The 112,002-nt window shown below is 63.2% G+C and carries 108 protein-coding genes and 1 tRNA gene (1 of these 109 running past the window's edge); 57 read left to right on the top strand and 52 right to left on the bottom strand.

Translation table 11 applies throughout. The features are described 5' to 3' along the window. Positions 1-36: 36 nt before the first annotated feature. Positions 37-864: a helix-turn-helix transcriptional regulator gene (locus tag EC86_RS29900; RefSeq protein ID WP_232229864.1), complete on the top strand. Its 828-nt coding sequence runs from the start codon at positions 37-39 to the stop codon at positions 862-864. Between the two features lie 91 nt (positions 865-955). On the opposite strand, the gene EC86_RS0111370 is transcribed toward EC86_RS29900, so the two are convergent. Next, positions 956-1,630, bottom strand: a complete 675-nt coding sequence (locus tag EC86_RS0111370; protein WP_029525749.1) for a Smr/MutS family protein — start codon at positions 1,628-1,630, stop codon at positions 956-958. Positions 1,631-1,674: 44 nt separating this feature from the next. Beyond that, positions 1,675-2,349, bottom strand: coding sequence for a RadC family protein (gene radC / locus EC86_RS0111365; protein WP_029525748.1), 675 nt, complete (start codon positions 2,347-2,349; stop codon positions 1,675-1,677). 192 nt (positions 2,350-2,541) lie between these two features. Here radC and EC86_RS0111360 point away from each other — a divergent pair, with 192 nt between their 5' ends. The 5 genes from EC86_RS0111360 (at position 2,542) to EC86_RS0111340 (ending at position 6,506) form a co-directional block, all read left to right on the top strand. Beyond that, positions 2,542-3,033, top strand: a complete 492-nt coding sequence (locus EC86_RS0111360; RefSeq protein WP_029525747.1) for an FKBP-type peptidyl-prolyl cis-trans isomerase — start codon at positions 2,542-2,544, stop codon at positions 3,031-3,033. A 2-nt stretch (positions 3,034-3,035) separates the two neighbouring features. Next, positions 3,036-4,031, top strand: a complete 996-nt coding sequence (ispH, locus tag EC86_RS0111355; RefSeq protein WP_036772131.1) for a 4-hydroxy-3-methylbut-2-enyl diphosphate reductase — start codon at positions 3,036-3,038, stop codon at positions 4,029-4,031. Positions 4,032-4,037: 6 nt separating this feature from the next. Continuing rightward, a complete protein-coding gene (locus EC86_RS0111350) occupies positions 4,038-4,982 on the top strand; it encodes a threonine/serine dehydratase (RefSeq protein WP_029525745.1) in 945 nt (314 codons plus the stop codon). 49 nt (positions 4,983-5,031) lie between these two features. Continuing rightward, the gene (gene serS, locus EC86_RS0111345) at positions 5,032-6,366 is read left to right on the top strand and encodes a serine--tRNA ligase (RefSeq protein WP_029525744.1); all 1,335 of its coding nucleotides are present in this window, start codon (positions 5,032-5,034) and stop codon (positions 6,364-6,366) included. 52 nt (positions 6,367-6,418) lie between these two features. Further along, positions 6,419-6,506 (top strand) — tRNA-Ser (locus EC86_RS0111340). A gap of 136 nt (positions 6,507-6,642) precedes the next feature. On the opposite strand, the gene EC86_RS0111335 is transcribed toward EC86_RS0111340, so the two are convergent. The 7 genes from EC86_RS0111335 to EC86_RS0111305 all read right to left on the bottom strand — a co-directional run bounded on the left by EC86_RS0111335 (position 6,643) and on the right by EC86_RS0111305 (position 15,160). Beyond that, the gene (locus EC86_RS0111335; protein WP_029525743.1) at positions 6,643-7,083 is read right to left on the bottom strand and encodes a hypothetical protein; all 441 of its coding nucleotides are present in this window, start codon (positions 7,081-7,083) and stop codon (positions 6,643-6,645) included. Between the two features lie 237 nt (positions 7,084-7,320). Then, positions 7,321-8,994, bottom strand: a complete 1,674-nt coding sequence (locus EC86_RS0111330; RefSeq protein ID WP_029525742.1) for a cation acetate symporter — start codon at positions 8,992-8,994, stop codon at positions 7,321-7,323. Continuing rightward, positions 8,991-9,308: a DUF485 domain-containing protein gene (locus EC86_RS0111325; protein WP_029525741.1), complete on the bottom strand. Its 318-nt coding sequence runs from the start codon at positions 9,306-9,308 to the stop codon at positions 8,991-8,993. Before EC86_RS0111325 ends, EC86_RS0111330 begins: the two co-directional genes overlap by 4 nt. 66 nt (positions 9,309-9,374) lie before the next feature. Then, positions 9,375-11,156: an acyl-CoA dehydrogenase gene (locus EC86_RS0111320; protein ID WP_029525740.1), complete on the bottom strand. Its 1,782-nt coding sequence runs from the start codon at positions 11,154-11,156 to the stop codon at positions 9,375-9,377. Positions 11,157-11,189: 33 nt separating this feature from the next. Then, on the bottom strand, positions 11,190-11,666 hold the full coding sequence (locus tag EC86_RS0111315; protein WP_029525739.1) for a MaoC family dehydratase: 477 nt from the start codon (positions 11,664-11,666) through the stop codon (positions 11,190-11,192). 49 nt (positions 11,667-11,715) lie between these two features. Continuing rightward, the gene (locus EC86_RS0111310) at positions 11,716-13,401 is read right to left on the bottom strand and encodes an electron transfer flavoprotein-ubiquinone oxidoreductase (RefSeq protein ID WP_029525738.1); all 1,686 of its coding nucleotides are present in this window, start codon (positions 13,399-13,401) and stop codon (positions 11,716-11,718) included. A gap of 118 nt (positions 13,402-13,519) precedes the next feature. Then, positions 13,520-15,160 carry an acyl-CoA synthetase gene (locus EC86_RS0111305; RefSeq protein WP_029525737.1) on the bottom strand — a complete coding sequence of 547 codons (1,641 nt, stop codon included), beginning with the start codon at positions 15,158-15,160 and terminating at the stop codon, positions 13,520-13,522. 182 nt (positions 15,161-15,342) lie between these two features. Between EC86_RS0111305 and EC86_RS0111300 the strand changes: the two genes are divergently transcribed. After that, positions 15,343-17,394, top strand: a complete 2,052-nt coding sequence (locus EC86_RS0111300; protein WP_029525736.1) for a PAS-domain containing protein — start codon at positions 15,343-15,345, stop codon at positions 17,392-17,394. After that, positions 17,391-18,131, top strand: coding sequence for a response regulator transcription factor (locus tag EC86_RS0111295; protein WP_084181291.1), 741 nt, complete (start codon positions 17,391-17,393; stop codon positions 18,129-18,131). The genes EC86_RS0111300 and EC86_RS0111295 overlap by 4 nt, the downstream gene beginning before the upstream one ends. A gap of 141 nt (positions 18,132-18,272) precedes the next feature. Here EC86_RS0111295 and EC86_RS0111290 read toward each other — a convergent pair whose 3' ends face one another. The 4 genes from EC86_RS0111290 to EC86_RS0111275 form a co-directional block, all read right to left on the bottom strand. Further along, entirely contained in the window at positions 18,273-19,295 is a 1,023-nt protein-coding gene (locus tag EC86_RS0111290; protein WP_029525734.1) for a D-2-hydroxyacid dehydrogenase family protein, read from the bottom strand. After that, positions 19,292-20,677 (bottom strand): MmgE/PrpD family protein, encoded by a 1,386-nt coding sequence (locus EC86_RS0111285; protein WP_029525733.1) that lies wholly within the window; start codon positions 20,675-20,677, stop codon positions 19,292-19,294. The genes EC86_RS0111290 and EC86_RS0111285 overlap by 4 nt, the downstream gene beginning before the upstream one ends. A 113-nt stretch (positions 20,678-20,790) precedes the next feature. Further along, positions 20,791-21,762 carry a Bug family tripartite tricarboxylate transporter substrate binding protein gene (locus EC86_RS0111280; protein WP_029525732.1) on the bottom strand — a complete coding sequence of 324 codons (972 nt, stop codon included), beginning with the start codon at positions 21,760-21,762 and terminating at the stop codon, positions 20,791-20,793. 97 nt (positions 21,763-21,859) lie between these two features. Continuing rightward, a complete protein-coding gene (locus tag EC86_RS0111275) occupies positions 21,860-22,585 on the bottom strand; it encodes a GntR family transcriptional regulator (RefSeq protein ID WP_029525731.1) in 726 nt (241 codons plus the stop codon). A gap of 227 nt (positions 22,586-22,812) precedes the next feature. Between EC86_RS0111275 and EC86_RS0111270 the strand changes: the two genes are divergently transcribed. Continuing rightward, positions 22,813-22,998 (top strand): CsbD family protein, encoded by a 186-nt coding sequence (locus EC86_RS0111270; RefSeq protein ID WP_029525730.1) that lies wholly within the window; start codon positions 22,813-22,815, stop codon positions 22,996-22,998. Positions 22,999-23,210: 212 nt separating this feature from the next. Here EC86_RS0111270 and EC86_RS0111265 read toward each other — a convergent pair whose 3' ends face one another. The 15 genes from EC86_RS0111265 to EC86_RS0111195 all read right to left on the bottom strand — a co-directional run bounded on the left by EC86_RS0111265 (position 23,211) and on the right by EC86_RS0111195 (position 35,387). Continuing rightward, the gene (locus EC86_RS0111265) at positions 23,211-24,530 is read right to left on the bottom strand and encodes a tryptophan--tRNA ligase (RefSeq protein WP_029525729.1); all 1,320 of its coding nucleotides are present in this window, start codon (positions 24,528-24,530) and stop codon (positions 23,211-23,213) included. A 21-nt stretch (positions 24,531-24,551) separates the two neighbouring features. Next, positions 24,552-25,220, bottom strand: coding sequence for a site-2 protease family protein (locus EC86_RS0111260; protein WP_029525728.1), 669 nt, complete (start codon positions 25,218-25,220; stop codon positions 24,552-24,554). 36 nt (positions 25,221-25,256) lie between these two features. Then, positions 25,257-25,892 (bottom strand): L-threonylcarbamoyladenylate synthase, encoded by a 636-nt coding sequence (locus EC86_RS0111255; protein WP_029525727.1) that lies wholly within the window; start codon positions 25,890-25,892, stop codon positions 25,257-25,259. Positions 25,893-25,903: 11 nt separating this feature from the next. Next, the gene (locus EC86_RS0111250) at positions 25,904-26,809 is read right to left on the bottom strand and encodes a DMT family transporter (RefSeq protein ID WP_029525726.1); all 906 of its coding nucleotides are present in this window, start codon (positions 26,807-26,809) and stop codon (positions 25,904-25,906) included. Continuing rightward, complete coding sequence (locus tag EC86_RS0111245; protein ID WP_029525725.1) at positions 26,806-27,669, bottom strand: 3',5'-nucleoside bisphosphate phosphatase; 864 nt, start codon at positions 27,667-27,669, stop codon at positions 26,806-26,808. Before EC86_RS0111245 ends, EC86_RS0111250 begins: the two co-directional genes overlap by 4 nt. 105 nt (positions 27,670-27,774) lie before the next feature. Beyond that, positions 27,775-28,536 (bottom strand): aspartate/glutamate racemase family protein, encoded by a 762-nt coding sequence (locus EC86_RS0111240; protein WP_029525724.1) that lies wholly within the window; start codon positions 28,534-28,536, stop codon positions 27,775-27,777. 6 nt (positions 28,537-28,542) lie between these two features. Then, positions 28,543-29,256, bottom strand: a complete 714-nt coding sequence (locus EC86_RS0111235; protein ID WP_029525723.1) for a GntR family transcriptional regulator — start codon at positions 29,254-29,256, stop codon at positions 28,543-28,545. Next, entirely contained in the window at positions 29,253-30,137 is an 885-nt protein-coding gene (locus tag EC86_RS0111230) for an ABC transporter permease (RefSeq protein ID WP_029525722.1), read from the bottom strand. Before EC86_RS0111230 ends, EC86_RS0111235 begins: the two co-directional genes overlap by 4 nt. 2 nt (positions 30,138-30,139) lie before the next feature. After that, the gene (locus tag EC86_RS0111225; protein WP_029525721.1) at positions 30,140-31,054 is read right to left on the bottom strand and encodes an ABC transporter permease; all 915 of its coding nucleotides are present in this window, start codon (positions 31,052-31,054) and stop codon (positions 30,140-30,142) included. Between the two features lie 151 nt (positions 31,055-31,205). Beyond that, positions 31,206-32,495 carry an ABC transporter substrate-binding protein gene (locus EC86_RS0111220; RefSeq protein ID WP_029525720.1) on the bottom strand — a complete coding sequence of 430 codons (1,290 nt, stop codon included), beginning with the start codon at positions 32,493-32,495 and terminating at the stop codon, positions 31,206-31,208. A gap of 92 nt (positions 32,496-32,587) precedes the next feature. Then, positions 32,588-33,661, bottom strand: a complete 1,074-nt coding sequence (locus tag EC86_RS0111215; protein WP_029525719.1) for an ABC transporter ATP-binding protein — start codon at positions 33,659-33,661, stop codon at positions 32,588-32,590. A gap of 191 nt (positions 33,662-33,852) precedes the next feature. Next, entirely contained in the window at positions 33,853-34,050 is a 198-nt protein-coding gene (locus EC86_RS0111210) for a YgaP family membrane protein (protein WP_029525718.1), read from the bottom strand. A 107-nt stretch (positions 34,051-34,157) separates the two neighbouring features. Further along, positions 34,158-34,826: a Crp/Fnr family transcriptional regulator gene (locus EC86_RS0111205; RefSeq protein WP_036772119.1), complete on the bottom strand. Its 669-nt coding sequence runs from the start codon at positions 34,824-34,826 to the stop codon at positions 34,158-34,160. Further along, positions 34,823-35,107, bottom strand: coding sequence for a hypothetical protein (locus EC86_RS0111200; RefSeq protein WP_029525716.1), 285 nt, complete (start codon positions 35,105-35,107; stop codon positions 34,823-34,825). Before EC86_RS0111200 ends, EC86_RS0111205 begins: the two co-directional genes overlap by 4 nt. Then, entirely contained in the window at positions 35,091-35,387 is a 297-nt protein-coding gene (locus EC86_RS0111195) for a BrnT family toxin (RefSeq protein ID WP_029525715.1), read from the bottom strand. The genes EC86_RS0111200 and EC86_RS0111195 overlap by 17 nt, the downstream gene beginning before the upstream one ends. A 165-nt stretch (positions 35,388-35,552) precedes the next feature. Between EC86_RS0111195 and EC86_RS0111190 the strand changes: the two genes are divergently transcribed. Next, positions 35,553-35,852 carry a hypothetical protein gene (locus EC86_RS0111190; protein WP_029525714.1) on the top strand — a complete coding sequence of 100 codons (300 nt, stop codon included), beginning with the start codon at positions 35,553-35,555 and terminating at the stop codon, positions 35,850-35,852. Positions 35,853-36,108: 256 nt separating this feature from the next. Here EC86_RS0111190 and EC86_RS28795 read toward each other — a convergent pair whose 3' ends face one another. Beyond that, a complete protein-coding gene (locus EC86_RS28795) occupies positions 36,109-37,473 on the bottom strand; it encodes a hypothetical protein (RefSeq protein ID WP_156955302.1) in 1,365 nt (454 codons plus the stop codon). Positions 37,474-38,066: 593 nt separating this feature from the next. On the opposite strand from EC86_RS28795, the gene EC86_RS28790 reads away from it, so the two are divergent. The 3 genes from EC86_RS28790 to EC86_RS0111170 all read left to right on the top strand — a co-directional run bounded on the left by EC86_RS28790 (position 38,067) and on the right by EC86_RS0111170 (position 40,730). Next, positions 38,067-38,228 carry a hypothetical protein gene (locus EC86_RS28790; RefSeq protein WP_156955301.1) on the top strand — a complete coding sequence of 54 codons (162 nt, stop codon included), beginning with the start codon at positions 38,067-38,069 and terminating at the stop codon, positions 38,226-38,228. 96 nt (positions 38,229-38,324) lie between these two features. Then, entirely contained in the window at positions 38,325-39,074 is a 750-nt protein-coding gene (locus EC86_RS0111175) for a leucine-rich repeat domain-containing protein (protein WP_156955300.1), read from the top strand. 3 nt (positions 39,075-39,077) lie between these two features. Next, positions 39,078-40,730 (top strand): 3'-5' exonuclease, encoded by a 1,653-nt coding sequence (locus tag EC86_RS0111170; RefSeq protein ID WP_029525711.1) that lies wholly within the window; start codon positions 39,078-39,080, stop codon positions 40,728-40,730. 73 nt (positions 40,731-40,803) lie between these two features. Here EC86_RS0111170 and EC86_RS26100 read toward each other — a convergent pair whose 3' ends face one another. Then, complete coding sequence (locus tag EC86_RS26100; protein WP_084181545.1) at positions 40,804-41,064, bottom strand: type II toxin -antitoxin system TacA 1-like antitoxin; 261 nt, start codon at positions 41,062-41,064, stop codon at positions 40,804-40,806. Positions 41,065-41,402: 338 nt separating this feature from the next. On the opposite strand from EC86_RS26100, the gene EC86_RS0111160 reads away from it, so the two are divergent. From EC86_RS0111160 to EC86_RS0111150, 3 genes are read left to right on the top strand one after another with little or no spacing between them, the layout of a single operon-like run. Further along, positions 41,403-44,408 (top strand): tubulin-like doman-containing protein, encoded by a 3,006-nt coding sequence (locus EC86_RS0111160; protein ID WP_029525709.1) that lies wholly within the window; start codon positions 41,403-41,405, stop codon positions 44,406-44,408. Between the two features lie 46 nt (positions 44,409-44,454). Continuing rightward, positions 44,455-44,847: a hypothetical protein gene (locus EC86_RS0111155; RefSeq protein ID WP_029525708.1), complete on the top strand. Its 393-nt coding sequence runs from the start codon at positions 44,455-44,457 to the stop codon at positions 44,845-44,847. 32 nt (positions 44,848-44,879) lie between these two features. Continuing rightward, positions 44,880-46,007, top strand: a complete 1,128-nt coding sequence (locus tag EC86_RS0111150) for a TAXI family TRAP transporter solute-binding subunit (RefSeq protein WP_029525707.1) — start codon at positions 44,880-44,882, stop codon at positions 46,005-46,007. A gap of 285 nt (positions 46,008-46,292) precedes the next feature. Here EC86_RS0111150 and recJ read toward each other — a convergent pair whose 3' ends face one another. Together recJ and EC86_RS0111135 are read right to left on the bottom strand one after the other, a co-directional pair. Then, positions 46,293-48,035, bottom strand: coding sequence for a single-stranded-DNA-specific exonuclease RecJ (gene recJ / locus EC86_RS0111140; RefSeq protein WP_029525706.1), 1,743 nt, complete (start codon positions 48,033-48,035; stop codon positions 46,293-46,295). Positions 48,036-48,072: 37 nt separating this feature from the next. Next, a complete protein-coding gene (locus tag EC86_RS0111135) occupies positions 48,073-49,053 on the bottom strand; it encodes a hypothetical protein (protein ID WP_029525705.1) in 981 nt (326 codons plus the stop codon). A gap of 33 nt (positions 49,054-49,086) precedes the next feature. Between EC86_RS0111135 and EC86_RS0111130 the strand changes: the two genes are divergently transcribed. Together EC86_RS0111130 and lolD are read left to right on the top strand one after the other, a co-directional pair. Then, on the top strand, positions 49,087-50,343 hold the full coding sequence (locus tag EC86_RS0111130) for a lipoprotein-releasing ABC transporter permease subunit (protein ID WP_029525704.1): 1,257 nt from the start codon (positions 49,087-49,089) through the stop codon (positions 50,341-50,343). A gap of 117 nt (positions 50,344-50,460) precedes the next feature. Further along, positions 50,461-51,258 carry a lipoprotein-releasing ABC transporter ATP-binding protein LolD gene (gene lolD, locus EC86_RS0111125; protein ID WP_084181543.1) on the top strand — a complete coding sequence of 266 codons (798 nt, stop codon included), beginning with the start codon at positions 50,461-50,463 and terminating at the stop codon, positions 51,256-51,258. 92 nt (positions 51,259-51,350) lie between these two features. Here the strand turns inward: lolD and EC86_RS0111120 are convergent, their stop codons facing one another. After that, complete coding sequence (locus EC86_RS0111120) at positions 51,351-51,845, bottom strand: hypothetical protein (RefSeq protein ID WP_029525702.1); 495 nt, start codon at positions 51,843-51,845, stop codon at positions 51,351-51,353. 344 nt (positions 51,846-52,189) lie between these two features. Between EC86_RS0111120 and EC86_RS0111115 the strand changes: the two genes are divergently transcribed. The 7 genes from EC86_RS0111115 to EC86_RS0111085 all read left to right on the top strand — a co-directional run bounded on the left by EC86_RS0111115 (position 52,190) and on the right by EC86_RS0111085 (position 57,787). After that, the gene (locus tag EC86_RS0111115) at positions 52,190-52,465 is read left to right on the top strand and encodes a DnaJ domain-containing protein (RefSeq protein WP_029525701.1); all 276 of its coding nucleotides are present in this window, start codon (positions 52,190-52,192) and stop codon (positions 52,463-52,465) included. 14 nt (positions 52,466-52,479) lie between these two features. Further along, positions 52,480-53,055, top strand: coding sequence for a hypothetical protein (locus EC86_RS0111110; protein ID WP_029525700.1), 576 nt, complete (start codon positions 52,480-52,482; stop codon positions 53,053-53,055). 37 nt (positions 53,056-53,092) lie between these two features. Then, the gene (locus EC86_RS0111105) at positions 53,093-53,842 is read left to right on the top strand and encodes a hypothetical protein (protein ID WP_029525699.1); all 750 of its coding nucleotides are present in this window, start codon (positions 53,093-53,095) and stop codon (positions 53,840-53,842) included. Between the two features lie 31 nt (positions 53,843-53,873). Beyond that, the gene (locus tag EC86_RS0111100) at positions 53,874-55,193 is read left to right on the top strand and encodes a hypothetical protein (RefSeq protein WP_029525698.1); all 1,320 of its coding nucleotides are present in this window, start codon (positions 53,874-53,876) and stop codon (positions 55,191-55,193) included. Positions 55,194-55,349: 156 nt separating this feature from the next. Then, positions 55,350-56,375: a patatin-like phospholipase family protein gene (locus EC86_RS0111095; protein WP_029525697.1), complete on the top strand. Its 1,026-nt coding sequence runs from the start codon at positions 55,350-55,352 to the stop codon at positions 56,373-56,375. A 63-nt stretch (positions 56,376-56,438) separates the two neighbouring features. Continuing rightward, entirely contained in the window at positions 56,439-56,627 is a 189-nt protein-coding gene (locus tag EC86_RS0111090) for a hypothetical protein (protein WP_029525696.1), read from the top strand. A gap of 227 nt (positions 56,628-56,854) precedes the next feature. Continuing rightward, positions 56,855-57,787 carry a prenyltransferase gene (locus tag EC86_RS0111085; RefSeq protein WP_029525695.1) on the top strand — a complete coding sequence of 311 codons (933 nt, stop codon included), beginning with the start codon at positions 56,855-56,857 and terminating at the stop codon, positions 57,785-57,787. 15 nt (positions 57,788-57,802) lie between these two features. Here EC86_RS0111085 and EC86_RS0111080 read toward each other — a convergent pair whose 3' ends face one another. The 4 genes from EC86_RS0111080 to EC86_RS0111065 all read right to left on the bottom strand — a co-directional run bounded on the left by EC86_RS0111080 (position 57,803) and on the right by EC86_RS0111065 (position 62,103). Next, entirely contained in the window at positions 57,803-58,855 is a 1,053-nt protein-coding gene (locus EC86_RS0111080; RefSeq protein WP_029525694.1) for a VWA domain-containing protein, read from the bottom strand. A gap of 31 nt (positions 58,856-58,886) precedes the next feature. Continuing rightward, positions 58,887-59,873, bottom strand: coding sequence for a DUF58 domain-containing protein (locus EC86_RS0111075; RefSeq protein ID WP_029525693.1), 987 nt, complete (start codon positions 59,871-59,873; stop codon positions 58,887-58,889). A gap of 239 nt (positions 59,874-60,112) precedes the next feature. Further along, a complete protein-coding gene (locus EC86_RS0111070; RefSeq protein ID WP_029525692.1) occupies positions 60,113-61,135 on the bottom strand; it encodes an AAA family ATPase in 1,023 nt (340 codons plus the stop codon). Positions 61,136-61,158: 23 nt separating this feature from the next. Continuing rightward, positions 61,159-62,103, bottom strand: a complete 945-nt coding sequence (locus EC86_RS0111065; RefSeq protein WP_029525691.1) for a S1C family serine protease — start codon at positions 62,101-62,103, stop codon at positions 61,159-61,161. A gap of 43 nt (positions 62,104-62,146) precedes the next feature. On the opposite strand from EC86_RS0111065, the gene EC86_RS28785 reads away from it, so the two are divergent. The 11 genes from EC86_RS28785 to EC86_RS0111015 all read left to right on the top strand — a co-directional run bounded on the left by EC86_RS28785 (position 62,147) and on the right by EC86_RS0111015 (position 73,959). Continuing rightward, complete coding sequence (locus EC86_RS28785; RefSeq protein ID WP_156955299.1) at positions 62,147-62,407, top strand: hypothetical protein; 261 nt, start codon at positions 62,147-62,149, stop codon at positions 62,405-62,407. Continuing rightward, positions 62,373-63,221, top strand: a complete 849-nt coding sequence (locus tag EC86_RS0111060) for a TatD family hydrolase (protein ID WP_029525690.1) — start codon at positions 62,373-62,375, stop codon at positions 63,219-63,221. Before EC86_RS28785 ends, EC86_RS0111060 begins: the two co-directional genes overlap by 35 nt. Beyond that, positions 63,215-63,835, top strand: a complete 621-nt coding sequence (locus tag EC86_RS0111055; RefSeq protein ID WP_036772104.1) for a DNA-deoxyinosine glycosylase — start codon at positions 63,215-63,217, stop codon at positions 63,833-63,835. Before EC86_RS0111060 ends, EC86_RS0111055 begins: the two co-directional genes overlap by 7 nt. Beyond that, positions 63,832-64,893 carry a tyrosine-type recombinase/integrase gene (locus EC86_RS0111050; RefSeq protein ID WP_029525688.1) on the top strand — a complete coding sequence of 354 codons (1,062 nt, stop codon included), beginning with the start codon at positions 63,832-63,834 and terminating at the stop codon, positions 64,891-64,893. The genes EC86_RS0111055 and EC86_RS0111050 overlap by 4 nt, the downstream gene beginning before the upstream one ends. Before the next feature lie 58 nt (positions 64,894-64,951). Then, positions 64,952-65,719 (top strand): spermine/spermidine synthase domain-containing protein, encoded by a 768-nt coding sequence (locus tag EC86_RS0111045; RefSeq protein WP_029525687.1) that lies wholly within the window; start codon positions 64,952-64,954, stop codon positions 65,717-65,719. 43 nt (positions 65,720-65,762) lie between these two features. Further along, positions 65,763-67,565 carry a type IV pilus assembly ATPase TfpB gene (locus tag EC86_RS0111040; RefSeq protein ID WP_029525686.1) on the top strand — a complete coding sequence of 601 codons (1,803 nt, stop codon included), beginning with the start codon at positions 65,763-65,765 and terminating at the stop codon, positions 67,563-67,565. 150 nt (positions 67,566-67,715) lie between these two features. Further along, positions 67,716-68,204 carry a tripartite tricarboxylate transporter TctB family protein gene (locus EC86_RS0111035; protein ID WP_029525685.1) on the top strand — a complete coding sequence of 163 codons (489 nt, stop codon included), beginning with the start codon at positions 67,716-67,718 and terminating at the stop codon, positions 68,202-68,204. A 12-nt stretch (positions 68,205-68,216) separates the two neighbouring features. After that, positions 68,217-69,728 (top strand): tripartite tricarboxylate transporter permease, encoded by a 1,512-nt coding sequence (locus EC86_RS0111030; protein WP_029525684.1) that lies wholly within the window; start codon positions 68,217-68,219, stop codon positions 69,726-69,728. A gap of 266 nt (positions 69,729-69,994) precedes the next feature. After that, positions 69,995-70,897, top strand: a complete 903-nt coding sequence (locus EC86_RS0111025) for a DMT family transporter (protein ID WP_029525683.1) — start codon at positions 69,995-69,997, stop codon at positions 70,895-70,897. Between the two features lie 77 nt (positions 70,898-70,974). Then, on the top strand, positions 70,975-71,769 hold the full coding sequence (locus EC86_RS0111020; RefSeq protein ID WP_029525682.1) for an SDR family oxidoreductase: 795 nt from the start codon (positions 70,975-70,977) through the stop codon (positions 71,767-71,769). A gap of 249 nt (positions 71,770-72,018) precedes the next feature. Next, the gene (locus EC86_RS0111015; protein WP_029525681.1) at positions 72,019-73,959 is read left to right on the top strand and encodes a phosphoethanolamine transferase; all 1,941 of its coding nucleotides are present in this window, start codon (positions 72,019-72,021) and stop codon (positions 73,957-73,959) included. Between the two features lie 25 nt (positions 73,960-73,984). Here the strand turns inward: EC86_RS0111015 and EC86_RS0111010 are convergent, their stop codons facing one another. Next, on the bottom strand, positions 73,985-74,884 hold the full coding sequence (locus EC86_RS0111010; RefSeq protein WP_029525680.1) for a DMT family transporter: 900 nt from the start codon (positions 74,882-74,884) through the stop codon (positions 73,985-73,987). 111 nt (positions 74,885-74,995) lie between these two features. On the opposite strand from EC86_RS0111010, the gene EC86_RS0111005 reads away from it, so the two are divergent. The 3 genes from EC86_RS0111005 (at position 74,996) to EC86_RS0110995 (ending at position 78,990) form a co-directional block, all read left to right on the top strand. Beyond that, complete coding sequence (locus EC86_RS0111005) at positions 74,996-75,991, top strand: quinone oxidoreductase family protein (protein WP_029525679.1); 996 nt, start codon at positions 74,996-74,998, stop codon at positions 75,989-75,991. Between the two features lie 119 nt (positions 75,992-76,110). Then, the gene (locus EC86_RS0111000) at positions 76,111-77,568 is read left to right on the top strand and encodes a DUF1800 domain-containing protein (protein ID WP_198026777.1); all 1,458 of its coding nucleotides are present in this window, start codon (positions 76,111-76,113) and stop codon (positions 77,566-77,568) included. Positions 77,569-77,586: 18 nt separating this feature from the next. After that, on the top strand, positions 77,587-78,990 hold the full coding sequence (locus EC86_RS0110995; protein WP_051675862.1) for a DUF1501 domain-containing protein: 1,404 nt from the start codon (positions 77,587-77,589) through the stop codon (positions 78,988-78,990). Positions 78,991-79,103: 113 nt separating this feature from the next. On the opposite strand, the gene EC86_RS0110990 is transcribed toward EC86_RS0110995, so the two are convergent. Then, entirely contained in the window at positions 79,104-80,762 is a 1,659-nt protein-coding gene (locus EC86_RS0110990) for a Na/Pi cotransporter family protein (RefSeq protein ID WP_029525676.1), read from the bottom strand. 284 nt (positions 80,763-81,046) lie between these two features. Between EC86_RS0110990 and EC86_RS0110985 the strand changes: the two genes are divergently transcribed. After that, entirely contained in the window at positions 81,047-81,475 is a 429-nt protein-coding gene (locus tag EC86_RS0110985) for an RNA recognition motif domain-containing protein (protein WP_029525675.1), read from the top strand. Positions 81,476-81,664: 189 nt separating this feature from the next. Here EC86_RS0110985 and lspA read toward each other — a convergent pair whose 3' ends face one another. The 3 genes from lspA to EC86_RS0110965 form a co-directional block, all read right to left on the bottom strand. Then, positions 81,665-82,204: a signal peptidase II gene (gene lspA, locus EC86_RS0110975; RefSeq protein ID WP_408633889.1), complete on the bottom strand. Its 540-nt coding sequence runs from the start codon at positions 82,202-82,204 to the stop codon at positions 81,665-81,667. Continuing rightward, positions 82,204-85,035 carry an isoleucine--tRNA ligase gene (gene ileS / locus EC86_RS0110970; RefSeq protein ID WP_029525673.1) on the bottom strand — a complete coding sequence of 944 codons (2,832 nt, stop codon included), beginning with the start codon at positions 85,033-85,035 and terminating at the stop codon, positions 82,204-82,206. Before ileS ends, lspA begins: the two co-directional genes overlap by 1 nt. Positions 85,036-85,154: 119 nt before the next feature. After that, complete coding sequence (locus EC86_RS0110965) at positions 85,155-86,165, bottom strand: bifunctional riboflavin kinase/FAD synthetase (RefSeq protein ID WP_029525672.1); 1,011 nt, start codon at positions 86,163-86,165, stop codon at positions 85,155-85,157. Positions 86,166-86,325: 160 nt separating this feature from the next. Here EC86_RS0110965 and EC86_RS0110960 point away from each other — a divergent pair, with 160 nt between their 5' ends. Both EC86_RS0110960 and EC86_RS0110955 read left to right on the top strand, forming a co-directional pair. Beyond that, positions 86,326-86,883 (top strand): HNH endonuclease, encoded by a 558-nt coding sequence (locus tag EC86_RS0110960; RefSeq protein ID WP_029525671.1) that lies wholly within the window; start codon positions 86,326-86,328, stop codon positions 86,881-86,883. A 78-nt stretch (positions 86,884-86,961) separates the two neighbouring features. Beyond that, on the top strand, positions 86,962-87,900 hold the full coding sequence (locus tag EC86_RS0110955) for a bestrophin family protein (protein ID WP_029525670.1): 939 nt from the start codon (positions 86,962-86,964) through the stop codon (positions 87,898-87,900). A gap of 4 nt (positions 87,901-87,904) precedes the next feature. On the opposite strand, the gene EC86_RS0110950 is transcribed toward EC86_RS0110955, so the two are convergent. From EC86_RS0110950 to EC86_RS0110940, 3 genes are all read right to left on the bottom strand, one after another. Further along, a complete protein-coding gene (locus EC86_RS0110950) occupies positions 87,905-89,020 on the bottom strand; it encodes an acyl-CoA dehydrogenase family protein (protein WP_029525669.1) in 1,116 nt (371 codons plus the stop codon). Positions 89,021-89,102: 82 nt separating this feature from the next. Beyond that, on the bottom strand, positions 89,103-90,284 hold the full coding sequence (locus EC86_RS0110945; protein ID WP_029525668.1) for an acyl-CoA dehydrogenase family protein: 1,182 nt from the start codon (positions 90,282-90,284) through the stop codon (positions 89,103-89,105). 52 nt (positions 90,285-90,336) lie between these two features. Further along, positions 90,337-90,999: a YceH family protein gene (locus tag EC86_RS0110940; protein ID WP_029525667.1), complete on the bottom strand. Its 663-nt coding sequence runs from the start codon at positions 90,997-90,999 to the stop codon at positions 90,337-90,339. 17 nt (positions 91,000-91,016) lie between these two features. Between EC86_RS0110940 and purN the strand changes: the two genes are divergently transcribed. The 5 genes from purN to EC86_RS0110915 all read left to right on the top strand — a co-directional run bounded on the left by purN (position 91,017) and on the right by EC86_RS0110915 (position 95,790). Next, complete coding sequence (gene purN / locus EC86_RS0110935; RefSeq protein WP_029525666.1) at positions 91,017-91,604, top strand: phosphoribosylglycinamide formyltransferase; 588 nt, start codon at positions 91,017-91,019, stop codon at positions 91,602-91,604. Positions 91,605-91,785: 181 nt separating this feature from the next. After that, positions 91,786-92,340, top strand: coding sequence for a fasciclin domain-containing protein (locus tag EC86_RS0110930; protein ID WP_029525665.1), 555 nt, complete (start codon positions 91,786-91,788; stop codon positions 92,338-92,340). 191 nt (positions 92,341-92,531) lie between these two features. Then, positions 92,532-93,926, top strand: a complete 1,395-nt coding sequence (locus tag EC86_RS0110925; protein ID WP_232229863.1) for an esterase-like activity of phytase family protein — start codon at positions 92,532-92,534, stop codon at positions 93,924-93,926. A gap of 167 nt (positions 93,927-94,093) precedes the next feature. Next, complete coding sequence (locus EC86_RS0110920) at positions 94,094-94,819, top strand: carbonic anhydrase (protein ID WP_029525663.1); 726 nt, start codon at positions 94,094-94,096, stop codon at positions 94,817-94,819. 71 nt (positions 94,820-94,890) lie between these two features. After that, positions 94,891-95,790, top strand: coding sequence for a DUF3616 domain-containing protein (locus tag EC86_RS0110915; protein ID WP_029525662.1), 900 nt, complete (start codon positions 94,891-94,893; stop codon positions 95,788-95,790). A gap of 73 nt (positions 95,791-95,863) precedes the next feature. Here EC86_RS0110915 and EC86_RS0110910 read toward each other — a convergent pair whose 3' ends face one another. The 4 genes from EC86_RS0110910 to EC86_RS0110895 all read right to left on the bottom strand — a co-directional run bounded on the left by EC86_RS0110910 (position 95,864) and on the right by EC86_RS0110895 (position 99,144). After that, entirely contained in the window at positions 95,864-97,480 is a 1,617-nt protein-coding gene (locus EC86_RS0110910) for a peptide chain release factor 3 (RefSeq protein ID WP_029525661.1), read from the bottom strand. Between the two features lie 260 nt (positions 97,481-97,740). Continuing rightward, positions 97,741-98,352 carry an IS630 family transposase gene (locus EC86_RS0110905; protein WP_198026776.1) on the bottom strand — a complete coding sequence of 204 codons (612 nt, stop codon included), beginning with the start codon at positions 98,350-98,352 and terminating at the stop codon, positions 97,741-97,743. Next, positions 98,279-98,812, bottom strand: a complete 534-nt coding sequence (locus tag EC86_RS0110900; protein WP_029525659.1) for a helix-turn-helix domain-containing protein — start codon at positions 98,810-98,812, stop codon at positions 98,279-98,281. The genes EC86_RS0110905 and EC86_RS0110900 overlap by 74 nt, the downstream gene beginning before the upstream one ends. Positions 98,813-98,907: 95 nt before the next feature. Further along, positions 98,908-99,144: a DUF1653 domain-containing protein gene (locus EC86_RS0110895; RefSeq protein WP_029525658.1), complete on the bottom strand. Its 237-nt coding sequence runs from the start codon at positions 99,142-99,144 to the stop codon at positions 98,908-98,910. Between the two features lie 54 nt (positions 99,145-99,198). On the opposite strand from EC86_RS0110895, the gene EC86_RS0110890 reads away from it, so the two are divergent. From EC86_RS0110890 to EC86_RS28780, 3 genes are all read left to right on the top strand, one after another. Further along, the gene (locus EC86_RS0110890) at positions 99,199-100,452 is read left to right on the top strand and encodes an RsmB/NOP family class I SAM-dependent RNA methyltransferase (protein WP_029525657.1); all 1,254 of its coding nucleotides are present in this window, start codon (positions 99,199-99,201) and stop codon (positions 100,450-100,452) included. Between the two features lie 200 nt (positions 100,453-100,652). Next, positions 100,653-101,852 carry a DesA family fatty acid desaturase gene (locus tag EC86_RS0110885; RefSeq protein ID WP_029525656.1) on the top strand — a complete coding sequence of 400 codons (1,200 nt, stop codon included), beginning with the start codon at positions 100,653-100,655 and terminating at the stop codon, positions 101,850-101,852. A gap of 28 nt (positions 101,853-101,880) precedes the next feature. Next, complete coding sequence (locus tag EC86_RS28780; protein WP_156955297.1) at positions 101,881-102,117, top strand: hypothetical protein; 237 nt, start codon at positions 101,881-101,883, stop codon at positions 102,115-102,117. A 1-nt stretch (position 102,118) separates the two neighbouring features. Here the strand turns inward: EC86_RS28780 and rpmG are convergent, their stop codons facing one another. The 3 genes from rpmG to trxB all read right to left on the bottom strand — a co-directional run bounded on the left by rpmG (position 102,119) and on the right by trxB (position 103,658). Then, on the bottom strand, positions 102,119-102,286 hold the full coding sequence (gene rpmG, locus EC86_RS0110880; protein WP_011802584.1) for a 50S ribosomal protein L33: 168 nt from the start codon (positions 102,284-102,286) through the stop codon (positions 102,119-102,121). 11 nt (positions 102,287-102,297) lie between these two features. Then, positions 102,298-102,531: a 50S ribosomal protein L28 gene (gene rpmB / locus EC86_RS0110875; RefSeq protein WP_029525655.1), complete on the bottom strand. Its 234-nt coding sequence runs from the start codon at positions 102,529-102,531 to the stop codon at positions 102,298-102,300. A gap of 182 nt (positions 102,532-102,713) precedes the next feature. Then, the gene (gene trxB / locus EC86_RS0110870; RefSeq protein ID WP_029525654.1) at positions 102,714-103,658 is read right to left on the bottom strand and encodes a thioredoxin-disulfide reductase; all 945 of its coding nucleotides are present in this window, start codon (positions 103,656-103,658) and stop codon (positions 102,714-102,716) included. Positions 103,659-103,820: 162 nt separating this feature from the next. Here trxB and EC86_RS0110865 point away from each other — a divergent pair, with 162 nt between their 5' ends. The 7 genes from EC86_RS0110865 to EC86_RS0110835 form a co-directional block, all read left to right on the top strand. After that, a complete protein-coding gene (locus EC86_RS0110865) occupies positions 103,821-104,510 on the top strand; it encodes a Crp/Fnr family transcriptional regulator (RefSeq protein ID WP_029525653.1) in 690 nt (229 codons plus the stop codon). A 79-nt stretch (positions 104,511-104,589) separates the two neighbouring features. Beyond that, entirely contained in the window at positions 104,590-107,022 is a 2,433-nt protein-coding gene (locus EC86_RS0110860; RefSeq protein WP_029525652.1) for a DNA translocase FtsK, read from the top strand. Positions 107,023-107,027: 5 nt separating this feature from the next. Next, the gene (gene lolA, locus EC86_RS0110855; RefSeq protein WP_029525651.1) at positions 107,028-107,672 is read left to right on the top strand and encodes an outer membrane lipoprotein periplasmic chaperone LolA; all 645 of its coding nucleotides are present in this window, start codon (positions 107,028-107,030) and stop codon (positions 107,670-107,672) included. A gap of 48 nt (positions 107,673-107,720) precedes the next feature. Next, the gene (locus tag EC86_RS0110850; protein ID WP_029525650.1) at positions 107,721-109,019 is read left to right on the top strand and encodes a replication-associated recombination protein A; all 1,299 of its coding nucleotides are present in this window, start codon (positions 107,721-107,723) and stop codon (positions 109,017-109,019) included. A gap of 257 nt (positions 109,020-109,276) precedes the next feature. Beyond that, positions 109,277-110,206: a branched-chain amino acid ABC transporter permease gene (locus tag EC86_RS0110845; protein ID WP_029525649.1), complete on the top strand. Its 930-nt coding sequence runs from the start codon at positions 109,277-109,279 to the stop codon at positions 110,204-110,206. Between the two features lie 34 nt (positions 110,207-110,240). Next, positions 110,241-111,350, top strand: coding sequence for an ABC transporter permease subunit (locus EC86_RS0110840; RefSeq protein ID WP_029525648.1), 1,110 nt, complete (start codon positions 110,241-110,243; stop codon positions 111,348-111,350). Positions 111,351-111,362: 12 nt separating this feature from the next. Beyond that, on the top strand, positions 111,363-112,002 hold the 5' portion of the coding sequence (locus EC86_RS0110835; RefSeq protein ID WP_029525647.1) for an ABC transporter ATP-binding protein. Its footprint extends 128 nt past the window's final position; the window shows 640 of its 768 coding nt (coding positions 1-640); it begins with the start codon at positions 111,363-111,365; the stop codon falls past the right edge of the window.

The following is a 112,002-nucleotide window of genomic DNA, read 5'->3' as shown; positions in this document are numbered from 1 at the left end:
CAGCAATGCGTATGCATGACCCATTGGAGCAGCGCCATGAACCACCTCACCCGAAACGACTTCGCCAGCGCGTTGCAGGTGCTTGAGCGGGTCGAGGCGCAGGCGGATAGCGTGCGCGGCTTTGCGCAGGCGGTGGTGCAGGCGCTGAACGGCTTCGTGGCCTCCGAGTTGACGACGCTCTCGGTCTGTGACCTGACCACCGGCCAGCGCGAGGTGGTGGGCTTGCCCGGTGGGCGGCTGGGCACCGACGAGATGGAATGCTTTGACCGGCATTTTTTCGAGCACCCGCTGGTTCGCCACCACGGCTTTGAAGGCGGATTGCTGACGCGCCGCATCTCGGATCTGGTCAGACGGCACGACTTTCAGCGCAGCGCCCTGTTTGGCGGCTACTACCGGCGCATCGGGCTTGAGTACGCCATCGTCGTACCGCTGTTCAGCGACCGCCGAACGCTGGTGAGCGTCGTGCTGAACCGGCGCGGCCTTGATTTTGACGAGCGCGACCGCGAACGGCTGGAGTTGCTGCGCCCGCATCTTGCCTTCCTTTACCGCCATGCACGCCATGCACGGGCCGCCGTCGCGCTGAACGAGGGGGAGGAGACGCCGCTGCCGCGCATGCCCATGCCACCCGACCTCAGTCCGCCGGGCCTGACGCAACGCGAGGCCGAGGTGATGCACTGGCTGGCCTGCGGCAAGACGGATGCCGAGATTGCGGCGCTGCTGTCGATCAGCCCACGCACCGTGCAAAAGCATCTGGAGCACATCTATGTAAAGCTGGGCGTGGAAACGCGCACGGCAGCGGTCATGCGCGCGCTGGCGATCTGCAATCACTCAAGCATCAGGAATGCAGACCATTTTTTTGTTTGAAAGTGCTTCTTGCACTTTAAGAACGGGTATCTGCAGCTATTGAAACAATAGCGGTAAGGCTCAGGCGTCCGGCCCCTTCGCCCCTTCAGCCTTACGCCAGCAGCACCACCAGCGCCCCGGCGCCGCCCTCGGCGGGGCGCGCCTGCACGAAGGCCAGCACTTCCTGCTTCTGGATCAGCCAGCTTTGCACCCGGCCCTTGAGCACCGGCATCTTCCCCGGCGATCCCAGGCCCTTGCCATGCACCACGCGAACGCAGCGCAGGCCGGCCTTGTTGGCTTCGCGGATGAAGGCGCCCAGCGCGTTGCGCGCATCCTCGCGCCGAAAGCCGTGCAGGTCGAGTTGGCGCTGGATGCTCCAGTTGCCCCGGCGCAGCTTGCGCACCACATCGACGCCGATGCCGGGACGCCGAAAGCTCAGGGCCTCGTCGGTATCTAACAGGCTTTCCACATCGAACCCGTCGGACAGGGCTTCTTGCATCACGGCCAGCTCGTCGCGCTGGCGCTGCTCGGCCACAGGCGCCGGCCGCGCCCGTTCCAGGCTGGCCTTGTGGCCTGGCCGGTGTTGCGGCGCCAGCGCCATCACGCGCCCGACGGCGCGTGAAAACAACTCCTGTTCGGCCCGGACCAGCGCTGCGGCAGCCCGGAGTTCGGCCTGCCGCTCGGCTTCCTGGCGGACGCGCAGTTCGATTTCGCGGCGAACCGGCATGAGGTCTTTGAAGTCCCGGATCAGCAGGCTTTTATGGCGTGGGGATGAGGGCGCAATCATGATGGCAATGAAAATGGGCGGCGGAAATGCCGCAAGCCCTGATCCTAAAGCAGTCCTCGTTCGGCCATCGAGACCGACTGCGAAGCCGTCACCACGAAATGGTCGAGCACCCGCACATCGACCAGCGCCAGCGCGGTTTTCAGGGTATGCGTCAGCATCTCGTCCGCTCGCGAAGGCTCCGCCGCGCCGCTGGGGTGGTTGTGCGCCAGCACCACGCTGGCGGCGTTCAGCGCCAGCGCGCGTATGACCACCTCGCGCGGGTAGACGCTGGTTTGCGTCAAGGTGCCGCGAAACAGCTCTTCCAGCGCAATCAGCCTGTTCTGGCTGTTGAGGAACAGCACGGCGAAAATCTCGTGCGGCCGGCTGCCCAGCTGCAGTTGCAGGTAGTCGCGCACCGCCTGCGGTGTGCTGAACAGCGCTTTTTCCTTCAGCTCCTCGGCCAGCGCACGCCGCGCCAGTTCCAGCACGGCGACGATCTCGGCGCGCTTGGCTGGCCCCAGCCCCTTGATGGATTTGAGCGCTTCGGCTCCGGTGTGCAGCAGCCCGGCCACGCCGCCAAAGTTGTCGAGCAGTTCCTGGCCCATCTGCAGCGCATTCTTGCCGGGCAGGCCGGTGCGCAGCAGCAGCGCCAGCAATTCGGCATCGCTGAGCGCCGCAGGGCCGCGAGCCAGCAGTTTTTCGCGCGGACGGGCGTCTGCGGGCAGGTCTTTGAGGAGCATGAAGGTGTGCGTGGTGGAGAGTTTGCAAGTAAAAGTAACTTGAGTATGCCGCAGGGCAGGGCGACCCATGGCCATGAACCCCCGGTAAAAAACATGAAAAGGCGTACCCGCCAACCCGCGCAAGCCTGGCTTTCTACAATAGGGCCAGTTCAGTCCATGTTGCCGGCCGATCCTGGCTGGCCCGAAAGTCTTATGTCCTCCACTGTGCAATCCCCAACCGTGTTCGCTCCCCCCCTCGTGGTCGAGCCAGGCTCTTTCCTGACGCTGCATTACCGCATGGCCGCGCCAGGCGGCGCGAGCATCATCAACACCTTCGAGGGCAAGCCGGCCACGTTGAGCCTGGGCAATGGCGAGTTGTCGCCAGCCATCGAGCAGCGCCTGCTCGGCCTGCCAGAGGGCACGCGCACCACCTTTCAACTGGCCGCCGGCGAGGCATTCGGCGAGCGCAACCCCGAACTGGTGCAATGGGTGGCGCGCAAGCTGCTCAATGACCTGGGCGACCCCGATGAGCGCTACAGCGCGGGCGATGTGGTGCAGTTCCCCACGCCCGACGGCATGGGCCAGTACGCCGGCGCCGTGCAGCAGGTCAATGACGGCGACGACGCGGCAGTGCAATTCGACTTCAACCATCCGCTGGCCGGCCAGCCGGTGGAGTTTGAAGTGCAGATCATAGGAGTGCTGTGAGCATGTCCAATCCGCAACTTGAAGAAATCCTGCTGGCCGAGCCGCGCGGCTTTTGCGCCGGGGTGGACCGGGCCATCGAGATCGTCGAGCGGGCGCTGGCCAAGTTCGGCGCGCCGATCTATGTCCGCCACGAGATCGTGCACAACACCTACGTGGTCAACGACCTGAAGGTCAAGGGCGCGATTTTTATTGAAGAGCTGTCCGACGTGCCGCCCGGCGCCACGCTGGTGTTCAGCGCCCACGGCGTCAGCCGGGCCGTGCAGGAAGAGGCCAGGGCGCGCGGTTTCCAGATCTTCGACGCCACCTGCCCGCTGGTGACCAAGGTGCATGTCGAGGTGGCCAAGCTCAACAAGGAAGGCTACGAGTTCATCATGATCGGCCACAAGGGCCACCCCGAGGTCGAAGGCACCATGGGCCAGCTCGACAGCGGCATCCACCTGGTCGAGGACGTGGCCGACGTGGCGCGCATCTCGCCGCTGCAGACCGAGCGCCTGGCGGTGGTCACGCAGACCACGCTCAGCGTGGACGACGCGGCCGAGATCAGCGCGGCCATCGTCGCGCGGTTTCCGCAGGTGCGCAAGCCCAAGCAGCAGGACATCTGCTACGCCACGCAAAACCGGCAGGACGCGGTCAAGGTGCTCAGCCCGCAGGTTGACATCCTGATCGTCGTCGGCAGCCCGACCAGCTCGAACAGCAACCGCCTGCGCGAACTGGCCGCCAAGCTGGGCACCGAGGCCTACATGGTTGATGACGCGAGCGAGCTGCAGGAAGCCTGGTTCGACGGCAAGGGCCGCGTCGGCCTGACGGCGGGCGCGTCGGCTCCTGAAATTTTGGTCAAGCAGGTCATTGATCGCATCAAGTCGCTGGGCGCCGTGTCGATCCGCAAGATGGACGGGGTCGAGGAAACCATCAAGTTCCCCCTGCCCAAGGGGCTCAAGCTCGACGCGCAGGGCCATCAGCTGGAACTCGGCGGCAGCCAGCTCCACCAGTTGAACTGAACGCCGATGGCCATTGATCGCTATCAAATAGAGAGCTGTAAACGCATATTCTACGAGCGCTACAGCCACTTTATTCATCAAACTCCGCTGTGGAAGCTGCCCGGCCGGGCGCTGGGCGTGGACTGCGCCGAAGTGTGGCTCAAGCTGGAGCATCTGCAGACCGGAGGCAGCTTCAAGGCGCGCGGCATGCTCAACCGCCTGCTGTCCAACCCGATTCCAGGCAGCGGCGTGATCGTGGCGTCGGGCGGCAACGCGGGCATTGCCACGGCCGCCGCCGCCAAGGAGCTGGGCGTGCCCTGCGAAGTCTTCGTTCCCGAAATCTCCAGCCCGGCCAAGCGTGCCCGGCTTGCCGCGCTGGGCGCGCGCGTGGTGGTCGGCGGCGCAGCCTATGCCGATGCGCTGCACGCCTGCCTGGCGCGCCAGCAGGAAACCGGAGCGCTGCTGACCCATGCCTACGACCAGCCCGAAGTGCTGGTCGGCGCCGGCACGATGGCGCTGGAAATCGAACAGCAGGGCGGCCTGCCCGGTTCGGTGCTGGTCAGCGTGGGTGGCGGTGGCCTGATTGGCGGCGTGGCCAGCTGGTTCGGGCAGCGCAGCCGCGTGGTGGCGCTGGAGCCCGAGCGCGCGCCCGCTTTGTTCCGGGCGCGTGAAGCCGGTGAGCCGGTGGATGTCGAGGTCGGCGGCATCGCGGCCGATTCTTTGGGCGCCCGGCGTATCGGCAGCCTGGCCTGGGAGGTGACGCAGGCGCAGGTGCGCGAGGCGCTGCTGCTCACTGACGAGTCGATACGCACCGCGCAGCTGTGGCTCTGGAACGAACTCAAGCTGGCCGTCGAGCCCGCCGCCGCCTTGCCGCTGGCCGCATTGCACAGCCGACGCTATATGCCGCGTGCGGACGAAAACGTCTGCCTGGTCCTTTGCGGCGCCAATGTCGATCCGGCCAGCCTGAGCTGAACCCGCCGCCCCATTCCTGCCCGTTGTGGCACAAAATACAATCGACTCCATGCTAGACATCAACCTGCTCCGTAAAGACCTGCCCTCGGCCGTCGCCCGCCTGGAAACCCGCAAGCATCCCCAAGCTTTCCTCAACGTCGAGGACTTCCAGACGCTGGAGGCCGAACGCAAGGCCGTGCAGATCAGGACCGAGGAACTGCAAGGCCAGCGCGGCACCCTGTCCAAACAGATTGGCCAGCTCAAGTCCAAAGGCGAAGACGCCAGCGCCGTGATGGCGATGGTCACCGCCTCCAAGGCCGAACTCGAAACCTCCGCTGCCCGGCTGGACCAGATCCAGCTGGAGATGCAGGCGCTGCTTCTGGCCGTGCCGAATCTGCCGCACGACAGCGTGCCGCTGGGCGCGGGCGAGGCGGGCAATGTCGAGGTGCGCAAGTGGAGCCCGTTCGAAGGCCTGGGGGGCGAGCCCGCCGCCTTGAGCTTCGAGCCTAAAGACCATGTCGATGTCGGCCAGCCGCTGGGACTGGACTTCGAGGCGGGCACCAAGCTGACCGGCTCGCGCTTCACCGTGATGAAAGGCCCGCTGGCGCGACTGCACCGCGCGCTGTCGCAGTTCATGCTCGACGTGCAAACGGCCGAGCATGGCTACACCGAATGCTATGTGCCCTACATCGTCAACAGCGACTCGCTGCGCGGCACAGGCCAGTTGCCCAAGTTCGAGGAAGACCTGTTCGCCGCCAAAAAAGGCGGCCAGGAAGGCCAGGCCGAGAATGCCGCGCTGTACCTGATCCCCACGTCCGAAGTGCCGCTGACCAATCTGGTGCGCGGCGAAGTCCTGCCAGAGTCGCAATTGCCGCTGATGTTCACTGCCCACACGCCGTGCTTTCGCTCCGAGGCTGGCAGCTACGGGCGTGACACGCGCGGCATGATTCGCCAGCACCAGTTCGACAAGGTCGAGATGGTGCAGATCGTCCATCCCGAGAAAAGCTACGAAGCGCTCGAAGCCATGACCGGCCATGCCGAGGCGATCCTGCAAAAGCTCGGCCTGCCTTACCGCGTCATGCTGCTGTGTACCGGCGACATGGGCTTTGGCGCCAGCAAGACCTATGACCTGGAAGTGTGGCTGCCGGCGCAAAGCACCTACCGCGAGATCAGTTCGGTGTCCAACTGCGAAGCCTTCCAGGCGCGCCGCCTGCAAGCCCGCTTCAAGAACGCGCAAGGCAAGAACGAGTTCGTGCATACCCTGAACGGCTCGGGCCTGGCCGTGGGCCGCACGCTGGTGGCGGTGCTGGAAAACTACCAGCGAGCCGACGGCGGCGTCGATATTCCGGCGGTGCTGCAGCCTTACATGGGCGGCATGGCGACTCTTTCAGTGCCCGAGGCCTGAGCCAGGCCGGAAACGGCCATCCAGCCTGCTAGAATTGCGGCCACCACACACTGGAGAGGTGGCAGAGTGGCCGAATGTACCTGACTCGAAATCAGGCGTACCGCAAGGTACCGTGGGTTCGAATCCCACCCTCTCCGCCAATTACAGCCCCGAGTAGTTCATCTGCTCGGGGCTTTTTTCTTGTGCAGTCGGACCTGTACCGTGGCGGGAGTTGACTTGGGAGCACGGTTCAGACCTTCAAGAACCCCCTGCCAACAGCAGGGCAGAAACTGGAGATCATTGCCGCCGTATTCTTTTCTTTTTCACTGGCGGCTTTCTCACTGAGCGTTTTTTTACGAATGGTTTTGCAACGGACTGTTTTGCAGCGGATGCGGCAACAGGAGAAGGCCTGACCGCGACAGAAAGTCGATCGCTGTCGGCGCGTGGCGTGGCAACTTCCGACTCGATGTTGGTGTTGGGAAGGTAGGACAGGTCGATTTGAGCCCTTGCCGCCCTGCGCTCTACGTCGGTGAGCATGACCTCGAAAACCGTGATTTTCTGCTTGCGTTCAACGATTTTTGTGCGGAGTCCCCGTGCCTGCGCGTCCAGTGCCGCTTTGCGGGTCGATGGGTCTGGATTTGAAACGTCGGCGGTCGTGGGGGGCATGGGCGGGGGCGGCGCGGCGCAGCCGGACAAAAACAGGGCAGCCAGGATCATCGTTGTTTTCAGCTTCTTCATGTCTTCCTTTCATTGCCGTCTGCATGCAACTATCGCTTGCTCAACCGTACATTGCAAGTAGGTTGCCGCAAGCCAGGGCAGTAGGACGAACTACAGCAATGGATGAGATAACTTCCCGAACCGTCGCGCTTTGCCTGGCAGGGGCTTGCAGCCAGCGGTGAATCCGTGCCAATAGACGCGTGACGCACAAAAAAAAGCCCCGAACTTCGGGGCTTTTTTCATTTGCTCAGCGGCCTGTCAGTGGCTGACCGCGCCATCGGCGCCAAAGCCGGTCTGGGCGCGAACCCACTGGTCCGAATACGCCTCGCGTTCCTTGGCGGCGCGCGGGCTCTTGTCGGTGATGGAGAACACGTAACCCAGCAGGAAGGCCAGCGGCATGGCGAACAGGGCCGGCTGGTCGTACGGGAAGATCGCTGTGGCGTAGCCGAACACCGTCACCCAGACGGATTTGGACAGCACCACCAGCACCACCGCAGCAATCAAGCCACCGTAACCGGCTGCCAATGCGCCGCGCGTGGTCAGGTCTTTCCAGTACATCGACAGGAACAGCACCGGGAAGTTGCCCGCCGCTGCGATGCCGAAGGCCAGCGCCGCCATGAAGGCCACGTTCTGCTTTTCAAAGGCAATGCCCAGCACCACGGCGATCAGGCCGATGCCGAAAGATGCCATTTTGGAAACCTTGATTTCCTGCGCTTCGGACACATTGCCTTTTTTGATCACGCGGGCATACAGGTCGTGCGAGATGGCCGACGCGCCGGCCAGTGCCAGGCCCGACACCACAGCCAGAATTGTCGCGAAAGCCACCGCCGCCAGGAAGCCGAGCAGCAGGTCGCCGCCCACGGCCTTGGCCAGGTGCATTGCCACCATGTTGCCGCCGCCGATGATCTTGCCGCCCACCGTGCCGCCCTCGAAGAAATCGGGGTTGGTGCCGACGATGACGATGGCGCACAGGCCCATCAGCAGGATGACGTTGAAGAAGAAGCCGACGAATCCGGCTGCGTACAGCACCGACTTGCGTGCTTCCTTGGCGTTGTTGACGGTGAAAAAGCGCATCAGGATGTGCGGCAGGCCGGCCAGGCCGAACATCAGGCCGAGCGCCAGCGAAATCGCATTGACCGGGTCCTGCAGCAGCTTGCCGGGGGCGAACAGCATGTCCTTGAGCTTGTGGACTTCGATGGCTTTCGCGGCCAGCGTGTTGAAGCTGAAGCCGAACTGCGAGAACGCCAGCACCGTGATGACCGTGCCGCCGAACAGCAGCAAACAAGCCTTGATGATCTGCACCCAGGTGGTGGCGACCATGCCGCCGAAGGTCACGTAAACGACCATCAGGCAGCCCACCACGATCACGGCAATGTGGTAGTCCAGGCCGAACAGCAGCTTGATCAGCTGGCCAGCACCGACCATCTGCACGATCAGGTAAAAGCACACCACCGTCAGCGAGCCGATGGCCGCCATGGTGCGGACCTTGCCCTGGTCCAGCCGGTAGGAGGTGATGTCGGCGAAGGTGAACTTGCCCAGGTTGCGAAGGCGTTCTGCCATCAAAAACAGGATGACGGGCCAGCCGACAAAGAAGGCAATCATGAACAGGTAGCCGTCGTAGCCGTTGGTGAACACCAGCGCGGTCAGGCCGAGCAGGGTGGCTGCCGACATGTAGTCGCCAGCCATGGCCAGGCCATTTTGAAAGCCGGTGATGCCGCCGCCTGCGGTGTAGAAGTCCGACGCGGTCTTGGTGCGGCTGGCCGCCCAGTAGGTGATGCCCAGCGTCATGCCGACAAAGACGGCGAACATGATGATCGCCGGGACGTTGAGCGGCTGCTTTTGCGTGATTTCCACAGCGCCGGCAGCCATCGCCGCGCCGGTGGCGCCCAGGGCCAGCAGGCCGGCGGCCAGTTTTGCAAGTATTTTGTTCATTTTTTTGCTTTCATGGATTCGCGCAGCAGCGCTTCGGTCAGCGCGTCAAATTCCGAATTGGCGCGGATCACGTAATACGCCGTCAACACCCAGAACAGGACGAATTCGAAAAGGCCAATCACCAGGCCGGTGGTGACAAAACTGTCGCCCAGCCGGATCGCCAGCACCGACGGGTTGAAGGCCACCGTCAGGAACAGCCCGAAAAACAGCACCAGGACGATGCCGGTGAGTGTCCAGGCCAGCCGCTCGCGCTTGCTGACCAGTTCCTTGAATTTCGGATTCGTTCGAATCCGGGCATACATTTCAGAGCTCATGTTTCATCCTCCATTAAAAAAACAATTCAATTTCTTGCAGAAAACCGGGGTAGCGCAGCCTGCCGTTCAGAACAGCTCAACCGACATGCGGTTGGTGGTCGGGCCGGCCAGGCAGATACCTTGGGCCAGTCCGGGTGCCTGCGTCAGCACCGATTCGGCGTAGAAGCGGGCGGTGACCAGCTTGGCGGTAAAAAACGCCGGGTCGCTGTCCATCTTGTCCAGGGCGACCATCAGGGCTCTAGCCATCTGCCAGCCGCACAGCACCACGCCGGCCAGTTTCAGGTAGTTCACCGCGCCGGCGTAGACCGTTTTCGGCTCGCTCCTGCCATTGGCGACGATGAAGTCGATGGTCTTTTCAAGCGCCAGGCGGCCCTGGCGCAAGGCGTCAAGCATGGCGCTGCAGTCGTCGTTTTCATGTGCAGCCAGGTCTTGTTCGGTGGCGGCGATCTGGTCGCACAGCGACCTGGCCACGGCGCCCTTGTCGCGCAGCGTCTTGCGGCCGACGAGGTCGTTGGCCTGGATGGCGGTGGTGCCTTCGTAGATGGTCAGGATGCGGGCATCGCGCAGGTACTGGGCGGCGCCGGTTTCCTCGATGTAACCCATGCCGCCGTGGACCTGAATGCCCAGGCTGGCCATGTCGATGGACATCTCGGTCGAAAACCCCTTGATGACGGGAACCAGGTATTCGTACAGCGCCTGGTTGTGTGCCCGGATGGGTTCACTGACCGCGTGGTGGGCCGCGTCGCTGGCGGCGGCGGCCACGTAGGCCAGGGCGCGTGCGCCCTCGACATGGGCGCGCATGGTCAGCAGCATGCGCTTGACATCGGGGTGGTGGATGATGGCGACCGGGCCGCTTGATCCCGCCAGGTCGCGGCTCTGGGCGCGGTCATGCGCGAAGCGCACGGCTTTTTGGTAGGCGCGGTCGGCAATCGCGATGCCCTGCATGCCCACGGCAAAGCGGGCAGCGTTCATCATGATGAACATGTATTCGAGGCCACGGTTTTCCTCGCCGATCAGGTAGCCGACCGCGCCGCCATGGTCGCCGAACTGCAGCACGGCGGTCGGGCTGGCCTTGATGCCGAGCTTGTGCTCGATGCTGACGCAATGCACGTCGTTGCGCGCACCCAGGCTGCCGTCGTCGCCGACCATGAACTTGGGCACGACGAACAGGCTGATGCCCTTGACGCCCTCGGGCGCGCCAGGCACGCGGGCCAGCACCAGGTGAACGATGTTCCCGGTCATGTCGTGTTCGCCGTAGGTGATGTAGATCTTGGTGCCGAAGACCTTGTAGGTGCCGTCTTCCTGCGGCTCGGCGCGGCTGCGAACCGCTGCCAGGTCGCTTCCGGCCTGCGGCTCGGTCAGGTTCATCGTTCCGGTCCATTCGCCGCTGATAAGCCTGGCTGCGAACTTGCGCTTGAGCTCATCGCTGCCCGCGACCAGCAACGCCTCGATGGCGCCATCGGTCAGCATCGGGCACAGCGCGAACGACATGTTGGCGGCGTGCAGCATCTCGGCGCAGGGCGTGGCAATCAGCTTGGGCAGGCCCTGGCCGCCAAACTCGGCCGGGTGGATCACGCCTTGCCAGCCGCCTTCGGCAAACTGCCTGAAGGCGTCCTTGAAGCCGGGCGTGGTGGTGACGACGCCGTCTTTCCAGCTGCTCGGCTTCTGGTCGCCTTCCCAGTTCAGCGGCGCGACGACGCTTTCGCAGAACTTGGCGGACTCTTCGAGCACGGCCTGGGCGGTGTCCAGGTCATAGTCTTCAAAGCCGGGCAGGGCGCTGACCTTGGGAAGGCCGGCGAGTTCCTGCATGGCGAACAGCATGTCTTTCAGGGGGGCTTGGTAGCTCATGGGGTGTTTTCTGGTGTGAGTGTTGAACGGGATTCAGGCGGCGGTCGGGGCGGCCAGCAGCGCGGCAGCCTTGGTGGCGCGCCGGGCCGATGAATCGACCTTGACCAGCGCTTCGCCGTCGATGACCACGACGCCCTTGACGCTGCAGGTGGTGTGCAGCACCACGCGGCCACGGTCGGCGATGACTTCGCGCACCTTGACGGTGGCATGCACGGTGTCGCCGGGCCGCACCGGCGCCAGGAACTTCAGGTGCTGGTCCATGTAGATGGCGCCGGGGCCGGGCAGGCGGTTGGCGACCGCCGCCGAGATCACGCTGGCCGACAGGAAGCCGTGGGCGATGCGGCCCTTGAAGGCGGTCGTGGCGGCGTACTCTTCGTTGATGTGGATGGCGTTGCAGTCGCCCGACACGCCGGCAAACAGCACGATGTCGGCTTCAGTGATGGTCTTGGAAAATACCGCCATCATGCCCACGCTCAGGTCTTCGATGTCGTAGCCGTTCAGTTCGTTCATGTCGGTGTCTCGTGTTGTGGATTAAAGGGTTGAATGTTTCGAAGAGGCGTTACATGCCGCTGTAGTTCGGCCCGCCGCCGCCCTCTGGGGTGACCCAGACGATGTTTTGCGTCGGGTCCTTGATGTCGCAGGTCTTGCAGTGAACGCAGTTCTGCGCGTTGATCTGCAGGCGGTCTGTGTTGTCGGCGTTCTTGACGTATTCGTACACCCCGGCCGGGCAGTAGCGGCTCTCGGGGCCGGCGAACCGGGCCAGGTTGATGCTGACCGGCACGCTGGCGTCCTTGAGCGTCAGGTGCGCGGGCTGGTGCTCCTCGTGGTTGGTGTTGCTGATGAACACCGACGTGAGGCGGTCAAAGGTCAGCTTGTTGTCCGGCTTGGGGTAAACGATGGGCTGGCACTCCGATGCCGGCCTGAGCATCGCGTAATCGGGCTTGTGACGGTGGATCGTCCACGGCGGGCTCTTCACGCCGATGCGCGGCAGCAGCCAGTGCTCGACGCCCGTCATCAACGCGCCCACGTACAGGCCCTTCTTGAACCACGACTTGAAGTTGCGCGACTGGTTCAGCTCTTTGGCCAGCCAGCTCGCTGCGTACGCCTCGGGGTAGCTGCCCAGTTCATCATGGTGCCGGCCTGCCGTCACGGCTTCGTACGCCGCCTCGGCCGCCAGCATGCCCGTCTTGATCGCCGCGTGGCTGCCCTTGATGCGCGCCGCGTTCAGATAACCCGCCTCGCAGCCGATCAGCGCGCCGCCGGGAAACACGGTTTTTGGCAGGCTCAAGGCGCCGCCGGCGGTCAGTGCCCGCGCGCCGTAGCCGATGCGCTTGCCGCCCTCCAGGTATTTGCGGATCGCCGGGTGCGTCTTCCAGCGCTGCATTTCCTCGAAGGGGCTCAGGTAGGGATTGCTGTAGTCCAGCCCGGTGACAAAGCCCAGCGTGACCTGGTTGCCATCGAGGTGGTACAAAAAGCCGCCGCCGTAGGTGTCGCTCGTCATCGGCCAGCCGGCGGTGTGAACGACCAGTCCCGGCTGGTGCTTGGCGGGGTCGATTTCCCAGAGTTCCTTCACGCCCAGCGCGTAGGCCTGTGGGTCGCGGCCTTCGTCCAGCTTGAAGCGGCTGATGAGCTGGCGGCCCAGGTGGCCGCGCGCGCCTTCGGCAAACACCGTGTACTTACCCAGCAGTTCCATGCCCAATTGAAAGTTCTCCGTGGGCTCGCCGTCCTTGCCCACGCCCAGGTTGCCCGTGGCCACGCCCCGGACAGAGCCGTCGTCGTTGTACAGCACTTCGGCGGCGGCAAAGCCGGGAAAGATTTCCACGCCCAGGCTTTCGGCTTGACTCGCCAGCCAGCGCGTGACGTTGCCCAGGCTGATGACGAAGTTGCCGTCGTTGTGAAAGCAGTCGGGCACGAAGAACGCCGGCGTTTTGGTCGCGCCGGTCTCGCTCAGGAACAGCACTTCGTCGGCCGTGACCGGCTGCGTCAAGGGCGCGCCCAGCGCCTTCCAGTCGGGGATCAGCTCGGTGAGGGCTCTAGGGTCCATGACCGCGCCCGACAGGATGTGCGCGCCGGGCTCGGAGCCTTTTTCGAGCACGACCACCGACAGCTCCGTGCCTTTTTCAGCCGCCAGTTGCTTCAGGCGAATCGCCGCCGACAGCCCGCCCGGGCCGCCGCCGACCACGACCACGTCGTAGTCCATCGATTCTCTAGGGCCGAACTGGGCCAGGATTTCTGCTGGAGTCATGATTTTTAAGTAAAAGTGCCTGTTGCGCAGGCCAGTCGTGTGCAACCAGCTATGAATTCAGGAGTAACCACCGGTGCGGCTCCGATGGCTTCAAGGCATTACGCCGGGCGTGCGCCGTTCATTCCATGGCGGACGCCGAGCGCATCTGCTCGCGGAGCACGAACTTCTGGATTTTTCCGGTCGAGGTTTTCGGCAGCGTGCCGAACAGGACCTGCTTGGGCACCTTGAAGCGCGCCAGCTGCGCGCGGCAATGCTCGATGATCTCGGCCTCGGTCACGCTGGCGCCCTCGCACAGTTCGATATAGGCGCAAGGCACCTCGCCCCATTTGTCGTCGGGCTTGGCGACCACGGCGGCGACCATCACGGCCGGGTGGCGGTACAGCACTTCCTCGACTTCCAGGCTGGAGATGTTTTCGCCGCCGGAGATGATCACGTCCTTGCTGCGGTCCTTGATCTTGACGTAGCCGTCCGGATGCACCACCGCCAGGTCGCCGGTGTGGAACCAGCCGCCGGCAAAGGCTTCGGCCGTGGCCTGCGGGTTTTTCAGGTAGCCCTTCATCACCAGGTTGCCCCGGAAGAAAATCTCGCCCATCGTCTCGCCGTCGGCGGGCACCGGCTGCATGGTTTCGGGGTTCAGCACGGCAATGGCCTGCTGCATCGGGTAGGCCACGCCCTGGCGCGCATTGAGCGCGGCGCGCTCGCCAATCGGCAACTGGTCCCAGCCGGCCTGCTTGGCGCAGACGGCCGCCGGGCCGTAGACCTCGGTCAGGCCATAGACATGCGTGATGTCGATGCCGATGCGCTCGCAGCCTTCGATGATGGCGGCCGGCGGCGCCGCACCGGCGATCAGGCCGGCAATCGGGTGCGAGATGCCGGCGCGCAGCACCTGCGGCGCATTGATCAGGAGGCCATAGACAATCGGCGCGCCGCACAAATGCGTGACGCGGTGTTCGCGGACCAGCGAGAAGATCAGCGCCGGATCGACCTTGCGCAGGCACACGCTGACGCCCGCCTGCAGCGCCAGCGTCCAGGGAAAGCACCAGCCGTTGCAATGGAACATCGGCAGCGTCCACAAATATACCGAATGGCGCGGCATTTCCCAGGTCACCACGTTGGACACGGCGTTCAGGTAGGCGCCCCGGTGGTGCGTGACCACGCCTTTGGGGTTGCCGGTGGTGCCGCTGGTGTAGTTCAGCGCAATCGCGTTCCATTCGTCGGAGGGCAGCGACCATTCGTAGGCTTCGTCGCCGGTCTGCAGGAAGGCCTCGTAGTCCATTTCGCCCAGCAGCGTGCCGCCTTCGTGCATCGGGTCATCGACGTCGATGACCAGCGGGCGGGGCTGGCGCATCAGGTTGAGCGCCCGCTCGATCAGGGGTGAGAATTCGCGGTCGGTCAGCAGCACCTTGGCTTCGCCGTGGTCGAGCATGAAGGCCAGCGCTTCGGCGTCTAACCGGGTGTTCAGGGTGTTGAGCACCGCTCCCAGCATCGGAACGCCGAAATGCGCCTCGAACATCGGCGGCGTGTTCGGCAGCATGGCCGCGACGGTGTCGCCCACACCGACGCCGCGCCGCGCCAGCGCGCTGGCCTGGCGGCGGCAGCGCGCATAGGTCTGCGCCCAGGTAAAACGCGTGTCGCCGTGAATCAGCGATTCGCGGTCAGGGTAGACGCGTGCCGAGCGCTCCAGGAAACTGATGGGGGACAGCGCGGTGTAGTTCGCGCTGTTGCGTTCGAGTCCATTGTCATAGGCGGTCGTGGGCATGTCGGCAGTCTCCTGGTTTTGGCGCCATCAGCAGGCGTGAAGTGCATCCTCTGTGAAGAGGTGGATTCGATGATGGCATTCGACTGTTGCGCAATTTCAGGGCAAATGTATCGAATGATTGCGGCCTTCCGGCCAGCGCGGCAGCGCCCTAGAATGGGCCAATCCGCCGGAGCCTGCCTTTCATGCCATCACACGTTTCCCCCGATCCCCAGCAAATCCACTACCGGCACGAGCTGCTCCAGGCCGGGCTGGACCGGCTTGACCAGGGGTTGACGGTGATCGACGGCAACCTGCGCATCGTCGCCTGGAACAAGGCTTTCTTGCGCCTGCTCGATTTCCCCGAAAACATGGCGTTTGTCGGCGCGACCTTCGAGTCCTTCATGCGCTACAACGCCGAGCGCGGCGAATACGGGCCGGGCGATGTCGAGCAACTGGTGGCCGAGCGCATGCGCCTGGCGCGGCATTTCACGCCGCACTACACCGAGCGCGACCGACCCGACGGGCAGATCCTGGCGGTGCGCGGCGAGCCCCTGCCGCACAACGGCTTTGTCACGCTGTACACCGACATCACCGCCAGCCGGCGCCATGAGCAGCAGATCGAGCAGCAGAACGCCGAGCTGGAGCGCCGGGTGGCCGAGCGCACGCATGAACTGCAGGCGACCAACCGGCGCCTGATCGTCGCCGACGACGCCAACCAGCGCATCACCGAGGCCCTGCGCCGCAGCGAGGAAAACCTGCGCCTGATCACCGACACCGTGCCGGCGCTGATCGGCTATTTTGACCACCAGGAAATCTACCGCTATGCCAACAAGGGCTACGCCGACTGGTTCGGCACGGTCCGCGAGGGCGTGGTGGGCCGGCCCATCCGCGACGTGGTCGGCGACGAGGTCTACACCGATATTTCGCGCCATGTGCATCGGGCGCTCAAGGGCGAGCGCGTCAGCTACGAATACGCCATGCGCCGCCCTGGCGGACGACTGGTGTATGCGCGCAGCGAACTGGTGCCCGAACTCGACGCCCAGGGCGGGGTGGCCGGCTGCTTCGTGCTGTCGGTCAACATCACCGACCTGAAGAACACCCAGGCGGCGCTGGTGCATGCGCAGAAGATGGAAGCCGTCGGGCAGCTCACCGGCGGCCTGGCGCATGACTTCAACAACCTGCTGACGGTCGTGATCGGCAACCTGGTCACCCTGCAGGACCGCTATCCCAACGATCCGGACATTGGCGAATACGTGGCGCCAGCACTGAAGGCCTCGCGCCGGGGCGCCTCGCTGATCAAGCGGCTGCTGGCCTTTGCACGCAAGCAGCCGCTGTCGCTGCGCTCGGTGAACATGGCCGACCTGGTGAACGAAACACTGCTGCTGCTCAAGCGCACCCTGCCGGCCTCTATCACGGTGACGGCCTCGCCGGTGGACGAGCCGGTCCATGCGATGACCGACGCCCAGCAGCTCGAAAACGCCTTGCTGAATCTGGCGCTGAACGCGCGCGACGCCATGCCCGAGGGCGGCCAGCTGACGATCCAGGCCGCGCGCACGGTGCTTGGCGCGGCGCAGGCGGCCGATTTCGACGTGGCGCCGGGCTGCTACGTGGCGCTGAGCGTGTCCGACACCGGCATCGGCATGGACGCGGCCACGCAGGCGCGCGCCTCCGAGCCTTTTTTCACCACCAAGCGTTTCGGCTCGGGCAGCGGCCTGGGGCTGTCGATGGTGTATGGCTTTGCCAAGCAGTCGGGCGGCGGCATCTGCATCCAGAGCGCGCTGGGCGAAGGCTGCGTGGTCACGCTGGTGCTGCCCTGCACCGACGACGAAGAGCTCGAAGCCGAAACGCTGCCGGGTCCGCAGGCGCTGGCCAGCCGGCACGGCGCGCAGCGCCCGCTGGTGCTGCTCGTCGAGGACGACCCCGACGTGCGCCGGGTGATCCGGCTGCAGCTGGTCGGCCTGGGCTATCCGGTGATCGAGGCCGACCATGCGGCCGATGCCCTGCAACTGCTGGCCAGCGTGCCCACCGTGGGCATCCTGGTGTCGGACCTGGTGATGCCTGGCGGCATGGATGGCCGGGCGCTGTGCAGTGCGGCGAGCCAGCGCGCGCCGCATGTGAAGGCCCTGCTGATCAGCGGTTACGCCGACGGCGATGCCGCACCTGGAGCCGGCGGCGCGCCTGCCGGGGTTTCGCTGCTGAAAAAGCCGTTCACCGCCACCGAACTGCAGCAGGCGCTTGACCGCCTGGGCGCATGACGGCCGGCATGTTTCGCCAGCCGGAGGGGCCGCGCTGCATCTACCTGCTGGACGACGACCCGGACATCTGCCGGCTGGTCGGCAGCACGCTGCGCGAGTTCGGTTTCGAGACCGTCGAATGCCACACGGCGGCGGAACTGCACCGCCTGCTGCTGGTGCGGGTGCCCGACCTGTGCATCGTTGACCTGGGCTTGCCCGACGCCGACGGCATGGACGTGGTGCGCGAGCTGCAGGCGCGCCATGACTGCGGCGTGATGGTGCTGACGGGGCGCGGCTACCTCAGCGACCGGGTCATGGGCCTGGAGCTGGGCGCCGACGACTATGTGGTCAAGCCCTTTGAGCCGCGTGAACTGGTGGCCCGCGTGCGCAGCATTTTGCGTCGCCGGGACAAGGCGCCCGGCGCTCAAACGCAAACGCCCGCGCGTTCGCACATGGCCGAGTTTGGCGGCTGGCGGTTCCGCGCCGACTCGAACCTGCTGACGTCGCCGGGCGGCGAGGAATGGACGCTGAGCGCTGGCGAGTCGCGCATGCTGTTGCAGTTTTTGCAGCGGCCCAACCGCATCCTGGACCGCGAGCAGCTGTGCGGCGACCGCGACCTCTCGGCGCTTGACCGCAGCGTCGATGTGCGGGTTTCCCGGCTGCGGCGCAAGCTCGAATCCGATGCCCAGCATCCCACGACCATTCGCACGGTCTACGGCGCGGGCTACCTGCTGGCGGCCGAGGTGACGTGGCTGTAGGGAAGCGGCTGGCAGTTCAGGCTTGACGCCACTTCCCGAGTGCATCCGTTTCAGCACGAAAACTGCATTTATGCGTCAAATAAGCCGTTTGCGCACGACTGGTATGCGCAAGCAGCTATTGATTCAGGAGCAAAAAAGCGCTCAGGCGGCGCTGGCGCTTTCGCCCATGACGCGCACCAGCGGCTGCCCTGCCAGCCAGGCCGCCAGGCATTCGCCCACGCCCGAGGCAAAGCGCTCGAACACCGGCTCGGCGACAAAACCCAGGTGCGGCGTCAGCAGCGCGTTGGGCAACTGGCGCAGCGGCGAATCCTGCGGCAGCGGCTCGACATCGAACACGTCGAGCGCGGCGTAACCCGGCCGTCCCTGTTCAAGCGCGCTGGCCAGCGCCTTGGAGTCGATCAGCGCCGAGCGCGAGGTGTTGACCAGCAGACTGTCCGGCCGCATCAAGGCCAGAAGCGGCGCATCGAGCAGGTGGCGCGTGGCAGGGGTCGGCACCAGGTGCAGGCTGACAACCTTTGAGGTCGCCAGCAGTTCCTCCAGCGGCACGGCCAGGGCGCCGTGCGCGGCGGCGCGCTCGGGCGTCATGCGCGGGCTCCAGGCGATGACCTTCATGCCCAGCGCCTGGCCCACCCGGGCCACGCGCCCGCCGATTTCGCCCAGGCCGACCAGCCCGAGCGTTTGCCCGTGCAGCACGCCGGCCAGCGGTAGCGCGGCATCGGGGCGCCACTGGCCCCGGCGCAGCAGCGCGGCCTGCGTCTCCAGCTGGCGCGTGGCGGCCAGGATCAGGGCCCAGGTCATCTCGCAGGTGCTGTCCTTGGACGGCCCCCATTCGGTATGGCTGACCGGAATCTGGCGCGCCGCCAGCGCGGCCAGGTCGAGCGTGGTGTTGCGCGTGCCGGTGAAGACGAGGTAGCGCAGTTTGGGAAGCGCTGCCAGCAGTTCAGCGTCGAATGGCGTGCGGTCGCGCACCAGCACCACGGCATCGGCGTCTTTCAGCGCATCGACCAGCGCCTGGCCGCTCAGCGGCTGGTGATGCAGCGTCACGTCGGCCAGCGCCTCGATGGGCGCCCAGTCCACCAGCCGCCGCAGCGCCTGTTCGGCATCGCCCACCACGACGATGCGGGGCCGCGCGCCGGGCGCGCAGGGATTCGCAAGCGCGTTCATGCCTGCGGCACCGCCATCGCGGCCAGTGCGCGCAGGTCGGGGGCAGCGGCCAGGTGCCAGCAGACGCTGATCAGCTCGGCGGTAGGGGCCGCGCCCAGCACCGGGTCCGACAGGCCATGGAATTTGGCTTCAAGATTGCCATCGGTCATGGGGTTTTGCAGCGAGCCGATGGCATGCTCGACAAACACATGCACGCGGCTGCCGTCCTTGAGCACCGCCGTCACATCGGCGCTGGCCTCGTCGATCGAGTCATCGACCGTCGCCACCACCTTGCGGCGCAGCGCGACCATGTCGGCGCGGTTGACGATCTCGTCGGAAAACTCGTCTTCCGCCGCGCGGCCAAACGTCAGCCCCGCCGCGCAGCCGTGGTAGACGCTGAACTTGGCCTGCAGGCCGTCGGCTGGCTCCTTCTTGCCGGTCAGTTCCAGCACCAGCGAATGCACCTTCAGCTCGATGCTTTCCACCTGCTCGGGCGTGACGCCCCGGCGGCCCAGCTGCACGCAGGCGTCGATGCTCGGGTGGATCACGATGCCGCAGGCAAAGGGCTTGTAGCTGTTGAACGAGATTTCAAAGCGCTTGCCCAGTTCATCGGTGATTTCCAGCCAGTCGTTCTTGGTGGAAACCGTCTGCATCATGCCGCGCGGCGCTTCCAGTGCCCTGGGGCTGGCGGTGTAGCCCTGGGCGGCCAGCAAGGCGGACATCAGGCCCGCACGTGCGGCGGCGCCGGGATGAAACGGCTTGGTCATGGTGCCGAACTGCTCGCGCATGCCCACCGGCTGCGAGGCCGCGATGCCCAGCGCCATGGCTGTCCTGCCGGCGTCGAGTTTGAGCAGGCGGGCGCAGGCGGCTGCCGCGCCAAGCGTTCCGGTCGAGCCGGTGATGTGCCAGCCCCGGTCATAGTGGTCGGGGTACATCGCATTGCCGACGCGGCAGGCCACGTCGATGCCCAGCACCAGCGCATCGAGCAGTTCGCGTCCGCTGGCGCCCGTGTGCTCGGCCAGCGCCAGCAGCGCCGACGCCACCGGCCCGGCCGGATGGATGATGGTCTTGAGGTGCGTGTCGTCAAAGTCGAAGGTGTGCGACGTGATGCCGTTGATCATTGCCGCGCTGGCAATATCGACCTTTTCCGCGCGGCCGGGCAGCGTGGCCTGGGACGCGGGCTGCAGGAACATGACGGCCGCGACGGCCGCGTCTGCCGCCTCGTGGCGAGCGGCGCCGACGGCGCAGCCCAGCCAGTTCATGAAGGTGCGGTGCGCCTCGTGGTCCACCGCGTCGCTCCAGCCGCCGGCCAGGAAGCCGGGGTGGTTGGCGACGAATTCAGCCAGGATTTGCGTGACGGGCGGGGCATGGTGGTCGGCGGCGACCTGGGTGTTGCGGGCCATGAAGTGGTTTTTCCAAAAAAGAGGTTAAGAATTATGAAAATGCTGAGTTGCTATGAAAAATATAGCTACTCATGCAACAGGGATTTGCGCAAAGAGGATTTTTAGCTTGAAATTCAGCTGTCCAGCTCGATCTTTCGCTCCTTCGCCAGCTTAGTCCAGCGCGCGATGTCGGTCTTGATGAAGGCCGAGAATTCCTCGGGCGACATCACGATGGGCTCGATGGCCTCGACCGACAGTTTCTCGCGCAGGTCGGGCGCCCTGAGCACGGTGGCCAGGGAGTCATTCAGTTGCTTCACGATGGGCGCGGGCATGCCGGCCGGCCCCACCACGCCATACCACTGCTGCGCATCAAAACCCTTGAAGCCCGATTCGTCCAGCGTCGGCAAGTCCTTGAACTGCGGGTGGCGGCTCAGGCCGGTGACGGCCAGCGGGCGCACCCGGCCCGAGCGGATGTGCGGGATGGCGGCCGCCAGGCCCGGAAACATGGCCTGCGTCTGCCCGCCGATCAGGTCGGTGAAGGCCGGCGCCACGCCCCGGTAGGGAATGTGGACCATGAAGGAATTGATCTGCTGCTTGAACAGCTCCATGGTCAGGTGCGTCAGCGAGCCCTGGCCGGCCGAGCCGTAGCTGACGCGGCCCGGATTCTTCTTTACATACTCGACGAATTCCTTCACGGTCTTGACCGGCAGTCTGGCATTGACCACCAGCACGTTGGGCGTGGCGCCGATCATGCCGATGGCAGTGAAGTCCTTGACCGCGTCGTAGGGCAGCTTGCGCGTGGCCGGGCTGGTGCCGTGCGTCGCCACATAGCCCTGCATCAGCGTGTAGCCGTCGGGCGCGGCGCGCGCCGTCGCCTGGCAGGCAATCACGCCGCCGCCCCCGCCCTGGTTGTCAACAATGAACGACTGCTTGAGCAGGGCGCCCCAGCGCTCGGTCAGCGTGCGCCCGACCATGTCGCTGCCGCCGCCCGCCGACACCGGAACGATGTAGCGGATCGGCTTGCCCGGGTAAGCCGTCTGGGCGAAAGCCAGGCCGGGGGCGTAGATCAGTGCAGGGGCTGCCTGCAGGAGGGTGCGTCGTTTCATGGTTTGTCTCCAGTGATTGATTGATTGATGGATGGTGGATGGGTCAATGCCGCTGCCGGCTTGAGGCCGCTCTTCGGGCTGCTTTGTGTTCAGGGCTTCATGCAAGCGGCAGGGCGGTTTCCTGGGATGGCGGCGGCGCGGCGTCACGCAGCCGCGCGTAGGCGCCGCCCACGTGGTGCGCCATCAGGGCTTCGCAGCGCAGCGGGTCGCCGTCCCGGATCGCCCGCACGATCTCGACATGCTCGTCCATCGAGGCCTGCATGCCCAGGTCTTGCGAGAGATTCTTCAGGCGCGACAGGTGCAGCTTTTGCACGATGCCGCGGTAGCTGTCGATCAGCTGGCCGTTGCCCGCCGACTCGACGATGACCCAGTGGAAGTGCAGGTTTTCACCGTAGTAGCGCTGCACGTCGTGCCGGCCGGCGGCCTCCAGCATGGCATCAACCGATTTGCCCAGCAGCGTCAGCAGCGCCTGGCGCTCGCCATCGGGCAGGCTGGCGGCGCAGCGCCCGGCAAAGCCGTCGAGCAGGCCGCGCATCTGGTAAAGGTCGCGGATCTCGGTCGCCTGCAAGTGGCGCACGAAGACGCCCGAATGCTTGCGCGAGACGACCAGCCCGGAGCTTTCCAGTTCACGCAGGGCTTCGCGCACCGGCACGCGCGACACCTGGAGCCGGCTGGCCACGTCGGGCTCGTTGATGCGCTGGCCGGGCACCAGTTCGCCTTTCAAAATGAGCGCGAGCATGTCGTCCCGCACCAGCTTGGCAAGCGAGGTGTCGCGGACATCGACCAGTCGGTCGGCGGAGGATTCGGTGAACCAGGGGAGCATGGGCATCCATCTTTGTATTTGTTATATCGTATACGAAATAGAAAAGCTGCGTTTGGCGTTTATATGTCCACGCCTCGGGTTCATGCGATCCGTGCGTTCTGCTTGCCTTTTCTCACAGCGCTTGCCTGTAGGAAACAACCCACGCGCTTTTGCGCCATGTCCTTGTTTTCTCGGTAGCCAGGCGTCATTAGCCTGAAGGCATCATCAACTTGGAAAAGGATTTCGTCATGAACAAGGATCAAGTCAAGGGCGCCGTGAAGGATGTCGCAGGCAAGGTGCAGTCCAAGGCGGGCGAGATGACCGGCAACACCAGCCAGCAGGCCAAGGGAATGGCCCGGCAGGCCGAAGGAAAGACACAGAAGAAGGTGGGCGATGCCAAGGAAGTCGTGAAAGACAAGATTGACAAGATCTAGCGCCAGATTACGCTGGCTTGCCAACACGGTATTCATGGCGGTCAGTATTATTTGCTACTGAATTAATAGCTGCTCGCGCATGCTGGCATTGCGCTAAATGATGATTTAACGCCGAAAGTTGTTTTTTTGGTAAATACAACGACACCATAAAGAAGGAAGAAGGCCGGTTTCTCAACCGGCCTTCTTGCGTTTTCCCGGAGTCGGCGTGCGGTTCAGTCTTGCGAAGCGCTAAAGAATGCCAGCGCCGTGGCGAGTTCGCCTTGCGTAATTCCTGGCGCGGTTTCGAGCATGTCCTGCAGCCCGGCCAGCGCGGTCGAACCCTCTTTTTGCAGGGCGGAAATGGCCAGCGCTGCCGCTTTGGGTGCGTCAAACCCACGGCTTTGTAGCAGCAGCCGCGCATCCGCATCGAGCAGCTTGAAGTAAAACCGGCCGTCTTTTTCGCGGTATTGCTTGAACGCCGGGGCGGCTGTTTTGGCAACCTTGCCTTTGGCAGCCGCCGGAGCGTTTGACGCCAGGTTGCGCAGGCCGACTGCGCGCCGCAACTCGCCCATGAACGGCGTGGCGACCGCACGCGCCTTTTCCGCGCCGGCCTGCAGCAGCTTCTCGATTTCCTGCGGATTCCCGATCAGCGCCTGATAGCGCTCGCGCATCGGCGCGACTTCCTGGTCGATGCGCTCGAACAGCATCTGCTTGGCGTCGCCCCAGCCAATGCCGTCGGCATACGCCTGGCGCAGACCGGCGGTTTCGCTTTCGCTGGCAAAGGCCTGGTAGATCTGGAACAGCGCCGAGCCGAAGGTGTCCTTGGCTTCGCCGGGGGCGCGCGAGTCGGTGACGATGCCGGCAATCAGCTTGCGCAACTGCTCGCGCGGCGTGAACAGCGGGATCGTGTTGTCGTAGCTCTTGCTCATCTTGCGGCCGTCCAGGCCGGGCAGCAGGGCGACGGATTCTTCAATCGCTGCTTCGGGCAGCACCAGGTGCTCGCCGTAAAGATGGTTAAAGCGCTGCGCCATGTCGCGCGCCATTTCGATATGCTGGATCTGGTCGCGGCCGACCGGCACCTTGTGCGCCTTGAACATCAAAATGTCGGCGCCCATGAGCACCGGGTACATGAAGAGGCCGGCCGTCACATCGGCATCCGGGTCGTTGCCGGCGGCTTCGTTTTTATCGACGGAAGCCTTGTAGGCATGGGCGCGATTGAGCACGCCCTTGCCGGTCACGCAGGTCAGCAGCCAGGTGAGTTCGGGGATTTCGGGAATGTCGGACTGGCGGTAGAACATGACGCGCTGCGGGTCCAGCCCGGCGGCCAGCCAGCTGGCGGCGATCTCTAACGTCGAGCGCTGGATGCGCGCTGGGTCGTCGCACTTGATCAGCGCGTGGTAGTCGGCCAGGAAATAAAAGCTCTGCACGCCGGGAAGGCGGCTGGCCGCCACCGAGGGGCGGATCGAGCCGACAAAGTTGCCCAGGTGCGGCGTTCCGGTGGTGGTGATGCCGGTCAGGAAGCGCTGTAGCGGTGCGGAAGAAGTGGAGTTCATGCGGAAAATGGAGATAAAAAGTCAGCCCAGCAGGGACAGCAGCGGCGAGATCAGCGTGTTGATCAGACCATAGCCCAAGGTCATGAGCGGGCGCAGCCACAGGGTGCCGACGACGCCGGCCAGCACCAGTCCCATGACGATGAAAAAGCCCCAGGGCTCGATGCGCGACACCAGCTGCGCCTGTTTCCACGGCAGCAGGCCGACCAGGATGCGGCCGCCGTCCAGGGGCGGCAGCGGGAACAGGTTGAAGGCCCACATCACCAGGTTGACCAAAATGCCGGCCTGCGCCATCTTGAGGAAAAAGGGCTCTTCGATGCCCGTGGCAGCCAGCACCACCAGCATCAAGGCCCAGAAAATGGCCTGCGCAAAGTTCGATGCCGGACCGGCCAGCGCCACCCAGACCATGTCGCGCTTGGGGTTGCGCAGGGCGCCGAAATTCACCGGGACCGGCTTGGCATAACCAAACAAAAAAGCCCCCGAGGTGGCGAAGTAAAGCATCAGCGGCATCAGGATCGTGCCGATCGGGTCGATGTGCTTGAGCGGGTTCAGCGTGATGCGGCCCTGCAGGAAAGCGGTGTTGTCGCCAAAATGGCGGGCCGCGTAGCCATGGGCGGCTTCATGGATGGTGATGGCGAACAGCACGGGAAGTGCGTAAAGGGTGACGGTTTGAATCAGGTTGGCAATGTCCATGGCTTGGATTGTGTCAGACGCTTTGCTAGCCGCGCCTCACAGCCCGAGCGGCGCCAGTTCGCCCCGGCCCTGGCGGATCACCACCGGGTCGTCGCCGTCGGCCATGGGCGTCAGGTCGACCACGGTGGTCGCTTCCTTGTGGCACGCGCCTGCGTCAATGATGGCGGCCAGTTCGCGCTCCAGCGGCCCGGTGATGTCCTGCGCGTCGCTGATGGATTCGGTCTCGCCGCGCGGGATCAAGGTGGTCGCCAGCAGCGGGCCGCCATGCAGTTCAAGCAGGGCTTGCAGGGCCTTGTGGTCAGGAACGCGCAGGCCGATGGTCTTGCGCGACGGATGGCTCAGGCGGCGCGGCACTTCCTTGCTCGCTTCCAGGATGAAGGTGTAGGGGCCGGGGGTGGCGCCCTTGAGCAGGCGGTACTGCTTGTTGTCGACGCGAGCGTAGTTGGACAGCTCGCTCAGGTCACGGCACAGCAGCGTGAGGTGATGCTTGTCATCGACCCCGCGAATGCGGCGCAGGTTGTCGGACGCCGCCTTGTCGTCCAGCTGGCAGACCAGCGCATAGCTCGAATCGGTCGGCACGGCGGCAATGCCGCCGCGCTGGATCAGGGCGACAGCCTGCTTGAGCAGGCGCGCCGGTGGATTGTCGGGATGGACTTCGAAAAACTGGGCCATGGCAAAACCTTTCAAGATTCAGTGGCTTGGATGAGGACGCGGCTTTCGCGCACGGCCAGCCATGCGCCTGTCGCGCCGCACACCGCGATCATGCCCATGCCCAGTAGCGACAGGTCGTCGGGAACATGGGAAAACGCCAGCCAGCCGCCCAGCATGGCAAAGCCGATCTGGGCATACAAAAAAGGCGTCAGGGTGGAAACCGGTGCTCTGGCATAGGCCAGGATCATCATGAAATGGCCGACGGTGCCCATCAGGCCCATCAGCGCCAGGCCGGCCCAGAGCGTCCACGAATCGAGCGAAGTCCAGGCAAACGGCAAGGCCAGCGACGCCAGCAGCATGCCGACCCAGCCACTGTAGAAATGCATGGTGACCGGGTCTTCGGTACGCGCCAGCCGGCTGGTCAGGATCTGGAACCAGGCATGCGAGATCACCAGGCCGAGCGGCAGCAGCATGGCCCAGCTGAATTGTTTTCCGCCGGGCCGGATGATGATGAGCGTGCCGACGAAGCCGCCAATCACCAGCGCCCAGCGCAGTACCGACACCCGCTCACCCAGGGTGAGCGACGCCAGCAGCGTGATGACCAGCGGCGTGATCATGACAATGGCCGTGAACTCGCCCACCGGCATGTGCTTGAGGCTGAAAAAGGCAAACATGCTGGTGGCCAGCAGCAACACGCCGCGCAGGCACTGGAACTTTGGATGCGCCGTGCGCAGCAGGCTCCGGCCGCGCGAAGGCAGCATGGCCATGGTGGTGGCAATCGCCTGGAACGCATAGCGAAACCACAGCGCCATCAGCACCGGAACGCTCAGTGAAACGATCTTGGTGGTGGTGTCGAGCACGGCGAAGCAAGCCACGGCCGCCACCAGAAGTGCAATCCCCGCCAGTGTGTTGGGAGGTGTTCTGGTCGCGCCGCTCATGCCTGGATGCGGCCAGCCAACAGTTCCCACACCGGCGTCAGGTCGCCCGGCAGGAAGGGCAGGGTGCCCAGGTCGGTGTGGCTCTCAATGGGGCTGTGAAAGTCGCTGCCGCGAGAGGCGGCCAGGCCGAATTCCTTGGCGGTCTCGGCGTACTTGATGAATTCCTGCTTGGTATGGCTGCCGGTGACGACTTCCACGCCGCGCCCGCCATGGGCCTTGAATTCGGTGAACAGCGCATATTCCTCGTTGGCCGAGAAGTTGTAACGGCCCGGATGGGCAATCACCGCAATGCCCTGCGCCTGCGTGATCCAGGTGACCGCATCCTTCAGCGTGGCCCAGCGATGCGGCACGTAGCCGGGCTTGCCTTCGGTCAGGTATTTGCGAAAGACCTCGTTCGTTTCCTTGCAGACACCGGACTCCACCAGGTGGCGGGCAAAGTGGGTGCGCGAGATCAGTTCAGGGTTGCCGACAAACTTTAAGGCACCCTCAAAGGCGCCGTGGATGCCGACCCTGGCCAGCGAATCGGACATTTCCCTTGCCCGCTGCTCGCGGCCGTTGCGGGTGTCGTACAGCCCCTGCTTGAGCTTGATGTCGTCCGGGTCGAAGCCCAGGCCGACGATATGAACCGTTTCGCCGGCAAACGTCACCGAAATCTCGGTGCCGGTCAGGTAGGCCATGCCTTGCGCCCTGGCGGCGGCGGCGGCTTGGCGCTGGCCGCCGATTTCGTCATGGTCGGTCAGCGCCCACAACTCGACGCCGTTGGCTTTGGCGCGCTCGGCGAGTGCTTCGGGGGTCAGGGTGCCGTCGGACACGACGGAATGGCAATGCAGGTCGGCGTTCAGGATATTTTGGGGTTTCACGGCTTAATTTTAGGCGTTATGAGGCGCCGGCGCCGGACTGCGTGCTTTGTCCTCGATGCGTTCCGGCAGAAGGCGCGGGTTGACGGATACGTCCATGCCAATACTTCAGGGGGTGGCGCCTTGCGTGCCGAGTGCCGCCAGTTCGGGCGAAACATTGAACCAGGCGACATCAAAACCGGGCGTGCCGCGCCTGGCGGGCGGCGCCTGCGGGCACAGTGCCCATCTGGCGCCGGCCAGCACGCTGTCGATGACCGGCACGTCCAGCGCGGGCTGAATGGCCGCTGCCATGCCGGCCAGCCCGGCCCCGCCCAGGATCACCGCCTGGACGCCCCAATGGCGTTGCGCGTCGCGGCAGGCCTGGCCGAGCAGGGCGCTTGCGGCCAACGGGTCGGCGGCAAGCTGCGCGCCGGTCGGCGCTACCTTGTGGATGCCAGCCAGCAGCGGCGCATGGCCGAGCGCCTGCGCCAGCCGCTCAAGCATCGGCCCCCAGCGCTCGCCGCCGGTGACGATGGCAAAGCGGCCATGGCGCGCGGCCTCGATGAACGCGGCTTCGGCCAGGCCGGTGACCGGCACCGCGCTGCTTTCGCGCAGCGCCAGCAATCCGGGGTCGCCAAAGCAGCCGATCAGCACCGCGTCGGGCGCTTCGTGCGGCCCGCCGTCCGGCTTGACCAGCGCGGCGGCCCAGGCGTCGAGCGTGGCATGGCCGGCCACGGCATAACTGGCTTCATCCGAAATATAGGGCGCGCCAAAACGCGCGGTGACGGTGCGCACCCGTACCTGCGGCCCGCTGGCGGCCTGCACATGGGTTTGCAGCAAACCGCTGACCGAGGCCGATGTGTTGGGGTTGATGACCAGAAGACGGCGCATGAGGCTTCAGGCTGCCACGGCAAACAGCGTGGACAGGTCGGATGTCCTGTCCGGCGGAGCGATGAATCGCAGTTGCGATTCAAGCTGGAGCAGATGGCCCTGCATGCGGCGTCCGGCCTCTGGCGCATCGCGCAGGCGCATGGCATCGAGCAGCGCGCGGTGTTCGCGGCAGCCGCACGTCGCCGCTTCTTCAGGGTTGCGCTCAGTGGCCGTGCTGTAGGCCATCAGGATGAGCGAGGTGCGCGAAATCAGCTCGCGCAGGATGCGGCCCAGCGTCTGGTGGCCGGCGCGCTCGGCAATTTGCAGGTGAAAGTCGCCCGACAGCCGGATGGCGCGGCGCAGGTCGCCGGCCAGGCGCGCGCTTTCTTCCTCGTCGATGCAGAGCCTGAGCCGCGCCATGTCGGCTTCGCTGGCATAGGCAATGAACCGCGCCACCAGCGTGGGCTCGATCATCCGGCGCACCTCGAAGACTTCGCGCGCCTCCTGCGCGGTGGGCTGGGTGATGGTGGCGCCGCGATGCGGCGTGAGCGTGACCACCTGCTCGTTCGCCAGGCGCACCAGCACCGGCCGGATGCGCGTGCGTGACACGCCGAAGGCGGTGGCCAGCTTGTCTTCCCCCAGCTTGGTGCCCGGCGGCAGGCGATGGTCGAGGATGGCCGAGATGACGCGCTCGTAGATGTCGCTGTCGCTCAGCGGCATGGCGGGCGCTGCGTTGCTCATCGCGCGCCTTTCTTTTGCCGGCTTCCCAGCCACCAGGCCAGGCCGATGGCCAAAGCCATCACCAGCAGCGACACCACGGTGGTCACCGTGCCCAGCGCGTAGATCGACGGCGTGGTGACGGTGGAAGTCAGCCCCTGCAGTTCCAGCGGCAGGGTGTTGACATCGCCAATCGCCTGCGAGGTGCGGGCAATCTCGTCCCAGCTCAGCGTGAAGCCGAACATGCCGATGCCCACCACCGACGGCGCGATCAAGGGCAGCACGACATGCCGAAACCCCTGCCACGGCGTGGCGCCCAGGTCGCGCGCCGCCTCTTCATAAGCCGGGTTGAAGCGGTTGAAAATCGCGAACATGATCAGCAGGCCAAACGGCAGCGTCCAGGTCAGGTGCGCGCCCAGCGCCGAGGTAAACAGGCCCAGCGCCGTGCCGTATTCCTCCAGCGTGCCGGTCATGCCAAAAAACGCCAGAGCCTGCTTGATGCCGGTGTCCAGCAGCCGGAACTCCAGCCCGATGCCCAGCGAGACAATGATGGACGGCATGATCAGGCTGGCCACGACGATCAAAAAGAGCGTGTTGCCGCCGGCCAGCTTCTTGCGAAACGCCAGCCCGGCCAGCACCGAGAACACCACGGTCAACACCATCACCGCCAGCCCCAGCCCCAGCGAGCGCCAGAGCGCCGCGCCGATATCGACCACGCCCAGCCCTTCGGCCAGCTTGTGGAACCAGTGCAGCGACACGCCGCGCAGCGGAAAGGTCAGCCCGCCTTCGGGCCCCTGGAAACTCAGCACCACGATGACCAGCATCGGGCCATACAAAAACAGCACGAACAGCGCAAAGAACAGCGCCAGGAACCAGAAGGCGGCGGGGCGTTTGTCGGCGTACATGGCTAGAGTTCCTTGCGAATATCGACCAGCCGGGTCAGCGCCGCGATGATCATGAGCACCAGCGCCAGCAAGATGACCGCATTGGCCGCCGCCAGCGGAAACTGCAAATACGAGGTTTGCACCTGGATGATCTTGCCGATGGAGGCGATCTGCTGGCCGCCCATCACGCCGATGGTCACGAAGTCGCCCATCACGATGGTGATGACGAAGATCGAGCCAATGATGATGCCGGTACGGCACAAGGGAATGATGACGTTCCACAGCGTCTGCCAGCTGGAAGCGCCGCTGTCGTTGGCCGCCTCGATCAGGCTGCGGTCGATGCGCATCATCGAGTTGAAGATCGGCACGATCATGAACATGGTGTAGAGGTGCACAAACGCCAGCACCACTGAAAAATCGGAAAAAAGCAGCCATTCGATGGGCTGGTTCACCACGCCCAAGCCGACCAGGCTCTGGTTGACCAGGCCATTGCGCCCCAGCAGCGGCACCCACGAGATCATTCGGATCACGTTTGAGGTCCAGAACGGAATGGTGCACAGGATGAACAGCAAGGTCTGCACGCCGGACGAGCGTACATGGAAGGCCAGAAAGTAAGACACCGCGAAGCCGGTCACCAGCGTGATCAGCCAGACCAGGAAGCTGAACTTGAAGGTCGAAAGATAGGTCTTGAAAGTCACGCACATCTCGTTCGTGTTGCCGCAGCCTTCAAAGATGGAAACGTAATTTTTCAGCGTGAAGCCGGGCAGCAACTCGTATTCATTGAAGTCCCAGAAGCTGACCATCAGGATCAGCGCCAGCGGAATCAAAAAGAACAGCACGAACACCGCCGTCAGCGGCAGCGCCTGCCACCAGGCGGCCAGCGACCGGCCGGGGGCCCGGGTGGGGCTGGAATGGGCGGTGATGGCAGGAGCGCTCATAAAAATCCAGTTCAATGAACAAAAATATGCAAGCGAAGCGAGCCGGATCAACCCAGTGACGGCGAGGAACCGGCTTTGCCGGGCCGCAGCGGTCGCCCCCTGCAAGGGGGGAGGCCGCTACACGCAGTGAGCGGCAACGGGGGTGTACTTATCAAGCAGCCACGAACTCATTCCATTTCTGGACCATGTAGTTGTTCTCGTCCATCAGCGCGTTCCAGCAGGCAATGCTGCCCATGCGCGCCTCGTAGCTGCCGCCGTCGCGGATCGCACCGGTTTTGGCCAATACGTCCCCGGTCGGGCTCTTGATGTCCTGGCTGGCGGGCTTGCCTTCCATCCAGTAGGCCCATTCGTAGGCTTCCATCTTGGATTTGGCAGTATCCAGCACGGCGCTGTAATAGCCCTGGCGGTTCAGGTAGGCGCCCGCCCAGCCGTCGAGGAACCAGTTGATGAATTCATAGGCGCCGTCCTGCTTGCGGCCCGACAGCGTTGCCGGCAAGCCAAAACCGGCGGCCCAGGCGCGGTAGCCTTCTTTCAATGGCTGGAAGTTGCAGGCAATGCCCTTGGTGCGCACGGCGGTCACGGCCGGGCTCCACATCGACTGGATCACGACCTCGCCCGACGCCATCAGGTTCACCGACTCGTTGAAGTCCTTCCACAGGCTGCGGAACTGGCCGGCCTTCTTCGCCTCGATCAGCGTCTTGATCGTCAGGTCGACTTCCGGCTTGGTCATGTTGCCCTTGTCGGGGTATTTGTACAGGCCCAGCGCCTCGACCACCATCGCCGCGTCCATGATGCCGATGGACGGAATGTTCAGGATCGCCGCCTTGCCCTTGAATTCGGGGTTCAGCAGTTCGGCCCAGGAATTGATCGGCCGCTTGATCAGGTCGGGGCGGATGCCCAGCGTGTCGGCGTTGTACACCGTGGGGATCAGCGACATGAACTGTGTCGGGCTCTTGGCAAAGACCTTGCTTTTCTCGCCTTCGAGGTAGATCACCTTCTTGGGGGCCGTGCCCTGGTCGCCGACGGCCTTGCCGCCCACCATGCCGGTGGTGAACAGCGGCGTGATCTTGTCGGCATTCTTGATGCGCTTGACGTCGATGCCCTTCAGGTTGCCGGTCGGCACGATTTTCTTCAGCGAGAAGTATTCGGTGTCGATCAAATCGAAACTGTTGGGCGCGGTCACCGCGCGCTTGGTCACGTCGTCGGTGGTCACGGCCACGTACTGGATTTTGATGCCGGTGTCTTTTTCAAACTTCGCGGCAATCGCCTTGTCCTGGTTCACCGCGGTGCCCAGGTAGCGCAGCACGATTTTTTCCTGCGCATGCACGGCCGGCGCCATGCCGGCGGCCAGGATGCCGGCCATTCCGGCGGTGCCCTTGAGCAGGGCGCGGCGCTGCAGGCCGGCGGCAGCGTCTTTTGGGTCGTGAAAAGAGTCGGACATGGTGAAAGCTCCTGGTGGCGTGTGGATCTTCTTGCGAAGAGGCGGGTGGAAATTGAAGAAAAAAGGAGGCGGAGGTTCAGGGGAGAACAGGTTCAGGCGGTGGCCGTGACCGGCGCGCAGCGCTCGGCCTGCAAGGGGTGCGCCGCCTCGGGCGTCCACGACAGTTGCACTGCTTCGCCCAGCGCATAAGGCCGCGCCGCGAAGGCCGCCTCGGACACCATCACCGACAGCTCGGCCGTGGTGTGCGCGGTCTGCGACACGCACGGGTTCTGCAGGCCCAGCAATACATAAGTGCCCTGGTATTCGACATCGGTGATCACGGCGCGCTGGTTGTGCAGCCCGTCGGGCGCGGCCTGGCTGGCGGGCGTCAGCTGCATGTGGTCGGTGCGAACGCCGATTTTTCCGGCGGGCGTGTCCAGCACGTTGTGCCCGCCCATGAAGCGCGCGACAAATTCACTGGCCGGGCGGTTATAAATCTCGTGCGGCGAACCGACCTGCTCGATCAGGCCCTGGTTCATGACGACCATGGTGTCGGCCAGCGCCATCGCTTCTTCCTGCGAATGCGTGACGTGGATGAAGGTCAGGCCCAGTTCCTTTTGCCAGCGGCGCAACTCGGCGCGCATCTGGATGCGCAAAAACGGGTCGAGCGCCGACAGCGGCTCGTCAAGCAGCAGCACCTTGGGCTGGGTGATCAATGCCCGCGCCAGCGCCACGCGCTGCTGCTGGCCGCCCGAGAGTTCGGCCGGCTTGCGTTCGGCCAGCGCGCCCATCGCGACCCGGTCAAGCAAATCCCTGGCGCGGGCCAGCCGCTCGGCCTTGCCGACGCCCTTCATCTTCAGGCTGAAGGCCACGTTGTCGAGCGCCGACAGGTGCGGAAACAGCGCAAAACTCTGGAACATCATGGCCGTGCCCCGACTGGCGGCGGGCAGGTCGGTGATGTTGCGGTTGTCCAGCAAAATGTCGCCGCTGGTCACGGACTCGTGGCCGGCGATCATGCGCAGCGTGGTGCTTTTGCCGCAGCCCGACGGCCCCAGCAGGCAGCAGTAGCTGCCGCTGGTGATGCGCAGGTTGATGCTGTCCACCGCCGGGCTGCCTTGCGCGTAGCGTTTGGTCAGGGCGACCAGTTCAATGGCGGCGGGGCTGGAATGGAGTGTGGCGGCATTCATGCGAACCACACTTGCAAAACGTGTGCCAGCCCTTGTGTACGGTCTAATCCGCAGATTGTGTACAAAATTGCACAGGCTTAGTGCAATCGGCCAGGCCGAGGGCAATTGTGGTGCGCGGCCTGCACGCCAGCGGGGCAAGCCATTGAAAACGGCCTCTTCAAAGGCCGTGGGTGCGCGGTGCGCTGAAGCGGTCAGCTTCTGTTTTTCACCGCGCAGGTGTTCCAGCCGAAAAGCGCATAAGGCGGGCACCAGCCGATCAGGCCGGTGGCCAGCGGCACCACGCCGAGCCAGCCCCACACGCCGATGGTGCCGGACACGCTCAAGCCGATCAGCACCAGGCCGATGGCGATGCGAAGGATGCGGTCGATGCCGCCGACGTTGGATTTCATGGCTGTTTTCCCTGAAGTGAAGTGGTTGATGGCTTGAATTGGACTCGTCAACGCGCTGCGGGTCTGTGACATAGGTCACGCAAACCCGCAGCCTTCATTCGCAGAGATCAGGCGGGCAGGCCGGCGGCCACGGCGCGCAGGGCGGCGCTGTCCAGGATGTGGATGCGCTCGCGCGCCAGTTCCAGCCAGCCTTCGCGCTCGAAGCGGCGCAGCAGGCGCGAGACGATCTCGCGCACCGTGCCCAGTTCGTCCGCCAGCGCCTGATGCGTCAGCGCCAGATTCGGCCCCCGTCCCAGCAGCGCGGCGGCCAGCCGCTGGTCCAGCCGTTGAAACGCCACCGCGTCGATCAGGCCGGTAAGGTCGGCCATGCGTTCGGCGAACAGGCCCAGCACCTCATTGCGAAAGGCCGGGGTTTCCAGCCAGCGGTTGAATACGTCGGGCGAGATCATCAGCAAGGTGCTGGCCCGGGTCGTCACGCCATGCGCCGACAGCGGCTGCACACGAAACAGGCAAGCCGACGACACCAGGCAGAGCTCGCCCGGCACCACCCGGTACAACTCCAGCGAACGGCCATCGCCCGAACTGCGCGACACCTTGATCTCGCCGTGCAGCACCAGTGGAAAGCCCTGGCAGGGGGTGTTTTCAGTGAACAGCACCGTGCCGGCTGGAACGCTGACGGGCGCGATGGCCGGATGCAGGCCGGCCAGCGACGGCTGCACCTGCGCCAGGGCGGGGTAAAGCGTGGCGGGGGCGGGCAGGGCGGGCGCTGGCGTCATGAGGAAGAAGTGGGGCGCTCTGTCAAGCGGCCCGTTACGTACTTGTGCAGCACGCTGGCAATGAGCGTTTGATAGGGAATGCCTTCTTCCAGCGCCTTGACCTGAATGTCGGAAAGGTCTCCCGACGATAGCCGGATGTTGACCCGGCGGTCTTTCAGTGCGGTGGCTCTGGCAGCCGCCTTGAATTTGGCCAACTCGCTTTTGCTGGCGATGGACTTCAGTTCGCCTTGCTCAAAGGCTTGAAGAAGTTCGCTGTCTTCGTGATCAATTTGGCTGGGCATCGTCGGCTCCTTGGTTCAAGTAGTCTCTGGCCGCCTTGCGGCTGGGGATGACGGTTTTAAGAAAGAAATAGTCGTCCTCCTCGACGAACGGAATTAGGTAGGCGTAACTGTCATGGGCGACGACCAGGATTCGTTGCCGGGGGTATTTTTGCTCGTTGGGATGGGCAAGGATGTCGAGCAGGCCGCCCCCTTCAATGGCAACGACCATGCTTTCAAAAGACACGCCTCGTTCTTTCTTGAGTACATCGTTCTTCTCGGGGTTCCAGCGGAAAGGCTTCATGGTGCGATGTTAGTGTAATGTGTGCCTTTTGTCATCAATTTTCAGCGTGGAGCGCGGGTGCTGGCTCTGGCGTTATGAAGCGGTGGCGGTTACATAATGTTTGCTGTCACGCGGTATCAGTCACAAATGCAGCCTTCACCACCCAAAAGCAAGAAAGAACCCTTGATGGCCGACAAAGAACGCAATGCGCTGATTCCGTTACCGTCTGGCGGGCTGGAGAACATCGGCAGCGGCCCGAAAAGCATCCTGTCCGGGATGGTGTCCGACGCGCTGGCTTTGGCGCGAGTACGGGAAAAGTTACCAGACAGAATAATCATATATACCAAGGAAGAGTGGATGCGAATAAACCCGTTTATGACGGAGGCCGAAGCGGAAGAGCTGGCAAAAATGCCACCCTTCAAGAAGAGCGATCAACCGCAGGAACCACCACACGACTATCCAATGGATGAAATTCTCGAGAACTGAACGAAGTCTCTACTGCTTTCGTCAAGGCAGGCCGATAGAGTGTTGTTTACAGGGCCAGTCCGCGCAACTTCACCGAACGTCCCTTGGTGACGTGGGATTAGGATGCTTCAGTGTCAGTAATCCGATTGTCAAACTCGACACTTTGACAATCTGAAGAGATTTGCCTGCTATCCGTCGGCTACGCTCAAAAACTCCCCCACTAAAAAATCAGCCCAGATTAATTTTCTAGGCGAGCAGAATTAGTTCAATAAAAACACTACACAGAAAATATATTTCTCGAAATTATCGTGTAGCTATTTTGTTGATTGTATATTTTTTTCTTTATAGGGTCATAAAAATAGTGGGTAATTTCATGGCGATTGAATATATCCGGATTTAGCTTAATTCCCGCATAAGGATTATGATGAATCTGTAATCCATCTAGGTGAGTTTCAAAATGTTCGTCATTGAGCTTAATGTCCATTATTAAACCTTTTTCTTCATGAAAACGACTAACCCTGATATCTCTTGGCAATTCAGTTTGAGTTATCGCTTTGCCAATAGTTGCTATTGAAGAAAAAATGACGGCACTAATCTCCTTAAACTTATCATTTTTGAATAAACCCAAATCTAGAAGCTTCAATTCATTTTTCATAACAAAAGGAACAGAGGCCTCTTGAAGCCCATTGCTAGAATCGATACCTTGGCCGTATAGTACTCGTATAATTGCCTCATTATTTTGCATAAAGAATAATGGCTGCTCAAATGGTGCGACAGCAACAACAAATGGTTTGCCTTTTACGTGCTCAAATTCGGAATATTTTTCGATGTACTTTTTGTGTTTTTCTGTGATGGAATTCAATATCCGTACACACGCAAAACTTATGAAGTGCTTGTCATCTATTACGTTATTTGTTCTGCTTTTGCTAAACCATTCTGGATCAGAATTTTCAGCATGATTGGCGGTAACTGCCTCAATAATGACGACCTCACCACGTTCAGATTTAACCGTAAAGTCGGGACTTGCTTTGGAGAAGTCTGCAGATAACTTTAGATCTTTAAAGCACTGAAATAAGTAAAGCTCCCAAAAGGATGAATTAAATGTTGTCTGAAATTCGTAATTAAATTTATTATCTCGATCTTCAAATCCACCTGCCCAGCGTGAAATAACATCCCGTATAGGTATGTTTTCTTCGCTTAACAAGAATTTAAAGTTGGGATTTAACTTGCTCTCTTTAGCAATAACTTTAAATAATTTAAGGGGTTTTGAGGCAATTTTAATATCACTATTGGCGTAATACCTTCCGAGTTTATAGTGGTGAAGTATATATTCGACAATAGATATCCGAACTATTGCAGCGGCTTCTATGCCGACACGCTCCGACAATGCCATTGTTAGAAGCAGAAGAAACTGTTGAGGACCATCCCGGCCGTCAACATTATCCCAACTTTTATTCAAAGCTCCGCTATATTCGCTTTCATTTATATAAAAACTCTTAATCCGATCTTTTATAAAACTAGACGCATCTTTAGCTGCATCAAGTTCTTCAAGGATAAATTGCAATGCAACTTTTTTACTATCCTTTTTTGACTCAATAATATGAATCAATTTCACTGCAGCTAAATCAATAATTTTTTGCATTAATGTTCCTGATTTTTCGACATGGACCCTCGGATGCAATGCTATTAAGTTAAGCCTTGAGTCACCGAAAGAATGCTCGTAAGTTGTTGATTTATAAGAGCTTAGAACGCTGGCTTCGGCTCAATTTAATGGCATTGCGGAGGGGAAAGGGTCTAACGAAAATAGTTAAGTATCGTTGTTCGCTTGAGCGTAAGTTTTTGCTCAACCATTCAAGGCAAACCTGAAATTTAGCGGATCAAGACTTTCTGCTGTCACAGCCAAGCACGGTCTTCTTAAAGTCCCGACAAATGCAGTGTGTTTTCCGGGATTTTTTCTGACTTGGCAGGCGTGCAAGCGGGGACAGTTCTGCCAAGTTTTTAATTAAATATGGCGCTAAAGCACGCTGGATATGCGTAGCAAGCTATTAAATTAGTAGCTGTTTAGAGGCTAAAACGGCGAGTGGCCACCGAATTCACGACCTACAAGCCGCAGCGGCAAACGCGCTGGATGTCACATAATGTTTCGTGGACTGCCGTATCCGTTGCCTATAACCCCGGATGCTGTCACGCCCTGCGATGCCGTCCTCACCACCCAAAAGCAAGAAAGAACCCTTGATGACCGACAAAGAACGCAATGCGCTGATCCCGTTACCGTCTGGCGGGCTGGAGAACATTGGCAGCGGACCGAAAAGCATCCTGTCCGGGATGGTGTCCGACGCGCTGGCTTTGGTACGGGCGCGAGAAAAGTCGCTGGCGGCAGCGCGTTTTCGCATCTGAGAGTATGAATTTCGTGATCCGGATTACAGGCAGATTTTGATTTGGGCGAAGGCGTTCGAGGTTGAGTCAGAAGTTTTTGTTGAGGTGGTTGAGTCCTTGTCTTACAAATTTGTTGGTGAAGAAATAGCGTTCTTAGTTGAGGATGGAAGAATTGTCACTTTGGTATGGGACTTCAATCTTTTGCCAATTTCGGTATTTGAATGGGTGGATGGGCTGGGAATTAAAAAACTTGCCTTCATGGGGAAGAGTACCGCGCAACTAGCTCTTCGCATGCCATCGCTGGATAGACTGTACTGCTCAAGTATTGGATTGAATGAACTTGATCTTTCGGCGGTGCCCGCGTTAACAGTGCTTCGGTGCGGCGACAACCAGCTCGATGAACTCGATCTTTCGGCGGTGCCCGCGTTAACTTCGCTTTCGTACAACAACAACCAGCTTGATGAACTCGATCTTTCGGCGGTGCCCGCGTTAACTTACCTTTGGTGCAGCAGCAACCAGCTTGCGGAACTCGATCTTTCGCCGGTGCCCGCATTAACTTCGCTTTCGTGCGACAACAACCAGCTTGTTGAACTCGATCTTTCGGCGGTGCCCGCGTTAAATTGGCTTTTGTGCGACAACAACCAGCTCGTTGAACTCGATCTTTCGGCGGTGCCCGCGTTAACTGAGCTTTTGTGCGACAACAACCGACTCGTTGAGCTAGATCTTTCGACGGTGCCCGTGCTATGTGAGCTTTCGTGCTGTAACAACCAACTCGTTGAACTCGACATTCGAGGGCTTGGACATTTGTGGATTTTTTACTGCGATCCATCCATCACCCTCAAAAAACTCCCCACCCAGAATTTCTAAAAAATGAATAGCAAAGAATGGGTGTTAATAGACACCGAAACCACCGGCATCACCGCGCCGATTTTTGTCGTTGAACTTGGCGCGCAAAGAATGCGCGGCTGGCTGCCCGAAGGGCCGCCTTTTCGCCGGCTGCTCAATCAAAACCTGGACATTCCCCCGGCGTCTTCCCGTGTTCACGGCTACACGCGGGAAATCCTGGAGCGCGACGGGGAACCGGCCGCTGTCGTCTATCGCGACTTCGCCGCCTACGCGGGTGGCCTGCCGCTGGTGGCGTTCAATCTGGAATACGATCTGGACGAGGTGCTGTTGCCCGAATGGAAGCGGCTGGGCATCACGCCGATGGTGAGCGCCGGGTTTTGCGCGCTGCGGCTGGCGCAGCGCCTGCTTGACCCGGTGCCGGCGGGCAATTGCAAGCTGCAAACCCTGCGCCAGTATTACCGTCTCCCTGAACGCGGCGCGCACACCGCGCTGGGCGATGTTGAAACCGTCGTCGATCTGATGGCCAAGGTGCTGCGTCCGATTGCCGAGCAGCGCCAGCTCGATTCATGGGCCGGTATTTGCGCCTATGCCAAAGCTGAATGGTTTCCGTCGCGCATTGCCTTTGGTAAATTCAAGGGCCGCCAGGTGCAGGACGCCCGCACCGACAGCGCCTTGCGGGGCTGGCTGCAGTGGCTGTCGAACGCTGCGAATTCGCGCAGCGCCAGCATGGGCCGCTGGTATCTGCAGCAGCTTGAGTGTGTTGATGACCAGGGCGAAACCCCTGTCACGGTGACGGCGGCAGCCAGCGGCAATATGCCACCCGTCGCCGGATCAGCCGCCCCGCAGGCGGGCGTCGTGGTGTTTGTCAACCCCGAAATCGGCCCTTTGCGCCAATTGATTGCCGCCGCGCGCGCGCAACTGGCGGAACTGGAAGCGGGCTACATGCAAGACCGCCACGCCGTTGACCTGACGCAGGCGGCCATTTTTAACTTGGTGCGCGGGCATTACCAACAACGGGACCGGCTCAAACTGGTGATTGACTACCGAAGCCTCTACCTCAAAACCCTGCTGCGCAGCGGTGAAGACGAAGCGGCGCAGGTGAACGAAGACTACGCCCAGGCCAAGGCCCAGTCCGACGCCCACTATGAACAAGCCCAGACGGCCGCAGCCAGCCGCAGAGCCTTGAGCGGCGACGAAGAAGCGGAACTCAAGACGCTGTGGAAAAAGCTCGTTCGCCTCTACCATCCTGACCGTTTTGCGCACCAGCCCGACAAGCTGGAAACCTACCACCACCTCACCAGCGCCATCAACCAGGCGCGGGAAAACGGCGACATGGCGCGCCTGCGCGAGATTGCCCACGACCCGCACGGTTTTATCTTGCGTCACGGCTGGGTCAGCCTGGATTTCGGGGAGGAGGCTGAACTGAAAAACCTGCGTCGTTTGCTGGACACGCTCCAGCTGGAGATCGTGACCACGCTGGATTCACGCAATGCGCTGCATGAGAGTGCCGAGTTTGAACTGTGCCAGTTGTGTACGCAGACGCCCGGTTTGCTCGAAGAAGTCGCCGCCAGTCAGAGGGAAGCGATGGCCGCCGAGATCGCCGAACTGCAAGCGCAGGCAAAGCAACTCGAAGCCGACATTGCAGAGTTGACGGGCGAAGATGCTGCGATTGAATAGGGCTGGCCTTATTGGCTGACTTCGACGGCATCGGCAGCCTGCGGTTTGCTGACTGCCTCCAAGCCCGCTGTGCTCAATCCAGCACTCCCGGCTTGGAAAACAGGTTTTGCAGGCACGGCTTGGCCTGCACGGGCCGGTCAAGGGCTTGCTGGAATTCGTTCCACTGCGCATCGCTCAAGGGGAAGTCCCGCCGGTCAGCCAGCGTCTGATCGGCGGTGGCTCTGGCGACCGCCTTGAATTTGGCCAACTCACTTTTGCTGGCGATGGATTTCAGTTGGCCTTGCTCAAAGGCCTGAAGAAGTTCGCTCTCCTCGTGCTCAATCGGGGTGGGCATGGCAGATTCCTTTTTGATGTCTTGGCAAGTTTGGTGCTGTATTGAAAAATTGCGCGACAAAAAAGTGTCGCGCTTCTGTCGCGCTTTTGTCGCGCCTGGGCTTTTGCGTGAAGCCATGGGGGCGTTGCCGGCGCAAGCGCCCGCATTGCCTCATCGGACAGGTTTTTAGGCGCATTTCACAAAAATTATGAGTCAAACAAGCTGCTTCCGCAGGTTGTATATGCATAAGCAGCTATCAAAAAAATAGCAAAAAACGCAATGGCTACCCACGGTACGACGCGAGCCATGGTCCATAATTGAAAATTTCCTCCATCAAAAAACCAGGGAGTTGGCGGCGCATGAATCACTTCATCATCGGGCTGGGCGGCACGGGGGGCAAAATCATCCGCGCCCTGCGCAAGAGCCTGTACCAGGAATTCCACGGCAGCGCGATTCCCGATGTCGGCATCGGCTACCTGTATGTCGATTCGTCCAGCGAAATGATGGGCATGGACGACCCGACGTGGAAGACGCTGGGCACGTCGGTGCAGCTGCCCAAGGCCAGCCAGCTGCTCATCACCGACGCCAATTTGACCTCGCGCCTGGACAACCTTGACAGCTACCCCGGCCTCAAGCACTGGCTGGGCAGCCCCGAGGCGTGGCGCGACATCCTCAACAGCATCGTCGGCGCCACGCTGGGCGGGCAAAAGCGCCGGCTGGGCCGCTTCTTGTTTGCCTGCAAGGCGTCTAACTACCGCGAACAGGTGCAAACGCAGGTCAAGCTGCTGCAGCAAAGCGGCGAGACGGACGTGACCTTTCACATCGTGCTCGGGCTGGCCGGCGGCACGGGCAGCGGCAGCGTGATCGACGCGGTGGCGCAGCTGCGCGACCTGTACCCCGATTCGCGGCGCTTTCGCATCCTGGTCTACGCGCTGCTGCCCGACGCCTACCCGCACCCCAACTGGGACACGGGCAACTACCACGCCAACGGCTTTGCCGCGCTGACCGAACTCAACGCCATGTCGGTCGGCAGCTACCGGCCCTACGACGTGACCGGCGTGAAGGAGCGGCTTACGCTGAACGACCCGTTCAACGGCTGCTTCGTCTTCACCAACGAGAACGAAAACGGGCTGACGGTCGATGTGGACAAGGATTTGCCGGGCATCGTCGCCGACTTTTTGTACCAGAAGATCGTCGCGGTCCACAACGTCAACTGGGCGTCGCTGGGCCGCATGGAGAATGCCGAGAACGGCGACGGCTCGCCCGAGACCGCGCCGCAGGGCCGCATGCCCGAGCGCTCGAAGCGCTTCTTGACCTTCGGCATCAAGCGCCTGGCGATTCCGGAAGAGGAAATCAGCGAGTATTTGACCTACAGCTTTGCCCGGCAGGCAGCGCTGCAGCTGCGCTTCAACCACTGGCAGTCTTCGACGGGCTTCATCGACGAGCCGCGCAAGCAGGACTTTCACGAGTTCGTGCAGCAAAAGGAAACGCAGCAGCGCTGGCTGCTGTCGGACGACCACCTGACGCTGGCGCTGGGCATTTTGCCCGAGGACGTGGCCAACAAACGATGGAAGTCGTTCACCGGCGAGTGGGAAGCGGTGATCCCGAATTTCAAGTCGCTGGTGCGCGAGCGTGAGCAGGCGACCTGGCTCGACGAGCTGACCAAGCTGTGCGAAAAGCGCTTTCAGGAGGACTACCGCACGCTGGGCGTTCCGGGCTTTTACCGCACCAAGCTCAAGGCGCGAAAAGACATGGCGCGCGAGATTCGCAGCCGTATCGAGCAGGAACTGGTGAACGAATGGAAGGTCGGCGCCAAGTCTGCCTGGGACGTGTCGCGCCTCCTGATTGCCCTGACCGAGACGCTGGACGAGCGCCTCAAGGCCTGCGACGAGAACGTGGTGCGCGCCCGCAACGCCGAAGAGCAAGCCCAGTCGCGCGTGCTGGGCAACCTGCAGAAATGGTCGGGCATGAGTTTGCTGTCCAGGCACTTGCTGGGAACGCCCGACAGCCTGCTCGATGCGCAAGGCGTGCATCTGCAGGAAATGTATGTGTACCGCACGCGCGCCGAAGGCTGGGGCTTTGCCAAGGCGCTGCTGATGGAGGTGATTGCCGAGATCACGGATTTGAAGGGCGAGGTGGACCGCGTGGCCAACACGCTGCAGCAATCGCTGAAAAAGTTCGAGACCGGCATCCAGGCGCGGCTCAACGACGCCGGCTCGGGCGACCTGCGCCAGCACCTGATCCGCTTTTACGACCCGCTGCAGGTCAAGTCCGTCAGCCGCCGGCTGGTGCTCGACGAGGCTGAGCAAAAGACGCAGACCGGCCGGGTGCGCGCCGCGCTGGTCGAGAAAATCGGCCCGGATGGCGGTTTTGCGCAGTTCAACCAGCGCGTGCCGGAATCGACCTTCCTCGATGTGCTGGAGACGGTGTGCGAGGACAACGCCCACATCGCGCACCAGAACCTGGTGCAAAACCCCAAGGAGCGGCTGCTGGGCATGTCGATCATCGACAAGCTGCGGGACCGCTACGGCGCCGACCCGCAGGAGCTGAAAAGCTATGTCAGCGACCTGGTCAGCCGCGCCGGCAACTTCATGGCGCTGGAACCGCTGGAAATCCACCGCGCCGCGCCGGGCATTGCGGTGGGCGTGCCGACGGCCATCAGCAAGTTCACCGTCATCCTGCCGCGTGCGCCCGAACAGGCGGAATTTTCCACAGTGCTGAAGGGCGCGCTGCGCGAGGCCCGGACCGGCGACGTGGAAATCATCGAGTCCGATGGCCGGCCGAATGAAATCACGCTGGTGTCTATCACCAACCTGCTGCCGCTGCGCTATTTGAAGCCGCTCAAGTTCCTGGAAGAAAAATACCGCCGCCGCATCGACACCGGCGGCGCGCGCGCCCGGCTGGAGTTGCACACCGAAGGCGACGGCAGCGCCTGGCCGCGCCTGTTCGTGGCGTCGAGCGCCGAGGTGCGGTTGCAGGCGCTGCCTTACCTGCTGCTGGCCAAGGCGCTGGGTTTGATCCACGAAGGCAAGAACCCGGCGACGGGCGCGGATGAGGTGCTGCTGCTGACCAAGGACGCCGACGGTTTCGACAACGACCCGGTGGCGCTGGGCAAGAGCTTTGTCGCCAGCGCCGAGGGCATCGACCTGGACACGCTGCACACCGTCAAGTCGGTGTGCAACGCCATGCTGGCCGGCGCCGGCTATGCGCACCAGGACAGGCGCGGCGAGGTGCAGCGGGCCATCCTGGCCGAGGTGGAAAGCATCAAGGCGGCGCGCGGCGGCAACATCCAGGACGAGACTTACCGCCGCTTCCTGGACGCCGGGCGGCGCGCCGTGGCGATCCTCAAAGGTGAAGCGGCCTGATCCGCTGCTTTTTTGCAATCTTTATAACAACAGGAGGAACGTCCCGATGGCATCTTTCACCGGCAAATCCGGCAAGTGTTCGAACTTTGGCAACTGTTCGCTGGCCGATGCGCGCACCACGGTTGACGTGCCCAACGGGCAGGATTTTGTTTGCACCGAATGCGGCAAGCCGCTGCTGCTGATGGACGCCGGCCCGCAGGCGGGTGGCAACTCGAAGGCGCTGGCCGTGGGCGCATTGCTGCTGGTGCTGCTGCTCGCCGCAGGCGGCATTGGCTGGTCGCTGATGAAGAAGGCCCCGGCGTCTGAGCCGGCACCGCCCGTGGCTGTCGAGCAGCCCCAGGCGCCGCCCAAGGTCGAGCCCGCCGCCCAGCCGCCAGTCAGCGGCAACTGTTCGGAAGCCGACGAGCGCGTCGGCCTGTGCCGCCGTCCTGCCCAGTAAATCCTTTCAATATCTCCACAGGGTTAGCAAAAATGAACCAGTCACCGAAAAAATGGACGCGCGGCTTGATCGTTCTGGCGGGCATTTGCGCCGCCGCTGCAGCGCTGCCGGCCAGCGCCGAGAGCATCGTCACGGGCGGCAAGACGGGAACCTACTACGCCATCGGCAACAACCTGCGCGATTTCGTCAACCCGGCGCTGGAAGTGAAAGACTCGCGCGGCTCGTGGGCGAACGTGGAAGACATGAGCCGCACCAAGGGCGTGACGCTGGCCATCGTGCAGTCGGACGTGTATTCGTCGTTCGTGCAGTTGCGCGACTCGAAGGATGTGCCCGAGGCCACGCGCCGCGAATATGCGCAGCTGCTGGCTAATTTGCGCGTGTTCATGCCGCTGTACAAGGAGGAAATCCACTTCCTGGTGCGCAAGGACGACCCGATGGAGTTCATCCACCAGATCAAGGGCAAGCCCTTGTGGATGGATGTGGAGAAAAGCGGCACCTACCTGACGGCGCTGAACATCTACAGCAAGCTGTTCCAGGAGCGGCCGAACGCCGTCGAGCCCTTCATCAACACCACCGCCACGGGCGAGGACGAAGGCACCAAGCGCCGCCGCTCGGCGCTGATGTCGCTGAGCGACCCGGCGTATTACAAGGCCTATCCGAAAATTGATGTGATGGTGCTGGTGGGCGGGCAACCGCTGGCGCTGCTGGAAAAAAACATGCCGCCCAACTTGAAACTGCTGAAGTTCGATGCGTCGCAACCCGGCGCGGCCAAGGTGCTGCAGGATTACCAGAAGGCGGCGATTCAAAAAGCCAGCTACCCGCTGCTCAATATCGCGGGCAACGAGTCGGCCACGCTGGCAGTGGACTCGTATTTGATCACCGCCAATTTCGCCGACCCGCAGCGCAATCAGTTCATCAAGGACTTTGCTGACCAGTTTTGCAGCAAGTTCGGTTTATTGCAGGAACGCGGCCATGCCAAGTGGAAATCCTTGAGCTGGCAGCCGGGGTCAAGCCTGCCGCCGGTGGCCGCAGGATGGCAGTATTCCGACAAGGTCAAAGCGGAGTTGGCCAATTGCCGGGGCGGTACCGCAACAGCGACGACGACCGCCAAACCCAGCGCCTGCAGCCCTCAGGACCGCGTGACGGGGCTATGCCGCTGATTTTTGGATGAAAAACGGCGCTTGCGCATGATGGGCGTGCGCAAGCAGCTATTGAATTGGTAGCGGTTCCTGGCTTGTGCGTTTGCCGTCTTTCAGCGCAGTCCGAAATAAGACAGGATGACGCCGATGATGACGACGAGACCGACGATGTAAATGATGGTGTTCATGATTTCCTCTCTGGGACACTGGACGCACCAAGACGGGCTCCTTATGAACATCGATCATTGCCGCCGGGGCGGTTTGCGGCTGTAGGCAGCCCGACTGAAAAATCGTCGGACAAATCCCTTACAGCTTTGGGGGCTGAATTTCCGCCGCTTCGATGAGAAACTGAACGCGCCGCACGCCTTTCCACTCATTGGTATCGAGCCGAAACGCCAGCGTGACGCGCGCGGGCAGGGCGTCGGTGTGGCCGAACCAGATGCCGTCCACCGGCTCTCCCCGATGTTTGAGCTTGAGCGACAAATGCTTGTCGTCACCCACCAGCCGCTGCGAGATCACCTCGACCTCTTCGCTGAAGGTCGGCGCGGCAAAACCCTGGCCCCAGACTTCCTTGTGCAGCGTATCGACCAGGTCGGCGCGGCGGTATTCGGGCGCCAGCGGGCCGTCGGTGTCCAGGCGGCGCATCAAGGTGGCGGCGTCCAGCCACTCGCGCGCGACCTGCTGCAGGCCGTGCTCGAACAGCTCGAAATTTTCCTCGCCAATCGTGCAGCCGGCCGCCATCGCATGGCCGCCAAAACGCAGCAGCACGCCCGGATGGCGCTTGGCGACCAGGTCAAGCGCGTCGCGCAAATGGAAACCCGGAATCGAACGGCCCGAGCCTTTCAGCTCATGCTCCTTGCCCGGCGCCTGGCTGGCAGCGAACACGAAGGTCGGCCGGTGCAGCCTGTCCTTGATGCGCGAGGCGACGATGCCTACCACGCCTTCATGGAATTCCGGGTCGAAGATCGCAATCGCCGGCGGCGGTTCCTCGTCCTCGTCGATCATCGCGTCGGCGGCCAGCTGCGCCTGGTCGCGCATGCTTGATTCGATGCTGCGGCGTTCGCGGTTGATGCTGTCGAGCAGCGTGGCCAGCTCGTCGGCCCGTGCCGCATCATCGGTCAGCAGGCACTCAATGCCCAAGGTCATGTCGGCCAGACGGCCGGCGGCGTTGATGCGCGGGCCGAGCGCAAAGCCGAAATCGAAGGTGGTCGCCGTCGTCGCCACGCGGCCGGCGGCCTTGAACAGGGCGGCGATGCCGGCGGGCAGCACGCCAGCCCGGATGCGCTTGAGCCCCTGTGCGACCAGCCGGCGGTTGTTGGCGTCGAGTTTCACCACATCGGCCACCGTGCCCAGCGCCACCAGCGGCAGCAGCGTGTCGAGCTTGGGCTGCTCGCTGGCGGTGAAGGCGCCGCGCGCGCGCAACTCGGCGCGCAGCGCCAGCAGCACATAGAACATCACGCCGACGCCGGCAATCGACTTGCTTTCAAAGCTGCAGCCGGGCTGGTTCGGGTTGACGATCACGTCGGCGTCGGGCAGGCCGATCTGCTCGTTGAACAGCGCGGGCAGGTGGTGGTCGGTCACCAGCACCTGCATGCCCAGCGCCCTGGCGCGCGCCACGCCGTCGATGCTGGCAATGCCGTTGTCCACGGTGACCAGCACATCGGCACCCAGGGCTTTCACCCGCTCGGCAATCGGCGCGGTCAGGCCGTAGCCGTCGATGATGCGGTCGGGCACCAGGTAGCTGACGGTCCGGGCGCCCAGCAGTTTCAAGCCGCGCAGCGCCACGGCGCAGGCGGTGGCGCCGTCGCAGTCGTAGTCGGCGACCACGCAGATGTTCTTGTTGGCGGCCATGGCATCGGCCAGCAGCATGGCCGCTTCGCGCGCTCCCTTGAGTGACGACGGCGGCAGCAGCCGCGCCAGTCCGTCGTCGAGTTCGTCGGGTCCGTGGACGCCGCGCGCGGCATACAGCTGCGCCAGCAAGGGATGGATGCCGGCCTGCTGCAGCGCCCAGACGCTGCGCGGGGGCACGTCGCGTACCTGGATTTTCATGATGTGCTGCCTGAAGAATGAATGGATACTATGATTTTCATAGCTGCTTGAGCACGTCCAGCGTGCGCAAAGGGCTGAAAAGGCTTGAAATTTTGTTCCACAGGCCAGCGCGGTGCGTCTCGAAGGTCTTGGCGCTGCTGTCGCCGCACAAGGTCAGCCGCACCGACTCGCCGGCGCGCTGCCGGGCCAGCATCGCGGCAATGTCGCCAGCCTCCAGCGTGGCCCAGGCCTGCGCATAGCCGGCCCAGTCTTCCCGGAAAACCGCCTCTGCCAGGCTGCGTGGCACGCTGACCTGCGGCCCTTGCCCTGATGGCATGGCCGGGGCAGGCAATGCGCCGGTGCCGCTGATCCAGAACGAATTGACCGGCAACTGGCGCCGAGTCTCCCGCTCGTCATTGAACGGATGCGTATAAAGCAGCATCTGCATTTCATTTTGCAAACGCCGCAAGGGGGCAGCGCTCTTCGTGTCCGGCAGCCACGCGTCCACGTTGCGCGCCAGCACCCGGTCTATCGACGCCGTCGGCAGGCCGCGAAACAGCTCGCCCTCGGCCAGCCAGCGCCCCGGCGTCTGGAAGTGCAGCGTGATGCCGTCGGTTTCAAAATAGGGCTGCATCAGCGCCAGCAGGCGGCGCGATTCGTCCTCCCGCAGATCAAGCAGCGCCGGGTCGCTCAGCGTCGCATGCAGGTGTCCCATGGCCCAGTGGCACGGCGTGATCCAGGCCCAGGCTTTGTCCGGACCGGCCTGCAGCCCTTCCATCGCCTCGCTGGCGGCCCACGGCAGCAGGCCGTCAAGGGTGTCCGGCGCGGCCAGGCCCAGGGCGCCGGCCAGGGCGCGCTCGTGCGGCGGCGACAGCGACTCGGCATCGCGGGTGTCGGTCTGCACCAGTTTCATGCCCTGCAGCAGCTGGCCAAGGCGCTTGAAGCGGTCCGGCGGCAGCGACTCCAGGGTGGGCAACCAGCCTTCGGCGCTGCAGGCGGCAAGGGGAATCAATAAATGGGGAGTCGAGTCAGGGCGCATCGGCCTATTGTCCGGGATGCCACAATCGCTGCCATGCAAATCCCCTATGAGCTGATTCTGGGCTGGCGCTACACCCGCGCCGGCCGCGCCACCCGGCGAAACGGTTTTATTTCCTTTATTTCAGGCGTCTCCATGCTCGGCATTGCGCTGGGTGTGGCGGCGCTGATCATTGTGCTCAGCGTCATGAACGGCTTTCAGAAGGAAGTGCGCGACCGCATGCTGGGCGTGATCTCGCACATCGAGGTGTTCGCGCCCGGCGGCGGGGCTCTAGCCGATCCACAAAAAACCCTGGCCGAGATACGGGCCAATCCGAATGTCGTCGGCGCTGCAACTTTCATAGCTGCCCAGGCCCTGCTGGCGCGTGGAGAGGACATGAAAGGCACCTTGGTCCGGGGCATTGACCCGCTGCTGGAGGGCCAGGTGACCGACCTGGCGGTGGCACTGGAAAAAACGTCGTTTCCCAAGCTCGTCAGCGGCGAATTCGGCGTGGTGCTGGGCGGCGAACTGGCCCGGGCCATGGGCGTTCGCGAAGGCGACAGCGTGACGCTGATCGCGCCCAGCGGCCAGGTCACGCCGGCCGGCGTCGTGCCGCGCCTGAAGCAGATGACGGTGGTGGGCACCTTTGACTCGGGCCATTTCGAATACGACTCGGCGCTGGTCATGATGCACCAGGACGACGCGGCGCGGATTTTCCGGCTCGAAGGGCCGACCGGCATCCGCATCAAGCTCAAGGATCTGCACCAGGCGCGGCAGGTGGCGCTGGAATTGTCTAAAACGCTGAGCGGCGACCTGCTGATCCGCGACTGGACGCGGCAGAACAAGACCTGGTTTGCCGCCGTCGAGCTGGAAAAACGCATGATGTTCATCATCCTGACGCTGATCGTCGCCGTGGCTGCGTTCAACCTGGTCAGCACGCTGGTGATGACGGTGACCGACAAGCGCGCCGACATTGCCATCCTGCGCACGCTGGGCGCCAGCCCGAAGAGCATCATGGGCGTGTTCATGGTGCAGGGCGCGATGGTCGGCGTGATCGGCACGCTGTCGGGCCTGCTGCTGGGGTTGGGGATTGCCGTGAACATCGATGTGATCGTTCCGGCGCTGGAGCGGCTGCTGAACGCCAGCTTTTTGCCGAAAGACATCTACCTGATCAGCCGCATGCCCAGCGAGCCGCAGTACAGCGACATCATGCCGATTGTGGTGATCTCGCTGATTTTGGCTTTTCTGGCCACCATTTATCCCAGCTGGCGCGCCAGCCGCGTCAATCCTGCCGAGGCCCTGCGCTATGAATAAGACCCCCACGCTCCCCACTTCGTGTGGTTCGCTGCCCCCCGAGGGGGCGCTGCGCTTGCGGTCCGGCGAAGCCGGTTCCGCGGCCCCTGCTTGCAAAAAATTCCTTTTGACACTGCCATGACCCTTACGCTTTCCACTTCGAGTGGTTCTCCGCCCCCCGAGGGGGCCGTTGCGCCTGCGGACTGGCAAAGCCAGATCCGCGGCTCCGACTTGGACGGACTCGGAGTTGTGCTCCCCGGCGAAGTCGTGCTGCGCGCCAGTGGCCTGACCAAGCGCTTCACCGAAGGCCGGCTCGACGTGACGGTGCTGCAGGGCGTGGACCTGCAGGTGCATCGCGGCGAGACGCTGGCCATCGTCGGCACGTCGGGGTCGGGCAAAAGCACGCTGCTGCACCTGATGGGCGGGCTGGATGCGCCGACCAGCGGGCAGGTCGAGCTGAAAGGCCAGGTGCTGTCCAGCCTGTCGCCCGCCGAACAGGGCGAGCTGCGCAACCGGCACCTGGGTTTTGTCTACCAGTTTCACCATTTGCTGCCCGAGTTCAGCGCGCTGGACAACGTCGCCATGCCGCTGTGGATTCGCCGCCAGGACCGCGCCCAGGCCTCGCAGGTCGCCCGCCGGATGCTGGCCAGCGTGGGGCTGGAGGACCGCATTCACCACCGGCCGTCCGAACTGTCGGGCGGCGAGCGTCAGCGCGTCGCGATCGCCCGGGCCCTGGTCACCCAGCCGGCCTGCGTGCTGGCCGACGAGCCGACAGGCAACCTGGACCGCTCGACGGCCGACGGCGTGTTCCAGCTGATGCTCAAGCTGGCCCGGGAACATGGCACGGCCTTTGTCATGGTGACGCACGACGAGGCGCTGGCGGCGCGCTGCGGGAGGCAGCTGCGGCTGGTGCTGGGAAAGCTGTCGGAAGCGTGAGCCCGCAAGTCTTCATGGCTGGCGCGGACAAAAGCCAACGGCCATAAAAAAAGACAGGCAAAGCCTGTCTTTTTCAAGAGCGCGGGAACCGCTTACTTGACGGTGGCGGCTTTCACATCAGCCTTGCCTTCGGCTTTCACGGCCGTGGTGGCCGATGCGGCGTTGGCCTTGTCCGCCGTGGCGTCAACCTTCACCTTGTCGGTCTTGGCGGTGGCATTGACGATGGCCTTGTCGGCTTTGGCATCGGCCTTGGCATCGACTTTTTCGGCATTGGCTTGTGCCGCTACCTTGTCTTTTGGCTCAGCTTTGGCAACCTTGGCATGGGCTTTTGCCTTGGTGTTTTTGGCTTTTGCGTGTGCCTTGGCCTTGGCATCGCCGGACTTCACTTCGGATTTTTCAACCTTGGCGTTGGCCTTGGCATCCACCTTGGCTTCGGATTCAACCGCCTTGACGGTGGCTTTGTCAGCCTTGACTTCTGCTTTCACGACGGCAGGCGTTGCAGGCGCAACCACTGGCGCGGCAGGCGCCTGGGCGAATGCACCGGAAACAAACAGACCGGCGATCAGGGAAGCGAGTAACTTGTTCATGGTAAGCCTTTAGTTAAAATTAATTGATACAACGGTATCGTTGTAATCAACCTATTAACGACCGTCCAGCCTAGCCAGTTGACGCTGTTTACATTACTTTGCAATTCGAATTCAGACATTTCTGCCGTGCAAGCGGTGACGGGTTGATGGCTTGCTGCGCCCAGGATGGCCCCTGGTCAACCGTTCCTCCCTGCTGAAATGGCACCCCTGAAGCATAATCACCGGTTGCGCGTCGCGCATTGCGGCAGCACGGCTCGCGCCTCAGTCGCGCTTGAATCTGGCATGCCAGTGTGCGGCAAGCCGCCCGCCCATCGCTTCGCTGCAAGGAAATTCCCCATAAACGCATGACGGATCACTACACCACCCTTGGGCTCAGCAGCGCGGCGACGCTGGCTGATGTCAAAAAAGCCTTTCGCCAGAAGGCCTCCTTCTGGCACCCTGACAAAAACGCCGCGCCGGAAGCCGCCACGCGCTTTCGGGCGGTGCAGCAGGCTTACGAAGTGCTGTCCGATGCCGACCGCCGCCAGGCCTATGACGACAACCGCCGGCGCAACCTGCTTGACAGCCCGCTGGAGACCGCGCAGGGAATCTGGCAAAACTATTTCAATTCCCTGCTCTGAAAACCAACCCCAACATGAACATCTCCCCGTTTTTCCGCAACCTGCGCTCGGCCTACCGCGCCGAAATGGACGACCTGACGTTTGACTCCGAAGGCCGCGACGTGCTGCGCCAGCGGCTGGCCGAAAAACGCCGGGAAATCGGCTTTCTGCTGCAGATGATGGAACTCAGCCCCGAGATGGTGGCAGTCGTCTTTCACCAGGGCCTGCGCTTCACCGAGCCTGCGGTGATGGACCACCTGCTCAGCCATGAATCCGACGAGTTTCCCGAGTGGGCCAGCCTGTCGGGTGGCATAGAGCTGACCCCGTGGGCGCACGAACTGGCCCAGATCATCCTGAAAGCCCCTGGCGGCGAGTGGTTTCTGACGGTGGCGGCGGGTCTGCACTACATGGCGGGCAAGCCGGACGCGGCCCTGGCCGGGCAGGGCGACGACGCCCGCTACGAAGACAGCGACAACAACGATAACGACGACACCGATGTCCAGGACGATTTCAACGACCACGAAAGCGACGAGGTGCGCGGTGACGCCAGAGACCGCGAAGAGGCGGGCGCCAGCTGGCTCGAAGGCCAGGGCTTTGACCGCAAAGACTGACGCGCCGATTTTTTTTGAAAAACACACCGTAACCCGTATGAACCACCTTGCCCTGATTGAAAAAACCCAGACCCTGATTGCCGCCGGCGACATCGTCGGCGCTGAAAGTGCGCTGGTCGAACTGGCCGACACCGAAGGCGATGCGGCGCTGATGGTGGTGCTCGACATGCTGCCGGCCAAGGACATCCTGGCCGTCATCCGCGAATACGACAACTCCAGGGAATCGGTGGTCAACCTGCTGGTCACGCCCGAGCAGTTCGCGCGCGCCGTGGTCATCGAAAAGCAGTACAAGGACCTGACGCGCACCCATCTGCGCGGCATGATGAATTCCATCATCTTTCGCGAGGACGCCGACCCGATGGAGTTCCTCAACGCCATCGGCGACCTGGAAGGCGGCAGCGAAGCGCTGGCCGACTACTTCACCGAAAAATGGGACCGCATCGAGGCCTTTGCCTTCAACGGCAGCTTCGACGCGATGAAGGATACCGGCGAACTGATCTCCAAGGCCGACCTGCAGGCCAGAAGCTACGAACGGCCGCAGGTCGAGCAGGACGAGGTGGCCGACCACGACTGGATGGAACTGGCCTGGCTGCTGCGCTATCAGAACCCGGACCTGTTCATCGAGATGCTGACCGTGCTGCGGGCCAAGGCGCGCGCCCACGACCTGGGCGCGGAAGGCGACGAGTCGCTGGACGACGAGGACGACGGCAAGGTCGAGACTGGCGACACCGACCGGGGCCAGGCCACGCCGGCCGCACGCGACTCGGACGAGGAATCGGCGATCTGACGCTGGCGCCGCCCGGACAGCACCCTTCACCATGACGATGAACCCTTCAGCCCCCGATTCCCCTGTTTCCCCCGCGCCGGTTTCGCTCTACGACGCGCGTCCGTTTTTTGAAAAAGCGCTGCAGTTCGGCATGCAAAACGGCATCATCGACAGCGCGAAACTGGACGCCATCCGCCTTGACGCGCCCAAGGGCATGGTGCAGATTGCACGCTACTTCGGCAACGAAAACCTGCGTCCGGACATTGAAAAAGCCAGGGACCGCATCGTCAACCTTGTGAGCCTGTACTTGCAGGCCACCAGCGGCGGCGACCTGCGCCAGGCCGCCGAGTCGCTGCGCGACCATTCCTTCCTGTCGCGCTCCAAGGGTGGATCGGACATGCTCAAAGCCTTGCTCGCGCTGCCCGAGAGCACCGGCTTTCATGCCAGCCTGGAGAGCAGCCTTGATGCCGCCGGCCCGCCCAAAGGGCTGGCCGAATGGTCGCTGAAAAGCCTGGCAGACTACCAGGCCGAACTGGCCCGGCGACTGCCCATCCAGCAGGAAAAAGACGCAGCCGTGTGGCTGGCCGAACACTTGGGCCTGGACGCCCTGGCGCTGGAAGACGCGCACACCCATGCCGAAGCGGTGATCCGCAGCGCATTGCTGGCGCTGGCCACCCGGCGCACCGAATTCCCCGACTGGGTCGAGTTTGAAAAGATGGTGGCCGACCTGCGCAAGAAATACCAGGCCGCCCGCGCCCGCAGCGAGGTCAAGACCCAAAAGGCCGCCAGCGCCCGGGCGCAGACGCTGTCGGTCACGATTCCGCAGGACTTGCCCGATGAATTGCGGGGCGTGGTGCAGGCGGTGCGCAAGTCGGTGCTGGCCGACCTGCCGCAAATCCTGGACGGCGCGCTGCCCTGCCGGGCGCTGTTTGCCAATGACAGCGAACACCACCATGCGCCGCTGCTGGGCCGCTATTTCTGGGTGGAAGACATCGCCAGCGAGATGCATTACCACGAGCAGTCGGTCTCAACCGCCTGGGACAAGGTGACGGGCGGCAATTGCGACGATGGCTCGCTGCTGACCCTGCTGGTCTGCGTGGCGGCCGCTGCCGCACCCAAAACCGTCATGAGCGAAAAAACCGCTGCCGCGCTGGTGCGCAAGATGCAAAAGCCGGGTCCCCCGCCCGGTTTCAGGCCCGAGCTGGCCAGCCAGTACATCGTTGACCATGCACCCGCTGAGCACCAGGACGCCTACCTGGCGCTTTGGGAAGATTTTGTCGAGGAGGCCGGCGCCACGCTGCAAAGCGATTCGACCTATGCACGCAAGGATGCCCTTGCGCTGTTGCGGCGCGAATGCCATGTCATCGCCTGAAGCCGTGCCTGCAGCGCTGCCGGGTGCTTGCCTGTCGGACTTTCAGGACAATTCCTGACGTAGCGCATCCCTGTCTCCAATGTTATGCTGCACTGCAACATAGCCGCATCCGCCTGAACCTCGGGCGTAGTGCGCAAGTACCGTCAGGAGGCACTTTTGCTTTTTGGAAGACGCAGCCAGCAAACCATCAACCTGGCCCTGCAGGGCGGAGGCGCCCATGGCGCCTTCACCTGGGGGGTGCTCGACCAGCTGCTGGAAGACGGCCGAACCAATTTCGAGGGCGTCAGCGGGACCAGCGCCGGCGCCATGAACGCGGTGGTCCTGGCGCAGGGCCTGATGACCGGCGGCCGCGAGGGCGCACGGGCCGCGCTGCAGGCGTTCTGGTCCCAGGTAGCCGGCAGCCTGCCGTTTGAAATTGCCATCCCGTCCAAGGACGGCCAGAACGTCAGCCTGGTGCCGGCGTTCAAGATGATGCTGCAGTTTGCCCATTACTTTTCGCCGCACCAGCTCAACCCCTTCGATGTCAATCCGCTGCGCAAGATTTTGCTGGCGCAGGTCGATTTCGAACGCCTGCGGCGTGAAAGCCCGGTCAAGCTCTACATTGCCGCGACCAATGCCAATTCAGGCAAGGTCCGGCTGTTCCGCTCGCCGGAGATCAGCGCCGACGCCATCTTGGCCTCGGCCTGCCTGCCGCAGATGGCCCGGCCGGTCGAGATTGACGGCGAGCCTTACTGGGATGGAGGCTATGCCGCCAATCCGGCGATCTATCCGCTGTTCTACGAGTGCAAGACCAGCGACATCCTGATGGTGCTGCTCACGCCCCTGAAGCACAAGGGCACACCGCACAGCGTCCAGGAAATCAAGGACCGGGTGCTCGAACTGGCCTTCAATTCGACCTTCCTGCGGGAAATGCGCATGTTTGCCCATGCCCGCGAGTACGCCAGCGAATCGTTTTTTCCCATCGGCCGGCTGGAGCGCCGCCTGGTCCGCCTGAACTTCCACGTGATCGACGCGCAGGAGCAGATGCATGACTTCAAGACCGAGACCAAGCTCGCGGCGAACATGGCGTTTTTTGAACTGCTGAGGAACCTGGGACGCGAGCGGGCCCGGACCTGGCTGGAAGCCAGTTACGGCGATATCGGCAAGCGTTCCACGGTCGATCTGGCCGAATTGTTCTATTGAAGTTGATGAAGGCAAGGGAATTTTCCCGTTTGGAAACAGTCCATTTTTAAAGGAGTAGCTGTCATGAAAAATCCGTTTATGAGCATGTTTCTCAGTGGTGCCAACAAGATCGCCGGCGCGGCGCGGGGCCAGGCGACCGCCGCCGTCAAGCGCGAAGCGACAAAAAACAGCCGGCAGGCGACCAAGGCGTGGACGGACGCGATGTTTCCGCTCGCCGCTGCGAGCCGCAAGAAAAAAACGACGCGCAAATAGCCGTTGCCCGGCCAGGGCTCGCCGGGCGACATGAATACACCAGCCGTTTAATGCTATTTAAACAATAGCTATCCACGCATACGGAGCTTGCGTAAAAGGCCTTTTTGGCATAAAAAACGCTTGCGGGCTGCCCAAGGTCGGTTGTGGCGGCCAGTGGCGTGCCCAAGCGTCGCCAGGCGCGCGGTTCGCCGGATATCATGGTTTGACCGTTTCTTTCGACTGGCGCCATGAACCCGCTTGAACCCAGCCTCCAGCGTTTTGCCAACCCCCTGGCCCGCTATGCGGCGGCGACACGACCCGCGTTTCTCAGCGTCACGCTGGCCGGTGCGCTGATCGGCCTGGGCAGCGCCAGTGCTGACGGTCTTTCAATCGACGGAGTCAAAGCCTTGATCACCGTGCTGTTTGCCCTGGTGGCGCATGCCGGGGCGAACGTGGTCAACGACTATTACGATGCCTTGAACGGCTCGGATGCCGGCAACCCGTCGCGCCTGTTTCCCTTCACCGGCGGCAGCCGCTTCATTCAAAACGGTGTGCTGAGCCTGCGCGAAACCCGGCGCTACGGCTTTGGCTTGCTGGCAGCGGTGGTTCCAGCGGGCCTGTGGCTCACGGCGCATTCCGCGGGCGGGCTGGTCTGGATCGGTCTGGCCGGCTTGCTGGTGGCCTGGGCCTATTCGGCGCCGCCCTTGCAGCTGATGGCGCGCGGCGCAGGCGAGGCGGCGATCGTGGCCGGCTGGCTGCTGGTGGTGCTGGGCACCGATTTTGTCCAGCGCGGCGAACTGGCAGCCCGCCCGCTGGTGGCCGGGCTGCCGTTTGCGCTGCTGGTGGCGGCCATTCTTTACCTGAACCAGTTTCCTGATGCCCGGGCCGGCGCCGCCGCCGGCAAGCGCACGCTGGTGGTTCGGCTCGGAACGCGTCAGGCGCGCTGGGGCTATGTGGCGCTGGCGGCAACGGCCTACCTCTGGCTTGCCGCCGCCGTTGTGCTGGGGGTTTTGCCGGTGGCCTGCGCGCTGGGCCTGCTGCCCGCCGCGCTGTCATTCAAGGCGGGCCGGCAGTTGCTGCGCGACGCGGACCGCCCCGGGCGGCTGGTGCCCGCCATCAAGGCAACGATTGCCGCCGCCAACCTGCAAGGCCTGCTGATGGCGCTGGCCCTGGCGCTTTGAACTCAGTTTCGCCGATTACAAAATCCGGTTGAACCAGAGCAGCGACAAGCTGGCCGACAGCAGCCCCAGGAGGGCGGCGGCCAGCGCCAGCAGGCCGGAAATCTCGGTTTCCTTTTTCTCCACCGTCAGCCGGGAACTCAGCGTCTGGTAGACCTTCTTCAGGTCGCCCGCCGTGCCGGCGTAGAAGTAGTCGGCCTGGGTGGCGCGCGCAATGCCCTTGAGCGTTTCCTCATCCAGCTTGACGCGCATCGACCAGCCTTCAAAACCAATGGTTTCCCCTTCCACCGTGCCAATGCCCACCGTGTAGACACGAACGCCCCGGTCTGCTGCCGCCTTGGCCGCGTCAAGCGAATCGACGCCGGTGGTGCGCTGGCCGTCCGTCAGCAAAATGATGGCGGCGGAGTTGTAGGAGCCGGGCGCGACCGGCGTGAACGGTTTCCTGCCGCTGGCGTCGTCCTTCCCGGCCTGGTCGAGCGACAGGCCGCGCTTGCGGTCCCGGCCGGTTTCCAGCGATTCCAGGTCGATGCCCGCATCGGGGAACAACTCGGCGAGCGACACGATGATGCCGTTGCCGATGGCCGTTCCGCGCTGCAGCTGGAACTTGTCGATCGCCACCGTCAGGTCCTCGCGGCTCAGCGTGGGCGGCTGCACCACGGCAGCGGTGCCGGCAAAGGCCACCACGCCGACGCGCACGCCGCGCGGCAGGTCGGCCAGGAAGGCCTTGGCGGCATTTTGCGACGCCACCAGCCGGTTGGGCAGCACGTCGGTCGCCCGCATGCTGCCCGACACATCCATCGCCAGGATGATGGTTTCATTTTGCGATGGCAGCGTCACGACGGCGAACGGGCGCGACGATGCCACCAGCATGGCGGCCAGCGACAGCAGGAACAGCAGCGGCGGGACATGCCGGCGAAAGCCCTGGCCCTTGCCCATGGCTTCCCGCACGATGGACAAACTGGCATAGCGCAGGGCCATTTTTTTCTTGCGGCCCAGCAGCCAGAGATACACGGCCACCAGCAGCGGAAGGGCCAGCAGTAGCCACAGAAACTGGGGCCAGAGAAAAGTCATTGGAAGTGTCATGGCGGTATCTCCACGCAGTTCAGCCTGCACGGGCCAGGTGGGCCGGCAGCCGGCTTGATGCCGCAAGCGCGCCGCACAAACGGCTGCGCTGCTTGCGCAGGTCGGTAAATCGCATGATGGCGCCCGCCAGATCGTCGTCGGTCGAAAGTTCCAGCGTGTCCACACCCGCACTCGCCAGCGACTGGCGCAGGTCGGCTTCGCGCTGGGCGGCAATGCGCGCAAAGCGCTTGCGAAAGCCGGCGTCATGGGTATCGACCAGCAGCTGCTCGCCGGTTTCGGCGTCAAGGATCGGGATCAGGCCCAGGTCGGGCAACTCCAGTTCCAGCGGGTCGAGCAGGCGCACCGCCACCACTTCATGCCGCTGGGCCAGTTGCCCCAGCGGTGCTTCCCACCCCGCTTCGGTGATGAAGTCCGACACCACGAACAGGGTGGAACGCCGGCGCACCAGCTTGGCCGCCGACTCCAGCAGCTCATGCAGGCGTGTGGGCCCCGCGCTGGGCGCTTCGGGCCGCGACCGCAGCGTGTGCAGCAGATGCAATACATGGTCGCGGCCGCCGCGCGCCGGCAGCGCAGCATCGACGCCCGAACCGTAGAGCAGGGCGCCGACGCGGTTGCCATGACGCGTCAAAAGGCGCGCCAGCACGGCCACGAAGTCGGTCAACACATGGCGCTTGCGCTGCTCGCTGGAGCCGAAATCCATCGACGGGCTCAGGTCGAGCAAAAACCAGGCGCTCATCTCGCGGTCTTCGGTGAACACGCGCACATGCGGCTGCTGTAGCCGCGCCGTGACGTTCCAGTCGATATGGCGCACGTCGTCGTGGTACTGGTATTCGCGCAGGTCTGCCAGGTCCATGCCGGTGCCGCGCAGCAGCGTGCGGTAGTCGCCCTGCAGCAGCCCGTCGAGCCGGCGCAGCACCGTCCATTCCAGCCGTCGCAGCAAGTGGTCAGCGCTTTCGGCAGGGCCTGATGCGATGGGCGGTTGCGGAGCCGGCGCCAACTTAGGCATGGAAAATCCTCCAAGCATTCTTTGGTGTCCCGGAGTCAAACAAGCTCAGCCTTCGGTACGTACAAGTTTCAGCCGTGGAACCGGCTTTGCCGGGCCGCAGGCGGTGTGGCCCCCTTGGGGGGCAGGATGCTACACGCAGTGAGCGACCGTGGGGGCAATGTATTCGGCTTTGCCGGGCCGTAGACGGGGCGGCCCCCTCGGGGGGCAGCGACCCGCGCAGCGGCGGAGCGTGGGGGCCTTCAGGCCACGAGTTTTTCATGGGCTAGTGGCTTGGCGGGCGGCGGGATTCTGGCCATGATCTTGTCCACGATCCGGTCGGCGGAAAAACCTTCGGACAGCGCTTCATACGAGAGCACCAGGCGGTGGCGCAGCACGTCGGGAATCAGGTCGGTCATGTCCTCGGGCAGTGCATAGCTTCGGCCGCGCAGCATGGCCAGCGCGCGCGCGCCTTCGGTCAGGTTGATGGTGGCGCGCGGGCTGGCGCCGAAGGTGATGAAGCGCGCCAGCTCGTCCAGGCCGTGCCTGTCCGGGTAGCGCGTGCTCGATACCAGCCGCACCGCATACTGCACCAGCGACGGATCGACATAGATGCGCCGGCATTCGGCCTGCAGCGCGGCCAGTTGCTCGGTGCTGGCCACGGCCGCCACTGCGACCGCCGGGCCGGTGACGCGCTGGACGATGACGAATTCCTCCTCGTCGGTCGGGTAGTCCACCAGCACCTTCATCATGAAGCGGTCCACCTGCGCCTCGGGCAGCGGGTAGGTGCCTTCGGTCTCGATCGGGTTCTGCGTGGCCATGACCAGGAAGGGCGCGGGCACCTTGTGCGTGATGCCGGCAATCGTCACCTGCCGCTCCTGCATCACCTCCAGCAGCGCGCTTTGCACCTTGGCCGGCGCCCGGTTGATCTCGTCGGCCAGCAGCAGGTTGGTGAACACCGGCCCCAGCGACGTGCTGAAGTCGCCGGTCTTCTGGTTATAGATGCGCGTGCCCACCAGGTCGGCCGGCACCAGGTCGGGCGTGAACTGGATGCGCTTGAACTGGCCGCGAATGGTTTCAGCCAGCGTTTTGATCGTCAGCGTCTTGGCCAGGCCGGGAACGCCTTCGACCAGCAGGTGGCCTTGCGCCAGGATGGCGACCATGACGCGTTCCAGGAAGCGGTCCTGCCCGACCACCACGCGCTTGACCTCGTAGAGGATCTGCTCCATCAGTTGCGCGGTGTCGTGGCCGGCGGCGGCAGAGTGCTCGAAACGGTTCGAATCCATGGAGAAAAGCCTTTCAGGAACCTTCAAAAAGGATGCATGCCGGCAGCCGCAGCGGCATTTTCAATTGGCACGGCGAAACCGATGCCGACAAAAGAGCGCTGCTGATTCGGGTTGTAGATGGCGGTCACGATGCCGATCACCTCGCCCTCCATGGTGACCAGCGGGCCACCCGAGTTGCCGGGGTTGGCGGCGGCATCGAACTGGATCAGGTTGGTGATGGCCTGCTCGCCCTCGGGCGAGCGAAAGGTGCGCTTGAGTCCCGAGATGACGCCGCTGGACGCCGATGGGCCGATGCCGAACGGATAACCCACGGCCACCACGCCGTCGCCCGGCGCCAGGTCGGCGGTCGAGCGCAGCGTGGCGGCTGTCAGGTCGTCGGGAATCTTGTGCGCCTGCAGCACAGCCAGGTCGTTCTCGGGCTGCACGCCGGTGATGCTGGCGGTGGTCTCCAGCCCGTCGGCAAAGGTGAGCTTGATGGTTTCCGCGCCCTGCACCACATGCAGGTTGGTCAGGATGATGCCCTTGTCCATGATGACGACACCGGTGCCCACGCTGCGGCCGGTGTGCTCGTCGCCGTCCTTGTCCTTGGTCGGCTTGCCCAGCCCGACCACCCGCACGACCGACGGAATGATGGCCTCGTAGGCCTTCACCGCCGGCGAAGGCAGCACTGTCGTTTCCAGGGTTTTCAGCACGGCCGCGTTGATATCCTTCTGGGTCAGCTTGCGGGCGCCAGGCTGGAGCGAGGAAAACAGGCTGATCGCCAGCAGCAGGGCCAGCAGCCCGACCACCGACCACAGCAGGTGGATGTTATGCACTGAAAGGTGACGCGTGAAGCGCGCGGTGCTTGATAAGGGCTGCTCCGGTCCTTTGTTTTCTGGCGCCGGCGCAGGTCCGGGGTCATCAGTGCCCGCCGGTCCCGGCACGGGACGCTGGCGTTGGGAGCTACTGTAGAGGGCAGGCCTGCGCATCCGTTCACCTGTAAGGTTGTGTCAAAAACCGGCGGGACAAGGAATGCACCGTATCATGATTTTGGCTTGGCTGCACACGCCCAAGGCCATGGCATGGGCTTGTGAAACAACCGCTTTCGGTTTGTTTCAACTGGTCTCAGGAAGCACGGGTTCGCGCGGCAGCGCCAGGGCGCATGTGGCATTTCACATTGAAAAACAGGGCCTGTGCCGGTTTCATTTGTATGTCAATATGCCGGACCAGGCCCGCCCCATCTTCTTGCCAAACCTTCATGACCTTCTGGATCGACACGCATTGCCATCTTGACGCCGCCGAGTTTTCCGCCGACCTGGGCGCTGTTCGGGCACGGGCGGCGGCCGAAGGCGTAGGGCATTGCGTGCTGCCGGCCGTGGCAGTGAGCAATTTCGAGGCGGTCCGGCTGCTCGCGCATCGTTTTTCGGACAGCTATGCGCTGGGCATTCATCCGCTGTGCGTACCCGGCGCGCAGGACGCCGACCTGCAGGCGCTGGATGCCGAGCTGGGCCTTCGGCGGGACGACCCGCGCCTGGTGGCGGTCGGCGAAATCGGACTCGATTATTTCGAGCCGGCGCTCAAGCAAAGCCCGATGCGCGAGCGGCAGGAATTTTTCTACCGCGAGCAGCTCAAGCTGGCGCGCAAGCACGGCCTGCCGGTGATGCTGCATGTGCGGCGCTCGGCCGACAAGCTGCTCATGCACCTGCGCGAACTCAAGCCCGAGTGTGGCTGGCGCGGCATTGGCCACGCCTTCAACGGCAGCGAGCAGCAGGCGGCTGAATTCATCAAGCTGGGGCTCAAGCTCGGCTTTGGCGGCAATGTGACGTTTGACTCGGCCCTGCAGATCAGGCGCCTGGCCAGCGAGTTGCCGCTGGACGCGCTGGTGCTGGAAACCGATTCGCCCGACATACCGCCGCACTGGCTTTACCGCACGGCGCAGCAGCGCGAGGTCGGGCAGGGCCAGGGCCGCAACGAGCCGGCCGAACTGCCGCGCATCGCCGGCATGCTGGCGCAGCTGCGCGGCATCTCGCCCGAGGCGCTGGCGCGGGCCACCACGGCCAATGCGCTGCAGGCTTTTCCCCGGCTCAGGGGGTTGCTGCCGTGCTGACCGGCTTGGCGCCGCTGGTTTCCGGCAACACCCGGCTGCTGATCCTGGGCAGCTTTCCGGGCGCGGCCTCGCTGGCTGCCCAGCAGTACTACGGCCACCCGCAAAACCGGTTCTGGCGAATTTTGCAAGCCATTTGGCCCTCTTGCGCACTACCCACGGGCGCTAATAGCTATAAAATCCGTAGCGAATGGCTGCTGGACAGGGGTCTGGGCCTGTGGGACGTGTACGCCGCCTGCGAGCGCGAAGGCAGCCTGGACAGCAGCATCCGCAAGCCCCAGGTGAATGATTTTTCGCAGTTGCGCTGCTGGTGCCCCGACCTGCAGGCGATTGCGCACAATGGCGGCGAAAGCTTTAAACATGCGCGCCATGTCAGTGCTGCGCTGACTGGCGTGGCATCTCCTCTGGCCAAGCAGGGGCCGCAGGACCGGCTTTGCCGGACTGGAGGCGCAGCGGACCCCTCGGGGGGCAGCGCATTACACGAAGTGAAAAGCGTGGGGGTACTATTTCACAAACTCCCGTCTACCAGCCCGGCCAATGCGTCCTGGTCGTTTGAACGCAAGCTCGCCGCCTGGCGCGAGGTTTTTGAGCAACATGGATTGACCGACAAGCAATGAGCAAACTTCCGTTTCCCTCCACCACCGAAGACGTCTTCAAGGCCTGGGCGCTGGAGCGCGCCACCCAGCGCAAGGGTGGCCTGTCGCCACGCTCGCTGGCGTCTTACCACTCGCTGTGGGCCGGCTGGACCGAATTCCTGTTGTCGCACGGCCCGCTGGCCTGGAACGAGGCCAAATCGCCTGACGTGCGCGCCTACCTGGAAGCCCTGAGCCCGCGCGGGCAGGCGCGCGGCATGGTCCATGTCAGCACCGTGACCCAGCGCCGTTATTACCGCGTGCTGAAAAAAATCTATGCCTTTGCCCAGGCGCAGGACTGGGTGGCCGACAACCCGGTCGATGCTGGTGCGTCGGTGTCGCCGACCGAGCAGATGGATTCGCTGGTGTTCCATGCGCTCGACTGGGATGCGCTGCTGCAGGCCGTGCCGCCGCCCATCGACCCGCCGCCGCAGGACCAGCCCTGGCTGGAGGTGCGCGACCAGGCGATCTTGCGGCTGATGATGCAGTCGGCGCTGACCGTGGCCGAACTCGCCGGGCTGGACATCGGCGACGTGCAGCACCCCCGGCTGGGTTCCAGCCATGGCGTGGGCGAACTGTGGCCGGCAGAGGAAGCAGCCTTAAGCGCAAACGCGCCGCCGGTCATGCTGGACCTCAGCGGCGCCCGAAAGGCGCAGGACCGGCGCATCACCTTGCCCGAAGAGGCCAGCGCCGCCGTGCTCGCCTGGCTGACCGTGCGTAGCGCGCTGCCCCTGCCGCAGGACGCCGGCACGCCACTGTTTGTCTCGCGCAAGAAGGCTGGCCGGCTGACGCCGCGCGCGCTGTTTCATCTGGCCAACCGCCATGTGAGCAGCACGCTGGGGCCGCGCTACCCCGACACCGTGCTGGCGCATGCCGGGCCGATGACGCTGCGCAACTCGTGCATCGTTCGCTGGCTGGACGCCGGCCTGCCAGATGACGACATCCTGGCCCGCGCCGGCCTGCGCGAAGCCCAGGCTTTGCTGCGCCTGCGAAAGCATGTGCATGCGGTCGATGTGCCGGAGTCGGCTGCGGCGCAGGCATGAGGTGAAAATGGGGCATACGCCTGTCGCGCTTCACCTGAAAAATCCCGGACTCCCACTGATGTCAACCAAAGAAAATTCAAACGCCCCCCTGGAACTGCCCGAAGTCAACTTTTCCGACTTCGGCGACGTGCGCTTCCTGCACCTGGGCACCGAATGGGTGCAGGGCTCGATGCTGCGCGACGCGCCCTACGACATCGAGCTGGAGTATGTGCAGCGCATGATGGCCGGCCTGCTGTTCCTGGACGCCGAATCGGTGGCCAAAAAGCAGGCCATGCAGCTCGGGCTCGGGTCGGCCGCACTGACCAAGTTCTGCTACAAGAAGCTGCGCATGAAAACCACCGCCATCGAGATCAATCCGCAGGTCGTTACCGCCTGCCGGGTCTGGTTCAAGCTGCCGCGCGACGACGCCCGGCTGCGCGTCATCGAGGCCGACGCCGCCGAGGAAATCAAAAAGCCCGCGCACCAGGGCACGGTCGATTTGCTGCATGTGGACCTGTACGACCATGAAGCCGCCGCGCCGGTGCTCGACGATGCCGATTTTTATGCCAACTGCCGCGAACTGCTGACCGAGGACGGCGTGATGACGGTCAACCTGTTCGGCCGCGATTCGAGCTACGAAGCTTCGCTGGTCAAGATGGCCGAAGCCTTCGGCCCGGAGTCGATCTGGGCCTTCAGGCCGACGCGCGAGGGCAATACCGTGGTGCTGGCCCAGTTCGAGCCGACGCGGCCGGACCGCGAGGAGTTGTTGCAGCGCGCCGGCGTGATCGAATCGCGCTGGGACCTGCCGGCCAAGAAATGGCTGCGGCTGTTCAAGCCGGTGCTCTGAAACTGGAGTTTTACCGCCCGGCCCATGCGTTACATTGGCTTGCATGAGCGCCGTCCTGCCCCCTTCGCCCCCCGTGAATCCTCCTGTCCGACCGCCGCATGCCGGCCCGCTTGACTGGCGCAAGCTGGTCGAGTGGCTCAGCGAGGACGGCATCATCAGCGCTGGGGATGCGCAGCGCACCATCGCCCGTTGCGCGCAGGTACAAAGCGCGCAGCATCCCATCGTCCGGCTGGCCAGCATCGGCATGACGCGGGTGCTCGACGGCAAGCCGCTGGACGCGGAGGCCATCAGCCAGTGGCTGGCCGGACGCGCGGGCCTGAAGTATCTGCGCATTGACCCGCTCAAGGTCGATGTGGGCAAGGTGGCCGACTCCATGTCGGCGGTCTATGCCGAGCGCCACAAGGTGCTGCCGGTGCAGGTCACGGCGCAGGAGCTGGTGATTGCCACGTCCGAGCCCTTCGTCACCGACTGGGTGCCCGAGGTCGAGCGCCAGTCCAAGCGCAGCGTGCGCCTGGTGGTGGCCAATCCGCTGGAAATAGCCAAGTTCACGGCGGAATTTTTTGCGCTGGCCAAATCGGTCAAGGCCGCGCTCAAGTCAAACAGCGGCTCGGGTTCGGCCAGTTTCGAGCAGCTGGTCGAGCTGAACAAGAGCAACCGCCAGCTCGACGCCAACGACCAGGGCGTGGTGCAGGTGGTGGACTGGCTCTGGCAATACGCCTTTGACCAGCGCGCCAGCGACATCCACCTGGAGCCGCGCCGCGAGCAGGGCGTGATCCGCTTCCGGATCGACGGCATTTTGCATCCGGTGTACCAGCTGCCGATGGCCGTCCACAACGCCATGACGGCGCGCATCAAGCTGCTCGGGCGCATGGACGTGGTCGAAAAGCGCAGGCCGCAGGACGGCCGCATCAAGACCCGCAACCCGCGCGGCGACGAAATCGAGATGCGCCTGTCCACACTGCCGACGGCCTTCGGCGAAAAGATGGTGATGCGCATCTTCGACCCCGACACCACGGTGAAGAACCTCGACGCGCTGGGCTTTTCGCTGCACGACGCCGAGCGCTGGGAGCAACTGGTCAAGCGTCCCTACGGCATCGTGCTGGTCACCGGCCCGACCGGTTCGGGCAAGACCACGACGCTGTATTCGACCTTGAAAAGGCTGGCCACCGAAGAGGTCAACATCAACACCATCGAAGACCCGATCGAGATGATCGAGCCGGCCTTCAACCAGACGCAGGTCCAGCCGATGCTGAACTTCGGCTTTCCCGAAGGCCTGCGCTCGCTGATGCGCCAGGACCCGGACATCATCATGGTCGGCGAAATCCGCGATTTGCAGACCGCCGAAATGGCGGTGCAGGCCGCGCTCACCGGCCACCTTGTGTTCAGCACGCTGCACACCAACGATGCGCCGTCGGCGGTCTCGCGGCTGATGGAGCTTGGCGTGCCGAACTACCTGATCAATGCGACGCTGCTCGGCGTGCTGGCCCAGCGGCTGGTGCGCACGCTGTGCCCGCAATGCCGCCAGAGCGACGACAGCGCCAAACGCGAGACGCTGGCCGAGATGGTCAAGCCCTGGCAGATCACCGGCAGCTACCGGCCGTACAAGCCGGTGGGCTGCGTCGATTGCCGCATGACCGGCTTTCGGGGCCGCATGGGGCTGTACGAGCTGCTGACGGTGACCGAAGCGTTCAAGGAAAAAGTCTCGAAAGAGCCCAACATGGACGCGCTGCGCCGCCAGGCGATCAGCGAAGGCATGCGCCCGCTGCGGCTGGCCGGTGCGCTGAAGGTCGCCGAAGGCTTGACCACGATCGAGGAAATCCTGGCCACCACGCCGCCTCTGTCCTGATACAGCGCGTCCAAAGTCCGGATCTTGTCCGGATCCCTTCTTCCCGATGCGCTGTCTAGGGGTATCCCCGATGTAGGTGAAAGCCACATTCTTCGGCAAGGTCTTTGAATGCACAATCCAGCGATTCAATCTTTATCGAGGAGACAAACCGTGAGAATCAAGAGTCAAAAAGACTTTTTTTCCGGGCTCATGTTCATGGGCGTCGGGGTGGCGTTTGCCTGGGGCGCAACGACCTACAACGTGGGCAACGGCGCGCGCATGGGGCCGGGCTACTTTCCGCTTTACCTGGGCGTCCTGATGACGATTTTGGGTGCGGCCATCACCTTCAAGGCGCTGGTGGTTGAAACCATGGGCGGCGACAAGATCGGAAAGTGGGCCTGGAAGCCGCTGTTTTTCGTGATCCTGGCCAATTTGGTATTTGGCGCGCTGCTGGCCGGCTTGCCGTACTTTGGCCTTCCCGCCATGGGCCTGATCGCAGCGATTTACGCGCTGGTGTTCATCGCCAGCATGGCTGAAGAGGGCTGGAAATTCAAGGCAACCTTCATCCTGGCCACGGTGCTGGCCATAGGCAGCTACCTGGCTTTCGTGGTGGCGCTCAAGCTGCAGTTCCCGGTGTGGCCTGCTTTCATCACTGGCTAAGGAGACACAAAAATGGAACTGATTGAACACCTGTCACTGGGTTTCGGCGTGGCTTTCACGCCGATCAACCTGCTGTACTGCCTGGTCGGCTGTATTTTGGGCACCCTGATTGGCGTGTTGCCCGGCATCGGCCCGGTCGCGACCATCGCCATGCTGCTGCCCGCCACCTACGCGCTGCCTCCGGTGTCGGCGCTGATCATGCTGGCCGGTATTTACTACGGCGCGCAGTACGGCGGATCGACCACCGCCATCCTGGTGAATCTACCGGGGGAATCGTCCTCGGTGGTGACCTGTATCGACGGCTACCAGATGGCCCGAAAAGGCCGGGCAGGGCCCGCGCTGGCAGCCGCTGGTCTGGGCTCGTTCTTTGCCGGATGCGTCGGCACCTTGATTCTGGCGGCGTTTGCGCCGCCGCTGACCGAACTGGCTTTCAAGTTCGGCCCGGCTGAATACTTTGCCCTGATGACGCTGGGCCTGATCGGCGCGGTGGTGCTGGCTTCGGGCTCGCTGCTCAAGGCGATTGCCATGATCGTGCTGGGTCTGCTGCTCGGCCTGGTCGGCACCGACGTGAACTCGGGCGTGGCGCGTTTCAGCTTCGACATTCCGGAACTGACCGACGGCATCGGTTTCGTGGTGATCGCCATGGGCGTGTTCGGCTATGGCGAGATCATCAGCAACCTGGCGCAGCCAGAGCATGAGCGTGAGGTGTTCACCGCCGGCGTGTCGGGACTTTTCCCGACCAAGCAGGATTTCAAGGACATGACGCCGGCCGTGCTGCGCGGCACGTTCCTGGGCTCTGCGCTGGGAATTTTGCCGGGCGGCGGTGCCCTGCTGGCAGCCTTTGCCGCCTATGCGCTGGAAAAGAAAATGAAGATGAAGCCGGGCGAAGTGCCTTTCGGCCAGGGCAACATCCGCGGTGTGGCGGCGCCCGAGTCGGCCAACAATGCCGGATCGCAGACCTCGTTCATCCCGCTGCTGACGCTGGGCATTCCGCCGAACGCCGTGATGGCGCTGATGGTCGGCGCGATGACGATCCACAACATCCAGCCGGGCCCGCAGGTCATGACCAGCAACCCCGAACTGTTCTGGGGCCTGATCGCCTCGATGTGGATCGGCAATGCGATGCTGGTCATCCTGAACCTGCCGCTGATCGGCATCTGGATCAAACTGCTGACCGTTCCCTACCGCTACCTGTTCCCGGCCATCGTGCTGTTCTGCGCCATCGGCGTGTATTCGACCAACAACAACACCTGGGACGTGTGGATGGTGGGCCTGTTCGGCGTCATCGGCTACATGTTTGTCAAGCTGGGCGCTGAACCTGCGCCGCTGCTGCTGGGCTTCATCCTCGGCCCGATGATGGAAGAAAACCTGCGCCGTGCGCTGCTGCTGTCGCGCGGCGACTGGAGCGTTTTTATCACCCGTCCGATTTCCGCCGGCCTGCTGGCCGTGGCGGTGCTGATGATCATCATCGTGACGCTGCCTGCGGTGAAGAACAAGCGCGAGGAAGCCTTCGTCGAAGAGTGACACCGGCGCCCTGACGGCCGCCACGAAAAACGGCACCTTCGGGTGCCGTTTTTCGTGGGCGCTGCTGATTTGCAACGGCAGGCCGCCGGGCAAAAGCCAGCCTTCTCCAATCAAGGGGAGTGCCGCCCAATTGCTAGATGCCGCCTGCCGCCCCGCCCGTGCCAAACTTGAGGCCATGCGACACGCACGATTTCGCGGCGACCCGGCCGTGGCGAGCAACACACATCTTGAACCATATTTCTGAATCAAATAAGCCTCCAGCGCAAGTGGAAACTGCACAAGCAGCTCCTAAAAGCATAGCGACCGGACTGCTGCTGGCAAGTTTTGGCGCGATTGCCTTCAGCGGCAAGGCGATCATCGTCAAGCTCGCTTACCGCCATGGCGTCGATGCGGTCACCTTGATCATGTACCGCATGCTGTTCGCGCTGCCGATCTTCGCGCTCATGGCCTGGTGGGCCAGCCGGGGCAAGCCGCCGCTGTCGCGCAAGGACTGGCTGGGCATCGTCTGGCTGGGCGTGACCGGCTACTACCTGGCGAGCTTTTTGGACTTTGCCGGACTGGCTTATATCAGCGCCTCGCTGGAGCGGCTGATCCTTTACCTCAACCCGACGCTGGTGCTGCTGCTGGGCCTGGTGCTGTACCAGCGGCGCATCGCACCGGCGCATCTCATCGGCATGGCGATCAGCTACGCCGGCGTGGCGCTGGTGTTTGGCCACGAGATCACGCTGCAGGGCAGCGAAGCCGCCTGGGGCGCGCTGCTGGTGTTCGGCAGCGCGATCAGCTATGCGCTCTACTTGGTCTACAGCGGCGAGATGGTCAGGCGCCTGGGCTCGATCCGGCTGGTCGGCCTTGCCACCACGGTCGCCTGCCTGTGCTGCCTGCTGCAGTTCGCCCTATTGCGCCCCTTGAGCGCGGCCGTGGTGGCGCCCGAGGTGATCTGGCTGTCGGTGCTCAACGCCACGCTGTGTACCGCCGTGCCGGTGCTGATGGTGATGATGGCGATCGAACGCATCGGCGCCAGCCTGGCCGCGCAGACCGGCATGATCGGCCCGCTGTCGACCATCCTGATGGGCGTGGTGATTTTGGGCGAGCCGTTCACCGCCTGGGTGGCGGCCGGCACGGTGCTGGTGATCGCCGGAATTTTTGTGTTCACACGGGCGGCGCGCTAGCTTTTCCTGGTGAACGCCGGTGGGCCAGACTTCGTATCATGGGTGTTTTTCCCCCATCAACACAAGAAAGAATCGCAATGGATCTAGGTATTTCCGGTAAACATGCGCTGGTCTGCGGCGCCAGCAAGGGCCTGGGTTTTGGCTGCGCGCAGGCGCTGGTGCGCGAAGGCGTGCATGTGCTGATCGTCGCGCGCGGCGCCGAGGCGCTTGAAGCAGCGGCGAATAAATTGATAGCTGACAACGCCCGTCCAGCAAGCGCAAACGTGCAATTTGTTGCCGCAGACATCACCACCGCCGAAGGCCGGGCCGCCGTGTTCGCGGTGCGCCGGGAATTCGACATCGTCGTCACCAACGCGGGCGGCCCGCCGACTGGCGATTTCCGCGACTGGGACCGGGGCGCCTGGATCAGGGCGGTCGACGCCAACATGCTCACGCCGATTGAACTCATCAAGGCCACGGTCGATGGCATGGCCGCGCGCGGCTTTGGCCGCATCGTCAACATCACGTCGAGTTCGGTGAAAGCACCGATCGACATCCTGGGCCTGTCCAACGGCGCGCGCAGCGGGCTGACCGGCTTTGTCGCCGGCGTGGCGCGCACCGGGCTGGCGGCACGCGGCGTGACCCTGAACAACCTGCTGCCCGGCAAGTTCGACACCGACCGCATCGCCACCACGGTGCGCGCGGCGTCTGAAAAATCAGGCAAGTCGGTCGAGGACATCCGACGCGCGCAACAGGCGCAAATTCCCGCCGGACGCTACGGAACGCCAGAGGAGTTCGGCGCCATCTGCGCTTTTTTGTGCAGCGTGCATGCCGCCTACATGACCGGCCAGAACGTGCTGGCCGACGGCGGGGCGTATCCGGGAACGTTCTGACCTGCAAACAAGCCAGCCTCAAGGCTGTTGTAGGCGCTTCCTTAGGCTTGTCGGGCTACCGGCTGACGGCCATGCGGGAAACTGGTGCACTTTGTGCCGGTGGACGCCTGTGTACATACTCAGGGCTTGCGGTTTGCTGGAAAGGCGGCGTGTCTGACGCCTGGTCATTGCCTGCGCACCGGGACTGGCACCCCTGCGGACGCCTTGACGCCAGTAAATTTTTGGCCGCATGAATCATGAATACGGTGCATGGCAAAGAGTTTATTTTTTAACATCGCGGCAGCAGCCCTCCTGTTTTTTTCGGGCGCCGCAACCAGCGCAGCTGTTGCGCAGTCCTTGCCGGCCCCAGGCGAATACCTGCTGTTTGTCCTTCGGGACCGCAGCGGCGAATACCTGTTTTTCATCGGCGCCGTCTATGCCGGTTTGCTGTTGCTGAAAAAACGCCGCTGGATTTGGGCCGCTGCCGCCTTCTTGCTGGGTATTGCCTGGCTGGCCTTTCATTTGCCGGTGTCTCTTTACCTGGAATCGCTCGGGGTTGATTCATTCGCCGAAACCAAAAACTTCAACCTGGAGGAGGCCAGGTTCTGGTTTCAGACCCTGAGGGAAACCATCTACCCCGATCTCAGCCTGAAAAAGCTGGTGGCTTACGCGGCCTTTTCACTGTTCAGCTTTTATCTGCTCCAGCGGCTGCTGGCCCGAAAGGAATTGACCCGTCGCTACGCTCCGCTCATCGGGCTGTGCATGGCGGTCGTGCTTGTCGGGCTCGCTTTTCAGCAAACCAGTTCAAAAGCCCTGGCGGTCTACTTTGACAATTCAGAGAAATTCCTGACGACGGCGCGCAATTTCGAACAGAGCGCGCCCGAAGTGAGCGTGGCGCGCAACCAGCCCGACCTGCTGGTCTACATCGGCGAGTCCACCTCGGCCATGAACATGGGCCTTTACGGCTATCCCCGGCCCACCACGCCCCGGCTGAGCGAGCGCGCCCGCATGGATGCCAACCTCATCGTCTTCGACCATGTGTTCGCGACCCATGCGCACACCAGCCGCTCCTTGCTCGAAGCGCTGTCGCTGGGGGTGGATGACGGCGAACGCTTTGTGCCCATCACGCAGAGAAAACGCGTTTCCATCGTGGACGTGCTGAGCAAAGCCGGCGTGGCGTCCTCGCTCATCAGCAACCAGGGCATGGGCGGCTCCTGGGACCAGGCGTCGTCGGTGGTGTTCAAGAATGCCTGGAAGCTTTTCAGGCAAAAGCCCAATGCCAGCGCCACCGAGGTAGTCCTGGTGGAAAAAGTATGGGACCATGAATTTTTCGGCCAGCAGCTCGATGCGATGGAAATCACGCGCCCCAGCACCCGGACCGCGACCTTCCTGCATTCCTATGCCGGCCACGGCCCTTATCACGGCAATATTCCGGAGCGCTTCAGAACGCCGGTGGACGGGCTGTTCAGCCAGCTCAAGCCCGCGCAGATCAAGGGCGAAGCCAACGTGACGGCCGAGTTCATCGAGCATTACGACGCGGCCATCCACTACGTCGATTACAGCCTGGACCAGGCCATCGCGCATGTGGCGCAAGTGGCCCGGCCGCTCGTGCTGGTGTATTTTTCCGACCACGGAGACGCCGTTTACCCGGGAATAGGGCATGACTCGGCGCGCTTCCGGCATGAAATGGCGCGCGTTCCGTTCCTGGTCTATTTCAATGACGCCGCCCGCAAGGAAAATGCCGGCCTGTACGAAAAATACCGGCAATTCGCCCGCCAGAAGGAAACCGCGACGCTGGCGCAGCTTCCAGCGACGCTGATGGATTTGCTGGGCATCAAGCTGCAGGACGCGGCCAAGAATGCCGTCGTCGTCACGCCCGTCATCGGCGAGAAAACGGTGTTGCCGCCCATCATGGTGCGCGACACCGCCGAGGGCACGACCTTTGTCAATGCCAATGACTTTGCCCTTGAGTTACCTTTAGTCCCGGGGCGGGAACTGATCGACAAAACCGACGACGACACCAAAATTTATGCGGCCGTTCGCTCCGGGCGCATGAGCCTGGCGCAGGCCTGCCAGAAAGCGCCGGTGTCGTTCGAGGAGGTCAGCCGGCGCATCATGGTGGCCGGCTGTCCCTTGGATTCATTTCCCGGCAAAGGGCCGCAAACGGGCGCGGAAGTGGTGCAGGCCCCGGACCCGAGGGCTCTGCGCTGAAGGCCGACGGCAAGCGGCCCCTGGTTCAGCGCCGCGCCGACACCACGATCCCGCCGACGATCAACACGAAGGCCAGCCCATGGTAGAGGTGCGGCAACTCCCCCAGAAAGGCCGCCGACAGCAGCGCGGCGAACAGCGGCGTGAGGTTGGTGAAAAAGCCGGCAATGGCCGGGCCGACCCGCTGCATGCCCAGCCCCCAGCAACGGTAGGCGATGACCGCCGGCCCCAGGGCGATGTACAGCAGTGCCGCCACCAGCGGCCAGCCCCACTGAATCCGTGTATCCACCAGCGCCCATTCACCTGCCGCAAACAAACCCGACCAGCCCAGGCCAAAGAAAATCTGTGCGATCAAAAAGGCGGCCCAGTCGCCGCGAAGCTCAAGCGGCTCCTTGGGTTGCGACAGCAGCCAGCTGTAAAACGCCCAGGCCAGCGTGGCCAGCAGCACATACATGTCGCCCGGCACCAGCCGCACTTGCAGCAGCAGCGACCACTGGCCGCGCGACAGCACCACCAGCACGCCGGCCACGGACAGCAGCGCCCCGGCGACCTGCCGGCGCGACACCGGCCTGCCGAAGCAGACAGCGCCCACCCCCAGCATCCACACCGGGATGCTCGACGCCACCAGCGTCACATTGAGCGGCGTCGAGGTCTGCAGCGCCAGGTACTGCAGCGCGTTGTAGCAGCCGATGCCCAGCAGGCCGAGCATCGACAGGCGCTTCCAGTGCGCCCACATGCTGCTTCCCGGGCGCAGCACCCGCCAGGCCAGCGGCAGCAGGATGGCAAAGGCCAGCACCCAGCGCAGGAAGTTCAGCGTCATCGGCGGAATCAGCTCATGGACCACGCGGCCCACCACCGCATTGCCGGCCCACAGCAGGGGCGGCAGCGTCAGCAGCAGGGCGGTGGCGGGGGTGAGGCGTTGATTCATGGGCGTGACTTTACCAAGCCGCCTGTCGGCAGCGGCTTGCGCCGATTCATGGCACCATGGCGGCCCGGCGCTTGCCGCTGATTCACCGACAACCCCCCAAGGAAATACCTGATGACCGTCATGACCTCCCAAGCCGTACGCATCGACCAGCACGGCGGCCCCGAAGAACTCAAGCTGGTGGAGGTCCAGGTGGGCGAGCCCGGCCCCGGCGAGATCCGCATCCGCCACAAGGCCATCGGCCTGAATTTCATCGACGTGTACCAGCGCAGCGGCCTGTACCAGCTGCCGATGCCGCTGCAGCTCGGCATGGAAGCGTCGGGTATCGTCGAAGCCGTGGGTGAGGGCGTCACGCATTTGCAGAGCGGCGACCGCGCCGCCTATGCCAGCCAGCCGCCGGGCAGTTACTGCGAAGTGCGCGTCATGCCGGCCAAATGCATCTGCAAGCTGCCCGACGCGATTTCCTTCGAGACCGGCGCGGCCATGATGCTCAAGGGCCTGACCGCGCAATACCTGCTGCGCCGCACCCAGCCCCAAGGCGGGCTGAAAGAGGGCGATTTTGTGCTGTTTCACGCGGCTGCCGGCGGTGTCGGCCTGATTGCCTGCCAGTGGGCCAAAGCCATGGGCCTGCGGCTGATCGGCACGGCAGGGTCAAGCGAGAAATGCGCGCTGGCGAAGGAACATGGCGCGGCCTTCGTCATCAACTACAACACCGAAGACTTCGTCGCCCGCGTCAAGGACATCACTGGCGGCCAGGGCGTGAAGGTGGTCTATGACTCGGTCGGCAAGGACACTTTCGACCGTTCGCTCGACTGCCTGCGGCCCTTCGGCCTGATGGCGAGCTTTGGCAATGCCTCCGGTCCGGTCGCGCCGTTTTCTCCAGGCATCCTCGGCCCCAAGGGCTCGCTGTATGTGACGCGCCAGACGCTGTTCAGCCACATCACCACGCGAGAAAGCACGCAGGAAATGGCCGATGACCTGTTCGGGATGGTCATCAGCGGCCAAGTGAAGATTCGCATCGACCAGCGCTTTGCCCTGGCCGAAGTGGCCCAGGCGCACCGCGCGCTGGAAGCGCGCAAGACCACCGGCTGCACCATCCTGACGCTGTAGGCGTTTTCCCGCCCTGCGCGGGATGCGGCGGACATGCATGGTGGTAAACCTGAGTAAAGCCTGGAAAGATTCAATTCCAGGCTCCGGCAATGCGTTACAAGTGGCTGCAGGAGATTTCCATGCCCATAGCCTTCACCGCGATCCGCTGCAGCATCGCGATTCTGACAAGCCTTGCCGGCTTCGCGGCCTGCGCGCAAACCGGCAGCGTGCCAATTGGCAATGACAGCGCCGAGACACAGACCGCCTGGCGCGCCAGCTCGCGTCTGGGCTATGCGCCCACGCCTTCGTTTGCCATGACGGCCGATGCGGCACCAATGGCCTGGGCCTTGCAGCAGGTCGAGGCGGCTCATGCGGCCAGCGGGCAGGCTCCGGCGATTCCACCCGGACTGGCGCGTTTCAATGCGCCGATGGCCGATCTGGCGCGCGACGTTCTGGCCGAACGTGACGCCCGCAAGGTGCTGCGCGCACAGGCAGTTGCGGCGGACACTGCCATGGTTTCGCCGGCCGCCGCCATGGCCGGCGGCCCGCTGTTCAGCCGCGACATGGCGCAAAGCGCTAGCGCCTGGCGGCTCATGGCCTGCAGCGATCCGGCACTGGAGCATCCCTTGCTGGCCCGCATGACCGAATTCTGGTTCAACCACCTGAATGTGTCCGTCAGCAAGGGAACGGTGCGCCCGTTTGTCGGCCATTACGTCGTCAATGCCATCCGGGCCAACGCACTGGGCCGCTTCGAGGACCTGCTGCTGGCCAGCGCCAGGCATCCGGCCATGCTGTTTTACCTGGACCAGTCGCAAAGCAGCAACCGTGGCCTGAACGAAAACTATGCGCGTGAACTGATGGAACTGCACACGCTGGGCGTCGGCGGAGGCTACACGCAGGGCGATGTGCATGAACTGGCCCGCATCCTGACCGGCTGGACGGTCAATCTGCCGGGCGGCGAAGGCTTTCGCTTTGCCGGGCGGCGGCATGACACCGGCAGCAAGCGCTTCATGGGCCAGACCTACCATAGCGAGGGCCTGAAGGAGGGCGAGGACGCCATCCGCTTCCTGGCTCGCCAACCGGCCACTGCGCGGCGCATTGCCGGGCGGCTGGCGACATTTTTTGTCGCCGACCAGCCGCCGGCCGCGCTGGTGGAGCGGCTGGCCGCCACCTTCATGGCCACGCAGGGCGACATTCGCGCCGTCATGCGCACGCTGGTCCAGTCGCCCGAGTTCTGGTCAGCGGATAACCGGCTTTTCAAGACGCCGATGGACTTTGCCTGCTCGGCCCTCGCAGTGGCGGGCGGCGTGACGGACCCCCAGGGCATTCCCCAGGCGCTGGGTTTTCTGGCCCAGGCCGGCCAGCCCTTGCACGGCTGGCAGACGCCCGACGGCTACAAGACCGACGCCGCCACCTGGCTGGCGCCCGAAGCGCTGACGCGGCGCGCCGACTTTGCCATGGCCCTGGCCCGGCGCATTCCCGAGCCGGTGTACCTGAAGGCCTATCTTGGCGCCGCCACGCTGGCGCGCGTGGCCCGTGAAGCGCTGCCGCTGCGCACCGGCCTGATGCTCGCCAGCCCCGATTTCATGCGCAAATAAATTCAACCCTCCACTTCCATGGACAACTCGACGACTTCAACGCCTGGCCTGCCGCGCCGCCGCCGCCTGCTCGGCCTGGGCGCGCTGTCTGCGCTGGCGCTCGCCAGCGGCCAGCGCGTGTGGGCGCAGCCCGCGCCCGCTGCCGGCGGAGCGCCGCTGGACGGCGGCCGGCTGGTAGTGGTGTTCCTGCGCGGCGCGTATGACGGGCTGTCGGCTTTCGTGCCCTATGCCGATCCTGACTATTACGCCCTCCGCCCCACCATTGCGATTCCCGCGCCCGACGGCACCGCGCAGACCAGCCTCCGGCTCGATGGCACGTTCGCATTGCATCCCGCGCTCAGCCCCCTGCTGCCGCTGTGGCAGCAGGGCGTGCTCGGCTTCGTGCCCGCTGCAGGGCTGCCCATGCCCAACCGGTCGCACTTTGACGCCCAATACCAGATGGAGATTGCCCGGACCGGCCAGACCCGCAGCGCGCCGGGCTGGCTCAACCGCGCGGCAGGACTTGGCGCCAGCCGGTCCCCTGATTCGGCAAGCGCAGGCGCTGCCGCCCTTGGTGTCGGCGAAGCCAATCCGGCCATCCTGGGCGGACCGGCGGTCATCCGGCTGATTCCGCGCGGGCAGGCTGCCGAGCGCACCGGCGTGCTGGCCAACGACCGGGCGCGCCAGGCATTGCTCGACCTGTATGCCGGCAATGACGCGCTGAGCGAAGCGTTCCGCCAGGGCGCCGGCAGCCGCCAGCAAAGCGCGCAGGAACTGAGCGCCGAAAAAATGACGGTTGAGCGCTACCGAGCCATGGCCGTCCCGCCGGACCCGCGCATGGCCGGACGCGACCCGGACCGTGATGGCGCGCCTGTCGATCCGCAGGCCCGGTCCGCGCAGATGCTCGCGGCCAGCAACGGCGCGGCCGACCCGGTCGGCCTGGAGCTTGACGCGCAGCACCTGGGCACCCTGATGCGCAGCGACCGTCGCCTGCGGCTGGGCTTTTTGTCGGCGGGCGGCTGGGACACGCATGCCAACCAGGGCGCCGTCACCGGGCAGCTGGCGGGCAATCTGGGAAACCTGGGGCGCGGCATGGCCCGCTTGCGGCAGCATTTCTCGGAACCCGGCGACATCATCGTGGTGATGAGCGAGTTTGGCCGCACCAGTGCCGAGAACGGAACGCGCGGCACCGACCACGGCTTTGGCAATGCCCTGTGGCTGATCGGCAACCGCGTGGCCGGCGGGCGGTGGCATGGCGACTGGACCGGCCTGGCGCGCGGCAACCTCAACGAGGCGCGCGACCTGCCGGCGCATCACGATTACCGCGCGGTGCTGGCGCAGGTGCTGCGTGCCAGCTTTTCGCTGGGCGACTCGCAGTTGGCCAGCGTCCTGCCCGACACGCGGTGGGACAGCCGGCTTGACGGCATGCTCAAAAAGACGTGAGCCTGCGGCGCTGTCAGCGGAGGCCGGGAGCGGCCGGCTTTAACTAAAATATTGATGAAAAAGGCCTTTTGCGCAATATTGGCGGGCACTGACTGCTATCAAAATAGAGTATTTCAGGCTTTTTCAATCAGTGTGGCGGGGCGCAGCCGGTTGGGCGCCAGCGCGCCGGCCGAATCCAGGATCGGGTAGGCAATCGAGCAGATGTGCGAGTTGATGCGCTTGAGGTCGCTGATCAGGTCGATGTGCAGCGAGCTGGTTTCCTGGCTTTGCAGCGTGTTGGCCGACAGCCGGCCCAGGTGGCTGGTGGCATAGGCGCGCTCCAAGTCGCGAAAGCGCGCTTTTTCCTCCAGCAGCTTTTGCGCATCGCGCACATTGCCATTCAAGAACACGCTCATGCCCAGCCGCAGGTTGTCGCGCAGCCGCTGATGCAGTTCGGTGATCTCGGCCATGCCGGCTTCCGAGAACTGGCGGCCGTGCTTGATCTTCTTGTCCTCGATGTCGATCAGCACCCGCTCGATGATGTCGCCGATCTGCTCCATGTTGATGGTGAAGCTGATGATGTCGGTCCAGCGGCGGCTTTCCTGCTCGTCCAGCGCTTCGAGCGAGATTTTCGTCAGGTAGTACTTGATCGACGAATAAAGTTCATCGACCGTGTCGTCCATCTTGCGCAGGGTTTCGGCCAGCCGCAGATCGTCCTTGCGGATGACTTCGAGCATGCCGCGCAGCATGGTTTCGACCACGTCGGCCTGGTGCAAGGCTTCCCTCGCCGCGCACGAAATGGCCAGCGAAGGCGTGGCCAGTGCAGAGGGGTCCAGGTGGTGCTGTCGGCCGCTGGCGCTGCCTTTTTCGGGCGTCGGCAGCAGTTTTTGCACCCAGCGCGCAATCACCTGCGTCCAGCCGATGAACACCAGGCCGACCAGCACATTGAAGGTCAGGTGAAACATCACCACCACCGTCGCCGGATCGCCCAGATACGGGCGCACATGGCGCAGCCACAGGCCGGCGAAGGGCGCGGCCACGACAATTCCCAGCGCCTTGAACATCAGGTTTCCCAGCGGCACCTGGCGCACGCTGATGGCCGAGCGTGCCGTGGTGATCACCGCCAGCAAACCGCTGCCCAGGTTGGCGCCCAGCACCAGGCCCAGGGCGACATCGCTTGGAATCACGCTGGTGCTGACCAGCGTGGCCGTCAGCAGCACCACGGCCAGGCTTGAATACGACACCACCGCCAGGAAGGCCCCCACGGTGATTTCCAGCAGCAAGTCGCTGCCCAGCGACTCCAGCAGCGCCTTGACGGCCGCCGCCTGGGTCAGCACCTGGGTGGACGCGCTGACCAGCTTCAGTGCCATCAGCATCAAACCCAGGCCGATCAGCACCCGGCCGAAGCGCCCGGCATTGGTGTCCGGCCGCGAGATGAACAGCACCACGCCCACGAAAATGCACAGCGGCGACAGCCAGGACAAATCGAACGAGAACACCACCGCCATCACGCTGGTGCCGATGTCGGCGCCCAGCATCACGGCCAGCGCCAGTGGCAGCGACACCAGTCCCTGGCCGACGAAGGACGAGACGATCAGCGAGGTGGCGGTGCTCGACTGCACCAGCGCGGTCACGCCGACGCCCGACAGGGCCGCCGTGAAACGGTTGCTGATGCTGCGCGCCAAAATCTGGCGCAGGTTGGCGCCGAACACGCGCAGGATGCCGGTGCGCACCAGGTGCGTTCCCCACACCAGCAGGGCAATGGCCGCCAATAAATTCAAAAGATGCTTCATAGACTTCAGGTAGGACGCGGCTTCCTAGTTTCCTCCTGAAATATGGCCCGGCGCATGCGGCCGATAAATTATCTTGTCGCCGGCAGGCAGCGTGCTGACAGGAAAAAGCAAGATGTTTGTAGGGCTTTGGGTTTCGTGAAGCATAATAGGGGGCTGCGGGTAGGAAATCTACCTGCACAGGTCAGGTGATCGGTTCGTTTCGCGCGCTACGGCGGTACTTTTCGGGTGAGTTGTGCTTTCGGGACCCCATCGCTTTGGTTTTTATGTGTTTTTAAGGAGTCCCCATGGGCAACAAACTTTACGTCGGCAACCTGCCATACACGGTTCGTGACGAAGATCTGCAACAGTCTTTCGGCGAATTTGGTTCTATCACCAGCGCCAAGGTCATGATGGAACGCGACACCGGTCGCTCCAAAGGCTTTGGTTTCGTCGAAATGGGCAGCGATGCCGAAGCGCAAGCTGCAATCGCCGGCATGAACGGCCAGTCGCTTGGCGGCCGCAGCATCACCGTGAATGAAGCCCGTCCGATGGAGGCACGTCCTCCACGCACCGGCGGCTTCGGCGGCGGCGGTGGCGGCTACGGTGGTGGCGATCGCTCCGGCGGTGGCGGCTACGGTGGTGGCGATCGTTCCGGTGGCGGTGGCTACGGCGGTGGCGATCGTTCCGGCGGTGGCGGCTACGGCGGCGGCGGCGGCGGTCGCGGCGGCTACTAAGCCCTGCAAACCCCGTCAACGGCAGAGATGCCGTTGCACACCAGCTGTTTCAGCCCTGCGCTGAAAAAAGCATAAAAGGCTTCAAAACTTTGGTTTTGAAGCCTTTTTTCTTTGAATTCAGGAAATGCTTGCGCCAAGGAATTAAAGGACAGCCGCGATGCGCGGCAAGATGTCAACCTGTCCAGGGCGTTATTTTGCCCGGCGCACCCGGGCCAGCTCATCGAGGATCAGGCAGACGGCGCCGATGGTGATGGCGCTGTCGGCAATGTTGAAGGCCGGGAAATGCCGGTTGCCGTAGTGAAAATCCAGGAAATCCACCACGTAGCCATACAGCGTGCGATCAATCACATTGCCGATGGCGCCGCCCAGGATGCAGGCCATGGCGAAAGAGAACAGCTTTTGCCCCGCATGCGACTTGAGCATCCAGACGATGAAGACCGCCGCCGCCACGCCGATGCCGGTGAAAAACCAGCGCTGCCAGCCCGACTCGCTCGCCAGGAAGGAAAAGGCAGCGCCGGTGTTGTGTACCCGCACGACATTGAAGAAGCTGGTGACATAGGTCGCATCGCCCAGCCGGTAGTACCCCAGGATCAGCACCTTGGTGAACTGGTCGGCCAGCAGCAGGATCAGCGCGAGCCCGAGCCAGGGCAGCATGGCGCTTGTTGCCGATGTTTTCTTGAAGCTCGTCTTCATGCCATTGCTGGTTTTGGGTGCTGTGCGGGTGGCCATTATGCGAACTTCCTTTCTTCGCCCAGGCCGAACAGATTGCTGGTGCAGCGGCCGCAGATCGTTGGATGATCCGGGTCGATGCCGACGTCGTCCCGGTAATGCCAGCAGCGCTCGCATTTTTGATCAATACTGGCGCTTACGCTTGCCTGTAGTGCGCCACCAGCTATTAAATCTATAGCGGATGTGATAAATACGAATTTCAGGTCGTCGCCCAGGCTGGCGAGCAGCACATGGTCATCGGCGTTGACCTGCAGCTTCACGTTGGCCTGCAGCGACGAGCCGACCTTTCCATCGGCGCGCAAGGCCTCGATGTCCTTGTTGACCACGTCGCGCACCATGCGGATGCGCGACCACTTGGCCAGCAGCGCCTCGTCGGGCGTACCGAGGTCGGCGTAGGTTTCGATGAAGATCGATTCAGACGCACCGAAAATCTTCCACGCCTCTTCGGCCGTGAAGCTCAGGAACGGCGCCATCCAGCGCAGCATGGCGTGGGTGATGGCGTGCAGCGCGGTCTGCGCGCTGCGCCGGGCCAGCGACTTGGGCCCGGTGGTGTAGAGCCGGTCTTTCAGGATGTCGAGGTAGAACGAGCCCAGGTCTTCGCTGCAATAGATTTGCAGTTTCGAAACCACCGGGTGGAATTCATAGACCTCGTAATGCGCCAGGATGTCGGCCTGCAATTGCGCCGCACGGCTCAGCGCGTAGCGGTCGATGTCCAGCATGTCGTCTAACGGCACGGTGTCCGTCGCCGGGTCGAAGTCGCTGACGTTGGCCATCAAAAATCGCAGCGTGTTGCGGATGCGCCGGTAGGCATCGACCACGCGCGCCAGAATCTTGTCGTCAATCGCCAGGTCGCCCGAGTAGTCGGTCGAGGCGCACCACAGGCGGATGATCTCGGCACCAAGCTTTCCGCTGACGGCCTGCGGCGCGACGACATTGCCTTCGCTCTTGCTCATCTTGCGGCCCTTGCCGTCCACGGTGAAGCCGTGCGTCAGCAGGCCCTTGTAGGGCGCATGGTCGTACATGGCGCAGGCGGTGAGCAGCGACGAATGGAACCAGCCCCGGTGCTGGTCATGGCCTTCGAGGTACAGGTCCGCCGGCCAGGCCGATTGTTCAGTGTGGCTGTGACGCAGCACGTGGTCGTGCGTCGTGCCGGAGTCGAACCACACGTCGAGGATGTCGGTGCTCTTGAGGTAGTCGGGGGCGTCGGAGCCGATGATCGATTCGGCGCTGGCCTTGCTCCAGGCCTCGATGCCGCCGGCCTCGACCATGCTGGCTGCCTGGTCGATGATCTCCATGGTGCGCGGGTGCAACTCGCCGGTGGCGGTGTGGATGAAGAAAGGCAGCGGCACGCCCCAGTTGCGCTGGCGGCTGATGCACCAGTCGGGCCGGCCGGCAATCATGCTCTGCAGGCGCAGCTTGCCGTTTTCGGGGTAGAAGCGGGTTTCGTCGATGGCGGCCAAGGCCAGCTGGCGCAGGGTTTTTTCGGCCTTGTCCTTGGGGAAAACACCTTGCGTGCCGGCAGTTTCGGCGTCCATGCGGATGAACCACTGGGCGGCGGCGCGGTAGATCACCGGGGTCTTGTGGCGCCAGCAGTGCGGGTAGCTGTGCGTGATGGTTTCGGTGGCGAACAGGCGGTTGTGCTCCGCTAGCTTCTCGATGACCAGCGGCGCGGCTTTCCAGATGTTCAGGCCGCCGAACAGCGGCAATTCATCGACATAGCGGCCATTGCCCTGCACCGGGTTCAGGATGTCGTCCGTGGCGATGCCGTTGGCGACGCAGGAGTTAAAGTCTTCCACGCCGTAGGCAGGCGAGGAATGGACGATGCCGGTGCCATCGTCGGCGGTGGCGTAGTCGGCCAGGAAGACCGGGCTAAAGCGCTTGTAACCTTCATCCACGTCATGAAACGGGTGCATGAAATTGAGCAGCGCCAGATTTTTGCCTTGCGTGGTCGCCAGCACGGTACCGGTCAGCTGATAGCGCTCCAGGCATTTTTCGACCAGCACGGATGCCAGCAGCAAAATGCCGCGCCCGGTATCGACCAGCGCATAGTCCAGGTCCGGGTTCAGGTTCAGCGCCTGGTTGGCCGGAATGGTCCAGGCGGTGGTGGTCCAGATGACGGCGAAGGCGTCTTTCGCCAGTGTTCCCAAGCCAAACGCGGCAGCGAGCTTTTCGGGTTCGGCGCATTTGAATCCGACATCGAGCGTCTGCGATTTTTTGTCGGCGTATTCGATCTCGAATTCGGCCAGCGACGAGCCGCAGTCGAAGCACCAGTACACGGGTTTGAGGCCCCGGTAGACAAAGCCGCGCTCGATGATGCGTTTGAGCGCGCGGATTTCATTCGCCTCGTTGGCGAAATCCATCGTGCGGTACGGGTTGTCCCATTCGCCCAGCACGCCCAGGCGCTTGAAGTCGGCCATCTGGCCGGCGATCTGCTCGGTCGCAAAGGCGCGGCTCTTGGCCTGCACCTCATCGCGCGGCAGGCTGCGGCCATACAATTTTTCAATCGCGTTTTCAATTGGCAGGCCGTGGCAGTCCCAGCCCGGCACATAGACCGCGTCCAGCCCCTTGAGCTGGCGCGCCTTGACGATCATGTCTTTCAATATCTTGTTGACCGCGTGGCCGATGTGGATCTGGCCGTTGGCATACGGCGGGCCGTCGTGCAGCACGAACTTTTCCGCGCCGCAGCGGGCGGCGCGCAGTTTTTTGTACACACCCTGGTCTTCCCATTCCTGGGCCCAGCCGGCTTCGCGCTTGGGCAGGTCGCCGCGCATCGGGAAGGGCGTGTCGGGCAGGTTCAGGGTGCTGCGGTAATCGGTTTTTGTGTCAAGCATGAGGTACTTTGGTGGCGCTTTTGGGGTGGGGCGGCCTGAAATGGCACAGCCGCGTGGCGGGGCAGAAGGGGCGCCGTTCACAGGGGGGGAAAGGGCGAAGGCAGAGGCGACGAGATCGTCTAAATTCGGTCGCGCGTGGTCTGGCGGGTGGTCTCAAGATGCATGGCGGCGAAAAACGCACGCGCGTCAATGCAGTCCCGGGCAATGCCTGTTGTCAGGCTGTCGAGACCGTCGTACTTCAATTCGTCGTGCAGTTTATGTAGCAGTTCCACGCGGATGATTTTACTGTACGCACCCTCGGCGCCCAGGCTGTCAGGCCAGTCGAGGCAATGCGTTTCCAGCAGCACGCGGCCGCCGTTCACATCGTCCGGGTCAATCGAAGGCCGTATGCCCAGATTGGCCACGCCTTGCAAGGGTTCGTCGTCCAGGCCATGCACCAGCACCGCAAAAATGCCGGAAGCTGCCGGTTTCCAGTGCGAAAAGCGCAGGTTGAGCGTGCGAAACCCCAGGTCGCGTCCCAGCTTGCGCCCATGCACCACATGGCCCGAGATGCTGTAGGGTCGGCCCAGCAGGCTGCCAACCCGCGCCATGTCGCCCTGCGCCAGCGCATCGCGAACGGCTGAACTGGACACGCGCGTCTTGCTCACTTCATAACTGTTCATGCGCGCCACATCAAAGCCCAGCCGGTCGCCGGCGGCGTCGAGCATGGCGTAATCGCCAGCGCGCTTCAGGCCAAAGCGGAAGTCGTCGCCCACCAGGACATAGCGCGCGCCCAGGCCTTCAATTAGTACTTCGCGGATGAAAACCTCTGGCGGTTGCGAAGCCAGCCGGGCATTGAAAGGCAGGATCACGCACTGCTCAATGCCGCAGCGCTCCAGCTCGCCCAGCTTGTCGCGCAGCGTGGCAATGCGCGCTGGCGCCAGTTCAGGCTTGCGGGCCAGAGCCGCGAAATAGTCGCGCGGATGCGGCTCGAAGGTGACGGCGCAACTCGGAACGCCCCGGTGCCGCGCCTCGCTTTTCAGCAGTGCCAGCATCGCCTGGTGGCCACGGTGAACGCCGTCGAAATTGCCAATGGTCAGTGCGCATTCGGGCGCCAGCTGGGGATGATGGTAGCCGCGGAAAATTTTCATGGAGCCGATTATCGTTTTTATGACGCCACGGCCGGGCTGGCAAAACCTGAAAGGCAGGAAATGTCGATTGAAGCAGTTTTCACACCAGTTTCACAATTTCACTGTATATTGACCGATTGACAGTTTGCCGCCTGTGTTTGCATGTTGATGGAGGTTCGTTTTGAAGGTCCTGAAACTCTCAGCCCAGGGATTGCCCCAAGCCTGGATCAGCCTTGAACTGGCCGTGCTGCATTACGCGGCCGACGAGGTGCGCTGGGAGATGGGCGCGCGCATCGCCACCTTCCATGGCGGGCACAACGCCATCACCGGCGAGCAGTCGATCATCCATGTCAACAGCATCATCGGCACCAAGGGCGTTCCCAGCATCAACCCCTTCGACCTCGTGCCGGGGCTGACCAACAGCAAGCTGTTCATCCGCGACCGCAACGTGTGCGCCTACTGCGCCGACCATGTGGCCGAGGATGACCTGACGCGCGAGCACATCATCCCGCTGGCACAGCACGGCGCCGATGGCTGGATGAACGTCGTCACCGCCTGCCGCGCCTGCAACCACCGCAAGAGCAACCGCACGCCCGAGCAGGCCAACATGCCGCTGCTCTACACGCCCTATGTTCCCAGCCTGTGGGAAGACTTCATCCTGCGCAACCGCCGCATCCTGGCCGACCAGATGGAGTTTTTGATGGCGCACGTTCCCAAGTCGTCGCGCCTGCTCAGTTGACGCGTTCGCGCCATTTGCCAAGGCGGTTTTGCACTTTGGCTGTGTTCAAATAAGGGTTTACCCTCACCGATTGCCACCATGATCGTTCGCGACCGGCCTTCCGGCATCCGGCTGTTTTTCGTGGTGCGCGGCTCGATCCTGAAACGGATCCGGCTCACCCTGCTGGTCAACACCCTGAGCGCCGTTCTGGTGACGGTGGTGCATGGCAACTTCTTCGCGCTGAAAATCACGCTGACAACCATTCCGTTCACGCTGATGGGACTGCCGCTGGCGATCTTCCTCGGGTTTCGCAACTCGACGGCTTATGACCGCTACTGGGAAGGGCGCAAGCTGTGGGGCGAACTGGTGCTGCGCTGCCGCTCGCTGTCGCGCCAGTGCCAGAGCTTCATCCACCCCGCTGACATCGCGCAGGCACCCGAAGCCGAAGCCGCGCGCCAGCGCCTGCTGTACCGTGCCATCGGATTTGTTCATGCCCTGCGGCTGCAGCTGCGCGACCGGACCGACTGCGGTGAACTCCGGCGCTGGGTGCCCCAGGCCGAATGGCCTCGCGTTGAAAACGCTTCAAGCAAGCACGATGCGATGATGCTGGCCATGGGCCGCGAACTCGGGCAATGCCAGCGCCAGGGCTGGATCGAACCGTGCCTGGCGGTCAGCATCGACGCCACGCTCTCAGGCATGACGGCGGCGGCCGCCTCGTGCGAGCGCATCAAGGGCACGCCGATTCCGTTTTCCTACACGCTGCTGCTGCACCGCACGGCCTACCTGTACTGCTTTTTGCTGCCCTTTGGCCTGGTCGATACGATTGGCTTCATGACGCCGTTCGTGGTCGCCATCGTGGCTTACACCTTCTTTGGCCTGGATGCGCTGGGCGATGAAATCGAGGAGCCGTTCGGCCTGGAGGCCAACGACCTGCCGCTCGACACGCTGTGCCGGGCGATTGAGGTCAACCTGCTCGAATCGCTGGGCGAGCCGGTGCTCCATCCCAAAATGGAGCCCGTCAACCACCGCCTGACCTGAGCCTTCAGGCGAACACGCCCGCCGTGTCCTGCATGCGGCCAGAGACTTCGCCCAAATGGTGCAGCGTGTCGCCAAACGTCATTTCCAGCTGCGTCAGCTTCTTGAAGTAATGGCTGACGATGTACTCGTCGGTCACGCCGATGCCGCCGTGCAGCTGCACCGCCTGCTGGCCGACAAAACGCATCGACACGCCCAACTGGTACTTGGCCCGCGCCAGCGCCCGGCGGCGTTCATCAGCCGGCGCATTGAGCTTGAGCGAGGCGTAGTAGCTCATCGAACGGGCAAGTTCAAGCTGCATCTTCATGTCGGCCACGCGGTGGCGCAGCGCCTGAAAGCTGCTGATGGCGACGCCGAACTGCTTGCGCGTGTTCATGTACTCGACCGTGACGGCCAGAGTTTTGTCCATCACGCCAACGGCTTCGGCGCAGGTGGCGGCAATGCCAATGTCGATGGCATGCTCCAGAGCCGCCAGGCCGTCCAGCGTGATCAGCACGGCGGGCGCATGGTCCAGCGTGACCTCGGCGACGCGCGCGCCATCCTGCGTGACGTAGCCGCGCGTGGCAACGCCGGCCGCCGAGCGTTCGACCAGAAACAGCGCCATCTTTCCATCGGCCAGCGCGGGCACGATGAAGGCGTCAGCCTGGTCGCCGGCGGGTACTATGCTTTTGATAGCTGTCAGAACCCATCCACCTTGAGAGGAGGCCGCTTTTGCTTCACATTTTTCAACATGGTAGCGCGCGGCGCGTTCCTGGTACGCCAACACCATCAGGCTCTCACCCGAGGCGATTTTCGGCAGCCATTCGGCCTTGACAGCCTCGGGCGCATAACTTGAAAGCACGCCGCCGGCAATAAGAGTCTGAACGAAGGGTTCGAGCACGATGCCGCGCCCGAGTTCTTCCATGACGACCATGCCCTCGACCGGCCCCATGCCCATGCCGCCGTCCGCCTCTGGAATGTAAAGCCCCGCCAGCCCCAGGTCGGCCAGCTCGCCGTAGGCTTCGCGTGAAAACCCGCCCGCCTTGACGATGCCGCCGCGCCGTTCGAAGTCGTAGCTCTTTTCAACCCATTTGCGCGTCGCGTCGCGCAGGGATTCCTGGTCGTCGGTGAAATCAAAATCCATGATGCGTATCCTTTTTATAAAGTTGGTGACAGCGCTTGTCGCGTTGCGACTGCGGTCTGTCCCGCAATTGACCTTTGACGCTTCAGCCGAGCACGAACTGTGAAACGATGTTGCGCTGGACCTCGTTGGAGCCGCCGTAGATCGTCGTCTTGCGCAGGTTGAAGTACGTCGAGGCCAGCGGCGCATTGGCCGCCACGCCGCCGGGGAAGTCGCCCTGCCAGCCGGCCTCCATGGCTTCTTCGATGAAGGGCAGGCTGAACGGGCCGGCGGCCAGCATCATGAGTTCGGCATAGCGCTGCTGGATTTCGCTGCCCTTGATCTTGAGCAGGCCGGCAATGTCGAGCGAGTTCTTGCCGGATTTTTCGGCCGACAGCACGCGCAGCACCAGCATCTCCAGCGCCACGACATCGACTTCGAGCTTGGCGATTTCGTCGCGGAAACGCAGGTCGTCGTAAACGCCTTCGGCCCGGGCGATGCGCTTGAGGCGCTCCAGCTCGCGCTTGGAGCGGTTCACGTCGGCGATGTTGGTGCGTTCGTGGCTGAGCAGGTGCTTGGCGTAGGTCCAGCCCTTGTTTTCCTCGCCGATCAGGTTGTCAAGCGGCACTTCGACGTTGTCGAACCAGACCTCGTTCACTTCAGACTCACCGTCGAGAAGCTTGATCGGGCGCACGGTGACGCCGGGTGAGGCCATGTCGATCAGCAGAAAGGAAATGCCGGTCTGCGGCTTGCCTTCGTTGCTGGTGCGCACCAGGCAGAAAATCCATTCGCCGTACTGGCCCAGCGTGGTCCAGGCCTTCTGGCCGTTGACGATGAATTTGTCGCCCTGGCGTTCGGCCTTGCATTTGACCGACGCCAGGTCGGAGCCCGAGCCCGGCTCGCTGTAGCCTTGGGACCACCACACATCGCCGCTGGCAATGCCGGGCAAAAAGCGCTGCTGCTGCTCGGGCGTGCCAAAGGCCATGATGACCGGCGCCACCATCACCGGGCCGAAGGGCACGACGCGCGGCGCGCCGGCCAGCGCGCATTCTTCCTCGAACAGGTGCTTTTGCACCGCGTTCCAGCCGGGGCCGCCGAATTCTTTCGGCCAGCCGTGGCCGAGCCAGCCTTTCTTGCCGAGGATTTTGGCCCAGCGCTGCATGTCGTCACGCGACAGGCGCAGGGCGTTGTGGACCTTGTGTGAAATATCGGCCGGCAAATTGGCCTGGACCCAGGCGCGAATCTCTTCGCGGAAAGCCTGCTCTTCAGGGGTGAACGCTAAATCCATGGGTTGTGTCTCCAGTTTCTTTATTTTTAGCACGAACGAGCGTGCCGCCCTGTCAGGCCTGTGACAGCCCGAGTTCTTTATACAGGTGTGCCACCTGGCTTTCAAGCAATTCAATACGCTGTTGCAATCGTTCGGCCTGGCCGAGGGAAACCGGCTCTGTTTCCCGGTTGACGGCCTCGTCGCCTGCGCCCGCCTGCGCGTAGGGCGTCAGCTGCGATTCGCCGCACAGCAAGTGCGCCCAGCGCTGCTCGCGCATGCCGGCGGTGCGGGCGAGTTGCACGACCATGGGCGCGCCGCTGTCGTCGCCGCGCGCCTTGAGTTCGGCCAGCGCGTCCTCGACGCTGGCGATGTCTGCGAATTTGTACCAGCGCTCGCTGTTCAACCGCAATTCGCCCGGCGTCTGCGGGCCGCGCAGCATCAGGAGGCCCAGCAGCACCGCCTGTGGTTCGCTCACGCCAAAACCTCGCTGGAAATTGTGCTCGAAGCGCGGCACGCGGCTGGAGCTGGCCTCGAACACCAGGCTCTGCTTTTTCAGCGTATCGATGGCCGCCTGCGCCTGCGCTTCGGTCATGTCCATTACCGGGTCGCGGCTGGTTTTCTGGTTGCAGCCCAGCACCAGGGTGTTGAGCGAGAGCGGATAGCTGTCGGGAACGGTGCGGGCTTTTTCCATCAGGGTGGCCAGCACGCGGGCTTCGTGGGGGGTAATGATTCTCATGGGGATAATCTTAAACAATGAAAAACATCGTCATCCTGATTTCAGGCAGCGGCTCGAACATGGCCGCGATTGCCCGCACCGCGCAAAAAGAACACTGGCAAGACAAACTCGGCGTGCGGGTCGCCGCTGTCATCAGCAACAGGCTTGATGCCGGCGGCCTGGCGCTGGCCAAAGGACTGGGCATTGCCACCGACGCCTTGTCCCACCGCGATTTTGATTCGCGCGAGGCGTTTGACGCGGCGTTGATGGCGCGCATCGAGACGCATGCGCCGCATCTGGTGGTGCTGGCCGGCTTCATGCGCATCCTGACGCCCGGCTTTGTCGCGCAGTATGCCGGCCGGCTGATCAACATCCACCCCTCGCTGCTGCCGGCCTTTGCCGGGCTGCACACGCACCAGCGCGCCATCGACATGGGCTGCAAGCTGGCCGGCACCACGGTGCATCAGGTGACGGCTGAACTCGACCACGGCCAGATTCTGGCGCAGGCGGCAGTCCCTGTCTTGCCGGGTGACACGGCTGACACGCTGGCCGCCCGCATCCTGACGCAGGAGCACCTGATCTATCCGCAGGCGGTACGCTCTTTTTTTGCGCGCAGCCTGAGTTGATCGGTCGTGCAGGGCACCCTTGATTCCAGCCGGGCTGGACCGAGGTGAGTTGTTGCAAAAGGTAAGGCCTTGAATCCGGCGGGCCCATGGCGCCGTATTCATTGCAGCCGGCCGCGAATCCATCTTGATTGCGGCGGGCGAGGAAGCTCAACCCACCTCAACTTCATTTCAAGGATTTCACATGCAGACAAAACACAAACTCGCGTCCATCGGCCTGGCCATGGCCCTGTCGCTTTCGGCTGCGTCCTCGTTTGCGCAGAAGATGGTTGGCGGCGCCTCGATGCTGCCGACCATGGACATCATCGACAACGCCGTCAATTCCAAGGACCACACCACGCTGGTCGCCGCCATCAAGGCTGCCGGCCTGGTGGACACGCTCAAGGGCGCTGGCCCTTTCACGGTGTTCGCGCCAACCAACGCTGCGTTTGACGCGCTGCCCGCCGGCACGGTCGACACGCTGCTCAAGCCTGAAAACAAGGCCATGCTGTCCGGCATCCTGACCTACCACGTAGTGGCGGGCAAGATGGATGCCGCTGCACTGACCAAGGCGATTGCCGCAGGCAAGGGCAAGGCCATGCTGAAAACCGTGGCCGGTGGCAGCTTGACCGCCACTGCCAAGGGCGGCAAAGTCATGGTGATGGATGAAAAAGGCGGCTCTTCCACCGTCACCATCGCCGACGTGATGCAGTCCAACGGCGTGATCCACGTCGTGGACAAGGTGCTGCTGCCCAAGTAAGTAAATGACGCGCCGGCCTTGTGCCGGTTGCGTCGGTTGTGCCTGATGAAGGCCCGCAGGCGGTTCGCGCCGCCTGTGGGCTTTTTGCGTTCTTGCGCCGGGTGTCGCCTTCTGCGGATGCGCTACCCGATGTAATCAAGCCGTCACACGCTCTGTCCAAGATCGGCCTCTTTACCCTTGGAAGTGCACGCATGTTGTCATCTGGCCTTTTTCTGCCCGCGCTGATGCGCCCACTGTCCCTGGCCGTGGCGGCGGCTGCCCTGGCTTCATCCCCGCTGCATGCGCAAACCGATGGGCCGGCGGCGACTGGATTTACGGCCACCCTGGCCGGCCATGTCGTGATGCCTGCGGCATCCTTCATGGCTGCGCCCCAGGATGCACCGCCAGACCTGCAGATCAGCGGAAAATTCACCACCGGCAAGCGGGTGGAGGCCGTGGGCACGGTCGAAGGCCTGTCCGCCGGGCGCCCCACCGGCATGTCCCTGCCTTTCAAGGGCCAGCCGCTGCAGGGACACTCGGGCATCAAGAAACTGCTCGACGGCACCTTCTGGCTACTGACCGACAACGGCTCGGGTTCCAAGGCCAATTCGCCCGATTCCATGCTGTACCTGAACCGCTACAGCATTGACTTCAAGAGCGGCGGCATGAAGCGGCTGGAAACCATTTTTTTGCACGATCCCGACAAGAAGGTGCCTTTTCGCATCGTCCACGAAGGCACGAAAAAACGCTACCTGACCGGCAGCGATTTCGACACCGAGAGCTTCCAATTTGCCGGTGGTGCCTTGTGGATTGGCGACGAATTCGGTCCCTTCCTGATCAAGGCCGACATGAAGGGCAAGGTGCTGGCCGTGTTTGACACGCTGGTCGAGGGCAAGGCGGTGCGTTCACCCGACCACCCGGCCTTGACCACCCCGGGCGTTCCTGGCGGCGCGGTGGATTTCCAGGTGCGCCGCTCCAAGGGGTTTGAAGGCATGGCCGCGTCAAAGGATGGCAGCAAGCTTTACGCCTTGCTGGAAGGCTCGCTCTGGGATGCGACCCGCAAAGCCAATGAAAACCTGGAGGGCAAGGACTATTTGCGCGTGCTTGAGTTCGATGTCAAAAGCGAGTCGTGGACCGGGCGCCACTGGAAGTACCTGCTGGAGGGCAACAGCCACGCGATTGGCGACTTCAACATGATCGACGGCACGACCGGCCTGATCATCGAGCGCGACAACGGCGAAGGCACGGCTGACAAGTCCTGTCCCGAAGGCCAGAAGCGCACCGACTGCTTCCACGACATCGCCAAGTTCAAGCGGGTGTACAAGGTGGAACTGAGCGACGCCAACGCGGGCGGCCCGGTTCGCAAGATCGGCTACATCGACCTGATGGCGATTGCCGACCCGGCCAGGCTGGCGCGCAAGCCGCTGAACAACGGCGTGCTGACCTTTCCCTTCTTCACGATTGAAAACGTCGAGATGGTGTACAGCACGCACATCGTGGTCGGCAACGACAACAACCTGCCGTTTTCCAGCAGCCGCGATCCCAACAAGGCCGACGACAACGAACTGGTGCTGCTTGAAGTGGCCGACTTCCTGAAAGCGAATTAAACGCGGGCAAGCCGGCAGCCATGAAAAGAAGGCCGGGCAGGCAGCGGGAAATCGTTTTAAATGGTGACATCGGTATGGGTTTGCAGCGTCAAATTGGTCACAAAAAAGTCAAATCGTTGGTCGCCCGGTCGATATAGTCAGGGCTCCTCTCATTCTGGAGCATTGACATGTACCCCAATGAATCTTCTCGCAGAGCATTTTTTCGCTTCGGCTACGGTGCCATGGGTCTGGCGGCAAGCCTGAACTTGGTGCGGGCCAACGCCTCGGAAGGAAAAAAGACCGACCTCACGCCGTCTCAGGCGCTTGAAAAGCTCAAGAAAGGGCATGCGGATTTTCTGGCCGACAAGCCGTCGCTCAAATCCACCCGCGACAGCGACCGGCGGCTGGAAATTGCGCGCGGGCAGGTGCCTTTCGCGGTCCTGGTGGGCTGCTCGGACAGCCGCGTGGCGCCGGAGTTGCTGTTTGACACTGGGCTCGGCGAATTGTTCATCGTGCGCAATGCGGGCAACACCGTCGACACCGTGGCCCTGGGCAGCATCCAGTATGCGGTTCAGGTGCTGGGCGTGCCCTTGATCTTGGTGCTGGGCCACGAGCGCTGCGGTGCGGTGGATGCGGCGGTGTCGGTGGTGGAAAAAAACACGGTCTATCCCGGCAGCATCGGCCAGATGGTCGAGCCCATCATCCCGGCCGTTCTCAAGGCCAGGGCGCAGGGCGGACTCAAGGGCGACGCACTGCTGGATGCCTCCGTGCGCGAGAATGTCCGGCGTACCGTGATGCGGCTGCGCACCGCCGAGCCTGCCATGGCGGACCCCATCAAGGCCGGCAGGCTTCTGGTGGTCGGTGCCCGCTACGACCTGGACGACGGCACGGTCGATTTTTTTCTTGAATCCTGAATCCACTCATCGCGCGGTCCCGGCACCCAAAGCCGGCGCCGTGATCCCTTGAGCCCTGCATAGGTTTTGCCATGTTCCTGCCCCTGACCGGCCTGTATGAACCCTCTGCCATCCAGCAACTGCCTGATGGGCGTTTCCTTGCGCTGGAAGACGAAAAAGGGCACTCCTTCAGCCTGCTCACGCTGAATGCGGACGGCACGGTCAAGCACAAGCCGCTGGGCCCGGGCTGGTTTCAGGGCGGTGCGGCGATCTGGAGCCTGGACGACCTGGAAGGGCTGGCGCTCGACAGCCTGGGTTACCTTTATGCCATCACCTCGCATTCCCGTGACGATGACGGCGACGAGGAAAAAGACCGCAACAAATTGGCCCGGTTTCGCATCGAGGCCGACCGGTTGGTCGATTGCGTGGTGGTTGGCGGGCTCAAGGACGCGCTGGCGGCGGCGCATCCCGTGCTTGCGGCCGCCGCGGAAATCAAAGATGTCAAGACCAGCGGCGGGTTCAACATTGAGGCGCTGGAAATCACGCCGGACCGGCAGCGGCTGCTGGTCGGTTTTCGCAGCCCCTTGCAAGGGCGCCATGCCCTCATCGCCAGCGTTGAAAATCCAGCGGCTATTTTTGAAGCAGACGCGGCGCCGCAAGTCTCCGGCACGCTGCAGACGCTGGATTTGGACGGGCAGGGGATTCGCGGCATGTCCTACATTGCGCCGCTCAATGGCTATCTGGTCATCAGCGGTCCCGTTTCACGCGAAGGGACGTTTGGGCTCTGGTTCTGGAGCGGCCAGAGCGGTGCGCCAGCGCGCCGTGTCACCGTTCCCGGCTTGCCGGGTTTCGGGAACGCGGAAGGGATTTGCGTGGCCGTGGTGCAGGGCGTGCCAAAAATCGTCATCGTCAGTGACGACGGTGACCGCAAGAAAGGGCGCTGTGCCCATTTTCTGCTGTTGGACCCCGGGACCTTGCAGATTGCGCCTTGACGCGGTGCCTCGTATTTGCTATAAAAATAATAGCTGCTTGCGCTGATGGGACGTGCGCAAACGCCATAAAACACTACATTTTTGCCTGAAACACCAGCCCGGCGTGCTCGCGCAGCGCGTGGAACTTGATTTTCGGCCACTGCTGCTCGACGGCGCGCAGCGTGGCACTGTGATCGACCAGCAGCGTCGGTGCATCGACCGCATCGAGCGCCACGCGGTGAGCGTTGGCATCCATGAATTTCTTCAACTCGTTCGGGTCATCGCAGGTCACCCAGCGCGCCAGGTTGAAGTTGCTTTGCATGATGCGCGCCTTGACGCCGTACTCATGCTCCAGCCGGTGCGCCACCACCTCGAACTGCAACTGGCCGACGGCCCCAAGCAGCAGCAGCGAGCCGGCAATCGGCCGGAACACCTGGATCGCGCCTTCCTCGCCCAGCTGCGTCAGGCCCGCGCGCAGCTGCTTGCTGCGCAGCGGATCGGCGACCTCGACGGCGCGGAACATTTCCGGCGCGAAGAAGGGCAGGCCGGTGAACTGCAGCGCTTCGCCTTCGGTCAGCGTGTCGCCAAGCTGCAGCACGCCGTGGTTCGGGATGCCGATGATGTCGCCGGCAAAAGCGGTATCGAGCAGTTCTCGGCGCTGGCTCATGAAGCTCACCACGGTGTTGGGCCGGATTTCCTTGCCGCTGCGCACCACCTTGAGGCGCATGCCACGCGTGAATTCGCCGCTGGCCACGCGCAAAAAGGCAATCCGGTCGCGGTGCGCCGGGTCCATGTTGGCCTGTATCTTGAACACCACGCCGGAAAATTTCTTTTCGTCCGGATGCACGATGCGCTGCATCGCCGGGCGGTCGGCCGGGGCGGGCGCCAGATCGACCAGCGCGTCGAGCACTTCCTGCACGCCGAAGTTGTTGATCGCCGAGCCGAAGAACATCGGCGTCTGGCGGCCGGACAGGAATTCCTCGCGGTTGAATTCGGGCGAGGCGCCTTCGAGCAGTTCGAGCTCGCCCTGCGCCTGGGTGAACTCGGCGCCAAAGCGTTTCGTCGCTTCGGCATTGTCCAGGCCGGAGAGGATTTCATCGTCGCCTCCGGCCTTGTCCTCGCCGGGGCTGAAGACGCGCATGCGCTCCTCGCGCCGGTCATAGACGCCGTGAAAGAGTTTGCCCATGCCGACCGGCCAGGTGAAGGGCACCACGGCCATGCCGAGTTCGCGCTCGATCTCGTCCATGATGTTCATCGGGTCCTGCACCTCGCGGTCCATCTTGTTGACGAAGGTCAGGATCGGCGTGCCGCGCGCGCGGCAGACCTGCAGCAGGCGGCGCGTCTGCGGCTCGACACCGTTGGCCGCGTCGATCACCATCAGGGCCGCATCGACGGCGGTCAGCACGCGGTAGGTGTCTTCGGAGAAATCCTGGTGGCCGGGGGTGTCGAGCAGGTTGATCACGCAGTCGCGGTATTCCATCTGCATGACCGACGAGGCGACGGAAATGCCGCGTTGCTTTTCAATCTCCATCCAGTCGGACGTGGCGTGGCGCGCGGCCTTGCGCGCCTTGACGCTGCCGGCAATCTGGATGGCGCCCGAGAACAGCAGCAGCTTTTCGGTCAGCGTGGTCTTGCCCGCGTCGGGGTGGGAAATGATGGCAAACGTGCGGCGGCGCTTGACTTGCTTGGCGATTTCGGTGGTTTCGGACATAACCCGTGATTATCCATTGCCCCCACGCTCCCCGCTTCGCGTGGTTCGCTGCCCCCCAAGGGGGCCGCTGCCCTTGCACGGCGCCACGCCGCCAGAGTCGGCGCATCTGAAGGCTGTCCAAGCCCGCGCAGGCGGACTTGGAGCCGCAGCCTTCAGCCTGCGGCCTGGCAAAGCCAGCTCCGCGGCCCCGGCGCGTAAAGAGGGGAGGCCCTGCGCTGTGGCCGTTGTTGCAATACAGAATGACTTATACCAATCCCGTGTCATGAAATAACCGAAGCCGAGGGCAGCACTGCCCAGCTGCGGGAGCACAAAGAGCGGATGGCGCCAGGGATTTGCGTGAAGGCATTCCAGGCGTCGCGGCAGGCGTCAACAATCTGCTCGTAGCCGTCGTAGCAGCGGTTGGCCAAGTGCCGGTCGCGTAGTTGCGCCCACACCTGCTCGGCCGGGTTGAGCTCGGGCGACCCCGCTGGCAGCGGCAACAATGAAACGTTCGGGAACTGCGGCAGTTTGGGCGTGGTGTGCCATCCCGCGCGGTCCAGCACCAGCACGGCATGGCGTCCCGCAGGCACCGCTTCGCTCAGGACCTGCAGATGATGGCTCATCGCCTCGGTATTGGCGTGCGGCATGACCAGACCGATGGCACTGTCCTGCCGTGGACAGACGGCGCCAAAGATGTACGCCGATTCGGACTGCTGCTGGCGCACCACCCGGGGCCGCGTTCCCTTGCGCGCCCACAGGCGCGTTTGCGTGCCGCGCTGGCCGATGCGCATTTCATCCTGGAACCAGATGTCCACCTGTTCAGGCGCAACGCCTGGCGGCAGCGTTGCGGCGACTTCCTGGACGAAGTTTTTTTTTGAATTCGGCTTGTGCAACCAGATCGGCGTAGGGACTGACGGCGCGGGCCGAAATCCATACCAGCCCCAGGCGCTTCATCAGGTCATACACACCGTTCAGGCTGTAGGCCACGCCAAACTGCCCGGCCAGCAACTGGCGGATGTCTTCGCCCCGCACCCGACCGCCGCCGCGTTCGCCCTGCAGTTGCTCGACCGCCTGGCGAAACGCTTCCTCCTGTGCTTTGGCAAGGCGCTGCGTGCTCCAGTCGTGCGGCAGACCGGCCAGACGGGCCACGCCGCCAGCGCTAAACCACTGCACCCAGCGCATGACGGCGTGGCGGGTCACGCGCAATGCAGCCGCCACTTCGGTATAGCTCTTGCCGTCCTTTAGGTGCGCCAGCGCGATCAGGCGCAGTCGCCGGCGCCCATCCTTTTCCTTGTGGGCCAGTCGGTCGAAATCATAGGGCTGCAGCTGATCAATGATGTGCTGAGATAACATTTTCGTAACCTCCTGCGAGAGCCAATATGTCTCAGACTCCGATCGCTGGCTTTGGTTCTTTGTCTGTCGGGATTGGTATTACTCCTTCACGGCGCTTAATCGGGCAGGCGCGCAAAACGTGGCTGGCGAACGCCGCCGATCGTCACTTCTTCATTGAACATCGCGGCCGGCCGCACCCACAGGCCGCGCTCGCCGTAGAGCGCGCGGTACAGCGTCATCGGCTCCAGCGTTTCGCTGTGGCGCACCGTGCCGACGACTTCATACAGCATGCCCTTGTAGTGGCGGTAGCGTCCCGGCGGGGTTTCGATCAGTGGCGGAAGGTGTTCGGGCATGGTCAATCAACGCTGAATGTAAAAGCCGGGCGGCGGCAGTGGGACAATGGGGGCATGCATCCTAACGCCTTACTCGACTGTTGTACCGAGCTTCTCAAGCAGGTTCTTAAATTTGACCATCCCGCCGACATGGTGGTGTCGCGCTATTTCCGCGAAATGCGGCTCGGCCCCCGCGAGCGCGCCACTGTGGCCGAAACCATCTACGGCGTGCTGCGCAAGAAAAACCTTTATGTTTACATGGCCCAGCACGGTTACGGTGTGCCCGAGCGGCGGCTGGCAATCCTGGGCTTTGCCGCCCCGCGCGACTTCCTGTATGGCGCGCTGACCGAGCAGGAGCAGGACTGGCTCTCGCGCTGCGACCAGGTCAAGCCGTCGGACCTGATGGAGCTGCACCGCCACAACCTGCCGCAGTGGCTGGTCGAGCCGCTCAAAAGCCAGCTGGGTGATGATTTCTGGCCGCTGGTTGAAAGCCTCAACACGCAGGCCGGACTCGACCTGCGCGTCAACACCTTGAAGGATAAAAGGGCTGATGTGCAGAAGGAGCTTGCGCGAGCAGCTATTAAAACCGTAGCAACGCCGTATTCGCCCTGGGGCTTGCGCCTGACCGACAAGCCGCAGCTGGCGAATGTGGACGCCTTCAAGCGCGGCGCGATTGAAGTGCAGGATGAAGGCTCGCAACTGCTGGCGCTGCTGGTCGATGCCAAGCGCGGCGAGATGGTGGTCGATTTTTGCGCCGGCGCGGGCGGCAAGACGCTGGCGCTGGGCGCTTCCATGCGCACCACCGGCCGGCTCTACGCTTTTGACACGTCGGCCCACCGGCTGGCCGCGCTCAAGCCGCGTCTGGCGCGCAGCGGCCTGTCCAACGTGCATCCGGTCGCCATTGCACATGAACGCGATGACCGCATCAAGCGCCTGGCCGGCAAGATCGACCGCGTGCTGGTCGATGCGCCGTGCTCGGGCCTGGGAACGCTGCGGCGCAACCCGGACCTGAAATGGCGCCACAACCCGAAGGCGATCGAAGAACTGACCGCCAAGCAGACCGCCATTTTGCAAAGCGCCGCGCGCCTGGTGAAGCCCGGCGGACGGCTGGTGTATGCCACCTGCAGCATCCTGCGCGAGGAAAACGAGGCGATTGCCGAAGCCTTCAGCGCTGCCAATCCCGACTTTCAGGTGCTGGAGGCCGCGCCGCTGCTGACGCACCTGGGCGTCGAGCATGCCGAAAAACTCTGCCGTGGCCCGTACCTGCGGCTCTGGCCCTACCTGCACCAGACCGACGGGTTTTTTGCGGCGGTCTGGCAAAAGGCCTGATGCGGCGGCTGCCGGGTGCATCTCCGGACAAGCAGGACTTGCCTTCTTGCTGACGGCGGTTTCACGGTGCTGAAGTCGTCGCTTCCTGATTGAAGGGTCTTTGTATTTCAGACTCATCAATTTATAATCAGAGGCTGTACGGCACCACCCTGGAGACAAGCCTTGAATACGTGGCGGCCCTGACTATCTAAAGGACTTTTATGATTTTGTTGGATGCCGCCCTTGACTGGCTGGCGCATGGCCTGGTGGCTGCCAGCTGGTGGCAAATCGTGGTTTATGCCTTGGTGACGACCCACATCACCATTGTTAGCGTGACGCTGTATCTGCACCGCCATCAGGCGCATCGCTCGCTCGACCTGCATGCCATTCCCGCGCATTTTTTTCGTTTCTGGCTGTGGCTGGCCACCGGCCAAGTCACCAAGGAATGGGTCGGCGTGCATCGCAAGCACCATGCCAAGTGCGAAACCATGGAAGACCCGCACAGCCCGCAGGCGCATGGCATCAAGACCGTGCTGTTCACCGGCGCCGAGCTGTACCGGGCCGAGACGAAAAACCTTGAAACCATCGCCAAGTACGGTCGCGGCACGCCCGACGACTGGATCGAGCGGAACCTGTACACCCGCTACAGCTGGCAAGGCGTCGGCCTGATGCTGATCATCAACCTGGCGCTTTTCGGCGCCGCCGGGCTGAGCGTGTGGGCGGTGCAGATGATGTGGATTCCCATCACGGCAGCCGGCATCATCAACGGCATCGGCCACTACTGGGGCTACCGCAACTTCGAGGCGTCCGACGCCAGCACCAATGTGTCGCCCTGGGGCATCATCATTGGCGGCGAAGAGTTGCACAACAACCACCACACCTATCCCACGTCGGCCAAGTTTTCGGTCAAACCGTATGAGTTCGACATTGGCTGGGGTTATATCCGCGCCATGGAAATGGTCGGCTTGGCCGCTGTGAAAAAGGTTCCGCCACGGCTCAAGCTGGGTGCGGTGCAGCCCGTGGCTGACGAAAAAACGCTTGAAGCCCTGATTGCCCACCGCTATGAAGTCATGGCCGGCTACGCGCGTGAACTGCGCCGCGCCGGCGAGGTTGAAATTGCCTTGCTGAAGACCAAAAAAGCCGATGTGTCCATGTTGAAGCTGGCCAATCGCTGGCTGCACCGCGACGAAGACAAGGTGCCGGCCGCCGCCCGGCCGCAAATCGCCCAGGTCCGCGCCGAATACCCGGTGCTCGACAAGATGGTCACGATGCGCGAGGAGTTGCGCCAGTTGTGGCTGAGCACCTCGGCATCGCGCGAGCAGCTTGCCGCCGACCTTCAGGCCTGGTGCCATCGGGCCGAAGAAAGCGGCATCGCCGCGCTTCGCGAGTTCTCGATGAAGCTGCGTTCCGCCCGCGCCTGATCATCCTGCCCAGAATTTTCTGCAAAACGTGAAAGCCGCCGCAGCGAACGATCGCTGCGGCGGCTTTTTTTATGCATGGACGACAGGGCAGGCAAGGGCCATGGGTCGTAAAGGATGGGAAAGCGGCAAGGCGCAGCCGCGTTGTGAATGCCCGCCTTTCTTACCGGCTGACGCCAAGGTGACCGGCCCGGGCATAAAAAAACCCGCTGTGATGACAGCGGGTTTTTTGGCAACACCGGAAGGCATTGCACTGGCGTCAAGCTGAATTACTTCAGCTTGATTTCCTTGTATTCCACATGCTTGCGTGCTTTTGGATCAAATTTCATGATCAGCATTTTTTCAGGTGTCGTCTTCTTGTTCTTGTCGGTCGTGTAGAAGTGACCGGTGCCAGCTGTCGATTGCAGCTTGATTTTTTCGCGTCCGCCTTTAGCCATGGTAGTTCTCCTTAAACTTCACCGCGGGCACGAAGGTCCACCAGGACCGCATCGATGCCGTTTTTATCAATCAAGCGCAGACCGGCTGCGGTGATGCGAAGGCGTATGAAACGCTTTTCGCTCTCGACCCAGATACGGCGGTACTGCAGGTTGGGCATGAACCGACGCTTGGTTTTGTTGTTTGCGTGAGAAACATTGTTTCCCACCATCGGGCCTTTGCCCGTTACCTGACAGACGCGTGCCATGAGCGCACTCTCCGTAAAAAATTAGAAATAGGATGCTGAAAAACCCGATGGGCCTGTGCTGGACAGACCCTACGAATGCTCAGCTAAGCCATAAATTATAGCCCGAAAACAAAATTAGCCGAAATGCGGCGTTTGGCGACCCTGTCAATGAGCGGATGCGTCCCAGGCCAGAAAATCAGTATTTATTCGTTTTGCTCCAGAAACCGCTGGGCATCCAGCGCAGCCATGCAGCCGGTGCCGGCGCTGGTGATCGCCTGCCGGTACACATGGTCCTGCACATCGCCCGCAGCGAACACGCCGGCAATGCTGGTCATCGTGGCCATGCCCTGCAGGCCGGTCTGGGTGATGATGTAGCCATCCTTCATCTCCAGCTGGCCGGCGAAGATGTCGGTGTTCGGATGGTGGCCGATGGCAATGAAGCAGCCCTTGAGCGCGATGTCCTGCGTGGCGCCGGTTTTCGTGCTTTTCAGCCGGACGCCGGTCACGCCGGAAGCATCGCCCAGCACCTCGTCGAGCGTCTGGTGCAGTTGCAGCTCGATCTTGCCGCTGGCAACCTTTTCATGCAGCTTGTCGATCAGGATGGCCTCGGCCTTGAAGGTGTCGCGGCGATGCACCAGCGTGACCTTGCTGGCGATGTTGGACAGGTACAGCGCTTCCTCGACCGCCGTGTTGCCGCCGCCGACCACGCAGACTTCCTGCTCGCGGTAGAAAAAGCCGTCGCAGGTGGCGCAGCCGGACACGCCGCGCCCCATGAAGGCGGTTTCCGATTCCAGCCCCAGGTATTTGGCCGATGCGCCGGTGGAAATGATCAGCGTGTCGCAGGTGTAGGTGCCGCTGTCGCCGGTCAGCGTGAAGGGTCGCCGGCTCAGGTCTACCTGGTTAATGTGGTCGAAAATGATTTCGGTGTTGAAACGCTCGGCATGGGCCAGGAAGCGCTGCATCAATTCCGGGCCCTGGACGCCGTCGACATCGGCAGGCCAGTTGTCCACGTCGGTGGTGGTCATGAGCTGGCCGCCCTGGGCCATGCCGGTGATCAGCACCGGCTTGAGGTTGGCGCGCGCCGCATACACGGCAGCGGTATAGCCAGCCGGGCCTGAGCCGAGAATGAGAACTCTGGAATGTTTCATGATGTAGGACCCGATGGGAAAGTGTTGGAACTCAGGTAGAGTCGGCTCGCTTATGTGTTCAGCAAGGTAAAAAAATTTGACAGTATCTGTATTTTGCAAAAGCGCGGCCATTGTAGGAAATCGCCCGGCAATTGTCGGCCATGGGGTTGAAGGGGCGCCCGCATGACCGCCACCATGGTTTCACGGCTGGACCTGCTTCGCCGCGTGCCTCTTTTTTCAATGCTGACCACCAGCCAGGCGGTGTCGGTCGCCGATGCCGTGGTCAAACGGCGTTACCGCAAAGGCGAGGCCATCCTTGAGCAGGGAAAAAATTCTTTTGCCCTGACCATTTTGCTGACGGGCCGCGCACGCGTGGTGAGCACCGATGCGCGTGGGCGCGAGGTGATCCTGGCCATCCTGCGTCCCGGTGATTACGTGGGCGAAATGAGCCTGATCGACCAGGCGCCGCATTCGGCGTCCGTCGTCTCGGAGGTGCAGACCGATACGCTGGTGCTCGACCAGCTGGCGTTTGCGCGCTGCCTTCCCGACAGCGACTCGATGGCTTACGCGGTGCTCAAGGGGCTGGTGCATCGCCTGCGCCAGGCCGACCGCAAGATCGAGTCGCTGGCCCTGATGGATGTGTATGGCCGCGTGGCCAGCGCGCTGCTCGACTTCGCCGGGGAAGCCATGCCCGGCCCAGACGGCGCGGCCGTGATTCGCGGCAGGGTATCGCGCCAGGACATCGCGAAAATGGTGGGTGCTTCCCGGGAGATGGTCAGCCGGGTGATGAAAGACCTGGAGGAGCGCGGCTTCATCGAGACGCAGGACGACGGCTCGCTGCTGGTCAAGCCGCACCTGGACTCGCTGGCCTGACTTTGCGCGCTTACAGTTCAGGGTTGCACATGGCCCGCCGAAAGCTTCACTCAACTGCGTTAAGCTTCAAGACCCGTTTATGACTTACTCGCTAGATACCCTGAACTCCCGAAATTCCTCCGCTGCAGGTGCGCCCGGCGGCTTTAAACGTATAGCCCGCGAAGTTGGCCTGATCCTCGGGCTGGTTGGCCTGATTCTCTGGATGGCCGCCTTGCTGAGCTACTCGCCGCAGGATGCGGCCTGGTCAACCTCGGGCAACCCCGACGCCGCCAGCGGCACCCTGGTGGCCGCCAGGAACTGGGGCGGCCACCTCGGCGCCTGGCTGGCCGACGCCAGCTACTTCCTGCTGGGGTTCTCGGTCTGGTGGGCGCTGGCAGCCGGCGCCTGGGTCTGGATGCAGTCCGTGACGCGCGGGCTGCGCCGCGATGTGCTGGTGCCGGTACCCGCCGCCAGCCGCGTCCGGTTCTGGCTCGGGCTGGTGCTGCTGCTGGCGGCCAGTGCCGCGCTGGAATGGTCGCGCCTGTACCGCTTCGAGTTCAGGCTGCCGGGCCACGCAGGCGGCGTGATTGGTTACGTGCTGGGCAACCTGGGTGTCAAATGGCTGGGTTTTGCCGGCTCGGGCCTGGTCTTTATCGCGCTGGGCCTGATTGCCGTGGCCAGCGTCTTCAATTTTTCCTGGGCACGCGTGGCGCTCAGTCTGGGCGCCCGAATCGACAGCGCCATGGCCCTGCGCCGTGAAAAGCGCGAGCTGGCGCAGGATGTCGCGGTGGGCAAGCAAGCCGTCCGCGAGCGCGAGGAGACGCTGAGCGATGAACGCATCGGGATCGAGGCACTCCACCCGGTGCCGGTCATCATCAAGCAGCCGGTGGTTGAACTGCCGAAAAGCGAGCGCCCCGCCAAGACCAAACCACCGGTGGCGACAAGCACCACGGCGACTGCTCCGTCATTCCCATCGTCCGTGCCGCCGACGGCGCATGTCCCTGTTGTGTCGCATGCGCCTGCCGCCCCGCTTACTCCGGCTGAGTCATCGCAGGGTGGTTCCCACCTGCCGCAGGTCAGCCTGCTCGACACCGCCCTGCTGCGGCAGGAAAGCGTCGCGTCCGAAACGCTGGAAATGACCTCGCGGCTGATCGAGAAAAAGCTCAAGGACTTCGGCGTCGAGGTGCGCGTCGTGGCGGCAGCGCCCGGCCCTGTCATCACGCGCTACGAAATCGAACCGGCCACCGGCGTCAAGGGCTCGCAGGTCGTCACGCTGGCCAAGGACCTGGCGCGCGCGCTGAGCCTGGTGTCGATCCGGGTGATCGAGACCATTCCCGGCAAGAACTACATGGCGCTGGAACTGCCCAACGCCAAGCGGCAGATGATCAAGCTCAGCGAAATCCTGGGCTCCAAGGTCTATCACGACGCCACCTCGCTGCTGACCATGGGCCTGGGCAAGGACATCGCCGGCCATGCGGTCGTTGCCGACCTGGCCAAGATGCCGCACTGCCTGGTCGCCGGCACCACCGGTTCGGGCAAGTCGGTGGGCATCAACGCCATGATTTTGAGCCTGCTGTACAAGGCCGACGCGCGCGACGTCCGGCTGCTGCTGATCGACCCCAAGATGCTGGAAATGAGCGTCTACGAAGGCATTCCGCACCTGCTGGCGCCGGTCGTCACGGACATGCGCCAGGCCGCCCACGGCCTGAACTGGTGCGTGGCCGAAATGGAAAAGCGCTACAAGCTGATGAGCAAGCTCGGCGTGCGCAACCTGGCCGGCTACAACGCCAAGATCGACGAGGCCAATGCCAGCGAGGAGTTCATCTACAACCCCTTCAGCCTGACGCCCGACGAGCCTGAGCCGCTGGAGCGTCTGCCCTACATCGTCGTGGTGATCGACGAGCTGGCCGACCTGATGATGGTCGTCGGCAAGAAGATCGAGGAGCTGATTGCCCGGCTGGCGCAAAAGGCCAGAGCCGCCGGCATCCACCTGATCCTGGCCACCCAGCGCCCCAGCGTGGACGTGATCACCGGCCTGATCAAGGCCAACATTCCGACGCGCCTGTCCTTCCAGGTCAGCAGCAAGATCGACAGCCGCACCATTTTGGACCAGATGGGCGCCGAGGCCTTACTGGGCATGGGTGACATGCTTTACATGCCGAGTGGTACAGGCTTTCCAATTCGCGTGCATGGTGCGTTTGTGAGTGACGAGGAAGTGCACCGGGTCGTCGCCTACCTCAAGCAGCAGGGAACGCCCAACTACATCGACGGCGTGCTCGAAGGCGGCACGGTTGAAGGCGAGGGCGGCGACCTGTCGGGAGATGCGGGCGGCGAAAAGGACCCGATGTACGACCAGGCGGTGGAAGTGGTTCTGAAAAACCGAAAGGCCAGCATTTCGCTGGTGCAGCGTCACCTCAAGATCGGCTACAACCGCGCCGCGCGGCTGGTCGAGGACATGGAAAATGCCGGGCTGGTCAGCGCCATGAGTGGCAGCGGCCAGCGCGAAATCCTGGTGCCCGCAAGGGCGGAGTGAACTTGATGAAACGTTTTTTTGCTACTTTTTTAATAGCTACATCCGCAGGCGCAGCATGCGCAAATGGCCTGGAAAGCCTTGAAACCTTCGTCAAGACGGTGAGCAGCGGCCGCGCCGACTTCACGCAGGTCGTGACCGCGCCCGCCCGGGAAGGCCAGACCGCCCGCAGCAAGACCTCCAGCGGCACGTTCGAGTTTTCCCGGCCGAACCGATTCAAGTTTCTTTACCAAAAGCCGTTCGAGCAAAGCATCGTCGCCGACGGCCAGACGCTGTGGCTCTACGACGCCGACCTGAACCAGGTCACCGCGCGCAAGCAATCTGCTGTCCTGGGCTCGACGCCCGCCGCCTTGATCGCCGCAGCGCCCGATCTGCGCGCGCTGCAGGCCGATTTCACCCTGGCCGCCGCGCCTGAAAAAGACGGCCTGGAATGGGTCGTGGCCACGCCCAAGACGAAAGATGGCCAGTTGCAGGCCGTGCGCGTCGGCTTTCGCGCCGGCGAAAAACCGGCCGGGCTGGCGGCGCTGGAAATCCTCGACAGCTTCGGCCAGCGCTCGGTGCTGAGTTTCAGCAAGGTCGAGGTCAATCCGGCCCTTCCCAAGGACGCCTTCCAGTTCATCACGCCCAAGGGCGCGGACGTCATCCGGCAGTAAACCCCCCTCCGCTGTCTGCGCTGCAGGGACGGCGACCCGAAAATTTTCATGGCCAAGCCTTCCACCCATCCTCCCCTGGCCGAGCGGCTGCGGCCGAAGAACCTGGGCGAAGTCATCGGCCAGCAGCATTTGCTGGGCGAGGGCCTGCCGCTGCGCATTGCGTTTGAATCGGGCGAACCGCACAGCTGCATCCTGTGGGGGCCGCCGGGCGTGGGCAAGACCACCATTGCCCGGCTGATGGCGAGCAGCTTCGACGCGCATTTCATCACCATTTCCGCCGTGCTCGGCGGCGTCAAGGACATCCGCGAAGCCGTCGAGCAGGCGACGATCTGGCAAGCGCAGGGCGGCCGGCGCACCATCGTGTTCGTCGATGAGGTGCATCGCTTCAACAAAAGCCAGCAGGATGCGTTTTTGCCGCATGTCGAAAGCGGCCTGTTCACCTTCATTGGCGCAACCACTGAAAACCCGTCCTTCGAGGTGAACTCGGCCCTGCTGTCGCGCGCGGTGGTCTACGTGCTGCAGCCACTCACGGAACATGATCTCAGGCAAATAATAGCCAGGGTCCTTTCCGAGCGTGCGCTGCCAGCTATTGAAAGCATAGCGGGTGAAGCCGTTGACCGCCTCGTGGCGTATGCCGACGGCGATGCCAGGCGACTGCTCAACACGCTCGAATCGCTCAGCGTGGCGGCCAAATCTGAAAAGATCACCGAGGTGACCGATGCCTGGCTGCTCAAGGTGCTCGGCGAGCGCCTGCGCCGCTACGACAAGGGCGGCGAGCAGTTCTACGACACCATCTCGGCGCTGCACAAGTCGGTGCGTGGCTCCGACCCCGATGCCGCGCTGTACTGGTTCATGCGCATGCTCGATGGCGGCGCCGAGCCCAAATACATGGCGCGCCGCCTGATCCGCATGGCCAGCGAGGACATCGGGCTGGCCGATCCGCGCGCGCTGCGGCTGGCGCTGGACGCGGCCGAGGTCTATGAACGGCTCGGCTCACCCGAGGGCGAACTGGCGCTGGCGCAGTGCGTCGTGTACCTGGCGGTCGCGCCCAAGTCGAACGCGGTGTACCAGGCCTTCAACGAGGCCAAGGCCTTCATCAAGAACGATGGCACCCGGCCGGTGCCGCTGCACCTGCGCAATGCACCAACAAAGCTCATGAAGCAGCTCGACTACGGCAAGAACTACCGCTATGCGCATGACGAGGAGGGCGGCTTCGCGGCCGGAGAAAACTACTTGCCCGAAGGCATGGCCGCACCAAACTTTTACCGCCCCGTCAACCGTGGCCTGGAGATCCGGATTGCCGATAAGCTCAATGAACTGAAGGCAAAAAACCATCAGAAGAACTGATGCCCTCAAAATCCCGCTGATACAGCCTGAATCCGCCAAAAAATCCGAATTCGTCAAGGGTTTACCCCGGAAAAACTGTTTCGCTGGCGCGATTCTCGCTAGAAGCCTGTCGCTACAATTCGCCCACTAGCTCGCCACCTTCACCAGTCAACCGACTGGAGTCAGGCGGGCTTTTTGTTAACTCGCGTGTTTTCATGGTGATCCCGTGCAGGCACGACACCGGCAGAGTTGGCTCATTCAAACAAACGGAGCGGATTATGGAAGTTTTGCTACAGCAAATCATCAACGGACTGGTCCTGGGCAGCATGTACGCCCTGATCGCCCTGGGCTACACCATGGTGTACGGCATCATCAACCTGATCAATTTTGCGCATGGCGAGGTGCTGATGGTCGGCGCGCTGACCAGCTGGACCATCATCGGCCTGATGCAGGAATCCATGCCCGGCACGCCCGGCTGGCTGATCCTCTTGATTTCACTGATGATTGCCTTCATCGTCTGCGCCGCGCTGAACTTCACCATCGAAAAGGTCGCCTACCGGCCGCTGCGCAACAGCCCCAAGCTGGCGCCCCTGATCACCGCCATCGGCATGTCGCTGCTGCTGCAGACGCTGGCCATGATCATCTGGAAGCCCAACTACAAGCCATACCCGACGCTGCTGCCGTCCGAGCCTTTCCAGATCGGCGGCGCGGTGATCACCGTGACGCAGATTTTCATCCTGGGCGCCACCGCCGTGTCGCTCGCCATATTGATGTGGCTGGTGCATTACACCAAGCTCGGTCGAGCGATGCGGGCCACGGCTGAAAACCCGCGCGTCGCCGCGCTGATGGGCGTGCGCCCCGACACCGTCATCTCCGCGACCTTCATCATCGGCGCCGTGCTGGCCGCGCTGGCCGGCGTGATGTATGCCTCCAACTACGGCACCGTGCAACACACCATGGGCTTTTTGCCCGGCCTCAAGGCCTTCACCGCTGCGGTGTTCGGCGGCATCGGCAACCTGGGCGGCGCGGTGCTGGGCGGCATCTTGCTGGGGCTGATCGAGGCGATTGGCGCCGGCTATATCGGCCCGCTGACCGGCGGTTTCCTGGGCAGCCAGTATTCCGACATCTTCGCCTTTATTGTGCTGATTTTTGTGCTCACGCTGCGCCCTTCGGGCCTGCTGGGTGAACGTGTGGCGGACCGGGCTTGAAGTCCGAATCACCCACACCTACGGAGAAAAACCCATGAAATCCAAAAAATTCGCGACCTACCTGATCGTGGCACTGGGCCTGCTGGTGCTGCCCCTGCTGCTGCAGCAGGGCGGCAACGCCTGGGTGCGCATCGTCGACATGGCGCTGCTGTACGTGCTGCTGGCCCTGGGCCTGAACATCGTCGTCGGCTATGCCGGCCTGCTCGACCTGGGCTACGTCGCCTTCTTTGCGGTCGGCGCCTACCTGTTCGCCTTGCTCGGCTCGCCGCACCTAGCCGAGGCCTTTCCCTGGGTTGCGGCGAATTTTCCGGATGGCCTGCACCTGCCCATCTGGGCAACCATTCCGCTGGCCGCCGCGCTGGCCGGTCTGTTTGGCGTGCTGCTGGGCGCGCCGACGCTCAAGCTGCGCGGCGACTACCTGGCCATCGTCACGCTGGGGTTTGGCGAGATCATCCGCGTGTTCCTGAACAACCTGGACCGCCCGATCAACCTGACCAACGGGCCCAAGGGCATCAACCAGATCGACTCGATGAAGTTCTTCGGCTTCGACCTGGGCAAGTCGCACACCTTTTTCGGATTCGAGTTCGCCTCGGTGTCGATGTACTACTACCTGTTCCTGGCGCTGGTGATTTTTTCGGTCATTCTTTGCCACCGGCTTCAAAAGTCCCGCATCGGCCGCGCCTGGATGGCGATTCGCGAGGACGAGATTGCCGCCAAGGCCATGGGCATCAACACCCGCAACATGAAGCTGCTCGCCTTCGGCATGGGCGCCACGTTTGGCGGCGTGTCGGGCTCGATGTTCGCCGCCTTCCAGGGCTTTGTCTCGCCCGAATCGTTCAGCCTGATGGAGTCGATCATGATCGTCGCCATGGTGGTGCTGGGCGGCATCGGGCATCTGCCCGGCGTCATTTTGGGCGCGCTGCTGCTGGCCGCGCTGCCCGAGGTGCTGCGCCATGTGGCCGGGCCGCTGCAGGCCATGACCGACGGCCGGCTCGACTCGTCCATCCTGCGCCAGCTCCTGATCGCGCTGGCCATGATCACCGTGATGCTGATGCGACCGCGCGGCCTGTGGCCGTCGCCCGAGCACGGCAAGTCGCTGAACAAGCGCGCCGGCAAGGACACCATCCAGTCCATCAATCCTTAAGGAGACAAGGACATGAGCGAAACCATTTTGAATGTCTCGGGGGTCTCCAAGCGCTTTGGCGGCTTGCAGGCGCTGAGCGATGTCGGCATCAAGATCGAACGCGGCCAGGTCTATGGCCTGATCGGCCCGAACGGCGCCGGCAAGACGACGTTTTTCAATGTGCTGACCGGCCTCTACACGCCCGACAGCGGCACCTTCGAGCTGGCCGGCAAGCCCTATAAGCCGACGGCGGTGCATGAGGTCGCCAAGGCCGGCATTGCGCGCACCTTCCAGAACATCCGGCTGTTCGCCGACATGACCGCGCTCGAAAACGTCATGGTCGGGCGCCATGTGCGCACGCATTCGGGCCTGATCGGCGCGATGTTCCGCACGCCGGGTTTCAAGCGCGAAGAGGCCGAAATCGCCCACCGCTCGCAGGAACTGCTCGACTACGTGGGCATCGGAAAATATGCCGACTACAAGGCGCGCACCCTGAGCTACGGCGACCAGCGCCGCCTGGAGATCGCCCGGGCGCTGGCGACCGACCCGCAGCTGATCGCGCTCGACGAGCCTGCCGCCGGCATGAACGCCACTGAAAAAGTCCAGCTGCGCGAGCTGATCGACCGCATCCGCAAGGACAACCGCACCATCCTGCTGATTGAGCATGATGTAA

This window comes from Polaromonas glacialis (assembly GCF_000709345.1).
Taxonomy (GTDB): Bacteria; Pseudomonadota; Gammaproteobacteria; order Burkholderiales; family Burkholderiaceae_C; genus Polaromonas; species Polaromonas glacialis.
Note: the sequence above shows the minus strand (reverse complement) of the source record. Positions and strands in the feature narration are given on the sequence as shown.

Excerpts from the sequence above, each read along its gene's own strand:
- EC86_RS0111060 (WP_029525690.1), top strand. The coding sequence starts at position 62,373 with ATGACCTTCTGGATCGACACGCATTGCCATCTTGACGCCGCCGAGTTT.
- EC86_RS0111100 (WP_029525698.1), top strand. The coding sequence starts at position 53,874 with ATGACGATGAACCCTTCAGCCCCCGATTCCCCTGTTTCCCCCGCGCCG.
- EC86_RS0111130 (WP_029525704.1), top strand. The coding sequence starts at position 49,087 with ATGCAAATCCCCTATGAGCTGATTCTGGGCTGGCGCTACACCCGCGCC.
- EC86_RS28785 (WP_156955299.1), top strand. The coding sequence starts at position 62,147 with ATGCACCGTATCATGATTTTGGCTTGGCTGCACACGCCCAAGGCCATG.
- EC86_RS0111170 (WP_029525711.1), top strand. The coding sequence starts at position 39,078 with ATGAATAGCAAAGAATGGGTGTTAATAGACACCGAAACCACCGGCATC.
- EC86_RS0110945 (WP_029525668.1), bottom strand. The coding sequence starts at position 90,284 with ATGGATTTAGCGTTCACCCCTGAAGAGCAGGCTTTCCGCGAAGAGATT.
- EC86_RS0110995 (WP_051675862.1), top strand. The coding sequence starts at position 77,587 with ATGGACAACTCGACGACTTCAACGCCTGGCCTGCCGCGCCGCCGCCGC.
- lolA (WP_029525651.1), top strand. The coding sequence starts at position 107,028 with ATGAAACGTTTTTTTGCTACTTTTTTAATAGCTACATCCGCAGGCGCA.
- EC86_RS0111190 (WP_029525714.1), top strand. The coding sequence starts at position 35,553 with ATGGCCGACAAAGAACGCAATGCGCTGATTCCGTTACCGTCTGGCGGG.
- radC (WP_029525748.1), bottom strand. The coding sequence starts at position 2,349 with ATGCTCCTCAAAGACCTGCCCGCAGACGCCCGTCCGCGCGAAAAACTG.
- EC86_RS0110950 (WP_029525669.1), bottom strand. The coding sequence starts at position 89,020 with ATGGATTTTGATTTCACCGACGACCAGGAATCCCTGCGCGACGCGACG.
- recJ (WP_029525706.1), bottom strand. The coding sequence starts at position 48,035 with ATGAAAATCCAGGTACGCGACGTGCCCCCGCGCAGCGTCTGGGCGCTG.
- EC86_RS0111115 (WP_029525701.1), top strand. The coding sequence starts at position 52,190 with ATGACGGATCACTACACCACCCTTGGGCTCAGCAGCGCGGCGACGCTG.
- EC86_RS0110850 (WP_029525650.1), top strand. The coding sequence starts at position 107,721 with ATGGCCAAGCCTTCCACCCATCCTCCCCTGGCCGAGCGGCTGCGGCCG.
- EC86_RS0111255 (WP_029525727.1), bottom strand. The coding sequence starts at position 25,892 with ATGGCCCAGTTTTTCGAAGTCCATCCCGACAATCCACCGGCGCGCCTG.
- EC86_RS0111320 (WP_029525740.1), bottom strand. The coding sequence starts at position 11,156 with ATGAGCTACCAAGCCCCCCTGAAAGACATGCTGTTCGCCATGCAGGAA.
- EC86_RS29900 (WP_232229864.1), top strand. The coding sequence starts at position 37 with ATGAACCACCTCACCCGAAACGACTTCGCCAGCGCGTTGCAGGTGCTT.
- EC86_RS0110840 (WP_029525648.1), top strand. The coding sequence starts at position 110,241 with ATGAAATCCAAAAAATTCGCGACCTACCTGATCGTGGCACTGGGCCTG.
- EC86_RS0111260 (WP_029525728.1), bottom strand. The coding sequence starts at position 25,220 with ATGGACATTGCCAACCTGATTCAAACCGTCACCCTTTACGCACTTCCC.
- EC86_RS0111215 (WP_029525719.1), bottom strand. The coding sequence starts at position 33,661 with ATGAATGCCGCCACACTCCATTCCAGCCCCGCCGCCATTGAACTGGTC.
- EC86_RS0111075 (WP_029525693.1), bottom strand. The coding sequence starts at position 59,873 with ATGCCTAAGTTGGCGCCGGCTCCGCAACCGCCCATCGCATCAGGCCCT.
- EC86_RS0110925 (WP_232229863.1), top strand. The coding sequence starts at position 92,532 with ATGTTGTCATCTGGCCTTTTTCTGCCCGCGCTGATGCGCCCACTGTCC.
- EC86_RS0111230 (WP_029525722.1), bottom strand. The coding sequence starts at position 30,137 with ATGTACGCCGACAAACGCCCCGCCGCCTTCTGGTTCCTGGCGCTGTTC.
- EC86_RS0111085 (WP_029525695.1), top strand. The coding sequence starts at position 56,855 with ATGAACCCGCTTGAACCCAGCCTCCAGCGTTTTGCCAACCCCCTGGCC.
- serS (WP_029525744.1), top strand. The coding sequence starts at position 5,032 with ATGCTAGACATCAACCTGCTCCGTAAAGACCTGCCCTCGGCCGTCGCC.
- EC86_RS0110865 (WP_029525653.1), top strand. The coding sequence starts at position 103,821 with ATGACCGCCACCATGGTTTCACGGCTGGACCTGCTTCGCCGCGTGCCT.
- EC86_RS0111045 (WP_029525687.1), top strand. The coding sequence starts at position 64,952 with ATGTCAACCAAAGAAAATTCAAACGCCCCCCTGGAACTGCCCGAAGTC.
- EC86_RS28795 (WP_156955302.1), bottom strand. The coding sequence starts at position 37,473 with ATGCAAAAAATTATTGATTTAGCTGCAGTGAAATTGATTCATATTATT.
- EC86_RS0111005 (WP_029525679.1), top strand. The coding sequence starts at position 74,996 with ATGACCGTCATGACCTCCCAAGCCGTACGCATCGACCAGCACGGCGGC.
- EC86_RS0111090 (WP_029525696.1), top strand. The coding sequence starts at position 56,439 with ATGAAAAATCCGTTTATGAGCATGTTTCTCAGTGGTGCCAACAAGATC.
- EC86_RS0111305 (WP_029525737.1), bottom strand. The coding sequence starts at position 15,160 with ATGCCCACGACCGCCTATGACAATGGACTCGAACGCAACAGCGCGAAC.
- ispH (WP_036772131.1), top strand. The coding sequence starts at position 3,036 with ATGTCCAATCCGCAACTTGAAGAAATCCTGCTGGCCGAGCCGCGCGGC.
- EC86_RS0111050 (WP_029525688.1), top strand. The coding sequence starts at position 63,832 with ATGAGCAAACTTCCGTTTCCCTCCACCACCGAAGACGTCTTCAAGGCC.
- EC86_RS0111040 (WP_029525686.1), top strand. The coding sequence starts at position 65,763 with ATGAGCGCCGTCCTGCCCCCTTCGCCCCCCGTGAATCCTCCTGTCCGA.
- EC86_RS0111315 (WP_029525739.1), bottom strand. The coding sequence starts at position 11,666 with ATGAACGAACTGAACGGCTACGACATCGAAGACCTGAGCGTGGGCATG.
- EC86_RS0111160 (WP_029525709.1), top strand. The coding sequence starts at position 41,403 with ATGAATCACTTCATCATCGGGCTGGGCGGCACGGGGGGCAAAATCATC.
- EC86_RS0111200 (WP_029525716.1), bottom strand. The coding sequence starts at position 35,107 with ATGCCCAGCCAAATTGATCACGAAGACAGCGAACTTCTTCAAGCCTTT.
- EC86_RS0110985 (WP_029525675.1), top strand. The coding sequence starts at position 81,047 with ATGGGCAACAAACTTTACGTCGGCAACCTGCCATACACGGTTCGTGAC.
- EC86_RS0111285 (WP_029525733.1), bottom strand. The coding sequence starts at position 20,677 with ATGGCCCGCAACACCCAGGTCGCCGCCGACCACCATGCCCCGCCCGTC.
- EC86_RS0110990 (WP_029525676.1), bottom strand. The coding sequence starts at position 80,762 with ATGAAGCATCTTTTGAATTTATTGGCGGCCATTGCCCTGCTGGTGTGG.
- EC86_RS0111350 (WP_029525745.1), top strand. The coding sequence starts at position 4,038 with ATGGCCATTGATCGCTATCAAATAGAGAGCTGTAAACGCATATTCTAC.
- EC86_RS0111135 (WP_029525705.1), bottom strand. The coding sequence starts at position 49,053 with ATGCGCCCTGACTCGACTCCCCATTTATTGATTCCCCTTGCCGCCTGC.
- EC86_RS0110965 (WP_029525672.1), bottom strand. The coding sequence starts at position 86,165 with ATGAAAATTTTCCGCGGCTACCATCATCCCCAGCTGGCGCCCGAATGC.
- EC86_RS0111105 (WP_029525699.1), top strand. The coding sequence starts at position 53,093 with ATGAACCACCTTGCCCTGATTGAAAAAACCCAGACCCTGATTGCCGCC.
- EC86_RS0111080 (WP_029525694.1), bottom strand. The coding sequence starts at position 58,855 with ATGACTTTTCTCTGGCCCCAGTTTCTGTGGCTACTGCTGGCCCTTCCG.
- EC86_RS0110845 (WP_029525649.1), top strand. The coding sequence starts at position 109,277 with ATGGAAGTTTTGCTACAGCAAATCATCAACGGACTGGTCCTGGGCAGC.
- EC86_RS0110900 (WP_029525659.1), bottom strand. The coding sequence starts at position 98,812 with ATGTTATCTCAGCACATCATTGATCAGCTGCAGCCCTATGATTTCGAC.
- EC86_RS0111030 (WP_029525684.1), top strand. The coding sequence starts at position 68,217 with ATGGAACTGATTGAACACCTGTCACTGGGTTTCGGCGTGGCTTTCACG.
- ileS (WP_029525673.1), bottom strand. The coding sequence starts at position 85,035 with ATGCTTGACACAAAAACCGATTACCGCAGCACCCTGAACCTGCCCGAC.
- EC86_RS0111065 (WP_029525691.1), bottom strand. The coding sequence starts at position 62,103 with ATGCGCAGGCCTGCCCTCTACAGTAGCTCCCAACGCCAGCGTCCCGTG.
- EC86_RS0111015 (WP_029525681.1), top strand. The coding sequence starts at position 72,019 with ATGGCAAAGAGTTTATTTTTTAACATCGCGGCAGCAGCCCTCCTGTTT.
- EC86_RS0111310 (WP_029525738.1), bottom strand. The coding sequence starts at position 13,401 with ATGACTCCAGCAGAAATCCTGGCCCAGTTCGGCCCTAGAGAATCGATG.
- EC86_RS0111360 (WP_029525747.1), top strand. The coding sequence starts at position 2,542 with ATGTCCTCCACTGTGCAATCCCCAACCGTGTTCGCTCCCCCCCTCGTG.
- EC86_RS0111290 (WP_029525734.1), bottom strand. The coding sequence starts at position 19,295 with ATGAACGCGCTTGCGAATCCCTGCGCGCCCGGCGCGCGGCCCCGCATC.
- EC86_RS0111205 (WP_036772119.1), bottom strand. The coding sequence starts at position 34,826 with ATGACGCCAGCGCCCGCCCTGCCCGCCCCCGCCACGCTTTACCCCGCC.
- EC86_RS0111300 (WP_029525736.1), top strand. The coding sequence starts at position 15,343 with ATGCCATCACACGTTTCCCCCGATCCCCAGCAAATCCACTACCGGCAC.
- EC86_RS0111110 (WP_029525700.1), top strand. The coding sequence starts at position 52,480 with ATGAACATCTCCCCGTTTTTCCGCAACCTGCGCTCGGCCTACCGCGCC.
- EC86_RS0111155 (WP_029525708.1), top strand. The coding sequence starts at position 44,455 with ATGGCATCTTTCACCGGCAAATCCGGCAAGTGTTCGAACTTTGGCAAC.
- EC86_RS0110940 (WP_029525667.1), bottom strand. The coding sequence starts at position 90,999 with ATGAGAATCATTACCCCCCACGAAGCCCGCGTGCTGGCCACCCTGATG.
- rpmG (WP_011802584.1), bottom strand. The coding sequence starts at position 102,286 with ATGGCTAAAGGCGGACGCGAAAAAATCAAGCTGCAATCGACAGCTGGC.
- EC86_RS0111275 (WP_029525731.1), bottom strand. The coding sequence starts at position 22,585 with ATGCTCCCCTGGTTCACCGAATCCTCCGCCGACCGACTGGTCGATGTC.
- EC86_RS0110885 (WP_029525656.1), top strand. The coding sequence starts at position 100,653 with ATGATTTTGTTGGATGCCGCCCTTGACTGGCTGGCGCATGGCCTGGTG.
- EC86_RS26100 (WP_084181545.1), bottom strand. The coding sequence starts at position 41,064 with ATGCCCACCCCGATTGAGCACGAGGAGAGCGAACTTCTTCAGGCCTTT.
- EC86_RS0111210 (WP_029525718.1), bottom strand. The coding sequence starts at position 34,050 with ATGAAATCCAACGTCGGCGGCATCGACCGCATCCTTCGCATCGCCATC.
- trxB (WP_029525654.1), bottom strand. The coding sequence starts at position 103,658 with ATGAAACATTCCAGAGTTCTCATTCTCGGCTCAGGCCCGGCTGGCTAT.
- EC86_RS0110915 (WP_029525662.1), top strand. The coding sequence starts at position 94,891 with ATGTTCCTGCCCCTGACCGGCCTGTATGAACCCTCTGCCATCCAGCAA.
- EC86_RS0111120 (WP_029525702.1), bottom strand. The coding sequence starts at position 51,845 with ATGAACAAGTTACTCGCTTCCCTGATCGCCGGTCTGTTTGTTTCCGGT.
- EC86_RS0111235 (WP_029525723.1), bottom strand. The coding sequence starts at position 29,256 with ATGAGCAACGCAGCGCCCGCCATGCCGCTGAGCGACAGCGACATCTAC.
- EC86_RS0110890 (WP_029525657.1), top strand. The coding sequence starts at position 99,199 with ATGCATCCTAACGCCTTACTCGACTGTTGTACCGAGCTTCTCAAGCAG.
- EC86_RS0111020 (WP_029525682.1), top strand. The coding sequence starts at position 70,975 with ATGGATCTAGGTATTTCCGGTAAACATGCGCTGGTCTGCGGCGCCAGC.
- EC86_RS0111330 (WP_029525742.1), bottom strand. The coding sequence starts at position 8,994 with ATGAACAAAATACTTGCAAAACTGGCCGCCGGCCTGCTGGCCCTGGGC.
- EC86_RS0111000 (WP_198026777.1), top strand. The coding sequence starts at position 76,111 with ATGCCCATAGCCTTCACCGCGATCCGCTGCAGCATCGCGATTCTGACA.
- EC86_RS0111325 (WP_029525741.1), bottom strand. The coding sequence starts at position 9,308 with ATGAGCTCTGAAATGTATGCCCGGATTCGAACGAATCCGAAATTCAAG.
- EC86_RS0111150 (WP_029525707.1), top strand. The coding sequence starts at position 44,880 with ATGAACCAGTCACCGAAAAAATGGACGCGCGGCTTGATCGTTCTGGCG.
- EC86_RS0111195 (WP_029525715.1), bottom strand. The coding sequence starts at position 35,387 with ATGAAGCCTTTCCGCTGGAACCCCGAGAAGAACGATGTACTCAAGAAA.
- EC86_RS0110895 (WP_029525658.1), bottom strand. The coding sequence starts at position 99,144 with ATGCCCGAACACCTTCCGCCACTGATCGAAACCCCGCCGGGACGCTAC.
- EC86_RS0111280 (WP_029525732.1), bottom strand. The coding sequence starts at position 21,762 with ATGAAACGACGCACCCTCCTGCAGGCAGCCCCTGCACTGATCTACGCC.
- EC86_RS0111220 (WP_029525720.1), bottom strand. The coding sequence starts at position 32,495 with ATGTCCGACTCTTTTCACGACCCAAAAGACGCTGCCGCCGGCCTGCAG.
- lspA (WP_408633889.1), bottom strand. The coding sequence starts at position 82,204 with ATGGCCACCCGCACAGCACCCAAAACCAGCAATGGCATGAAGACGAGC.
- EC86_RS0110955 (WP_029525670.1), top strand. The coding sequence starts at position 86,962 with ATGATCGTTCGCGACCGGCCTTCCGGCATCCGGCTGTTTTTCGTGGTG.
- rpmB (WP_029525655.1), bottom strand. The coding sequence starts at position 102,531 with ATGGCACGCGTCTGTCAGGTAACGGGCAAAGGCCCGATGGTGGGAAAC.
- EC86_RS0110920 (WP_029525663.1), top strand. The coding sequence starts at position 94,094 with ATGTACCCCAATGAATCTTCTCGCAGAGCATTTTTTCGCTTCGGCTAC.
- EC86_RS0111370 (WP_029525749.1), bottom strand. The coding sequence starts at position 1,630 with ATGATTGCGCCCTCATCCCCACGCCATAAAAGCCTGCTGATCCGGGAC.
- EC86_RS0111335 (WP_029525743.1), bottom strand. The coding sequence starts at position 7,083 with ATGAAGAAGCTGAAAACAACGATGATCCTGGCTGCCCTGTTTTTGTCC.
- EC86_RS0110910 (WP_029525661.1), bottom strand. The coding sequence starts at position 97,480 with ATGTCCGAAACCACCGAAATCGCCAAGCAAGTCAAGCGCCGCCGCACG.
- EC86_RS0111295 (WP_084181291.1), top strand. The coding sequence starts at position 17,391 with ATGACGGCCGGCATGTTTCGCCAGCCGGAGGGGCCGCGCTGCATCTAC.
- EC86_RS0111225 (WP_029525721.1), bottom strand. The coding sequence starts at position 31,054 with ATGAGCGCTCCTGCCATCACCGCCCATTCCAGCCCCACCCGGGCCCCC.
- EC86_RS0111240 (WP_029525724.1), bottom strand. The coding sequence starts at position 28,536 with ATGCGCCGTCTTCTGGTCATCAACCCCAACACATCGGCCTCGGTCAGC.
- EC86_RS0111265 (WP_029525729.1), bottom strand. The coding sequence starts at position 24,530 with ATGAACTCCACTTCTTCCGCACCGCTACAGCGCTTCCTGACCGGCATC.
- lolD (WP_084181543.1), top strand. The coding sequence starts at position 50,461 with ATGACCCTTACGCTTTCCACTTCGAGTGGTTCTCCGCCCCCCGAGGGG.
- EC86_RS0111010 (WP_029525680.1), bottom strand. The coding sequence starts at position 74,884 with ATGAATCAACGCCTCACCCCCGCCACCGCCCTGCTGCTGACGCTGCCG.
- EC86_RS0111070 (WP_029525692.1), bottom strand. The coding sequence starts at position 61,135 with ATGGATTCGAACCGTTTCGAGCACTCTGCCGCCGCCGGCCACGACACC.
- EC86_RS0111250 (WP_029525726.1), bottom strand. The coding sequence starts at position 26,809 with ATGAGCGGCGCGACCAGAACACCTCCCAACACACTGGCGGGGATTGCA.
- EC86_RS0110860 (WP_029525652.1), top strand. The coding sequence starts at position 104,590 with ATGACTTACTCGCTAGATACCCTGAACTCCCGAAATTCCTCCGCTGCA.
- EC86_RS0110930 (WP_029525665.1), top strand. The coding sequence starts at position 91,786 with ATGCAGACAAAACACAAACTCGCGTCCATCGGCCTGGCCATGGCCCTG.
- EC86_RS0111270 (WP_029525730.1), top strand. The coding sequence starts at position 22,813 with ATGAACAAGGATCAAGTCAAGGGCGCCGTGAAGGATGTCGCAGGCAAG.
- purN (WP_029525666.1), top strand. The coding sequence starts at position 91,017 with ATGAAAAACATCGTCATCCTGATTTCAGGCAGCGGCTCGAACATGGCC.
- EC86_RS28790 (WP_156955301.1), top strand. The coding sequence starts at position 38,067 with ATGACCGACAAAGAACGCAATGCGCTGATCCCGTTACCGTCTGGCGGG.